Origin of the sequence: Phreatobacter aquaticus (assembly GCF_005160265.1) — a bacterium.
GTDB classification, from domain to species: Bacteria; Pseudomonadota; Alphaproteobacteria; order Rhizobiales; family Phreatobacteraceae; genus Phreatobacter; species Phreatobacter aquaticus.
Window position 1 is genome coordinate 2,991,325 of the sequence record NZ_CP039865.1, and the last position, 115,343, is coordinate 3,106,667.

93 protein-coding genes (2 of these 93 only partly in view) are annotated in these 115,343 nt (G+C 66.5%); 55 read left to right on the plus strand and 38 right to left on the minus strand.

Annotated features, from left to right (window positions below):
• The 4 genes from E8L99_RS14090 to E8L99_RS14105 all read right to left on the minus strand — a co-directional run.
• Positions 1-637, minus strand: partial view of an acyl-CoA synthetase gene (locus E8L99_RS14090; RefSeq protein ID WP_137100134.1) — the beginning only. Its footprint begins 905 nt before the window's first position; only the first 637 of its 1,542 coding nucleotides appear in the window; its start codon is at positions 635-637; its stop codon lies beyond the left edge, outside the window.
• Positions 638-993: 356 nt separating this feature from the next.
• Positions 994-2,022, minus strand: coding sequence for an amino acid ABC transporter substrate-binding protein (locus tag E8L99_RS14095; protein ID WP_137100135.1), 1,029 nt, complete (start codon positions 2,020-2,022; stop codon positions 994-996).
• Between the two features lie 23 nt (positions 2,023-2,045).
• Positions 2,046-3,377, minus strand: a complete 1,332-nt coding sequence (locus tag E8L99_RS14100; protein WP_137100136.1) for an aspartate aminotransferase family protein — start codon at positions 3,375-3,377, stop codon at positions 2,046-2,048.
• A complete protein-coding gene (locus tag E8L99_RS14105; RefSeq protein ID WP_137100137.1) occupies positions 3,374-4,267 on the minus strand; it encodes a MurR/RpiR family transcriptional regulator in 894 nt (297 codons plus the stop codon). The genes E8L99_RS14100 and E8L99_RS14105 overlap by 4 nt, the downstream gene beginning before the upstream one ends.
• 488 nt (positions 4,268-4,755) lie before the next feature.
• Here E8L99_RS14105 and E8L99_RS14110 point away from each other — a divergent pair, with 488 nt between their 5' ends.
• The 4 genes from E8L99_RS14110 to E8L99_RS14125 all read left to right on the plus strand — a co-directional run bounded on the left by E8L99_RS14110 (position 4,756) and on the right by E8L99_RS14125 (position 8,356).
• Entirely contained in the window at positions 4,756-6,018 is a 1,263-nt protein-coding gene (locus E8L99_RS14110) for a DUF2865 domain-containing protein (protein ID WP_168201680.1), read from the plus strand.
• 128 nt (positions 6,019-6,146) lie between these two features.
• A complete protein-coding gene (locus tag E8L99_RS14115; RefSeq protein ID WP_137102125.1) occupies positions 6,147-7,733 on the plus strand; it encodes an FAD-dependent oxidoreductase in 1,587 nt (528 codons plus the stop codon).
• 1 nt (position 7,734) lies between these two features.
• Positions 7,735-7,929 (plus strand): DUF2783 domain-containing protein, encoded by a 195-nt coding sequence (locus E8L99_RS14120; protein ID WP_137100139.1) that lies wholly within the window; start codon positions 7,735-7,737, stop codon positions 7,927-7,929.
• Between the two features lie 28 nt (positions 7,930-7,957).
• The gene (locus tag E8L99_RS14125) at positions 7,958-8,356 is read left to right on the plus strand and encodes a VOC family protein (protein WP_137100140.1); all 399 of its coding nucleotides are present in this window, start codon (positions 7,958-7,960) and stop codon (positions 8,354-8,356) included.
• Positions 8,357-8,361: 5 nt separating this feature from the next.
• On the opposite strand, the gene E8L99_RS14130 is transcribed toward E8L99_RS14125, so the two are convergent.
• Both E8L99_RS14130 and E8L99_RS14135 read right to left on the minus strand, forming a co-directional pair.
• Positions 8,362-9,087 carry a hypothetical protein gene (locus E8L99_RS14130; protein WP_137100141.1) on the minus strand — a complete coding sequence of 242 codons (726 nt, stop codon included), beginning with the start codon at positions 9,085-9,087 and terminating at the stop codon, positions 8,362-8,364.
• An 8-nt stretch (positions 9,088-9,095) separates the two neighbouring features.
• The gene (locus E8L99_RS14135) at positions 9,096-11,024 is read right to left on the minus strand and encodes an ABCB family ABC transporter ATP-binding protein/permease (protein ID WP_252511374.1); all 1,929 of its coding nucleotides are present in this window, start codon (positions 11,022-11,024) and stop codon (positions 9,096-9,098) included.
• Between the two features lie 337 nt (positions 11,025-11,361).
• Between E8L99_RS14135 and E8L99_RS14140 the strand changes: the two genes are divergently transcribed.
• From E8L99_RS14140 to E8L99_RS14155, 4 genes are all read left to right on the plus strand, one after another.
• Positions 11,362-11,973 carry an LOG family protein gene (locus E8L99_RS14140; protein WP_210421767.1) on the plus strand — a complete coding sequence of 204 codons (612 nt, stop codon included), beginning with the start codon at positions 11,362-11,364 and terminating at the stop codon, positions 11,971-11,973.
• Positions 11,974-12,050: 77 nt separating this feature from the next.
• On the plus strand, positions 12,051-13,097 hold the full coding sequence (locus tag E8L99_RS14145) for an AraC family transcriptional regulator (RefSeq protein WP_137100142.1): 1,047 nt from the start codon (positions 12,051-12,053) through the stop codon (positions 13,095-13,097).
• 155 nt (positions 13,098-13,252) lie between these two features.
• A complete protein-coding gene (locus E8L99_RS14150; protein WP_137100143.1) occupies positions 13,253-14,656 on the plus strand; it encodes a serine hydrolase domain-containing protein in 1,404 nt (467 codons plus the stop codon).
• 154 nt (positions 14,657-14,810) lie between these two features.
• Positions 14,811-16,088 (plus strand): hypothetical protein, encoded by a 1,278-nt coding sequence (locus tag E8L99_RS14155; RefSeq protein WP_137100144.1) that lies wholly within the window; start codon positions 14,811-14,813, stop codon positions 16,086-16,088.
• Positions 16,089-16,091: 3 nt separating this feature from the next.
• Here the strand turns inward: E8L99_RS14155 and cimA are convergent, their stop codons facing one another.
• The 7 genes from cimA to E8L99_RS14185 all read right to left on the minus strand — a co-directional run bounded on the left by cimA (position 16,092) and on the right by E8L99_RS14185 (position 21,193).
• A complete protein-coding gene (gene cimA / locus E8L99_RS14160; RefSeq protein ID WP_137100145.1) occupies positions 16,092-17,693 on the minus strand; it encodes a citramalate synthase in 1,602 nt (533 codons plus the stop codon).
• Between the two features lie 10 nt (positions 17,694-17,703).
• Complete coding sequence (locus E8L99_RS23810; protein ID WP_168201681.1) at positions 17,704-17,847, minus strand: hypothetical protein; 144 nt, start codon at positions 17,845-17,847, stop codon at positions 17,704-17,706.
• On the minus strand, positions 17,835-18,296 hold the full coding sequence (locus E8L99_RS14165; RefSeq protein ID WP_137100146.1) for a GFA family protein: 462 nt from the start codon (positions 18,294-18,296) through the stop codon (positions 17,835-17,837). The genes E8L99_RS23810 and E8L99_RS14165 overlap by 13 nt, the downstream gene beginning before the upstream one ends.
• Positions 18,293-18,514, minus strand: coding sequence for a hypothetical protein (locus E8L99_RS14170; protein WP_137100147.1), 222 nt, complete (start codon positions 18,512-18,514; stop codon positions 18,293-18,295). Before E8L99_RS14170 ends, E8L99_RS14165 begins: the two co-directional genes overlap by 4 nt.
• A complete protein-coding gene (cysS, locus tag E8L99_RS14175; protein WP_137100148.1) occupies positions 18,511-19,896 on the minus strand; it encodes a cysteine--tRNA ligase in 1,386 nt (461 codons plus the stop codon). The genes E8L99_RS14170 and cysS overlap by 4 nt, the downstream gene beginning before the upstream one ends.
• Positions 19,897-20,115: 219 nt before the next feature.
• Positions 20,116-20,571, minus strand: coding sequence for a hypothetical protein (locus E8L99_RS14180; protein WP_137100149.1), 456 nt, complete (start codon positions 20,569-20,571; stop codon positions 20,116-20,118).
• A 112-nt stretch (positions 20,572-20,683) separates the two neighbouring features.
• The gene (locus E8L99_RS14185) at positions 20,684-21,193 is read right to left on the minus strand and encodes a CreA family protein (protein ID WP_137100150.1); all 510 of its coding nucleotides are present in this window, start codon (positions 21,191-21,193) and stop codon (positions 20,684-20,686) included.
• A 175-nt stretch (positions 21,194-21,368) separates the two neighbouring features.
• On the opposite strand from E8L99_RS14185, the gene parC reads away from it, so the two are divergent.
• Positions 21,369-23,621: a DNA topoisomerase IV subunit A gene (gene parC / locus E8L99_RS14190; RefSeq protein WP_137100151.1), complete on the plus strand. Its 2,253-nt coding sequence runs from the start codon at positions 21,369-21,371 to the stop codon at positions 23,619-23,621.
• Between the two features lie 4 nt (positions 23,622-23,625).
• Here the strand turns inward: parC and E8L99_RS14195 are convergent, their stop codons facing one another.
• Positions 23,626-24,597 (minus strand): Bug family tripartite tricarboxylate transporter substrate binding protein, encoded by a 972-nt coding sequence (locus E8L99_RS14195; protein ID WP_137100152.1) that lies wholly within the window; start codon positions 24,595-24,597, stop codon positions 23,626-23,628.
• A 177-nt stretch (positions 24,598-24,774) separates the two neighbouring features.
• Between E8L99_RS14195 and E8L99_RS14200 the strand changes: the two genes are divergently transcribed.
• The 3 genes from E8L99_RS14200 (at position 24,775) to E8L99_RS14210 (ending at position 27,865) form a co-directional block, all read left to right on the plus strand.
• Positions 24,775-25,542, plus strand: coding sequence for an AAA family ATPase (locus E8L99_RS14200; protein WP_137100153.1), 768 nt, complete (start codon positions 24,775-24,777; stop codon positions 25,540-25,542).
• Positions 25,543-25,664: 122 nt separating this feature from the next.
• On the plus strand, positions 25,665-26,696 hold the full coding sequence (locus E8L99_RS14205; protein WP_137100154.1) for an amino acid ABC transporter substrate-binding protein: 1,032 nt from the start codon (positions 25,665-25,667) through the stop codon (positions 26,694-26,696).
• A gap of 128 nt (positions 26,697-26,824) precedes the next feature.
• Positions 26,825-27,865, plus strand: coding sequence for an amino acid ABC transporter substrate-binding protein (locus E8L99_RS14210; protein ID WP_137100155.1), 1,041 nt, complete (start codon positions 26,825-26,827; stop codon positions 27,863-27,865).
• A 4-nt stretch (positions 27,866-27,869) separates the two neighbouring features.
• Here E8L99_RS14210 and E8L99_RS14215 read toward each other — a convergent pair whose 3' ends face one another.
• From E8L99_RS14215 to hemB, 5 genes are all read right to left on the minus strand, one after another.
• Positions 27,870-28,499, minus strand: a complete 630-nt coding sequence (locus E8L99_RS14215) for a DsbA family protein (protein ID WP_210421814.1) — start codon at positions 28,497-28,499, stop codon at positions 27,870-27,872.
• Between the two features lie 30 nt (positions 28,500-28,529).
• Positions 28,530-29,279, minus strand: coding sequence for an arginyltransferase (locus tag E8L99_RS14220; protein WP_137100157.1), 750 nt, complete (start codon positions 29,277-29,279; stop codon positions 28,530-28,532).
• 93 nt (positions 29,280-29,372) lie between these two features.
• Complete coding sequence (locus E8L99_RS14225) at positions 29,373-30,599, minus strand: threonine ammonia-lyase (protein ID WP_137100158.1); 1,227 nt, start codon at positions 30,597-30,599, stop codon at positions 29,373-29,375.
• Positions 30,596-31,933 (minus strand): branched-chain amino acid ABC transporter permease, encoded by a 1,338-nt coding sequence (locus E8L99_RS14230; RefSeq protein ID WP_137100159.1) that lies wholly within the window; start codon positions 31,931-31,933, stop codon positions 30,596-30,598. The genes E8L99_RS14225 and E8L99_RS14230 overlap by 4 nt, the downstream gene beginning before the upstream one ends.
• A gap of 9 nt (positions 31,934-31,942) precedes the next feature.
• A complete protein-coding gene (gene hemB, locus E8L99_RS14235) occupies positions 31,943-32,992 on the minus strand; it encodes a porphobilinogen synthase (RefSeq protein ID WP_137100160.1) in 1,050 nt (349 codons plus the stop codon).
• Positions 32,993-33,186: 194 nt separating this feature from the next.
• On the opposite strand from hemB, the gene E8L99_RS14240 reads away from it, so the two are divergent.
• The 17 genes from E8L99_RS14240 (at position 33,187) to E8L99_RS14315 (ending at position 51,102) form a co-directional block, all read left to right on the plus strand.
• The gene (locus E8L99_RS14240; protein ID WP_137100161.1) at positions 33,187-34,326 is read left to right on the plus strand and encodes an acyl-CoA dehydrogenase family protein; all 1,140 of its coding nucleotides are present in this window, start codon (positions 33,187-33,189) and stop codon (positions 34,324-34,326) included.
• A gap of 11 nt (positions 34,327-34,337) precedes the next feature.
• A complete protein-coding gene (locus E8L99_RS14245) occupies positions 34,338-35,417 on the plus strand; it encodes an enoyl-CoA hydratase/isomerase family protein (RefSeq protein WP_137100162.1) in 1,080 nt (359 codons plus the stop codon).
• Positions 35,414-35,887 (plus strand): DUF6163 family protein, encoded by a 474-nt coding sequence (locus E8L99_RS14250; protein ID WP_137100163.1) that lies wholly within the window; start codon positions 35,414-35,416, stop codon positions 35,885-35,887. Before E8L99_RS14245 ends, E8L99_RS14250 begins: the two co-directional genes overlap by 4 nt.
• 50 nt (positions 35,888-35,937) lie before the next feature.
• Positions 35,938-36,825: a 3-hydroxyisobutyrate dehydrogenase gene (mmsB, locus tag E8L99_RS14255; protein WP_137100164.1), complete on the plus strand. Its 888-nt coding sequence runs from the start codon at positions 35,938-35,940 to the stop codon at positions 36,823-36,825.
• A gap of 422 nt (positions 36,826-37,247) precedes the next feature.
• A complete protein-coding gene (ldtR, locus tag E8L99_RS14260; RefSeq protein ID WP_137100165.1) occupies positions 37,248-37,778 on the plus strand; it encodes a transcriptional regulator LdtR in 531 nt (176 codons plus the stop codon).
• 10 nt (positions 37,779-37,788) lie between these two features.
• On the plus strand, positions 37,789-37,923 hold the full coding sequence (locus E8L99_RS24050) for a hypothetical protein (protein WP_256371369.1): 135 nt from the start codon (positions 37,789-37,791) through the stop codon (positions 37,921-37,923).
• Between the two features lie 196 nt (positions 37,924-38,119).
• Positions 38,120-38,932 (plus strand): hypothetical protein, encoded by an 813-nt coding sequence (locus E8L99_RS14265; RefSeq protein WP_137100166.1) that lies wholly within the window; start codon positions 38,120-38,122, stop codon positions 38,930-38,932.
• A 218-nt stretch (positions 38,933-39,150) separates the two neighbouring features.
• Positions 39,151-40,410, plus strand: a complete 1,260-nt coding sequence (locus E8L99_RS14270; RefSeq protein WP_252511114.1) for a L,D-transpeptidase family protein — start codon at positions 39,151-39,153, stop codon at positions 40,408-40,410.
• 89 nt (positions 40,411-40,499) lie between these two features.
• A complete protein-coding gene (locus E8L99_RS14275; protein WP_137100167.1) occupies positions 40,500-40,703 on the plus strand; it encodes a DUF6898 family protein in 204 nt (67 codons plus the stop codon).
• Between the two features lie 151 nt (positions 40,704-40,854).
• Entirely contained in the window at positions 40,855-42,162 is a 1,308-nt protein-coding gene (gene glyA, locus E8L99_RS14280; RefSeq protein ID WP_137100168.1) for a serine hydroxymethyltransferase, read from the plus strand.
• 15 nt (positions 42,163-42,177) lie between these two features.
• Positions 42,178-42,660 (plus strand): transcriptional regulator NrdR, encoded by a 483-nt coding sequence (gene nrdR / locus E8L99_RS14285; protein ID WP_137100169.1) that lies wholly within the window; start codon positions 42,178-42,180, stop codon positions 42,658-42,660.
• 4 nt (positions 42,661-42,664) lie between these two features.
• The gene (ribD, locus tag E8L99_RS14290; RefSeq protein ID WP_252511115.1) at positions 42,665-43,756 is read left to right on the plus strand and encodes a bifunctional diaminohydroxyphosphoribosylaminopyrimidine deaminase/5-amino-6-(5-phosphoribosylamino)uracil reductase RibD; all 1,092 of its coding nucleotides are present in this window, start codon (positions 42,665-42,667) and stop codon (positions 43,754-43,756) included.
• 11 nt (positions 43,757-43,767) lie between these two features.
• Positions 43,768-44,382 (plus strand): riboflavin synthase, encoded by a 615-nt coding sequence (locus E8L99_RS14295; RefSeq protein ID WP_137100170.1) that lies wholly within the window; start codon positions 43,768-43,770, stop codon positions 44,380-44,382.
• Positions 44,383-44,413: 31 nt separating this feature from the next.
• The gene (gene ribH / locus E8L99_RS14300; protein ID WP_137100171.1) at positions 44,414-44,899 is read left to right on the plus strand and encodes a 6,7-dimethyl-8-ribityllumazine synthase; all 486 of its coding nucleotides are present in this window, start codon (positions 44,414-44,416) and stop codon (positions 44,897-44,899) included.
• Entirely contained in the window at positions 44,899-45,429 is a 531-nt protein-coding gene (nusB, locus tag E8L99_RS14305; RefSeq protein ID WP_137100172.1) for a transcription antitermination factor NusB, read from the plus strand. The genes ribH and nusB overlap by 1 nt, the downstream gene beginning before the upstream one ends.
• A 250-nt stretch (positions 45,430-45,679) precedes the next feature.
• A complete protein-coding gene (gene thiL, locus E8L99_RS14310; protein ID WP_137100173.1) occupies positions 45,680-46,675 on the plus strand; it encodes a thiamine-phosphate kinase in 996 nt (331 codons plus the stop codon).
• A gap of 707 nt (positions 46,676-47,382) precedes the next feature.
• Positions 47,383-51,102, plus strand: coding sequence for a vitamin B12-dependent ribonucleotide reductase (locus E8L99_RS14315; RefSeq protein ID WP_137100174.1), 3,720 nt, complete (start codon positions 47,383-47,385; stop codon positions 51,100-51,102).
• A 99-nt stretch (positions 51,103-51,201) separates the two neighbouring features.
• Here the strand turns inward: E8L99_RS14315 and E8L99_RS14320 are convergent, their stop codons facing one another.
• From E8L99_RS14320 to E8L99_RS14330, 3 genes are all read right to left on the minus strand, one after another.
• The gene (locus E8L99_RS14320) at positions 51,202-51,531 is read right to left on the minus strand and encodes a DUF6968 family protein (RefSeq protein WP_137100175.1); all 330 of its coding nucleotides are present in this window, start codon (positions 51,529-51,531) and stop codon (positions 51,202-51,204) included.
• A 197-nt stretch (positions 51,532-51,728) separates the two neighbouring features.
• Entirely contained in the window at positions 51,729-52,418 is a 690-nt protein-coding gene (locus tag E8L99_RS14325) for a class I SAM-dependent methyltransferase (RefSeq protein WP_137100176.1), read from the minus strand.
• Between the two features lie 134 nt (positions 52,419-52,552).
• Complete coding sequence (locus tag E8L99_RS14330; protein ID WP_137100177.1) at positions 52,553-52,852, minus strand: hypothetical protein; 300 nt, start codon at positions 52,850-52,852, stop codon at positions 52,553-52,555.
• 427 nt (positions 52,853-53,279) lie between these two features.
• Between E8L99_RS14330 and E8L99_RS14335 the strand changes: the two genes are divergently transcribed.
• A complete protein-coding gene (locus E8L99_RS14335; protein WP_137100178.1) occupies positions 53,280-63,146 on the plus strand; it encodes an S-layer family protein in 9,867 nt (3,288 codons plus the stop codon).
• A 176-nt stretch (positions 63,147-63,322) separates the two neighbouring features.
• Positions 63,323-65,281: an O-linked N-acetylglucosamine transferase, SPINDLY family protein gene (locus E8L99_RS14340; RefSeq protein ID WP_168201682.1), complete on the plus strand. Its 1,959-nt coding sequence runs from the start codon at positions 63,323-63,325 to the stop codon at positions 65,279-65,281.
• 6 nt (positions 65,282-65,287) lie between these two features.
• Here E8L99_RS14340 and E8L99_RS14345 read toward each other — a convergent pair whose 3' ends face one another.
• Together E8L99_RS14345 and E8L99_RS14350 are read right to left on the minus strand one after the other, a co-directional pair.
• Positions 65,288-66,616, minus strand: a complete 1,329-nt coding sequence (locus E8L99_RS14345; protein WP_137100180.1) for a UDP-glucose dehydrogenase family protein — start codon at positions 66,614-66,616, stop codon at positions 65,288-65,290.
• Positions 66,617-66,683: 67 nt separating this feature from the next.
• Positions 66,684-67,628 (minus strand): UDP-glucuronic acid decarboxylase family protein, encoded by a 945-nt coding sequence (locus E8L99_RS14350; protein ID WP_137100181.1) that lies wholly within the window; start codon positions 67,626-67,628, stop codon positions 66,684-66,686.
• Positions 67,629-67,898: 270 nt separating this feature from the next.
• Between E8L99_RS14350 and E8L99_RS14355 the strand changes: the two genes are divergently transcribed.
• Complete coding sequence (locus E8L99_RS14355; RefSeq protein WP_137100182.1) at positions 67,899-68,930, plus strand: LLM class flavin-dependent oxidoreductase; 1,032 nt, start codon at positions 67,899-67,901, stop codon at positions 68,928-68,930.
• A gap of 9 nt (positions 68,931-68,939) precedes the next feature.
• Here E8L99_RS14355 and E8L99_RS14360 read toward each other — a convergent pair whose 3' ends face one another.
• Positions 68,940-69,440 carry a peptide deformylase gene (locus E8L99_RS14360; RefSeq protein WP_137100183.1) on the minus strand — a complete coding sequence of 167 codons (501 nt, stop codon included), beginning with the start codon at positions 69,438-69,440 and terminating at the stop codon, positions 68,940-68,942.
• A gap of 165 nt (positions 69,441-69,605) precedes the next feature.
• On the opposite strand from E8L99_RS14360, the gene E8L99_RS14365 reads away from it, so the two are divergent.
• From E8L99_RS14365 to E8L99_RS14380, 4 genes are all read left to right on the plus strand, one after another.
• On the plus strand, positions 69,606-69,842 hold the full coding sequence (locus E8L99_RS14365; RefSeq protein ID WP_137100184.1) for a hypothetical protein: 237 nt from the start codon (positions 69,606-69,608) through the stop codon (positions 69,840-69,842).
• A gap of 127 nt (positions 69,843-69,969) precedes the next feature.
• Positions 69,970-70,224: a hypothetical protein gene (locus tag E8L99_RS14370; RefSeq protein WP_137100185.1), complete on the plus strand. Its 255-nt coding sequence runs from the start codon at positions 69,970-69,972 to the stop codon at positions 70,222-70,224.
• A gap of 102 nt (positions 70,225-70,326) precedes the next feature.
• Positions 70,327-71,328 (plus strand): ABC transporter substrate-binding protein, encoded by a 1,002-nt coding sequence (locus E8L99_RS14375; protein WP_137100186.1) that lies wholly within the window; start codon positions 70,327-70,329, stop codon positions 71,326-71,328.
• A gap of 28 nt (positions 71,329-71,356) precedes the next feature.
• Positions 71,357-72,703, plus strand: a complete 1,347-nt coding sequence (locus tag E8L99_RS14380) for a cytosine deaminase (protein ID WP_137100187.1) — start codon at positions 71,357-71,359, stop codon at positions 72,701-72,703.
• Positions 72,704-72,803: 100 nt separating this feature from the next.
• Here the strand turns inward: E8L99_RS14380 and E8L99_RS14385 are convergent, their stop codons facing one another.
• Together E8L99_RS14385 and E8L99_RS14390 are read right to left on the minus strand one after the other, a co-directional pair.
• A complete protein-coding gene (locus tag E8L99_RS14385; protein WP_137100188.1) occupies positions 72,804-75,671 on the minus strand; it encodes an Rne/Rng family ribonuclease in 2,868 nt (955 codons plus the stop codon).
• A gap of 521 nt (positions 75,672-76,192) precedes the next feature.
• Positions 76,193-76,804 carry a L,D-transpeptidase gene (locus E8L99_RS14390; protein ID WP_391527493.1) on the minus strand — a complete coding sequence of 204 codons (612 nt, stop codon included), beginning with the start codon at positions 76,802-76,804 and terminating at the stop codon, positions 76,193-76,195.
• 448 nt (positions 76,805-77,252) lie between these two features.
• Here E8L99_RS14390 and E8L99_RS14395 point away from each other — a divergent pair, with 448 nt between their 5' ends.
• The 3 genes from E8L99_RS14395 (at position 77,253) to E8L99_RS14405 (ending at position 82,162) form a co-directional block, all read left to right on the plus strand.
• On the plus strand, positions 77,253-78,533 hold the full coding sequence (locus E8L99_RS14395) for an N-acetylmuramoyl-L-alanine amidase (protein ID WP_168201683.1): 1,281 nt from the start codon (positions 77,253-77,255) through the stop codon (positions 78,531-78,533).
• A 219-nt stretch (positions 78,534-78,752) separates the two neighbouring features.
• Positions 78,753-81,215 carry a penicillin-binding protein 1A gene (locus E8L99_RS14400; protein ID WP_137100191.1) on the plus strand — a complete coding sequence of 821 codons (2,463 nt, stop codon included), beginning with the start codon at positions 78,753-78,755 and terminating at the stop codon, positions 81,213-81,215.
• 188 nt (positions 81,216-81,403) lie between these two features.
• Positions 81,404-82,162 (plus strand): outer membrane protein, encoded by a 759-nt coding sequence (locus E8L99_RS14405; protein WP_137100192.1) that lies wholly within the window; start codon positions 81,404-81,406, stop codon positions 82,160-82,162.
• Between the two features lie 74 nt (positions 82,163-82,236).
• Here the strand turns inward: E8L99_RS14405 and E8L99_RS14410 are convergent, their stop codons facing one another.
• Entirely contained in the window at positions 82,237-83,547 is a 1,311-nt protein-coding gene (locus E8L99_RS14410) for a solute carrier family 23 protein (protein ID WP_137100193.1), read from the minus strand.
• 177 nt (positions 83,548-83,724) lie between these two features.
• On the opposite strand from E8L99_RS14410, the gene rocF reads away from it, so the two are divergent.
• On the plus strand, positions 83,725-84,675 hold the full coding sequence (gene rocF, locus E8L99_RS14415; RefSeq protein ID WP_137100194.1) for an arginase: 951 nt from the start codon (positions 83,725-83,727) through the stop codon (positions 84,673-84,675).
• Positions 84,676-84,681: 6 nt separating this feature from the next.
• Here the strand turns inward: rocF and E8L99_RS14420 are convergent, their stop codons facing one another.
• Positions 84,682-86,121, minus strand: coding sequence for a lysozyme inhibitor LprI family protein (locus E8L99_RS14420; RefSeq protein WP_137100195.1), 1,440 nt, complete (start codon positions 86,119-86,121; stop codon positions 84,682-84,684).
• Between the two features lie 453 nt (positions 86,122-86,574).
• Here E8L99_RS14420 and rpsU point away from each other — a divergent pair, with 453 nt between their 5' ends.
• From rpsU to E8L99_RS14445, 5 genes are all read left to right on the plus strand, one after another.
• Positions 86,575-86,874, plus strand: coding sequence for a 30S ribosomal protein S21 (gene rpsU, locus E8L99_RS14425; RefSeq protein WP_137100196.1), 300 nt, complete (start codon positions 86,575-86,577; stop codon positions 86,872-86,874).
• Positions 86,875-86,876: 2 nt separating this feature from the next.
• On the plus strand, positions 86,877-87,254 hold the full coding sequence (locus E8L99_RS14430; protein ID WP_137100197.1) for a DUF6481 family protein: 378 nt from the start codon (positions 86,877-86,879) through the stop codon (positions 87,252-87,254).
• 285 nt (positions 87,255-87,539) lie between these two features.
• On the plus strand, positions 87,540-88,772 hold the full coding sequence (locus E8L99_RS14435; protein WP_137100198.1) for a glycosyltransferase family 87 protein: 1,233 nt from the start codon (positions 87,540-87,542) through the stop codon (positions 88,770-88,772).
• 44 nt (positions 88,773-88,816) lie between these two features.
• A protein-coding gene (gene prfB / locus E8L99_RS14440) for a peptide chain release factor 2 (RefSeq protein ID WP_137100199.1) occupies positions 88,817-89,948 on the plus strand; the annotation gives its coding sequence in 2 pieces (ribosomal slippage) (positions 88,817-88,885 and positions 88,887-89,948; 1,131 coding nt in all).
• A gap of 256 nt (positions 89,949-90,204) precedes the next feature.
• Positions 90,205-90,918, plus strand: coding sequence for an outer membrane protein (locus E8L99_RS14445; protein ID WP_137100200.1), 714 nt, complete (start codon positions 90,205-90,207; stop codon positions 90,916-90,918).
• 118 nt (positions 90,919-91,036) lie between these two features.
• Here E8L99_RS14445 and E8L99_RS14450 read toward each other — a convergent pair whose 3' ends face one another.
• Both E8L99_RS14450 and E8L99_RS14455 read right to left on the minus strand, forming a co-directional pair.
• On the minus strand, positions 91,037-92,071 hold the full coding sequence (locus E8L99_RS14450; RefSeq protein ID WP_137100201.1) for an MBL fold metallo-hydrolase: 1,035 nt from the start codon (positions 92,069-92,071) through the stop codon (positions 91,037-91,039).
• Between the two features lie 87 nt (positions 92,072-92,158).
• The gene (locus tag E8L99_RS14455) at positions 92,159-93,304 is read right to left on the minus strand and encodes an ABC transporter substrate-binding protein (protein WP_137100202.1); all 1,146 of its coding nucleotides are present in this window, start codon (positions 93,302-93,304) and stop codon (positions 92,159-92,161) included.
• A 35-nt stretch (positions 93,305-93,339) separates the two neighbouring features.
• On the opposite strand from E8L99_RS14455, the gene E8L99_RS14460 reads away from it, so the two are divergent.
• Entirely contained in the window at positions 93,340-94,302 is a 963-nt protein-coding gene (locus tag E8L99_RS14460; protein ID WP_137100203.1) for a LysR family transcriptional regulator, read from the plus strand.
• Positions 94,303-94,330: 28 nt separating this feature from the next.
• Here the strand turns inward: E8L99_RS14460 and E8L99_RS14465 are convergent, their stop codons facing one another.
• Both E8L99_RS14465 and E8L99_RS24065 read right to left on the minus strand, forming a co-directional pair.
• Entirely contained in the window at positions 94,331-96,358 is a 2,028-nt protein-coding gene (locus tag E8L99_RS14465) for a hypothetical protein (protein ID WP_137100204.1), read from the minus strand.
• Positions 96,359-96,415: 57 nt separating this feature from the next.
• On the minus strand, positions 96,416-97,801 hold the full coding sequence (locus E8L99_RS24065; protein WP_305790891.1) for a peptidoglycan DD-metalloendopeptidase family protein: 1,386 nt from the start codon (positions 97,799-97,801) through the stop codon (positions 96,416-96,418).
• Positions 97,802-98,288: 487 nt separating this feature from the next.
• On the opposite strand from E8L99_RS24065, the gene E8L99_RS14475 reads away from it, so the two are divergent.
• Together E8L99_RS14475 and E8L99_RS14480 are read left to right on the plus strand one after the other, a co-directional pair.
• Positions 98,289-99,707 carry an ethylbenzene dehydrogenase-related protein gene (locus tag E8L99_RS14475; RefSeq protein WP_137100205.1) on the plus strand — a complete coding sequence of 473 codons (1,419 nt, stop codon included), beginning with the start codon at positions 98,289-98,291 and terminating at the stop codon, positions 99,705-99,707.
• A gap of 50 nt (positions 99,708-99,757) precedes the next feature.
• The gene (locus E8L99_RS14480) at positions 99,758-100,264 is read left to right on the plus strand and encodes a heme ABC transporter permease (RefSeq protein WP_137100206.1); all 507 of its coding nucleotides are present in this window, start codon (positions 99,758-99,760) and stop codon (positions 100,262-100,264) included.
• Between the two features lie 18 nt (positions 100,265-100,282).
• On the opposite strand, the gene E8L99_RS14485 is transcribed toward E8L99_RS14480, so the two are convergent.
• Complete coding sequence (locus tag E8L99_RS14485; RefSeq protein ID WP_137100207.1) at positions 100,283-100,747, minus strand: peroxiredoxin; 465 nt, start codon at positions 100,745-100,747, stop codon at positions 100,283-100,285.
• Between the two features lie 454 nt (positions 100,748-101,201).
• On the opposite strand from E8L99_RS14485, the gene E8L99_RS14490 reads away from it, so the two are divergent.
• Positions 101,202-104,657 (plus strand): AsmA-like C-terminal region-containing protein, encoded by a 3,456-nt coding sequence (locus E8L99_RS14490; protein ID WP_168201686.1) that lies wholly within the window; start codon positions 101,202-101,204, stop codon positions 104,655-104,657.
• 46 nt (positions 104,658-104,703) lie between these two features.
• Positions 104,704-106,821, plus strand: coding sequence for an FAD-dependent oxidoreductase (locus E8L99_RS14495; protein WP_168201687.1), 2,118 nt, complete (start codon positions 104,704-104,706; stop codon positions 106,819-106,821).
• Here E8L99_RS14495 and E8L99_RS14500 read toward each other — a convergent pair.
• A complete protein-coding gene (locus E8L99_RS14500; RefSeq protein WP_137100210.1) occupies positions 106,818-107,138 on the minus strand; it encodes a rhodanese-like domain-containing protein in 321 nt (106 codons plus the stop codon). The two genes, E8L99_RS14495 and E8L99_RS14500, sit on opposite strands and share 4 nt — an antisense overlap.
• 343 nt (positions 107,139-107,481) lie before the next feature.
• On the minus strand, positions 107,482-108,576 hold the full coding sequence (locus E8L99_RS14505; RefSeq protein WP_137100211.1) for an anhydro-N-acetylmuramic acid kinase: 1,095 nt from the start codon (positions 108,574-108,576) through the stop codon (positions 107,482-107,484).
• A 106-nt stretch (positions 108,577-108,682) separates the two neighbouring features.
• Between E8L99_RS14505 and tyrS the strand changes: the two genes are divergently transcribed.
• From tyrS to E8L99_RS14520, 3 genes are read left to right on the plus strand one after another with little or no spacing between them, the layout of a single operon-like run.
• Positions 108,683-109,936 (plus strand): tyrosine--tRNA ligase, encoded by a 1,254-nt coding sequence (gene tyrS, locus E8L99_RS14510; protein WP_137100212.1) that lies wholly within the window; start codon positions 108,683-108,685, stop codon positions 109,934-109,936.
• Between the two features lie 4 nt (positions 109,937-109,940).
• Positions 109,941-110,555 carry a glutathione S-transferase family protein gene (locus tag E8L99_RS14515; protein WP_391527449.1) on the plus strand — a complete coding sequence of 205 codons (615 nt, stop codon included), beginning with the start codon at positions 109,941-109,943 and terminating at the stop codon, positions 110,553-110,555.
• A gap of 4 nt (positions 110,556-110,559) precedes the next feature.
• On the plus strand, positions 110,560-111,162 hold the full coding sequence (locus tag E8L99_RS14520; protein WP_137100213.1) for a hypothetical protein: 603 nt from the start codon (positions 110,560-110,562) through the stop codon (positions 111,160-111,162).
• Between the two features lie 10 nt (positions 111,163-111,172).
• On the opposite strand, the gene leuD is transcribed toward E8L99_RS14520, so the two are convergent.
• Together leuD and leuC are read right to left on the minus strand one after the other, a co-directional pair.
• Positions 111,173-111,751 carry a 3-isopropylmalate dehydratase small subunit gene (gene leuD / locus E8L99_RS14525; protein WP_137100214.1) on the minus strand — a complete coding sequence of 193 codons (579 nt, stop codon included), beginning with the start codon at positions 111,749-111,751 and terminating at the stop codon, positions 111,173-111,175.
• Entirely contained in the window at positions 111,748-113,154 is a 1,407-nt protein-coding gene (gene leuC, locus E8L99_RS14530) for a 3-isopropylmalate dehydratase large subunit (protein ID WP_137100215.1), read from the minus strand. Before leuC ends, leuD begins: the two co-directional genes overlap by 4 nt.
• A 175-nt stretch (positions 113,155-113,329) precedes the next feature.
• Here leuC and E8L99_RS14535 point away from each other — a divergent pair, with 175 nt between their 5' ends.
• Positions 113,330-114,136, plus strand: coding sequence for a GntR family transcriptional regulator (locus E8L99_RS14535; RefSeq protein WP_137100216.1), 807 nt, complete (start codon positions 113,330-113,332; stop codon positions 114,134-114,136).
• Positions 114,137-114,241: 105 nt separating this feature from the next.
• Positions 114,242-115,343: the 5' portion of an ABC transporter substrate-binding protein gene (locus E8L99_RS14540; RefSeq protein WP_137100217.1), read on the plus strand. The gene runs 107 nt beyond the window's last position; 1,102 of the gene's 1,209 nt are visible here — the first part of the coding sequence; the start codon lies at positions 114,242-114,244; its stop codon lies beyond the right edge, outside the window.

Consider the following 115,343-nt stretch of genomic DNA (forward strand, 5'->3'; position numbering starts at 1 on the left):
AGGGCGCGGCATGATAGAGCGGCGCGGGCGACAGGTAGGTCATGTCGGCCGAGAACGACAGCGCGCCGCACACCACCATCATGAACGGGTTCGGGGTCTCGATCGGCACCGGCTCCAGCGGGTTCTTGATGCCCTTGGGGCGGCCGGTCGTGCCGGAGGAATAGAGCATGTCGAGGCCCGAGGCCTCGTCGGCAATGCGGCTGGCGGGCATGGCGAGCGCCGCCTCCTCCAGGCTCCGGTAGCCGGGAATCGTGCCGCCGGTCATGAACCAGTCGCGGACATCCGGGCAGAGCGCCGGCAACTGAGCGGCGGTCTCGGCCAGCGCGCGCGAGCCGATCACCAGCTTTGCCCCGCAATCGCCGATGATGAAGGCGGCTTCGCCCGGCGTCAGCCGCGTGCTCATGGCGGTGTAATAGAGGCCGGAGCGCTGCGCAGCCCAGCAGATCTCGAAGAAACGCGGGTTGTTGTCGAGCATCAGGGCGATGTGGTCGCCGGTCCTCAGGCCCTGCGCCCGGAAGAACTGCGCGATGCGGTTCGATCGGTCCTCCAGCTGGCCATAGGTGACGATCTCGCCCGAGCCGGCCATCACATAGGCCGGCTTGTTGGGATCGGCGGCGGCATGGATGAAGGGATGCATGGGCTGACGTCCTCCCCTGTGGCCAGGCTCTCTTGCTGGAGCTCAGGCCATTTCAGAGCGTGAACCGCTCTTTCATTGCGGGGAAGAAAAGCACAGGGGGCGGCGGCCCTCAAGCGGGGCGGTCAGGGCCGAAGGGGGGAGGGGCGGTGGCGGGGCAGGGGCCCCTCACCCTAACCCTCTCCCCGCAGGCGGGGAGAGGGAACGCCTCGGCTCAAGGGCCGGGGGTGGCTCTTGTCTTCGGTGGCCGTGGGTCCGTATGGCGCCGCCAGGCGCGCTCGTATCCCCTCTCCCCGCCTGCGGGGAGAGGGCAAGGGTGAGGGGCTTCCTTCGCTGGTCAGAAGCCCATCAGTTCCCGATCAGCGGATCGGATAGGGATATTGCAGGCCGCCGCGCGTTCCCAGCTGGTTCAGTCCGCGCGGCAGGCCGAGCCGCGATCCCGCACCGACATTGCGGTCGAAGCTTTCGCCGTAATTGCCGACATGGCGGATGATCCGGTAGGCCCAGTCATTCGACAGACCCATGGTTTCGCCGAACTTCGAATCCACGCCCAGCAACCGGCGGATTTCCGGATTGGTGGATGCCAGCATCTCCTTCGCGTTGGCCTGGGTCACGCCCATGTCCTCGGCATTCAGCATGGCATTGTGGGTCCAGCGGACGATGGCGACGAAATTCTCGTCACCACGGCGCACCGCCGGTCCGAGCGGCTCGCGCGAGATCAGTTCCGGCAGGATGATGTAGTCGTTGGGATTGGCGAATTTCAGCCGTTCCGCCGCCAGGCCCGACGAATCCGTGGTGAAACTGTCGCAGCGGCCGCTCTCGAAGGCCTTCACGCCCTCATCGTTGGTTTTGAAGCTGACCACCTCGTAGCGCATGTTGTTGGCGCGGAAATAGTCGGCGAGGTTGAGCTCGGTCGTCGTGCCCTGGGTCACGCAGATGGACGCGCCCGACAGGCCCTTGACGCTGGTGACGTTCAGCGACTTGCGGACCATGAAGCCCTGGCCGTCGAAATAGTTGATGGTCGGCCAGGCCATGCCCATGCCGGTGTCGCGGCTCATCGTATAGGTGGCGTTGCGGGCGAGCATGTCGACATCGCCGGTCTGCACCACGATGAAGCGCGTCTGCGCCGTGGTCTGGACGAAGCGGATCTTGGTCGGATCGTCGAAGATCGCGGCGGCGACGGCGCGGCAGAGGTCGATATCGAGCCCCTTCCACTCGCCGCCATCGGCCTGGAAGCCGAAGCCCGGCAGGCCCGTATGGATGCCGCAGGTCAGGAACCCGCGCTGCTTGATGCGCTCCAGCACATTGGGCATCGGGGCCTGGGCCTGGGCGGCACCTGAGGCGAGCGCCGATAGCCCGAGGGCCGCGGCGAGAACAAGACGTTTCATGAGATGGATCTCCTCTGGAAAGATCAGGACAGGCCGGAAATGGCCGCGTCGACGGCTTCTGCGAGCCGTTCGACAATCAGGTCGATGGTCTGTTCATCGACGATGAAGGGGGGCGCCAGCAGCACATGGTCGCCGGACGTGCCGTCCACCGTGCCGCCGGATGGATAGACCATCAGGCCGCGCGCCATGGCCTCGGCCTTGATGCGGGCATGCAGCTTGAACTTCGGATCGAACGGCGTCTTGGCGCCGCGATCGGCGACGATCTCGATCGACTGGAACAGGCCGCGTCCCCGGATATCGCCGACATGGTGGTGATTGCCGAAGCGCTCGTTGAGCCGGCGGGTCAGATAGGCGCCCTGGGCCTTCACGTTGGCCAGCAGATTGTCGCGCTTGATCACCTTCTGCACGGCAAGCGCCGCCGCCATGGCCAGCGGATGGCCGAGATAGGTATGGCCATGCATGAAATTGCCCGAGCCCTTGGCGAAGGCGTCATAGACGTGGTTGGCGAGCAGCACCGCGCCGATCGGCGCGAAGCCGCCGCCGAGTCCCTTGGCCACCGTCATGATATCGGGCGAGATGCCCTCCTGCTCGCAGGCATGGAGCGTGCCGGTGCGCCCCATGCCGCACATGACCTCGTCGAGGATCAGGAGAATGCCGTGGCGGGTGCAGATCTCGCGCACCTTGGTGAAATAGCCGGGCACCGGCGTGATCGTGCCGGCGGTGGCGCCGCCCACCGTCTCGGCGACGAAGGCGATGATCGTGTCCGGCCCAAGTGTCTGGATCTCGGCTTCCAGTTCATCGGCGAGCCTGGCGCCATAGGCCTCCGGCGTCTCGTCGGCGCGCTTGCCGCGATACTCGAAGCTCGGCGAAACGTGATGGACGTCGATCAGCAGTGGTCCGAAGGCCTTGCGCCTGGCCATGCTGCCGCCCAGCGCCAGCGCTCCCAGCGTGTTGCCATGATAGCTCTGCAGCCGCGCGATGAACTTCGTCCGCTGCGGCTGGCCGCGCTCGACATGATATTGCCGCGCCATCTTCATGGCGGCCTCGATCGCCTCCGAGCCGCCGGAGACGAAATAGACATGGCCGATGCCGGGAGGCGCATCGGCGATCAGGGTCTCGGCCAGTTCCTCGGCCACCTTGGTGGTGAAGAAGCTCGTATGGGCATAGGCGAGCTTGTCGAGCTGGGCATGCATGGCGGCCAGCACATCGGGGTGGGAATGGCCGAGGCAGGAGACCGCCGCGCCGCCGGAGGCATCGATATACTCCTTGCCATTGGCGTCACGGATCACCATGCCCTGGCCGCTCTCCGCCACGGGATAGTCGTGGGCGATGGTACGATGCAGAACCTTGGTCATGCGGATCTCCGTCGGGCGGCATTGGGCTTGAGAAACGTGTCGAAGGCGGCAAGCTGCGCTTCGCCGTCGGCAATTGCCGCCAGCGCCTTGTCACCGCGCGCCGCGGTGATCAGGGCGGCCAGGCACTCGATGGCCGCGAAGGCCGGGGTCATCGTGTGGAAGAAGGATGGCGTCTCGGTGCGCACCAGCACGAGATGCCCGGCCAGCGCCGCGATCGGTGCATGCAGGCTGTCGGTGATGGCAAGGATCGTCGCGCCGCGGGCGCGGGCAAATTCGGCGGCCTGCAATGTCTGGCGCGTGTAGGGATCGACGGTGACCACCACCAGCACGTCGCCCGGACCCGCCTCGCGCAGCGCGTCGATGCCACGCCCGCCGGCCATGTCGACCAGCGTCGAAGGCTCGCCGATCAGCGCGTGGATATAGTCGAGCATGTAGGCGGCCGGGAAACTGGAGCGCAGCCCCAGGCAGAACACCCGCCGCGCCCCAACCAGCAGGGTTGCCGCCTGTGTCAGCCGCGCGACCGAATCCGGTTCCGACAACGCCCTCAGATGGTCGCCAAGCGCCGCGAACAGGTCCTGCGCCAGCGCCGCCTCGCCCTGGTCGTCGCGGCGGACGATCAATTCGGCGGCGCGCCCCCGGAAACTCTCGGGCCGCTCGCGCAAGGACGCCGCAAACACCTGCCTGATCGCCTCGTAGCCCTCGAAGCCGAGGCGCTGGGCAAGCCTTGTCAGCGTGGCAGGCGCAAGGCCCGCGCGCTTGGCCTGCTCGCGGGTGGTCAGAAGCGCGACATCGGCGGGATGATCGAGCATCCAGCGCGCTGCCTCCTGCAATTGCGGAGAGAGCGCGTCGAAGGTCTCGTTCAGCCGGGAGAGAACCGTCGCCTGTTCCATGGGCGCGAGCCTAGCAGGAAACGGGCCGGATGAAACAGGTGTTTCATGTCATCCGAAATGATCCGTATGGATCATCGTGAGAGTCTGGCGATCTGGCGATCAGCCGCTTTGCAGCAATGGCGGCGACGGCGTCGGCCGGCCGAGAACCGCAGCGAAGACGACTTCGTGATCGACCATAGGCCCTTCCGGCAAATCCGATCGATGCGGGGTTGCAAGGCGGCGAAGCGCTTCATCTGGTCGCATATGATGCTCAAGCCCATGAAAATGTCGCATTTTTTACCGCCTGTTCACCATGACAGGGCTTGATGTTCGCGCTAGGTGAATCCGCCCGTCGTCATGGGCGGCGCGTGGCATTCCGGGGAAGCATGGTGGCGGCTGAGGCAAGGATATCGAGGCCGGCTGGCGGTCTGATCGCGGCAATCGCCGCGGTCGTGGCCCTCGCATGGCCAGGCCTCGCCGTCGCGCAATCAGCGGTCTGCCAACAGATCATGGCGCAGATTGCCCGCCTCGATGCCTCGGGCGCGAGCCGTGGGCCCGCCAATCCCCGCTTCGCGGCGCTCGCCAATCGCCAGCGCGCCGAAATCGCCAGCGCCAGCCAGCAATATCAGGCGAGCGGCTGCGGTGGCTTCTTCCAGCCCGGCCAATGTTCGGGCCTTCAGGCGCGGATCGGCCAGATGCGGGCCAATCTTGCCCAACTCGAGGCGCAGGCGCGCGGTTCGGGCGGCCAGTCGGTCGAACGCAACCGCCTGCTGCAGACGCTAGCCGTCAACAATTGCCGCCGTGGCCCGCCGCCGCCCGATACCCGACAGGCGGCCCCGCCGCAGCCGCAGCGCCCGACCGGCCTGTTCGGCAACCTGTTCGGGGGCGACGCCACGCCCGAGCGCGAGATCTACCGTCAGGCCCGCACCCCGGATTCCGGTCCGCAGACCGCCTATCGGGTCGACCCGCAACAGGGCCGCCAGCCCAATTTCATCGAGCAATTGTTCGGCGGCGGTCAGCGCAACGATCCCCGTGACCAGCCGGGCGATCCGAACCAGCAGGCAGGGCTGCCAGCCCTCGGCGAGGAAGGCGAACGTCCCCGCGGCGTCGGCTATCGCGCGGTCTGCGTCAGACTGTGCGACGGCGCCTTCTTCCCGATGACCTCGGCGGCCCGGCCGGGCGCCGGCCTCGGCGACCAGGACATGTGCCAGATGCAGTGCCCGGGCACCGAAGTGGCGCTGTTCCGCATGCGCGACGACCGGATCGAGAATGCCGTCTCGTCCACCGGCCGCACCTATTCGTCGCTGCCCAATGCGCTGCGCTTCCGCCAGCGCTTCGATGCCACCTGCACCTGCCGCCCGCGCGACGGGTCCTGGGCCGCCGCCTTCTCCAACCGCCAGGACCCGACCCTGCGCTCCGGCGACCAGGTGGTCTCCGCAGACCAGGCCCGGCTTCTGTCGCTGCCGAGTTCGCAGCGCGAGCAGGTGCGAGAGCAGATCGCCATCGAGGAGCGCGCCCGCCGCGATGCCGAGCGTCAGGCGCGGGCCGACCGGCTGCGTGGCCGCGACGGTGGTTCGGGACAGGTGATCGGGCTCGACGGCCAGCCACGTCAGGCCCCGCCGCCCGAGCCCGTCGAGATGCGTCCGGCAACCGAGCCCCAGCCGGAGCCGGCAAGCTCTGCTCAGGCCGGTACGGCGGAACCACGCACCATCCGTCATGTCGGCCCGGTTCTCGCGCCCCGCATCGACCAGCCGGTGACGCCCGGCGACTGACCCGCCATCTCCGTCGCTCGGCCAGTGGACCAATCACCGGTCGCCGTGCATCACTTGCCCCATTCGTTGCGCTTGCAACCATCGGGGAGCCCATGAACCTGCCCAGCCTGGACCAGCCGAACCCGGACATGCGGAACGCGCCGCGGTTCCAGTTCGCTTATCGGCGTTCGCCCGACCAGGATGCACCGGCGCGCCATCCCGTGGTCATCGTCGGGGCAGGGCCGGTGGGCCTGAGTGCCGCCATCGATCTCGCGCAGGCCGGCATCAAGGTGGTGCTCCTCGACGATGCCGACCGCATCGGTGAGGGCAGCCGCGCCATCTGCTTTTCCAAGCGCACGCTGGAAATCTTCGATCGGCTGGGCGTCGGCGAGGCGCTGGTGGAAAAGGGCGTCACCTGGCAGCGCGGCCGCGTGTTCCGGGGCGAGAGCGAGGTCTATGACTTCGACCTTCTTCCCGAGGGCGGCCACAAGATGCCGGCCTTCATCAACATCCAGCAATTCTATGTCGAGGCGGCGCTGGTCGAACGTGCGCGGCAGATGCCGGACCTCATCGACATCCGCTGGAAGAACCGGGTGACTGGTCTCCGCAACGAGGTCGATGGCGCCACACTCACGATCGACACGCCCGATGGTCCCTACGATCTCGCCGCCGACTGGCTGATCGCCTGCGATGGCGCGCGCTCACCCCTTCGCGCGATGCTGGGGCTCGATTTCGCCGGCGAGGTGTTCGATGACCGCTTTCTGATCGCCGACGTCAAGATGACGGCGGCCTTCCCGACCGAGCGCTGGTTCTGGTTCCAGCCCCCCTTCCACTCAGGCCAGTCGGCGCTGCTGCACAAGCAGCCGGATGATGTCTGGCGCATCGACTTGCAGCTTGGCCGCGACGCCGATGCCGAGCGCGAGCGCCAGCCGAGCCAGGTGATCCCGCGCATCGAGCGCATGCTCGGCCATAGCAATTTCACGCTGGAATGGGTCTCGGTCTATCGCTTCCAGTGCCTGCGGCTGGCGCGCTTCGTCCACGGCCGGGTGATCTTCGCGGGCGATGCCGCCCACCAGGTCTCGCCCTTCGGCGCCCGGGGCGCCAATTCCGGCGTGCAGGATGCCGAGAATCTCGCCTGGAAACTGGCGCTGATCGTGACAGGCGAGGCGGAGCCCGAGCTCCTCGACAGCTACGATGCCGAACGTGGTGCGGCGGCGGACGAGAACATCATGAACTCCACCCGCTCGACCGATTTCATCGCCCCGCCAAGCCCCGGCGAGCGGCATCTGCGCGATGCGGTGCTGGCGCTCGCCGCCGAGACCGCCTTCGCCAAGCGCTTCGTCAATTCGGGCCGCCTGTCGCTGCCGTCCACCTATGACACGGTGCTCTCGACGCCGGACGATGGCGAATGGGCGGGCACGGCACGGCTCGGCGCGCCCTTGCCAGACGTGCCTCTGGCGCTGTCCGATGGTCGCAAGGGCTATCTTTCGGAAGTCGTGGGCGGCGGCTTCATCGTGCTGACCGTCGGCAGACCGGGCACGGCAACTCTCCCGGACGCGCGCCTGCTGGTGATCGGCGAGGACCTGATCGACGCCGACGGCCTGTTCGCGGCCCGCTTCGACATCAGGCCTGGATCGACCTATCTGATCCGGCCGGACGGCCATCTCGCCGCGCGCTGGCGCGGTTTCGACGCAGCGGCGATTTCTGCTGCCATCCGTCGCGCCAAGGGGACCTGACATGGCCGCGCTCGACACCTCCGCCCGCTTCGCCGACCCCGATGGCGCCTATCGCATTGTGGTCGAGGCGGTCCGTCCACTGGACGAGGCCGCGAGCGCCGCCTTCATGGCGAGGCTTGTCCTCATCCTTGCCAACCAGATCGGCGATGCCAGCGTGCTGGCCGAGGCCGTCGATCTCGCGCGGCGCACCGGCTAGGCTTGTCGCCTTCCAGCAGGGATTCGCCATGTACAGCCACGTTACCGCCGGCACCAATGATCTCGATCGCGCCCGCATCTTCTACGATGCGGTGCTCGGCGCCATCGGGCTGAAGCGGCACTGGAACTATCCGCAATCCTCCGGCTATGCGCCGGCCAGCGAGCAACGCCCGCAATTCTGGATCATGCGGCCGTTCGACGAGAGCCCGGCGCGCGCCGGCAATGGCATCATGCCGGGCTTCCTGGCCCCGGACCGCGGCGCCGTCGACCGCTTCTTCCAGGAGGCGCTGCGCCATGGCGGGCGGGACGAGGGGCCGCCGGGCCTGCGCCCGCACTATCACCCGCATTATTACGGCGCCTATGTCCGTGATCCCGACGGCAACAAGCTCTGCGCCTGCTGCCACACGCCCTATCCGGGCGACCTGTAGGGCCTCTAGTGCGGTCCCGCCAGCCAGGCGTGCACGCCCTTCCAGGGACGGTCGATCACCGATCCATGGGCTGGCCGCTCGTCGCGGGGCCGCGTCAGCGTGTGGACATCGAGCAGTGGCAGGGGCGGACCCGAATAGTTCTCGCTGATCAAGAGGCCGGAGCGGGGTCCGCGCACCAGAACCGCATCGGAGGGCGCGAGTGAGATCGCACTCTCGCCGGGCGAGCGCTCGCGTCCCAGCAGGTGGCGCTCCTCGAAGGCAACGACGCCGCCATTGTCGGCATGGACCATGTAGAGAAGCGGCATCTTCTCCGCCTCCTGGAAGCCGATGGCCTCCACAAAGCGCCAGCTCTCCTCGACCACTTCACGGGCCTCGATATCGTCGTCGAGCGCGCGACGGAGCATCGACACCCGCGTGCGTCGTGCCGCAACCCGGATCGCGCCGAGCCCGCCCCAGGCGGTGAGCCAGAGGCCGGCGGCGGTGAACCAGACGCGCTCGCTGCCGAACGACATGCCGGTTGCGAATTGCAGGAGCCAGGCGATCAGGAGCGCCAGCGGGCCGACCACCAGCAGGGTGGCGAAGCCATAGCTGAGCCCTGAGGCCACTTCCGCCAGATCGCCATTGGTGTCGTGATGCAGTTCGCCGCGTGCGTCCTCCAGCACGCGCGTCTCCTGCCGGTCCGCGGGCCGGCGGTAGGACAGGGACAGGGGCCGGTCGCGCGTTTCGACCATCGGGACGCTCACTCCGCCGCCGCTTTCGGCGTCACGCCAGATGCCGAGGGTGCACCCGGGACCGCGACGCTGTCGACCCCTTCCTGCGCCCGGGCGGGGACACCGCGCGCAAGACCGGCGATCTTTTCTTCCGCCTCCGCCGCTTCGCGCTGACGGTTCCAGAGGCCGGCATAGAGACCACCCATGGCAAGGAGGTGGTCATGCGTACCGCGTTCGGCAACCTTGCCGTCCTCCAGAACGATGATTTCATCGGCATCGACGATGGTGGAGAGCCGGTGCGCGATGACGATGGCCGTGCGGTCGCGCCGGATGCGGTCGAGCGCGCCCTGGATCTCACGCTCGGTATGGCTGTCGAGCGCCGAGGTCGCCTCGTCGAGCACCAGGATCGGCGGTGATTTCAGGATCGCGCGGGCGATCGCCACGCGCTGCTTCTCGCCGCCCGAGAGCTTCAGGCCGCGTTCACCGACCTCCGTCTCGTAGCCCTCGGGGCTGCGGGCGATGAAATCGTGGATCTGGGCAAGGCCCGCCGCATGTTCCACTTCCGTGTTGCTGGCATCCCAGCGCCCGTAGCGGATGTTGTAGCGGATCGTGTCGTTGAACAGCACGGTGTCCTGCGGGACCATGCCGATGGCGTGGCGCAGCGAGGCCTGCGTCACCTCGCGGATGTCCTGGCCATCGACCAGGATGCGGCCGCCGGACACTTCGTAGAAGCGGAACAGCAGGCGCGAGATGGTCGACTTGCCGGCGCCTGACGGGCCGACGATCGCCACCGTCTTGCCGGCCGGCACGTCGAACGACACGCCTTTCAGGATCGGCCGGGCTGGATCATAGGCGAAGGTCACGTCCTCGAAGCGGATCGACCCGCCGGAGACCTTCAGCGCCGGTGCGCCGGGCCTGTCCTCGATCTCGGGATTGCGGCCGAGAATGCCGAACATCGCCTCGATGTCTGTGACTGCCTGTTTGATCTCGCGATAGACCATGCCCATGAAATTCAGCGGCTGGTAGAGCTGGATCATCATGGTGTTGATCATGACGAAATCGCCGACCGTGTTGCGGCCGGCGGAAATGTCGATGGCGCACATCACCATGCAGGCGGTCATGCCGAGCGTGAAGATCGCGGCCTGGCCGGCATTGAGCACGGCCAGCGACGTGTAGGCCTTGGTCGAGGCCTGCTCGTATTTCGCCATGGAGACGTCGTAGCGGGCGCGCTCGCGCTCTTCGGCCGAGAAATACTTCACCGTCTCGTAGTTGAGCAGCGAGTCGATGGCCTTGACGTTGGCGTTGTTGTCGCTGTCGTTCATGTCGCGGCGGATGCCGATGCGCCACTCGGTCGCCGCATAGGTGAACCAGAGATAGCCGGCGACGGTCGCCAGGATCGCCACCACATAGCGCCAGTCGAACATCCACAAGAGCACGCCGATGATCATCAGGAGCTCGAGGATGGTCGGGGCCAACTGCAGCACCAGCATGCGCACGATGGTCTCGATGCCACTGCGCCCGCGCTCCAGCACCCGCGTCAGGCCGCCGGTCTTGCGCTCCAGGTGGAAGCGCAGCGACAGGCGGTGCATGTGCTCGAAGGTGATGAGGGCGAGCTTGCGCACCGCATGCATCGACACCTTGGCGAACAGGCCGTCGCGCAACTGAGTGACGAAGGCCATCAGGATGCGCGCGATGCCATAGCTCACCGTCAGCGCCACCGGCGCGGCGATCAGCCAGGCCCACCAGGACGCCGCTTCCACCCTGGGCAAGGCAAGCGCATCGGTCGCCCATTTGAAGGTGAACGGCACCACCATGGTGATCGCCTTGGCGATGACCAGCATGACGGTGGCCCAGACCACCCGCATCTTCAGGTCGGCCCGGTCTCCCGGCCAGATATAGGGCCAAAGATGAACGATGGTGCGCGTCAGCGCGCCGCCCTCGGCCGAGACGGCGGGCAGGGCAGCGGCTTTCGGAGCGCTCTGGGGCGCGGCGGCAGGAGCGGAAGACAAGGCGATGCGGTCCTTGGGATTGGGGCGAGCCCCCGTGGCGTCCGGAGGTCATGGTTGTCGTGAGGTGGCAGCGCGCAAGCACAACGACTCTGCCGCGCACCGCCAGGTTGGAATGGATATAAGCATGCGGGCGCCGGATTGCAGAGGGCAGCCCGCATGGCAGCCGTCTTTGTCCCCGCGCAATGGCAGGCGTGCTGACCGCGCCGCGCTTCACCGCTATGGTGGGCGGACTGATTCAACATCGTTTGCGGTGGGCCGCGGTGCCCGCCGGCATCTGGAGGGCAGAATGGCCACCATCCGCTCCATCTGTGTCTATTGCGGATCCGGCGCCGGGCACGCGCCCATTCATGTCGCAGCGGCCAAGGAACTGGGCACGGCCATGGCGAAGGCCGGGCTGCGGCTGATCTATGGCGGCGGCGGCACCGGCCTGATGGGCGCGGTCGCCCAGGCCGTCATCGATGGCGGCGGACAGGTGACCGGCATCATCCCGGACTTCCTCAAGCGCAAGGAAATGGCGCTGTCGGACGTGCAGGAGATGATCAACGTACCCGACATGCATGTGCGCAAGATGGAGATGTTCCACCGCGCCGACGCCTTCGTGGCGCTGCCGGGCGGCATCGGCACGCTGGAGGAACTGGTCGAGCAGTTGACCTGGGCGCAACTCGGCCGTCACCGCAAGCCGGTGGTGATCGCCAATGTCGGCGGCTTCTGGGACCCCTTGCGCGTGCTGCTCACCCACATGCGCGAGGAAGGCTTCATCCGCCCCGAACTGTCGGTGAAATATGCCGTGGTCGACCATGTCGCCGACATCATCCCGACCCTGCAGAAGGCGGTGGCCGACCTGCCGGACGACGCCCTGACGCAGGAACAGGAGCCGGTGCTGATAGGCAAGATGTGAGGCGCGGTGGGCCATTGGCGGGGGCTGGTGCCTGTGCCTAATCTGCGCCTTTGCCTGTCCCGGATCTGCTCCTGCCGATGATCGCCTCCGCCGACCTTGCCCTGCGTGCCGGAACGGCCATGCTCCTGGTCGTCATGGCGGTGTTGCTGCTGCGCGACGTCGGCCGCAGCCAGGCTGGCCGGATCGCTGCGGCCTTTGCTCTCGGATCGGCCGCCTATGCCCTGTCCTCGGCGGCCGGCTTTTTCGCCGAGCGCGAGGCCTGGCGCTCTCTCCTTTTGGCGCTGGCCACGGCGAACACCGTGACCTTCTGGCTCTTCGCTCGCGCGCTGTTCGACGATGGCTTCACGCTGAAGCCCTGGCATGGGCTGGCCTGGCTCGCGTTCTTCGCCGCCAGCCTCTGGCTCTGCAATGCGCCGGGTGCGCCGCCCGGGCTCGGCCTGGCGCTGGGTCTTGCGGCGCTTGCGGTCAATCTTGCAGCCCTCGGCGCCTCGCTTGGCTCGTGGCAGACCGATCTGGTCGAACGTCGCCGGCGGCTCCGCGTGGTGGTTCTGGTCGCCGGCGCCCTCCACGGCGCGGCCTATGCCGCAACCGGCCTGCTTGTGCCAGTCGGGGGCGTGTCGCCGGAAGCCAGTCTGGCGCATGCCGCCTCGCTCGCCCTCATCGTCGCGGTGGCGGCCTGGTCATTCCTGTCGACGGCCGCCGGCGATCTCTTCCCCGTCGCGGCCTCCACGGACGTGCCTGCGGCAGTCGGAGCGCCGTCATCCGATCCCGCCGACGGGCTGCTTGCCGCAGCCCTGTCGCGCCTGATGACGGAGGAGCGCGCCTATCGTCAGGAGGGCCTGACCATCGGCATGCTCGCCAACCGTCTCCATGTGCCGGAATATCGGCTGCGCCGGCTGATCAACGGCCGGCTCGGCTACCGGAACTTCAGCGCCTACCTGAATGGCTACCGGATCGCCGAGGCGCAGGCGGCGCTTGCCGATCCCAAGCAGGCTGAGGTGCCGATCACCACCATCGCGCTCGATGCCGGTTTCCAGTCGCTCGGACCGTTCAACCGCGCCTTCAAGACCGAGACGGGCGTGACGCCGAGCGAATATCGCCGCGCGGCCATCATCGCCGCCTGACCGCAAGCCTCTGACGAAACAAGCGAAGTCCGAAATCGGCGGCCCGCTGCAAGGATCCGGCCTGATCGATTTCGACATTCGGCGCGCGCGTCACCTGCCCGTCCGGCTTCCTCAAGCTCCGGCCTCATCCGAGGCGTTGCGAGGAGTTATCCCCCATGTCCAGACGTCGATGGATCATTGCAGGCGCGGCCACTGGTCTGATCAGTCTCGGGGCGGTCGCGGCCGCCCGCGCCAGCGATGCGCCCCGGCTTGTGACCGGTTTCGTCGCCCATACCCTGTGCTCGGCCACCTTCGTGTCGGACTTGTCTCCCGACCTGACGTTCAATCAGACGGTCGAGGGCCTGCCGGGCGTCAGCCTGATCCGCTGGATGATCGGCTATTCCGTCGACCGCGCGCGCCGGCAGGTGACCGCAACCGTGCTCGGTGGCGTCGAAAGCCGCGCGATCTTCCGCGACGGCCTCGGCTGCATGCTCGATCATGGCGGCCCGGTTGATGCGGCTCTCCCGCCCGCCAGGCCGTTCGGCGCGCCGCTTCTGGCATCGATCGCCGGGCCGGGGCTGGTCGCACCGCAGACGTCCGCTCTCGCCACCGCCCTGTCGCGCGCCTTTGCCGAGCCGGATGGCCCACCCTTCAGGAACACACGCGCCGTGGTGGTGCTGCATCGCGGACGCATCATTGCCGAGCGCTATGCCGCTGGCATCAGTCTGGACACAAGGCTGCAGGGCTGGTCCGCGACCAAATCGGTGATCAATGCGCTGGTCGGTATTCTCGTCCGTCAGGGACGGCTGTCAGTCGCCGGGCCGTTGCCGATCGCAGCCTGGCGCCAGCCCGGCGATCCGCGCGGCGCGATCACCCTCGACCACCTCATGCGCCATACCAGCGGTCTCGCCATGGGCCAGTCGCTGCAATCCTCGCTCGCCAGCGCCACCGCGCCGGTCAACCGGATGAAGTTCCTGGCGCACGACATGGCGGCCGTCGCCATGGCAGCGCCGCTCGAATTCTCCCCCGGCACCGGCTGGACCTACCACGACGGCAACACGATCCTGACCGGCCGGCTGATCCGCGATGCGGTCGGCGGCCATGCCGCCGATGTCGCGGCCTTTGCCCGGCGCGAACTGTTCGAGCCGCTCGGCATGGCCTCCGCCCTGATCGAATTCGACGGGACAGGCACGCCCGAAGGCTCCAGCCAGATGTTCGCCACTGCCCGCGACTGGGCGCGGTTCGGCCAGCTGTTCCTTGCCAATGGCATGGCCGGCGGCCGCCGCATCCTGCCCGAGGGCTGGACCGATTATTCGTCGCGGCCGACGCCGGCCGGATGGGTCGGCTATGGCGCCGGCTTCTGGACCAATCGCGGCGACAGCTATGGCGCGCGCCACCGGCGCGAGGTGCTGGGCCTGCCAGCCGATGCCTTCCAGGCCACCGGCACCTTCGGCCAATATGTCGTGATCATTCCCTCGCGCGATCTGGTCGTGGTGCGTCTCGGGCTCTCCGCCGCCAATGGCGACATGGAGGGGCTAGCACGGCTGATCCGGGATGTCGTGGGTGCGGTGGCGCCGTGAGGGGGTGGGCGCGGCGTCAGCAGATCAAGACAGGCGCCGGCTGACCGGCAAGCGCGGAGCCGGTTGCGAGGAGCTTCGTAGTAGACCTAGGGTTGTGTAAATGCAGCAAAGCTCTGTATGGTTGCGTCCTTGACGGTCTTCACCGGGGATGCCGATGCACTTGCTGTTCGAAGCCTTGCCCTACCTGTCGATCGTCCTCCTGAGCGCGATCCTGCCGATCGGCATCTTCATCGCGCGGAGCAATATCCGCGCGAGCCGCTACGAGATCATCAGTGATCTCGAGCGCCTGTTCCGTTTCGCCAAGGACGATGGCGGTGATCCGCTCATCCTGCCGTCCTTCGAACTGGTGAAATACAAGTACCAGCCGCCGGAGAGCCGTGAGGCGCCGAGCGATGCGCAGCGGGCGACCTTCTACTTCGTGCCGGTACTGACCTTCATCCTTCTCTCGGCATCGGGGTTCTGCCTTGCCTTCCTGAAGCTGGAGAGCTTCAGGGACGTGGCGCTGAACGCCTTCGCGATCGGCTCAAAGGTCCTGGGCGGAGAACCTTGCGTAGCCGACATGGATCGCGGGCTTCTGGTCGTGCTGACCTATGCCTTTCTCGGCTCCTATGTGTGGTGCATGCAGTTCCTGGTGCGGCGGGTCGCCAATTTCGATCTGTCGCCGATCTCTTTCTTTCGCTGCACGCTGCATTTGCTGTTCGCGTCCTTCGTCTCCGCAACGCTCTATCACAGCGGCCTGCTGACCCTCACGGGCCAGGGCCTCGCCATAGGGCTCGCCTTCGTCATCGGCATGTTCCCGACACTCGGCCTGCATGTCGTGTTGGCCAAGTTTCCCTGGCTGTCGCTGAAGCGGATCTCGCCCGACACCACAGCGCTCCAGGAGGAATATCCACTCGACATGATCCTGGGGATCGACTCGTTCATGAAATTCCGTCTGGGCGAATTCGAGATCGAGGACGTCCAGAACCTCGCGACGATCAATCCGATCCAGATCTTCGTGGAGACGCCCTACGGCCTCTACGAAGTTATCGATTGGGTCGCGCAGGCGCAGTTGATCCTGGCCGTGGGCTCGGCCAAGACGCGCCGTCTCCGCGAGCTGAACCTGCGGACCATCTTCGATCTGGAAAGGGGCCTCGGCAGCCCGGTACTCAAGGACCGCATCCGGGCCATACTCGATCCATCGAGCGCGGATGCGCGTTCGCAGGACAATGGGCCGAGCGGGAAAGCGGCCCGCAACCTGACGGCCGCCAAGCCTGGCAGCACGGAATCGCAGCTCGATCTCAATGATTTCACCGATGCGCTGGTCAGCATGATCCGCGACGATCTGCACGTGAAGCGGCTACGCCAGATCTGGGACGTGATTGCCTGGCGCATCGATGGGCGGCCGGACGAGTTGAAGCACCCGGAGGGCGCGGAGCCCGCCGCGACGTGAACCTCACACGCCCACCCCCTCCTTCACCAGCTTGTAGGTGATCGAATCCGTCAGCGCCTGGAAGCTCGCATCGATGATGTTGGCCGACACGCCGACCGTGGTCCATGTGTCGCCCGTCGCATCCTTGCTCTCGATCAGTACACGGGTGACCGCGCCCGTGCCGCCGTTCAGAATACGCACGCGGAAGTCGACGAGTTCGAGATCCTCGATATAGCGCTGGTATTGGCCGAGATCCTTGCGCAGCGCCGCGTCCAGGGCGTTCACCGGGCCATTGCCCTCGGCCGCCGAGATCATCACCTCGGAGCCGACCTTCACCTTCACGGTGGCCTCCGAGAAGGTGACGAGATCGCCCACCGCATTGTAGCGGCGCTCGACATTGACCTTGAATCGCTCCACCTCGAAGAAGGCCGGCACCTCACCCATCACCCGCTTGGCGAGCAGGAAGAACGAGGCGTCCGCGCCCTCATAGGCATAGCCGAGGCTCTCGCGATCCTTCACCTCGTCGAGGATGCGGGCGACGCGGGGATCGTCCTTCGCGATGGTGAGACCGACGCGCTCCAGCTCGTAGATGATGTTCGACTTGCCGGCCTGTTCGGACACCAGCACGTGGCGGCGGTTGCCCACCGTCTCCGGCGGCACGTGCTCGTAGGTCTCCGGCTCCTTCAGCACGGCGGAGGCGTGGATGCCGGCTTTGGTCGCAAAGGCCGAGGCGCCGACGTAAGGCGCGTGCCGGTTCGGCGAGCGATTGAGCAACTCGTCGAGCTTGCGCGAGGCCTTGGTGAGCTGGCCGAGCTTCTCCTTCGTCACGCCGATGGCGAAGCGGTCGGCATAGGCGGACTTGAGCAGCAGGGTGGGGATCAGGGACGTCAGATTGGCATTGCCGCAGCGCTCGCCAAGGCCGTTCAGCGTGCCCTGGATCTGGCGGGCGCCCGCGCGCACGGCGGCAAGCGACACGGCCACCGCCTGTTCGGTGTCATTGTGCGCGTGGATGCCGAGATGGTCGCCCGGAACGGTCGATGAGACCGTGCGGACGATCGCCTCGATCTCCTCGGGCAGCGTGCCGCCATTGGTGTCGCACAGCACCACCCAGCGTGCGCCGGCCTCATAGGCATTGCGCGCGCAGGACAGCGCATAGTCGGGATTGGCCTTGTAGCCGTCGAAGAAGTGCTCGCAATCGACCAGCACCTCGAAGCCGCGGGCCTTCGCGGCGGCAACGGAATCCCGGATGCCCTCGAGATTCTCCTCCAGCGTGCAGCCGAGTGCGACATGGACGTGATAGTCCCAGGCCTTGGCGACGAAACAGATGGCCTTGGCCTTGGCGTCGAGCAGCGCCGCGACGCCGGGATCGTTCGCCGCCGAGCGGCCCGCCCGCTTGGTCATGCCGAAGGCGGTGAACGTCGCCTTCAGGCGCCGGTCCTCGCCGAACAGGGCGGTGTCGGTCGCATTCGCGCCGGGATAGCCGCCCTCGACATAGTCGATGCCGAGATCGTCCAGAATCCCCGCGATCTTCACCTTGTCCTCCAGCGTGAAGTCGACGCCAGTGGTCTGCGCACCGTCGCGCAGCGTCGTGTCGAAGAGATAGAGGCGTTCGGTCGAGGCGGTCATGTCACTGTCTCTAGATCAGGCCCTTCCACCGCAGGACGCCGAGCGTCAGCGCGATGAGAACCAGGAATTTCAAGGCCACCCAGAAGGCGATGCGTTTGAGCGCCCGGGCCGTGTCGTCATTGGCGTTGGGCCGGTCGTCGCTCACGGCGGCCAATGGTCGGTGTCGTGGTCGGGATGCTGTTTCGACACGATGCTGTTGAAATAGGCGGCGAACTTGACCTTCTCCTCCTCGGAGAAGCTCGGCAGGCTGGCGAGCTGGTCGAACCACGGCATGCGCGTCTCGGTATTGACCTGGATGACCGGCGGAATGGCCTCCGGATGGTCGAAGGCGCCAAGCGCCATTTCGTGATGGCCGGGTGCTGGATTGTAGTTCAACGGCGTGCCGCAACTGGCACAGAAGCCGCGCCGCGCCAGGTTGGAACTCTGGAAATATTTCGGCTTGCCGCGTGTCCAGGTGAGCCCATTGGCGGTGACGAAGGCGCCGAAATAGCTGCCGAAGGCCTTCTGGCACATGCGGCAATGGCAGATCGACGGGCGACCCAGGCTCTCGCAGGCAAAGCGCACGGCGCCGCACTGGCAGCCGCCGGTGAGGGATGTTGTCATGGCTTGCGCTCGTTGCAATTGGGTTCGGAGAGCGGGCACAGGCGGAAGCCACTCATAGATCGATTGACCGAATCCTGAGCTTCAGTGCGCATCCGCTCTTGGGTCGCCTGGTCGTTGCGGGCCTGACGGCGGGTCTCGAGGCGCCAGGCCACCACCGTGCCGAAGCCGACGATCACGATGGCTGCCACCCACCAACTGTTCTTCAGCTTCTCCATCATCGCGCCACCTCCCAGGTTGTCATCGGTTCACCGGTTGCCGGATCCTTGCCGTCCTTGAGCGCGATGCCCATGGCGGCGAGCTCGTCGCGGATGCGGTCGCTTTCGGCGAAATCCTTCGCCTTGCGGGCCGCGAGCCGGGCGGCGATCAGGTCGTCGATGCGATCGGTATCCTTCATGTCGGCCTCCTGGTCGGAGGCCGCCGACAATTCGCCCGCACGCGCCGCGTCAAAGCCCATGAGCGCGAGGGCGCCCTTGAGGCCTGCGAGGTCGCCGCGCTTGTCGAGCCCGTGCAGTTCGGCAATCGCCTTCGGCGTGTTGAGGTCGTCCGACAGGGCCTCGATGAGGCCTGCGGGAGGGGCCCCGGCCTCGACCGTTTCGGTCGCGCGATACCAGCCCTGCAGCGTCTTCCAGCTTTCCTCCATGGCGCGCACCGTCCAGTCGATCGGCTGGCGGTAATGCGTCTTCATCATGGTCAGGCGCAGCACCTCGCCCGGCCAGGCCTTGCCCTGCCAGCCGTCGAGCAGCTCCTGGATGGTGACGAAATTGCCCAGGCTCTTGGACATTTTCTCGCCCTCTACCTGCAGGAAGCCGTTGTGCATCCAGACATTGGCCATCACGTGCGTGCCGAAGGCGCAGGTCGTCTGCGCCACCTCGTTCTCGTGGTGGGGGAAGACGAGGTCGATGCCGCCGCCATGGATGTCGAAGACCTCGCCGAGGTGCTTCCAGCTCATCGCCGAGCATTCAATATGCCAGCCGGGACGGCCTGGCTGCGCAATGCCGCAGGGGCTCGGCCAGCCGGGCTCATGGGCCTCGACCGACGGCTTCCACAGCACGAAATCCATCTCCGAGCGCTTGTAGGGCGCCACATCGACGCGGGCGCCGGCGATCATGTCGTCGAGCGGCCGTTTCGACAGCCCGCCATAACTGGGCATGGACGGCACTGAGAACAGCACATGGTCCTCGGCGACATAGGCATGGCCGGCCGCGACCAGCTTCTCGCAGAGCGCCTTCATCTCCTCGATATGGTCGGTGGCGCGCGGCTCGACCGTGGGACGCAGGTTGCCCAGGGCGTCGATCGCCGCGTGGAAACGCGCGGCGGTCCCCTCGGTCAGCTGCTTGATCGTGATGCCGCGCTCATAGGCGCGCTTGTTGATCTTGTCGTCGAGGTCCGTGATGTTGCGGGCATAGGTCACCGCGCCCTCGCCATAGGTGTGGCGGAGCAGGCGGAACAGCAGGTCGAACATGATGACCGGCCGCGCATTGCCGATATGGGCATCGTCATAGACGGTCGGGCCGCAAACATACATGCGGACATTCGTGTCATCGATCGGGACGAACACGTCCTTCGACCGGGTCAGGGTGTTGTAGAGCTTCAGGGCCATACCCGCCTCGCCAAACCTTCAGTGCCGCATGCACGTGCCCACGGCGAAGCCGCCGCTGGCCTGTCAGTGTCTTTTGCGCTTTTGAAGTGACTTGGCAAAGAACGGCGACCGGCCAGCGATGACGCTTAGCCGCAAATAATCCCGCAAATGATCGCGAAACCGTTCATGACCGCCAGATAGCGCAGAAGCGCCGCTTTTCGTCAAGCTTGATCCGGAGCGTCAACCCTCGACCGAACAGGCGACCCCGCCGGTGACGCGGCGCGTGCGGAACTCGCCGTCAACGACCTCGCCAATGCTCAGCGTGTAGCGGCCGCGCCAGGTCGGAGCCTCCGCCCGGCCACGTACCTCGACGGTGAGGTCGACCGTGCCGTGCGGCTCGCCCTCACGCTCGAAATGGACATGCATCTTCAGGTCGCGCGCATCGAACCAGCTCTGGGTGAGGTGGCTTGCTGCCAGCGTGATCTTGCGGAAATCAGCCGCGACGGCCGGACCCCGCACCTCGATCTCGCCGGCGAACTGGTAGAGCGCACCACCGGTCGACCGGCCGACCGGGCTGCCGATGGAGAATTTTGCTCCGCGATCGTCGGCGGTGCAGGAGACGCCGCCCGAGGCGAGGGCAGGGGATGCCAATGAAAGGCAGGCGAACAGGGCGGGGGCGAGAAGGCGCGGCGTCATGGGGGCTCCGGTCAGGCAGCAAGGCTCAGTCCTGTGATGCCCGCCCAGTCTTTCAGCCCGTTGGCATGGCGCCGGCCTCCGCTGAAACGCAGGAAACGATCCCGCCGCAACCCTACTGGATGAACTGCTCGCACCGCTGGATCTCGGCGCCGGCGCCCCACGGCATGATCGGGACGGTGGAGGTCGAGTTCTGCGGCGAGCCGTCGATCAGCTTGTCGGAATAGATCATGTAGACCAGCACGTTGCGCCGCGCGTCGCAGCCGCGCACGATCTGCACGCGCTTGAAGAAGAACGACCGGCCCTCGCGGAATACCACGTCGCCTTGGGCCGAGCGGTTGCGGAAGCTGATCGGCCCGATCTGCCGGCAGGCGAGTGACACCTCCGACAATTGTTCGGCAAAGCCGAATGTGCCGGCCCAGCCGCCCTTTTCCGGCACCGTGAAATGGCAGGCCACACCCTGCACGTCGGGATCGTCGATGCCATAGGTCGCCAGCCGGTCATTGGGCGAGAGCAGCCGGAACACGGTGGAGCGGCGGAAGATCAGCTCCGGCGACTGGGCGAGAGCGGGTGCCGCGGGAAGCGCAAGCGCCAGGGCGAGGAGGGCAGCGGCGAGACGGGACATCCTGATCTCCGGGAGGCGATGGGAAACGGCTGGGGACTTGTAGCAAGCCTGACGTCTGCGAGCACGGCCTGATCCGTCCACAGGCCCCTTAACGCTTGCGTTCCCCGCTTGTTCACGCCACCTCGCCCGCCTATCCAAGGGGCATGATCCGACATCCGATTCGCGAGGCTCACCGATGGGCGAGCGCATAAATCCTCCCGGCGGCGGCAGCGGCGACGGCATCGAGCCGATCAACCTGCGCGAGGCGCTGGAAGAGCGTTATCTCGCCTATGCGCTCTCCACCATCATGGGCCGCGCACTGCCCGATGCCCGCGACGGCCTGAAGCCGGTCCACCGGCGCATCCTGCACGCCATGCGGCTCCTGAAGCTCGACCCGGGCACCGCGTTCAAGAAATGCGCCCGTATCGTCGGCGACGTCATCGGTAAGTTCCACCCGCACGGCGACCAGTCGGTCTATGACGCGCTGGTGCGCCTCGCCCAGGACTTCTCGCAGCGCTACCCCCTCGTCGACGGGCAGGGCAATTTCGGCAATATCGACGGCGATAACGCCGCCGCCTACCGATACACCGAAGCGCGCATGACCGAGGTCGCGCGCCTCCTGCTCGACGGCATCGACGAGGATTCCGTCGATTTCCGCAAGACCTACAACGAGGAGGACGAGGAGCCGGTGGTGCTCCCCGGCGCCTTCCCCAATCTTCTGGCCAATGGCAGCCAGGGCATCGCGGTCGGCATGGCGACCTCGATCCCGCCGCACAATGCCGCCGAGATCTGCGACGCCGCGCTGCACATCATTGCCAATCCCGACTGCACGACGCGCGACCTCGTCGCCCATGTGCCGGGCCCTGATTTCCCGACCGGCGGCATCATCGTCGAGGGCCAGGCTTCCATCCTGGAGGCCTATGAGACCGGTCGCGGCGCATTCCGCACCCGCGCCCGCTGGATCCAGGAGGATACCGGCCGCGGCACCTACCAGATCATCGTCACCGAGATCCCCTATGGCGTGACCAAGGGCCGGCTGATCGAGAAGATCGCCGAACTGATCATCGAGAAGAAGCTGCCGCTGGTCGCCGATGTCCGCGACGAGAGCACCGAGGACATCCGCCTGGTCTTCGAGCCGAAATCGCGCAATGTCGACGGCGCGCTGTTGATGGAGAGCCTGTTCAAGCTGACCGAGCTTGAGAGCCGCATCCCGCTCAACATGAACGTGCTGCTCAAGGGCAAGATCCCCAAGGTCGTCGGCCTCAAGGAAGTGCTGCGCGAATGGCTCGACCATCGCCGCGAGGTGCTGGTGCGCCGCTCCTCGCACCGCCTGTCCGTCATCGACAAGCGGCTGGAGGTGCTGGCCGGCCTCATCATCGCCTATCTCAATATCGACGAGGTCATCCACATCATCCGCACCGCGGATGTGCCCAAGCAGGCGTTGATCGCCCGTTTCGAACTGACCGACGTGCAGGCCGAAGCCATCCTCAACATGCGGCTGCGGTCGCTGGCCAAGCTCGAGGAAATGGAGCTTCGCAAGGAGCATGGCGAATTGTCGAAGGAGAAGGAGGGCATCGAGAAGCTGTTGGCGTCCGAAGCGCTGCAGTGGAAGACGGTCTCCTGGGAAATCGGCAATGTGAAGAAGCAGTTCTCCAAGGAGACGCCGCTCGGCAAGCGCCGCACCACCTTTGCCGAGGCGACCGAGGTCGATGTCGACGCCTTCGCCGAGGCGCTGGTGGAGCGCGAGCCGATCACCGTGGTCGTCTCCGAAAAGGGCTGGATCCGCGCACTGAAGGGCCATGTGCAGGACCTCTCGGCCCTGACCTTCAAGACCGATGACCGGCTGAAGGTGTCGTTCTTCGCCGAGACCACGTCGAAGCTGCTGGTCTTTGCCACCAACGGCAAGGTGTTCACGCTGGAAGGCTCCAAGCTGCCCGGCGGCCGCGGCGCCGGCGAACCCATGCGCCTCATGTTCGACCTCGAACAGGAACACGACATCGTCGACGTCGTGCAGTTCAAGGGCGGCCGCAAGGCGCTGGTCGCCTCCCGCGAGGGCAAGGGCTTCGTGGTGGCCGAGGACGAACTGGTCGCCAACACCCGCAAGGGCAAGGGCGTGATGGGCGTGGATCAGCCCGATGAGCTCGCCTGCGTGCGCTTCGTCGAGGGCGACCATGTCGCCGTCGTCGGCGAGAACCGCAAGCTCGTCGTGTTCCCGCTCAACCAGGTGCCCGAGATGAGCCGCGGCAAGGGCGTGCGGTTGCAGAAGTACAAGGGCGGCGGCCTCGCCGACGTGAAGACCTTCAAGCTCGCCGATGGCCTCACCTGGAAGGATTCCTCCGACCGCACCTGGACCGTCTCCGAGAAGGACCTGATCGAATGGCTCGGCAACCGCGCCGACGCCGGCAAGCTGCCGCCGAAGGGGTTCCCGAAGAACAACAAGTTCGGGTGAGACCCTAGTCCGCCAGTTCGATCCGCGCGGCCTTGACCACCGCGCGGAAGCTCTCGATCTGGGCGGCCAGATAGCGCCCCGTCTCATCCGCCGACGCATCCGCAATGGCAGTGGTGCCGGCGTTCGCGAGCTTGGTCCTGAGCGCGTCGGTCGCAAGGGCCGCGCGGGCGATGCGCCCGATCTGCTCGATCCGCTCCGGCGGTGTCGCCCTGGGCGCCAGAAGCATGTTCCAGGTGGCCAGTTCGACGCCGGCAAGGCCAGCTTCGGCGAAGGTCGGCACATCCGGCAGGGCGGCGTGGCGCGCGGTCGAGCCGACAGCGAGTGCCAGCACGCGGCCGCCCTGGATCAGCGATGCGGCCGAGGCCACGCTCTCGATGGTGAAGGCCACTTCCCCCGTCAGCACGGCCTGCATGGCCGGCCCGCCGCCCCGATAGGGGATGTGGACGATGTCCTTGAGACCCGCCTTCAGCTTGAACACCTCGCCCGCCAGATGGGTGATCGAACCGGCGCCGGCCGAGGCATAGCTGTGCCGACCGGGTTCCAGGCGCAGTCTGGCAAGCAACTGATCGAGCGTCGTCGCACCGAAGGCCGGCGATGTCACCAGCACCAGCGGGGTCGTCCCGATCATGGTGACGGGGGCGAAATCGGCGACGGCATCGAAGGAGAGATGACGCGCAACCGCCGGGTTGACGCCATGGGTCGAGGCGGAGGCAACCAGCAGGACATGGCCGTCCGGTTCGGAGCGGATGACGGCTTCCGATGCGACCTGGCCATTGGCGCCGGCGCGGTTCTCAACCACCACATTCTGCCCGAGTAAGGGGCCCATCGCCTCGGCGAGCAGGCGCGCGGCGACATCGGTCGATCCGCCGGGGGCGAACGGCACGATCAGGCGGAGCGGGCGGTCGGGAAAGGCGAAAGCCGGACGCGCGAGCGCACCCGATGCGAGCAGAACGGCAAGGGCGCGGCGCGACAGCACGGAGGGTCTCCACAATGCAAAGGGAATGACCGGACCTCTAGTGCGGGTCTGTGACGGGCCGGCGACGGGGAAAGCGGTGCCGGCTGCCTGAGGCGTGGCCGCCACCGCTGCCGGTTGCCGAAGGGCGGTTCGTTCGGCTAGACAAGCGATGGGACAGGAGACGACAACGGATTTGCGATGGCCCGCCAGCGCCGCCCTCTTCGCCTGCCGCCGCCCTTCCTCAAGCGTGTCAGTCTCGTCCCCGAGCGGGTGACCGACTGGGATGCCTATCCCTTCTGCATCCCGCTGTTCCGCGATCGCAGCTTCGAGTTTGCCTTCGAGCGCCCGATCACGATCATCGTCGGCGAAAACGGCACCGGCAAATCGACCCTGCTGGAGGCCTTCGCGGCTCTCGCCAATTTCGACGAGGCGGGCGGTGGCAGCGGCTACCGGCTTGTCGACCATTCCAAGGCCATCGATACGAGCGGCACGGCACTCGCACCCATGCTGCGGGCCTCCTGGCTGCCGCGCATGACCAGCGGCTGGTTCTTCAAGGCGGAAACGTTCTTCTCGGTCGCCCGCAGCCTGGATGAGGCTGCTCTTGAGCCCATGAGCGGTCCGCCACCCGACTTCCTCTCCCATTCCCATGGCGAGGGCTTCCTGCGCTTCTTCGAGGAGCGCTGCCGGCGCCAGGGCGTCTATATTTTCGACGAGCCGGAAAGCGCGCTCTCGCCATCCCGCCAGATGGAATTCATGAAACTGATGCGCCGGATGGAGGAATCGAACCTCTGCCAGGTGGTGATTGCCACCCATTCGCCGATGCTGATGGCCTATCCCGGCGCGCAATTGCTGGAGATCACCAAATATGGGGTCGAGCCGACCGAGCTTGAGCTCATTCCGCACTATCGGCTGATGCGCGAGTTCTTCCAGGACCCAAGCGGCTTCCTCGACGCGTTTCTCGACTGATCCGGCCACCGTCCGGGCGCATCACGGGATAACCTCGACCGAGGCCTTCCCGAACGGTGCCAAGTCCGCTTGAATGCTCAGCCTCAGGCCGCCATGAAGAGCGGCCCCGCAGGAGAGCGTCCATGATATCGTTGAAATCGGTCTCGGCGGCAGCCATCGCCTTGATCGTCGGCGCGGGCGCGGCCCTCGCCCAGACATCCGCCCAGTCGACGCTCGCCCGCATCAAGGAGCGCGGCCATATCCTCTGCGGATCGAGCCAGGGCGTGCCCGGCTTCTCGCAGCCGGACAATGCCGGCGTCTGGCGCGGCTTCGATACCGATTTCTGTCGGGCGCTCGCCGCCGCCATCTTCGACGATCCCGACAAGGCGCGCTATCTGCCGCTCGCCTCAAAGGACCGGCTGATCGCGCTGCAGGGCGGCAATATCGACGTGCTCTCGCGCACCACCACCTGGTCGATCGGCCGCGAACTCGGCCAGGGCCTCGCCTTCACCGCCATCAATTATTACGACGGCCAGGGCTTTCTGGTGCGCAAGTCCGCCAATCTCAAGTCGGTGCGCGAGCTGAACGGCGCCACGATCTGCGTCTCGCAGGGCACCACCAACGAGCTCAATCTCGCCGACTATTTCCGCACCAACGGGCTGACCTACCAGGTCGTCACCTTCGGCAGCCTCGACGAGGTGTCCAAGGCCTATGACACCGGCCGCTGCGATGCCTACACCACCGACATGTCGCAGCTGGCCACCAATCGTCTGCTGCTGACGAAACCCGACGACCACATGGTCTTGCCGGAAGTGATCTCCAAGGAGCCACTGGGACCCTGGGTGCGCAAGGGCGACCCGCAATGGTTCGACATCGTCCGCTGGACGCTGTTCGCCATGATCGGCGCCGAGGAACTGGGTGTCACCCAGGCCAATCTCCCGGACATGCTGAAAAGCACCAATCCCGAGATCAAGCGGCTGCTCGGCGTCGACGGCAATTTCGGCGAGCAATTGGGCCTCACCCGCGACTGGGCGGCGCGCATCATCCGCCATGTCGGCAATTACGGCGAGAGTTTCGACCGCAATCTCGGCGCCGGCAGCCGCGTCGGCCTGCCGCGCGGGCCGAATGCGCTCTGGAATGCCGGCGGCCTCCAATATTCGCCACCGTTCCGGTGAATGTGCCGGCTTGCCGGATGTGCCGCAATTCGGGGCAATCGACGCCAAAAACTGAGGCTTAAGCCGACCCCGCGCCCGTGGTGAACTTGTCCCGTTCGGCCTGCTGGCCACAGAGAAGGGGACGATCCATGACATTGGCGAAATCCGCATCCACCGCCTGCGCGGCGGTGCTGCTGATCCTGGCTGGCGGCGTCGCCTCGGCCCAAACGCCCAGCAGTCAGAACACGCTGGCCCGCATCAAGGAGCGCGGCGTGCTGGAATGCGGCACCAATCAGGGCGTGCCGGGCTTTTCCATGCCCGACAGCCAGGGCCGCTGGACCGGCTTCGACGTCGAATTCTGCCGCGGGCTGGCCGCAGCCATTTTTGACGATCCGAACAAGGTGCGCTTCAGCCCGCTCTCGTCCAAGGACCGCTTCGTCGCCCTGCAATCGAGCCAGATCGACGTTCTGGCGCGCCAGACCACCTGGACCATCAGCCGCGAGATCAGCCAGGGCCTGTCGTTCACGGCCATCAATTACTACGACGGCCAGGGTTTCCTGGTGCGCAAGTCGCTCGGCGTGAAATCGGCGCTGGAATTTGCTGGCGCCACCGTCTGCGTGCCGCAGGGCACCACCAGCGAACTCAATGCCGCCGACTATTTCCGCACCAACAATATCCGCTACCAGATGGTCGCCTTCGCCACCGTCGACGAGGTGATCAAGGCCTATGAGAGCGGCCGCTGCGACACCTACACCACCGACATGTCGGCGCTCGCCGGTTCGCGCTTCCTCATGCAGAACCCCGACGACCACATGATCCTGCCGGAGGTCATCTCCAAGGAGCCGCTGGGCCCATGGGTGCGCAAGGCCGATCCACAATGGTTCGACATCGTCCGCTGGACCCTGTTCGCCATGCTCTCGGCGGAGGAACTGGGCGTCACCCAGGCCAATGTCCAGGAGATGCTGAAAAGCGCCAATCCCGAGATCAAGCGGCTGCTCGGCGTCGACAGCAATTATGGCGAGACGCTGGGGCTGACGCGCGACTGGGCGTTCCGCATCATCAAGCACATGGGCAATTACGGCGAGAGCTTCGAGCGCAATCTTGGGAGCGGCAGCCGCATCGGCCTGCCGCGCGGCCCAAACCGGATGTGGAACGCCGGCGGTCTGCAATATTCGCCGCCGTTCCGCTGAGAGCTCAGGCGGCCTTCAGCGCCGCGATCAGCGGTTCGGCGTCTCCGAACAGGGCATTCGCCGGCAGAAGCTGGCGACCGCCCTGGCCGGTGACGATCACCGCCGGCACGCCGTTGACGCGGAAGGCTGCCATCAGCTGCCCCGCCTTGGCCATGCGGGCCTGGTTCTCCGCGATCAGCTCGCCATCCGGCGCGGCAAGCCTTGCCGCCGCCGCATCGAGGCCGAGACCTTGGAGAACAGCGGCAGCGCCGGCCTCGGTGACGATATTGCCGCCCTCGACATAGCGGGCCTTCTGGAGGGCCGTGAGCGCCTCCCATTCCCGCTCCGGCGCGGTCAGCCGCACCGCGGTCAGCGCCAGCGTCGCCGGGCCTGAATCGAACCGGCCGCCGGCCGCCAGCACCTGGTCGCGATAGGCTTCGGAAAAGGGCTGGCCGCTCAGCTTCGCGATCCGCTGGTCGTTCGACCAGGCATAGGCGGCAAAGCCCTCGTCCATGGGCCGCGCGCCATGGCCGGAAAACAGCCCGGTCGGGCTCAGCTCGACGGCAAGGCCGGGTTCGGCGGCGAGCCTGCGCATCATCGGGGCGGCGCCATAGCACCAGCCGCAGAGCGGATCGAACAGATAGGTCAGAGCAATATCGGCCATGGTGGTTCCCGGCGGGTTGGTTCACCCGTCATAGGAGACCCAGCCCTCGGGCTGCAGGCGCTCCTGCGGCAGGAAGCGCGCCTTGTAGTCCATCTTGGGCGAGCCCTGAACCCAATAGCCGAGATAGACGAAGGGAAGTCCCATCATCTTTGCGCGAGCGATGTGGTCGAGGATGACCAGCGTGCCGAGCGAGCGCTCCGCCTCGCCGGGCTCGAAGAACGAATAGACCAGCGACAACCCGTCGGAGAGGATGTCGGTGAGAACGCAGGCGACCAGTTCGCCCTTCGACTTGCCGGTGACGGAGGTGTTGATGTCGCGCCGGCGATATTCCACCAGCCGCGTCTTCACGTGTGAGTCCTCCACCATCATCGCGTAGTCGAGCACGGTCATGTCGGCCATGCCGCCGGCGCGGTGGCGCCAGTCCAGATAGGCGCGGAAGGTCGAATATTGTTCGGAGGTCGGCACGGCCATCCGCATCTCGCCGACCAGATCGGCATTGCGCCGCATCACTCGTCGGTAGGAGCGGCTCAGCCGGAACGTGTCCACCGGCACGCGCACCGACACGCAGGCCCGGCAATTCTCGCAGGCCGGGCGGTAGGCGATCGACTGCGAACGCCGGAATCCGCCCTGGGTCAGCACATCGTTGAGGTCAGGTGCCTTGGGCCCGACCAGATGGGTGAACACCTTCCGCTCGAACTGGCCCGGCAGATAGGGACAGGTCGTCGGCGCGGTCAGGTAGAATTGCGGTGTGTCGCGCGGCTGCTGGGTCAAGGTCCGCTTCTGCCGTGAATCGATCGCGGCGGCGGGCGCGACCTACGACAGCGAGGATAACCGAGCAGGACCCGCCGGCAAAGGCCTGACGCGTCAGGCGAGGTCCCCGCCACCAGCAATAATCTTCGCCATCGGCAGCCCTTCGGCCGCGAACGCCGTCATGATCTCGCGGACATGCTCGCTGTCGCGGGTCTCAACCGTCACGTCGAGCTTGGCGCCCTTGGCCGGCGTGTCGAGGAACAGCCTGCGGTGCTCCACCTCCAGCACATTGGCGCCCAGTCGACCGAGCAGCGTCGCGACCTTGCCCAGCATGCCCGGACGGTCGGGGATGGAGATGCGGAACGAGGCGATGCGGTCCTCACGCTCCAGTTCGCGCACCATGATGGCGGCGAGGATGCGCGGGTCGATATTGCCGCCGCACAGGATCAGGCCGACCTTGCGGCCGCGGAACCGCTCGGGCTCGGCGAGCAGCGCGGCAAGGCCGGCCGCGCCAGCGCCTTCGGCAATGGTCTTCTGGCGGGTGAGATAAAGGTTGACCGCGCGTTCCAGCAGCGTTTCGCCGACCAGCACCACATCGGACACGAGCTCGCGGACGATCGGCAGGGTCGAGCGACCGACGATCTTGACCGCGATGCCCTCGGCCAGCGTCGGGCCGCCGATCGGGCGCGTCTCGCCCTTCAGCGCATTGCGCATGGAGGGATAGAGCTCGGCCTCCACGCCGACGATCTCGATGGCCGGGCGGATCGTCTTGGCGGCAATGGCATTGCCGGAGATCAGCCCGCCGCCGCCGATCGGGATCACCAGACAGTCGAGATCGGGAACGTCCTCCAGCATTTCGCAGGCGATCGAGCCCTGGCCGGTGATCACCGCCTCGTCGTCATAGGGATGGACCCAGACCAGCCCCTCGGCAATCTGGATCTCCTCGGCGCGGGCCTGGGCTTCCGCCACGGTCTCGCCGTCCAGCACGACGCGCGCGCCGTGGGCACGGGTCGCGGCCACTTTCACGTAGGGCGTCGTCTCCGGCATCACGATGGTGGCGGCAATGCCGAGCCGGGCGGCGTGGAGCGCGACCGCCTGGGCATGGTTGCCGGCCGACATGGCGATGACGCCGCGTTTGCGGTCGACCTCGCCCAGGCTCGTCAGCTTCACCAGCCCGCCGCGCTCCTTGAAGGAATTGGTCGCCTGCATGTTCTCGTATTTCACAAAGACATCGGCGCCGGTGATGGCGGACAGGCCCTGCGCCGGCAGCATCGGGGTGCGCACCACCCGCCCCGCAAGGATCTTCCGGGCGGCCTCGATATCGGCGAATGAAACGGTCAAACCGGCCTCCGGTCGGGAGAGAACAGCCCCTGCGGGCGGATCACGATGATGAGGACGAGCGCGGAGAAGACCGCGACATCGCGCCACTGGATCGGCAGATAACCCGACCAGAGCGTTTCCGCGAGCCCCAGGGCGATGCCGCCCAGCAATGCGCCGGGCAGCGAGCCGATGCCCCCGAGGATCGCAGCGGTCAGCGCCTTCAGTCCGAACACCGTCCCAAGCGCGAAATGGGCCGAGCCGAAATGCAGCGCATGGGCCGTGCCGGCAAGGCCGGCAGCGGCGCCCGCCAGCGCGAAGGTGAGGGCGACCAGCCGGCCGGCATCGATGCCGGACAATGCCGCCATGCCGGGATCGTCTGCAAAGGCGCGCCAGGCGCGGCCGAACCGGCTGAACCGCATCACCAGAAGCAGGGAGATTGCGGCGAGAGATGCCAGCGCGAACACGGCCAACTGGTTCGCAGTCACCGTCGTGACGAACTCGCCAGCCCGCATCAGCGGGATCGGCTCGGAGCCCACCGGCGGCGCCCAGCGTGCGCTGGATCCATGGATGATCCGCAGGCCCTCCGACAGCGCGACCGCCAGCCCGATGGTGGCGACCAGCACGGTCTGGCCGCTCCGTCCGCCGCTGGCGCCGAGCAGCGGGGTTATCAGGCCGCGCGCGACGGCAAGGCCGAAGCAGGCGGCGGTCAGGCTTCCGAGAAGGGTTGCGAGTGCCAACCCGAGGGGCAATCCGAGCGCGGCGGATGTGGCGGCCACCATGCCCAGCGCCGCATAGGCACCGGCAACCGCGATCTCGCCGAAGGCCAGGTTGATCCGGCCGAGCAGGCCATAGACGAGGGCATAGGCTGAGGCGAGCAGGCCATAAAGCGCTGCCGGTACCAGGCCGTTGGCCACTTGCTGCGCGCCATAGGCGACGGCCATCGGCACGCGCGCGATGGTTTGAGCCTGCCGCTGCCGCGAGGCCTCCGCCAGCGCTGCTGCATCGCCCAGCCACCAGCGCTGGATGATTGTCCGCTTCACCTCGCTGACAGGCCCGGCATCGGTCAGGAGCGCCGCAAGCTCGAAACGGCCGGCATCATTGCCACCGCCGGCGAATTGGCAGACGAGATAGCGAACCTGCTGCAAACGGCCGGGTTCTCGGGCGAGATAGTCGATCCTGACGGTGAAGGGCACGCCCTCGACCGGCATCTGCCGCGTCTCGCGCAGCGCCGTGCCCTCGGGATGCAGCGCCGGCAGCACGTCCCGGCAGATCCTGAGGTGATCGGGTTCGATTGTCGTGGCGCAGCCGGCCAGCATCAGGCAGAGCCCGATGAGACCGGCGCCAAGGCGCCACATGCCCGGGCCTCAGCGGCGAGCGGTCAGGATTTCGGCCACCCGCGGCGCGAAATAGGTCAGCACGCCATCGCAGCCGGCGCGCTTGAAGCACATCAGGCTTTCCAGCATGGCGCGCTCGCCGTCGATCGCGCCGGCGCGAGCCGCCATCTCGATCATCGCGTACTCGCCGGACACCTGGTAGGCGAAGGTCGGCAGGCCGAAGGTCGCCTTCACCCGGTGGCAGACGTCGAGATAGGGCAGGCCGGGCTTCACCATCACCATGTCGGCGCCTTCCGCGATGTCGATCTCGACCTCGCGGATCGCCTCGTCGGTATTGGCCGGATCCATCTGGTAGGTGCGCTTGTCGCCGATCAGCGTCGCCTTCGTTCCGATCGCATCGCGGAACGGCCCGTAGAAGGCCGAGGCATATTTCGCCGCATAGCTCATGATCTGGGTGTCGGTCAGGCCGGCATTGTCCAGCGTCTCGCGGATCGCGGCGATCCGCCCGTCCATCATATCGGAGGGCGCGATACAGTCGGCACCGGCTTCCGCCAGGGCCAGCGCCTGCCGGCACAGGATCGCCACCGTCGGATCGTTGAGGATGCGCCCGTCCTCCGACATCACGCCGTCATGGCCATGGGAGGTGTAGGGATCGAGCGCCGCATCGGTGATGAGGCCGATCTCCGGCACGGCCGCCTTGATGGCGCGCACTGCGCGGCACATCAGGTTATGGGCGTTTTCCGCCTCCGATCCCACCGGATCGCGCAACGCGGGGTCGACATAGGGGAAGGGCGCCAGCGCCGGAATGCCAAGACGGGCGGCGCGCTCGGCCTCGCGCACGGCCTCGTCGATGGAAAGGCGATCGACGCCGGGCATGGTCGACACCGGTGTGCGGGCCTGCGAACTGTCGATCAGGAACAGGGGCCAGATCAGGTCGTCGACGGTCAGCGTGTTCTCGCGCACCATCCGCCGCGACCAGTCGGTCTTGCGGTTGCGCCGCATGCGGGTGGTCAGCGGCAAGGGCTCGGACTGGCTCACCTGGGGGGCCGGTGGGTTGCCGCGGAGTGCACGGATCGTCATGGGAAAGACCCCCTCAGTCGACAGCCCGCTCAGTCTTCGAGGACACCTGCGGGACGAGCCCTGCTTATCATTCTGGAATTGTTCCGAACAGCCTCCGGATGCCAAGCCTGCTGTGCAGGCCGTCGCACTCTGTCGGCCGGCCGAATTGACCACTGCCGCCGGGGTCTCCTAAGCCAGATGAGGAGGATTCAATAATGGATTTCGCGCTGACCGAGGAGCAGGAAGCCTTCCAGGGTGTTGCCCGCGACTTCGCGGAGTCCGAGATGGCGCCCTTCGCCCGCGACTGGGACGCCGGCTCTGTCTTTCCAGAGGAGACGCTGCGCAAGGCGGCAGCCCTCGGCTTTGGCGGCATCTATGTGAAGGAGGATGTCGGCGGCTCGGGCCTGACCCGTCTCGACGCCGCCGTGATCTTCGAGGAACTGGCCAAGGGCTGCGTTTCCACCACGGCCTATATCTCGATCCACAACATGGCCGCCTGGATGATCGACACCTATGGCCACGAGGATCTGCGCCGGCGCTATCTGCCCGACCTCTGCACGATGAAGACCTTTTCCAGCTATTGCCTGACCGAGGCTGGAGCGGGATCGGATGCGGCCTCGCTGCGCACCCGCGCGGTCAAGGATGGCAATTCCTATGTGATCAATGGCGCCAAGGCCTTCATTTCGGGCGGCGGCCGGTCCGACGTCTATGTCGTGATGGCACGCACCGGCGGGGAGGGCGCCAAGGGCGTCTCCTGCTTCGTCGTCGACAAGGACACGCCGGGCCTCTCATTCGGCGCGCAGGAGAAGAAGCTCGGCTGGAAGAGCCAGCCGACCGCCGTGGTCGACTTCGACAATGTCCGCGTGCCCGCCGAGAACCTGGTGGGCGAGGAAGGCCAAGGCTTCCGCATCGCCATGGCCGGCCTCGACGGCGGCCGGCTCAACATCGCGGCCTGTTCGCTCGGCGGCGCGCAGTTCTGTCTCGACCGCACGGTTGCCTACATGACCGACCGCAAGCAGTTCGGCTCTGCCCTCAAGGATTTCCAGGCCCTGCGCTTCCGCATCGCCGATTATGCGACCGAACTGGAAGCCGCCCGCCTGATGGTGCGCCGCGCCGCTGTCGCCGTCGGCGCCAAGGAGCCGCGCGCCACGACACTCGCCGCCATGGCCAAGCGCTTCGCCACCGATATCGGCTTCGAGGTGGTCAATGGCTGCCTGCAACTGCACGGCGGCTACGGCTATCTGAACGACCATCCGATCGAACGTGTGCTGCGCGACGTCCGCGTGCACCAGATTCTCGAAGGCACCAACGAGATCATGCGCGTCATAGTCTCGCGCGATGTTCTCGGCGCGTGATATCAGGCCCCATGACATCACCTGACGCTCTCCCCCCCGAAGTCCTGCTGGAACGCCGCGGCTCGTGCGGTCTCATCACGCTGAACCGCCCGCAGGCGCTGAACGCGCTGACGCTGACCATGGTGCGCGCCATGCGCCCGGCCCTCGAGGCCTGGGCGATCGATCCGGCGGTCACTCGCGTCGTCATCATCGGCGCCGGCGGCAAGGCCTTCTGCGCCGGCGGCGACATTCGCGTGCTGCATGATCTGGGCAAGGCGGGCCGCCAGGACGAGGCTTTGACCTTCTGGCGCGAGGAATATGAGCTCAACTGCCTGATCAAGCGCTACCCGAAGCCCTATATCGCTCTCATCGACGGCATCGTCATGGGCGGCGGCGTCGGTGTCTCGATCCATGGCAGCCATGTGGTCGCCGGCGAGAAATTCGCCTTCGCCATGCCGGAAGTCGGTATCGGCTTCTTCCCTGATGTTGGCGGCACCTATTTCCTGCCGCGCGTGCCGGGTGAGGTCGGCGCCTATATGGCGCTGACCGGCGCCCGCATGAACCAGGGCGATGCGCTGGCAAGCGGCCTTGCCACCCATGCACTGGCTTCATCGCGCTTTGCCGAACTGCTCGATGCGCTTTGCCGGCCGGATGCGGTGGATTCCACGCTCGAGGCCTTCGCCGATGTGTCCGTCGTGCCGCCGTCGGTCACCGCGCAGCGCCAGGGCATCGATGCCTCCTTCGCGGCAAGCCGGGTCGAGGACGTCCTTGCAGCGCTCGACCGGGCAGGGGCCACCAGCGAATGGGCGGCGAAGACCGCTGCCACCATCCGCACCAAATCGCCAACCTCGCTCAAGCTGGCGCTCGCCCAGGTGCGGCGCGGCAAGGGGATGAGCTTTGAAGATGCGATGATCACCGAATTCCGCATCGTCTCGCGCATCTGCCATGGCGATGACTTCTATGAGGGCGTGCGGGCCGTCATCATCGACAAGGACAACAAGCCGAACTGGCACCCGGCCGACCTGGCCGACGTGTCCGATGCGGCGATCGACGCGCATTTCGCGCCGCTTGGACCTGACGAACTGATGCCGCCCGCGAGGCGCACCCGGTGAGCATCACCAAACAGCGCCTGTCGAGCGACGCGCCGATCCAGGCGGAGCCAGAACACCGGCTCGACTGGAGCAAGATCCTGACCGTGTTCCTGCGGACGCTGGCGATCCTCAGCCTTGTCCGCGGCCTGTCCAACTGGGCGACGATCTGCGGACTATGGTCGGGTGCGGAGACCAGCGGCTTCGAGGATCTTGCTCCGGCGCATCAGGCGACAATCGTCTTCTTCGCCGTCATCGAGCTGGTGGCGGGTGTCGGCCTCTGGCTCACCTCCGCGTGGGGCGGCGTTGTCTGGCTGCTGGCCGCGCTTGTCTCGCTCACCATCGACGCATCCGCCTGGTTCGGCGTGCCGGGCTGGGTGAACATTGCGGCCAGGCCGCATCTGGCCACTCTCGCCGACCTGGCTCTGATGGCCTTCTATCTGGTCGCAGCGGGTGCCGCGGCGCGACAGTCCGACGATCCGGACGACGAATAGGGGGCCGGCAAACAGGCCCGACGAGACCAAGGTTCAGGGAGAAGACAGACATGAGCACGATCGCCTTCATCGGTCTTGGCAATATGGGCGGTCCGATGGCCGCCAATCTGATCAAGGCCGGCCACCGCGTCATCGGCACGGATCTCGCCGAGGCGGCGCTTGCCCGTCACGAGGCCGCCGGCGGCGTGCGCGGCGCCTCGATCGCGGCCGCAGTCAGCGAAGCCGATGTCGTCGTCACCATGCTGCCATCGGGCCGCGAGGTCATGGCGCTCTATGGCGGCGATGCCGGCATCATCGCCAAGGCAAAGGCCGGCGCCCTGCTGATCGACTCTTCCACCATCGACGTCGATACCGCTCGCGCGGTGGCCAAGCTCGCTGCAGCCCGGGGTCTCGCCATGCTTGATGGCCCGGTCTCGGGTGGCGTCGGCGGCGCCTCGGCCGGCACGCTTACCTTCATGTGCGGCGGCGAGGACGCAACCTTCGAGCGGGCCAGGCCTTATCTCGAGGCCATGGGCAAGACGATTGTCCATGCCGGCGGGCCCGGCAACGGCCAGGCGGCCAAGATCTGCAACAACATGATCCTCGGCATCACGATGATCGCCACCTCCGAGGCCTTCGTGCTGGCCGAGAAGCTCGGCCTCGAGGCCCAGAAGCTGTTCGACATCGCCTCGAAGTCCTCGGGACAATCCTGGTCGCTCACCACCTATTGCCCTGTGCCGGGCCCGGTGCCGACCAGCCCGGCCAATCGCGACTATCAGGCGGGCTTCACCGCCGCGATGATGCTGAAGGACCTGAAGCTTGCCCAGGCTGCGGCAAGCTCGGCGGGAGCGGTGACGCCGCTTGGCGCCGAAGCCGCGGCCCTCTACGGCCTCTATGCTGCTCAAGGCGAGGCCGGCACCGACTTTTCCGGGATTGTGAACTTCCTGCGCGGCACGTGAGCCGGACCGCTTTCCCCTGCGTCAGCGGTTTTCGAAATCACTGCCCTTGGGAGATGCTCAACGCTTCATGAACAGCGTCGGAGCAATTCTCCCAAGGGCCGGCCGGCGGATGGTTTCCCGATGGTTTCCGGGTGGCCTTAAGAGAAATGTCAAATTGCCGGCAAGGCTTGGCTCCATGCGCATTCTGATCGTGAATCGAATCTTGCGCCGGCCCGGCTAGGTTTATGAAGAGACAACAAGAGATTTGCAAAAGATCAATTCAATATATTGTTTAGCTTGAAGGGGTTAAGCCCTCTTCATCTTGTTTTTTCGGAGCCTCTTAAAACTCGCCGGCTTACCTTGTCATCACAACGAGCGGAGGACAGGGCCGCTCGGCCGAGGGCCAAAAAACGCCCCGGCGCCAACAGGACAAGAGGCGTCTTATGAGCACGAACACCAAGACCCGCGAGATCGCGGCTCCGCCCATTTCCCCCGAGCGCCAGGAGCGCTTCGAACAGATCAGCCCGATCTATCTGGAGTCTCTGACCCTCATCGAGCGGCTGCATCGCCGCCTGCTCGACGTGATCAAGGACGAGTTCGACCGCCGCAATCGTTCCGACATCAATGCGGTCCAGGCGCTGCTCTTGTTCAACATTGGCGATCGCGAGCTGACCGCCGGCGAACTGCGCACCAAGGGCTACTATCTGGGCTCCAACGTCTCGTACAACCTGAAGAAGCTGGTCGAGATGGGCTATCTGTCCCACCAGCGCTCCAGGATCGATCGCCGCTCGGTGCGGATCAGCCTGACCGACAAGGGCCATGAAGTGGCCGACGTCGTGGGCTCGCTCTACGCCAAGCACGTCCGCACCGTCGAACCGGTCGGCGGCGTCTCGCTCGACGACTTCAAGAGCCTGAACAAGGCGCTGCTGCGGCTCGAGCGGTTCTGGACCGACCAGATCCTCTACCGCCTCTAGGACCGTCGCGATGGCTATGCTTCTCGACTGGCCTCTCGCCTTCGCTGGCCTGACGCTTCTGCTGCTTCTTGCCGAGAACGTGATCGGTGTGACGGGCGGTGCCCTGCTCGCCGCCGATCATGGCGCCCGCCGTCAGGACGGCTGACGCTTCCTCTTCCTTCTGCCCGCAGACCTCGACTGACCCGGCCGGACCTGTCCGCGCCGGGTCTTTTTCGTGGTTGGAGCCACGCAAATATTGGTAATAGAATGAAATGAAATACATCGGATATGATGCAAGTCGTTTTGCATTTTAAAATATCGATCTGATTGTTTCGTGCTGACATCATGGGAGATGCTTCCGCATGTGGCCATTTCCGGTCCGGATCATTGACGACACCACCGTCGAGTGGCAGTTGCAGGCCTTCGAGTGGTTGATCAACCGACTTTGCGACGGCGCGGGCATCGCGGGCACCAGCCTTGTGGTTCCGGGGAGGAGCCATTTCATCGCCGACGGTGAGCAAGGGCACGCTTTGGCGCTACGGCTGTTCGAACAGGTCAAGGCCTATGTCCGGGTCGATGACACGACGGTCATCCATCTTCTGCAGCAGCCGGAACGGCGCGGTTCCATCGTCAACGAGCGAACGGCTCTTGTCCACCAAGCGGCCGAACCCCTTGGAACCTGTCTTGCCAATGACGAGGGCGATTGGGAAATCAGTTACGATCCGGCGCTTCTGAGCGACCGAGAAGGTCTGATCGCGACCCTCGCCCACGAGGTCGCCCACGTGCTCGTTCCTATGAGCGACGACCTGCCTGTCGAGCCAGAAGAATATGAGTTCCTCACCGATCTCTGCGTGGCATTCCTCGGATTCGGCGTGTTCTTGTCGAATGGCCGTTCGGAGCGGATAACCGATGGCGAATGGAGTTGGTGGCGCGGCGGCGGCTACTTGCCGATCAACGATTGCCTGATGGCCACGGCGCTGTTTATCGACATCAAGGGAAGTCCCGCCGACCGCGACACGGCGAACAGCTTCCTACAGCCGGCATGGCGGCCCGCCTTCGGCAAGGCGTTCAAGCAGCTTCGGCGATTTGACGGCGAAATCGCGCGGTTGCGCGCCCTCGACAGGCGGCTGACCAAGGAGCGCACGGTCGAAACCTTCGCCGAGATCGACGCTTGATCGCCGTGCTCCTCGCTGTTGCAGATTTCCCGCTCCAGGCCTGATTTCGCCGAGCTCACGCGAATATGCGCGGCCGCCCTGCATCTTTTGCCTTGAGTTGGTCACATTGCCTGCCATACGTGACGCTGAGTAGGCCTGATCGTTGTTCCTTAACGATGTTGGTGTTCAATTCATCCGATATGGCGGGGCTCGCCCCCGCTCCCAGCCGGAGACGCTTCGTGTCGCACCGTCCCTCGCCGCTTTCGGGCGCGCTGTCCCCCGACCGCCGTTCTATCCTTGGCGGTCTCCTGTCGATCGGCGCGATGATGGCGGGTGCCCCCGCGGCCTTCGCGCAGACGCGTGGCGCCATGAGCGCCGAATGGGGCGACAGCTTCGATGCCGGTTCCCGGTCGCGCGCCACCCGCAATCCCTATCCTGTTCTCGGCCCGCACACCGTGCAGGGCCTGGAGCAGGCGATCGGCCAGTACCAGCAGATCGTCGCACGCGGCGGCTGGCAGCCGGTTCCCGCCGGCGAGCGTCTGCGGATCGGCGCCCGGCGTCCGGCCGTGGTGCTGCTGCGCGACCGCCTGATCGCCACCGGCGACCTCGATGCCTCATCCGGCCGCTCCGACATTTTCGACAGTTTCGTCGACACCGCCGTGAAGCGCTTCCAGACCCGCCACGGCATCTCGCCGGATGGCCTCGTCCGGGAATCGACCTATGCCGCGCTGAATGTTCCCGCCGACATGCGCCTGCGCCAGCTCGAGACCAATCTCGTCCGCGTTCGCGCCTATTCGGGCAATCTCGGCAACAAGTTCATCGCCATGAACATCCCGGCCGCCCAGCTTGAGGCGGTCGAGAACGGCCAGGTGGTCTCTCGCCATGTCACGGTGGTCGGCAAGATCGACCGTCAGTCGCCGATCATCTCGACCCGCGTCGAGAACATCAACTTCAACCCCTATTGGACCGTGCCCTCGTCGATCATCCGCAAGGACCTGATCCCGAAGATGCAGGCGGAGCCGGACTATCTGGCCAAGAACCGCATCCGCATCTTCAATGGCCAGGGCCAGGAAGTGACGCCGGAATCCATCAACTGGAATTCCATGGATGCGATGAACTATCGCTTCCGGCAGGACCCCTTCGAAGGCAATTCGATGGGCAATGTCCGCATCAACATCCCGAACCAGCACGCCGTCTACATGCATGACACGCCCTCCAAGGGCCTGTTCGGCGAGGACCAGCGCTTCCATTCCTCGGGCTGCGCGCGCGTCCAGAACGTCCGCGAACTGATCGCCTGGATCCTGCAGGGCACGCAGTGGAACCGCTCCGAGATCGACCGGGTGTTCCGCACCGTCGACCGGGTCGACGCCAAGCCGCTGCAGCCGGTGCCGGTCTATTGGGTCTACATCACCGCCTGGGCCAATCCGGACGGCAATGTCCAGTTCCGCGACGACATCTATCAGCGTGACGGCATGAGCGCGCAGGCCGCCCTGCGCTGACGCGGCGGCGCCCCTCATCGGACGATCAACAAGCCCGGCCTCGCGCCGGGCTTTTTGTTGCTGAACCTCTCTCATGTCATGATGGCGACATGGTCGAATCGCGCGACGCCACGGTCTATTTCGAGCATATCCGGATCGGCCAGGTCGTCCGGGTCGCCGCCGTCTGCGCGCTGACCGGGACCGAGGTCGTGGTGATGGGGCCGGCCAATACCGCGCCGAGCGCGCTGGAGAAACTGGCGCTGCGCAAGCTCAAGCTGCGCATCGAGCGCGACGGCAGCGAACCGCTCCGCTGAATCCTGCCCGGGGCCCAAGCCGGTCACCCCCTAAATATGGTAGCAGGCGCGGTCTGCCGCTTGGACTCGGCACCAGCCCTGTGCTACCGGCAGGGCCACGCCCTGAACCCTGCGCTTCATGCCGAGGCGCCGAGACTTACGGAGTTTCCGGATGTCCTCTTCCGTCGCCCGGTCCAACCAGCCTTTTGATGGCTTCTTCTCGGCCTCGCTCGCCGATGCCGATCCCGTCATCTTCGACGCGATTCAGAAGGAACTCGGTCGCCAGCAGCACGAGATCGAGCTGATCGCGTCTGAGAACATCGTCTCGAAGGCGGTGATGGAGGCTCAGGGCTCCGTCATGACCAACAAGTACGCCGAGGGCTATCCGGGCAAGCGCTACTATGGCGGCTGCCAGTTCGTCGACATCGCCGAGACGGTGGCGATCGAGCGCGCGACCAAGCTGTTCGGCTGCAAGTTCGCCAATGTGCAGCCGAATTCCGGCAGCCAGGCCAACCAGGCGGTGTTCCTGGCGCTGCTCCAGCCGGGCGATACTTTCATGGGTCTCGATCTCGCCGCTGGCGGCCATCTCACCCACGGCTCGCCGGTCAATGTCTCCGGCAAGTGGTTCAAGGTCGCGCCCTATACGGTGCGCCAGGACGACCAGCTGATCGACATGGACGAGGTCGCCCGCATCGCCCGCGAGACCAAGCCGAAGCTGATCGTCGCTGGCGGCTCGGCCTATGCGCGGGCCTGGGATTTCGCCCGCTTCCGCGCGATCGCCGATGAGGTTGGCGCCCTGTTCTTCGTCGACATGGCCCATTTCGCAGGCCTCGTCGCCGGTGGCGCCCACGCCTCGCCCTTCCCGCATGCGCATGTGGCCACCACCACCACGCACAAGACGTTGCGCGGCCCCCGTGGCGGCATGATCCTCACCAATGACGAGGACATCGCCAAGAAGATCAATTCGGCCGTGTTCCCCGGGATGCAGGGCGGCCCGCTCATGCATGTCATCGCGGCCAAGGCGGTGTCATTCGGCGAGGCGCTGCGCCCCGAGTTCAAGACCTATGCCCATGCTGTGGTCGCCAATGCCAAGGCGCTGGCCGAGACGCTGAAGGCGGCGGGCTTCGACCTCGTCACCGGCGGCACCGACAACCACCTCATGCTGGTCGACCTTCGTCCGAAGAACCTGACCGGCAAGGCGTCGGAGGCAGCCCTTGGGCGCGCCTACATCACCTGCAACAAGAACGGCATCCCGTTCGACCCGCAGAAGCCCTTCGTCACCTCGGGCGTGCGCCTCGGTACCCCGGCCGGCACCACCCGCGGTTTCGGCATTGCCGAGTTCAAGCGCATCGGCGAGCTGATCGCCGAGACGCTGGACGGCCTCTCGAAGGCCAATTCCGAGGAGGGCAACGCGGCTGTCGAGGCCGCTGTGCGCGAGAAGGTGAAAGATCTCACCGCCCGCTTCCCGATCTATTCCTGACGAAGGGGGCGAGCGGTGCGCTGCCCCTTCTGCGGCTTCGCCGATACCCAGGTGAAGGACTCGCGTCCGACCGAGGATGGCTCCGCCATCCGCCGCCGGCGCGTCTGCACGGAATGCAACGGCCGCTTCACCACCTTTGAACGCGTTCAGCTGCGGGAACTCGTCCTGGTCAAGCGGTCCGGTCGCCGTGTGCCGTTCGACCGCGACAAGCTGATGCGCTCGATCCAGGTGGCCTTGCGCAAGCGCCCGGTCGACCCTGAGCGCGTCGAGCGGCTGGTCTCCGGCATCGTCCGGCAGCTGGAAGCCTCGGGCGAAAGTGAAATCCCCGCCGAGAATGTTGGTCGCATCGTCATGGAGGCGCTGAAGGCGCTCGACGATGTCGCCTATGTCCGCTTCGCCTCGGTCTATCGCAATTTCCGCGAGGCCAAGGATTTCGAGCAGCTGATCGGCGAAATGGCGGAGGACGGCGAGCCCGAGCCACCGGCCAAGCCCCGTTAGGGCCATGGCCGAGGCGCGCTTCTCGGAAGCCGACCGCCAGTTCATGGACCATGCGCTGCGTCTCGGCCGGCGCAATCTCGGCCGCGTTGCGCCCAATCCGTCGGTCGGCTGCGTTCTGGTGAAAGACGGCGTGATCGTCGGCCGCGGCGTGACCCAGCCCGGCGGCCGGCCCCATGGCGAGACGACCGCCCTTGCCCATGCCGGCGAGGCAGCGCGTGGCGCCACCGCCTATGTGACGCTTGAACCCTGCTCGCATTTCGGCCGGACCGGCCCCTGTTCCGATGCGCTGGCGCGCGCCGGCGTGACGCGCGTCGTCTGCGCCATCGGCGATCCCGATCCCAGAGTGCGGGGCCGCGGCTTCACCATGCTCCGGGCCTACGGGATCACGGTCGATACCGGCCTGTTCGAAGCCGAGTCTGGCCTCGACCATCGCGGCCATTTCAACCGTGTCCGGCTTGGCCGCCCCTTCGTCCAGATGAAGATGGCGCTGTCCGAGGATGGCTTCGTCGCGGGTGAGGGCGGCCGGCGCGTGCAGATCTCTGGTCCACATGCGCAGGCCCAGGTCCACATGATGCGCGCCATGGCGGATGCCATCATGATCGGCGCCGGGACGGCGCTGGCCGACGATCCGGAACTCACCTGCCGCCTGCCGGGCATGGCCGATCGCTCGCCGGTGCGCATCGTCATCGATTCCCAGCTCCGGCTGCCGCTGACCTCGAAACTCGTCCAGACAGCCGCGGATGTGCCGACCTGGGTCCTCTCCACCGTTGGTGCGCCCCCCGAGGCCGAACGCGCGCTCAGGGCCGCTGGCTGCCAGGTCATGCTGGTGCGCCGCCACGCCGACGGACGGCTCGATCTCGGTGAGGCGATGCGGCTCATTGCCGTGCGCGGCATCACCCGCGTGCTTGCTGAAACGGGCCCGGCCCTTGCGGCGGGCCTGATGGATGCCGATCTGGCGGATGAGGTCGTGCTGGTGCGGTCACCGAACACGCTGGGTCACGGCCTTGCCGGTCTCCCAACGCCGCTGAGCCCCCGCTTCCAGCTCGCCGAGACCCGGCCGGCCGGAGCCGATATGTTCGAAACCTACCGACGCTAGAGGAAGAGCCCATGTTCACCGGCATCATCACCGACGTGGGCGAGGTCGTCGCCATCGAGACGCGCGGCTCGGCGCTCAACCTCGCCATCGCCTGTTCCTATCCGGCCGAGAGCCTGCCGCTCGGCGCTTCCGTCTGCCACATGGGCATCTGCCTGACGGTGACATCGCTGAAGCAGAACGCCGACCATACCCTGATCACGGTCGATGCCTCCGGCGAGACGCTGGCGCGCACCACGATCGGCTCGTGGAGCGTCGGGCAGAAGCTCAATCTGGAGCGCTCCCTGCGCATCGGCGACGAGCTCGGCGGCCATATCGTCACCGGCCATGTCGATGGCGTGGCCGAGATCGTTTCACGCGAGGACCGCGACGGCACGGCCTGGTTCGTCTTCCGGGCGCCACGCGAACTTGCCAAGTTCATCGCCGAGAAGGGTTCGGTCGGCCTCGACGGCACCTCGCTCACCGTCAATGGCGTAAAGGGCGACACTTTCACCGTCACCATGATCCCCCACACGCTGGCCGTGACCACCTGGGGCGGTGCCAAGGCCGGCGACCGCATCAATCTCGAGGTCGACATGATGGCCCGCTATTCCGCGCGCCTTGCCGAGGCGAAGGCGGAAGGGTACTAAGCCGCTCCGCATTCAAAGGACCAAGCCCGCCATGGCCGCCCCGCGCTCCGCGCCAGACCTGATCATTCCGACGCATGGCCGCGTGCTGATCGTCGAGGCCCGCTTCTATGACGATCTGGCTGATGCCCTGCTCGAAGGCGCCAAGGCTGCGATCACCGAGGCCGGCGCGACCTATGAGGTGCACACCGTGCCGGGTGCTCTCGAGATCCCCGCGGCCATTGCCATTCTGGTCGATGGTGCGGCTGCCCGCGGCAAGCCGTTCGATGGCGCGGTGGCGCTCGGCTCGGTCATTCGCGGCGAGACCACCCATTACGAGATCGTCTCGATCGAATCCTCCCGCGCGCTGATGGACCTCTCCGTTGCCCGCAAGCTGCCGCTCGGCAACGGCATCCTCACCGTCGAGAACGACGCTCAGGCCTGGGCGCGCGCCAAGCGCTCGGAGATGGACAAGGGCGGTGGCGCCGCCAAGGCCTGCCTCGCCATGATCCGCCTCAAGCGCGCCGCCGAGGCCGTCTGATGGCCGATCGCTCGTCGAAGCCGGATACGGCTGCCAAGTCCGATACCGCCAAGTCCGGCCCCAAACAGGCCAACAAGCGTGGCACCGCCCGGCTCGCGGCCGTCCAGGCGCTCTACCAGATGGACGTCGCCCATACCGACATCAACGATGTCATCGGCTCGTTCCAGACCTTCTGGATGGGCCAGGAAGTCGAGGGCGACACCTATCTGCCCGCCGACCACCAGTTCTTCCGCGACATCATCCAGGGCGTGATGCGCGATCAGACGCGCATTGACCAGTCGGTGGACTTCATTCTGGCCGACGAATGGCCGCTGCGCCGCATCGAGGCCGTGCTGCGGGCCGTGCTGCGCGCTGGCACCTACGAGCTGTTCGAGCGGCTCGACATTCCCGCCAAGGTGATCATCGCCGAATATGTCGACGTGGCCGACGCCTTCGTCGACCGCGAGGAAGTCGGCATGGCCAATGCCGTGCTCGACAAGATCGCCAAGCGTGTTCGCCCGCAGGACATGGGCGAGGCGCCGAAGGCGTGAGCGTCTGACGCTGCATTGTAGCGGGTGGCAAGGATCCCCACCCCAACCCTCCCCGCAAGCGGGGAGGGGGCTCCAGCGACCATGCTGCATATTCGACCTTGGTGATTGCAGGTTGCGGGCAGCTTCCGGGCTTGGCGCCGATGCTCCCTCCCCGCTTGCGGGGAGGGTTGGGGTGGGGCCTTGCCTCTCGAAACAGGCGGCTCTCATCTTCCCTCTCCCGCCGACCGCCGGTTCCAGTCATAGTCGCCCGATGACGCGCCCCTCCGAAGACGATCTCATCGCCCGCTATTTCGCCCCCCTCGCCATCAGTGCCGGTGCGGACGGGCTTAACGACGATGCGGCCGTGGTTCCGCCAGGGGAGGGTGACCTCGTCGTCACCAAGGACATGGTGGTGGCGGGTGTCCACTTCTTCCCGGACGATCCGCCGTCGTCGATCGTCAAGAAGGCCCTCCGGGTCAATCTGTCCGATCTCGCCGCGAAGGGTGCGAAGCCCGCAGGCTTCCTGCTGGGGCTCGGCCTGCCGCCGGATTGGACCGAAGCCTTCCTGGAGGAATCGGCCAGGGGGCTGGCCCAGGACATCGAGGTCTTCGACTGTCCGCTGCTTGGCGGCGATACGGTGAAAATGCCGGGGCCGCTGACGTTGTCGGTGACCGCCTTTGGCTATGCGCCGAGGATCGTCCGGCGGCGGGGCGCCAGACCCGGCGATATCATCGCGGTCACCGGCACGATCGGCGATGGCGCGCTCGGCCTGGCGGTTCGTGCGGCCGAACGCGAGCCTGCCAAGGCACCAGCCTGGGTCGCCGGTCTCGATGACCGTCATCGGGCGCTCCTCGCCCTCCGATACATGTTTCCGATGCCGCGGGTCAGAGCGGCCTCGGCTGTCGCGGCGTTCGCCAGTGCGTCTATGGATGTGTCCGACGGATTGGCTGGTGATCTCGCCAAGCTTCTCAAGGCTTCCGGCGTGGGCGCCACGGCCGCGATCGACGATGTGCCGCTGTCGGAATCGGCCAGGGGAGCTCTCGCGCTCGATCCATCGCTGATCCGCACCGTGCTCACCGGTGGCGACGATTACGAATTGCTGGTGACATGCCCGCCGGACCGGTTTGCCGCCTTCGCGTCCGCCGTGAATGCCGAGGGTCTGGATCTGACCGCGATCGGCCGGATCACAGCGGGCGAGGGCCTCGTCATCTCCGATCGCTCAGGTCAAGCCGTCGATCTTGGCGCCGGGCGATTCCAGCACTTCTGAGCGGCGGAGCAGGGGGCGGGAATCGCGTGTTGGCGATTCGACAGCGACTGCGCCGATTCTCCGGGGGTTCCGCCCCGTCAAAATAGGACAAGATGTGGGACATGTTGTTGTGGGCGTGCCTCTGAGGCAGTTTGCGGCGCGGGCCGTTGTCACGATTCTGCCACACAATCGCCGCCCCGCCTGTGCGCAACGCAGGGCACCTGTGGGTATCCGGTGACCTCCGCAGGGGGACCCGTGCGTCGGCCGATGATTTCGCTTGCCGAATCTCCCCGAGATTCCCGACACTTGGCATCAGCCGCAGCGGCTGCCCCCTCAAAATTTGTGCCTCACACACCATATTTAGGGCTCTGTTTACTGATAGCCCCTATATCTTGACGACACGAAGACGCGCCGCATAAGTTCGCATCAGGTTTGGCGGGTCGTTCGAAGTTCCAGCCGTGCCTATTCCCCATCAGGTCCCCGGGCTGCCGCAGCGTTCGCGCCGCGCGACCGGAGCGCTGTCGCCGCAAGGCGGGCGGCGCCTGTCGGGGACATGCGTGATGCGTCGAAACAGGCGGCCTCCTGGCGCGTTCTCCCTGTGGAGAACGGTAACAAGCGGCCGCAGCGAAAACGGGGCCCGGGACAACCGGGCGGGGCAGGGGTCCGACCCATGGACCCCAGACTGGCGTGGGAGTTAGGCTCCCAGCCTGATGTAAGGATTGAAGACCATGCGCATCGACAGGCGTTTCACGACCACGGGCCAGTCGCCCTACGCGTCCATCGCGTTCCGCAAGGCGACTTCGGAAATCCGCAATCCGGATGGCTCGATCGTGTTCCGCCTGGAGGGCATTGAGGTGCCCGAGGCCTGGAGCCAGGTGGCAGCCGACATCCTCGCGCAGAAATATTTCCGCAAGGCCGGCGTGCCCGCGCGCATGAAGAAGGTCGAGGAGAACTCGGTTCCCTCCTGGCTGTGGCGCTCGGTGCCCGATGATGCCGCCATCAAGGACCTGCCGGAGAAGGAGCGCTGGATCGGCGAGACCTCGTCCACCCAGGTCTTCGATCGTCTCGCCGGCACCTGGACCTATTGGGGCTGGAAGGGCGGCTACTTCGCCCAGGAGGCCGACGCCCAGACCTTCTTCGACGAGCTCCGCTACATGCTCGCCCGCCAGATGGTCGCGCCGAATTCGCCCCAGTGGTTCAACACCGGCCTGCATTGGGCCTATGGCATCGATGGTCCCGGCCAGGGCCATTATTACGTCGACTTCGAGACCGGCAAGCTCACCAAGTCCACCTCGGCCTATGAGCATCCCCAGCCGCACGCCTGCTTCATCCAGGGCGTGCAGGACGACCTCGTCAACGAGGGCGGCATCATGGACCTGTGGGTCCGCGAAGCCCGCCTGTTCAAGTACGGCTCGGGCACCGGCTCCAATTTCAGCCAGCTGCGCGGCGAGGGCGAGAAGCTCGCCGGCGGCGGCCGTTCCTCCGGCCTCATGTCGTTCCTGAAGATCGGTGACCGCGCGGCCGGCGCCATCAAGTCGGGCGGCACCACGCGCCGCGCCGCCAAGATGGTGGTGGTCGATGCCGACCATCCGGATATCGAGGCCTATATCGACTGGAAGGTGATGGAGGAGCAGAAGGTTGCTTCCCTCGTCACCGGCTCCAAGATCAACGCCAAGCATCTCAAGGCCATCATGAAGGCCTGCGTGAATTGCGACGGCGACGGCGATGCCTGTTTCGATCCGAGCCTGAACTCGGCGCTGAAGCGCGAGATCAAGGCCGCCCGCAAGTCGATGGTGCCCGACAATTACATCAAGCGGGTGATCCAGTTCGCCAAGCAGGGCTACAAGGACATCGAGTTCCCGATCTACGACACCGACTGGGACTCGGAAGCCTATCTGACGGTGGCTGGTCAGAACTCCAACAACTCGGTCTCGCTGAAGGACGATTTCCTGCGCGCCGTCGAGAACGACAGCGACTGGAACCTCACCGCCCGCACGTCGGGCAAGGTGACCAAGACGCTGAAGGCCCGCGACCTCTGGGAGAAGATCGGCCACGCCGCCTGGGCCTCCGCCGATCCGGGCCTGCACTTCAACTCGACCATGAACGACTGGCACACGTGTCCCGAGGGCGGCCCGATCCGCGCCTCCAACCCGTGCTCGGAATACATGTTCCTGGACGACACGGCCTGCAATCTCGCCTCCGCCAACCTGCTGCAGTTCTACGATCCGAAGGCCAAGATCTTCGACATCGAGGGCTACGAGCATCTCTGCCGGCTGTGGACCGTGGTGCTCGAAGTCTCCGTGCTGATGGCGCAGTTCCCCTCGCGCCAGATCGCCGAACTGTCCTACCAGTACCGCACCCTTGGCCTCGGCTTCGCCAATATCGGCGGCCTCCTGATGACCATGGGCATTCCCTATGATTCCGATCAGGGCCGGGCTCTTGCTGGCGCGCTGACCGCCATCATGACGGGCATTGCCTACAAGACCTCCGCCGAGATGGCCGGCGAACTCGGCCCCTTCCCGAGCTTTGCGCCGAACCGCGAGCACATGCTCAAGGTCATCCGCAACCATCGCCGCGCCGCCCATGGCGAGGCCGCAGGCTATGAGGCCCTGTCGGTCAACCCGGTGCCGCTCGACCATGCCAATTGCCCGATCCCGTCGCTGATCGCCCATGCGACCCGCGCCTGGGACGAGGCACTGGCGCTCGGCGAGACCCATGGCTACCGCAATGCCCAGTCCACCGTGATTGCGCCCACCGGCACGATCGGCCTGGTCATGGATTGCGACACCACCGGCATCGAGCCTGATTTCGCCCTGGTGAAGTTCAAGAAGCTGGCCGGCGGCGGCTATTTCAAGATCATCAACCAGGCGGTTCCGGCGGCGCTGCGCACGCTCGGCTATTCGGAAAGCCAGATTGCAGAGATGGAGGCCTATGCGGTCGGCCATGGCACGCTGGCGCAGTCACCGGCCATCAACACCACGTCGCTGACCGCCAAGGGCTTCACGCCCGAGGCGCTGGCCAAGGTCGAGGCGCAGCTCAAGACCGCCTTCGACATCAAGTTCGTCTTCAACAAGTGGACGCTCGGCGAGGACTTCGTCACCCGCACCCTCGCCATTCCGGCCGAGGAGGTGAACGCGCCGGGCTTCGAGCTTCTGGCCCGCATCGGCTTCTCGAAGAAGGACATCGAGGCGGCCAACGAGCATGTCTGCGGTGCCATGACGCTGGAAGGCGCGCCTCACCTCAAGCTCGAGCACTATGCCGTGTTCGATTGCGCCAGCCCCTGCGGCCGCAAGGGCAAGCGCTACCTCTCGGTCGAGAGCCACATCCGCATGATGGCGGCCTCCCAGCCGTTCATCTCGGGCGCCATCTCCAAGACCATCAACATGCCGAACGACGCAACCGTCGACGACTGCAAGTCGGCCTACATGCTGTCGTGGAAGCTCGCGCTGAAGGCGAACGCCCTCTACCGCGACGGCTCCAAGCTCTCGCAGCCGCTGAATTCGCAGCTGATCGAGGACGAGGACGACGAGGACGGCGTCGAGGAGCTGATGGAAAAGCCCCAGGCGGCCCGTGCCGCCGCTCTTGCCGAGCGCATCGTCGAGAAGGTGGTCGAGCGCGTCCAGGTGATCCGGGATCGCGAGCGCATGCCGGACCGCCGCAAGGGCTATACCCAGAAGGCGGTGGTCGGTGGCCACAAGGTCTATCTGCGCACCGGCGAATATGACGATGGCCGGATCGGCGAGATCTTCATCGACATGCACAAGGAGGGCGCGGCGCTTCGTTCGCTCCTCAACAACTTCGCCATCGCCATCTCGCTGGGTCTCCAGTACGGCGTGCCGCTGGACGAATATGTCGAGGCCTTCACCTTCACCCGCTTCGAGCCCGCGGGCCCGGTGCAGGGCAACGACACGATCAAATACGCGACTTCGATCCTCGACTACGTGTTCCGTGAGCTCGCGGTGAGCTATCTCGGCCGCGCCGATCTCGGCCATGTCGATCCCGGCGAGAGCCGTTACGACGCGCTGGGAACCGGTGCCACTGAAGGCGCGCGCAGCGTGCTGTCCAAGGGCTTGGTGCGCGGCAAGACCGACAAGTTTACGGTCGTCACCAGCCAGGGCGGGCAGGGTACTCCCGCCACGCTGACGCCGGGCTCGCTCGCCAATGACGGCCGCACCACCGGTACGGTCGTCACCATGGCGCGCACCTCTGGCGCCAATGCGCTGAAGGAAGAGGTCGCGGCAGCGGTTGCCCCGACACTCGGCGTGCTGTTCGACCAGGCGCCAGCCCCGGAAGTGAAGTCGGAACGCTCGACCTCCGACCGGCGCGCGGAAGCCAAGCTCCGCGGCTATGTCGGCGATGCCTGCCCGGAATGCTCGAACTTCACGATGGTGCGGAACGGCACGTGCTTGAAGTGCGACACGTGTGGCTCGACGACGGGGTGTTCGTGATCGCGGCCACCAAGCCGCGAGCGAGACCTGACTGAGCAATACGAAAGAAAAAGGGCGGGCACGCGTTGCCCGCCTTTTTCTATGCACGCCGCCGCAGTGTCACAGCAGCCTGTCTGCACCTTGGTAAAGATCGCGCATGCTGGGCGACAGCGGAAATCCATAACCGTCACCGGGCGTCTTCCAGGCGAGTTGTCCGGAGCGGTGGTACTCGCTTGTATAGATTTCGATGCCGATCTTCTGCAGTGCGAGCTGCAGCGCCTGAATGCCGTCGATGCCGCTGGCGCTGCCCTTCGCCAACCCGTGGGGCCACGCAATGGCGTATGCGCACTCCCATGCCTGACCGGCTTCAACAGGAGCAAATATCCGGATCAGGACCAGTTGATCGCCGCCGGGTGTGGTCCGTGTGAGCGTGCGTGTGGCGATTTCCATCAATCACCCCGTGGACGAACTCTTCCCCGACCTCATGCCTTCGGTGCTGACATCAGCGAGCCTCCAAGACGAGGTCGCAGGCGGATCAAAAGAGACAAGGTCCTTCGAGGCTCGGCCGCTGCGCGACCTCGCACCTCAGGCTGAGGTGCGTAGAGGAGGGCGCATAGGAATACGCCCTGCCAACCGCCACCCCACCCCTACCTCGCCCGGAGCACCGCCAGGAAATACCCGTTATGCCAGTCGCTGTTCTCGCCGATATGCTGCTGCGGGTGGCTGTTGTCCTGAGTGGTGCGGATCTCGATCCCATAGGTGATGGCGCGGCCGAGCTGGGTGATCGCATCGATCGTGCCCTGTCGCACTTCCGGCCAGTTCCAGTCATCGACGATCTGGATATATTCCGCGTCCACCGCCGGTTGGGCGATGGTCACGCCGTCGAACTGGTCCTGATAGGCGTGCGGCCCGTCGAACAGATAGATGTTGTACTTGCCGATGTCAGAATAGTTGACGTTGCGGAAGTCGTCCTCGATGAATCGGAAGGTTACATCGTCGGAGCGGGCCATGTCGGTATGGGCCATGAACTGGTCCTTCGGCCCGCCGAATTCCGACCAGTTGTCGATGCAGGTCGCGGTCACGCGGTTGCCCGAGATCGCCGAGCAGGCGGTGGAGCCAGCCCAGGAGCCGACCTCGAGGTAACGCGCGTCCGGAACCAGGCCGACCAGCGTATTGACGAGCCGGCGATACTTGCGCCCCGACATGCCCTGCATGCCGAGGATCCAGTCGGGCACCTTGGTCTTCAGGGCCAGCGCGTCGCGGAAGGCGCGGTCGAGGCTGAACGAGAGGAGGGTGTCGGCGGCATTGCCATAGAAGGCGTAGGATGTCTCTTCCACTGGGGCTCTCGGTGCGGCGCGCGCGGGATTCCGCGGAGCGCCACAATGAGCGGCCAGCTTGCGCGGGCGCAACCCGGCGAGGTCCGAAACAGACCGATACACACAGATTTGGCGGGAAAGAAGCGCCGATCGTGTCAGGCTGCGGCGCGCACGGCCTTCACAACGGCCTGGACGGCCTCGACAGGGCCCTTGATGGCGCCCTGGTGCAGAACGGCGAAATAACGCGAGGAGCCGGTGCCGGCGATCGGCGAGATCCAGGCATAGGCCTTGGTGGCGCTGGCATGGCCGGTCACCGCGAAGACATGCACGACGCCGTCCCACAGGCCGGGCCGGGGCGCGAAGCGATGCGTCGAGACCGAATGCAGATAGGCACTGCTTCCGCCATGCTGCGTGTCGATGACCTTTTTGAGCAGGTCCATTGTCGCCGGATTCATCTATGCGCCTCGTCCTGAGGATCGGGCATTTCTTGCCCCCCTCGACGACCCTAGGCGGCAATCGTTTGGGAAGCGTTAAGCATGGAAATCGAGCGGCGGCGACGCGCGGCTGGCGCAGCCCTGCCGGGCATTCCGAATTCCTGTGCTCAAATGTAACGGGGCGTATCCGGGCCTGTTGCAATGGCTTGCAGAATCGCAGCTATATCCGCATCGGTAAAGTAGAACCCGCATCATGGGTTCTTTGGGGCAGCACGCAATTCTTTAAGGGACCATGGCGGCGGCTTGGATCTGAGTGTCGAGTGCCTGACGGTAGTCGGGTAGACATAAGGTTCCGGCCAGTTCGGACGGACATAGCAAAATCCGGTTCGACGCCTCCGGCACCAGGGATTGTGGGCCGTGCAGCGGTGGCTGCATCTGGAGGGTGGACATGGCGATTTCGAATATTAGCGTCACGCAGATTGCTGCGCTGTCGACCACGGCCATCTCCTCTCTCTCGATCACCGACATCCAGGGCCTCAGCGCCACCCAGATCGGGGCGATCAGCACCAGCGGCATCGCGGTGTTGAGCGAAACCCAGGTCGCGGCGCTCAATACCACGCAGGTCAAGGGGCTCACGGCCACCCAGGTGCCCAACCTGAAGCCTTCCCTGCTCCTCGCGGTCTCCCAGCTGGTGGCCCTCTCCAGCCAGCAGGTCGCAGCCTTCACCGAGACCCAGCTCGACATCTTCGACACCACCCACATCGCCGCCCTCAGCCGCGCCCAGGTCTCTGCCCTCAGCACCACCAAGATCAACTCCTTCGAGGCGACCCAGGTCGGCGCGCTCAGCTCCACACAGCTCGGCGGCCTCAGCACCGACCAGCTGAACGCACTGACGGCGGACGGCCTCGCCGCCATCTCGGTTGCCCAGGCCGCAGGCCTCGGCGCCACGCAGGTCGCGGGCCTGACCACCACCTCGTTCAATGCGCTGTCGACGACCACCATTGCCGGCCTGTCGACCACCCAGGCGCGCACCATCACCACCACCCAGCTCTCGGGCCTTGATGAGACGGCCGTCACCGGTCTGACCTCGACCCAGCTCGGTAGCCTCGCCACCACCCAGCTGCGCGCCCTCTCGTCGACCAATCTGAGCGGTCTGTCGCAGACCCAGATCTCCGGCCTGTCGTCGACCCAGATCGGCAGTCTCACCACCACCCAGGTCGCCGGCCTCGCGACCAGCGATATCGACGAACTGACCTCGACCCAGGTTCGCGGCCTCACCTCCACGCAGATCGGGGCACTTGGCTCGTCGAACCTCAACGAACTGACCTCGACCCAGCTGTCCGGCCTGTCGTCGGCGCAGGTCGCCGGCATCACGGCAACCCAGCTTGGCGGCCTTGATGCCACCAACATCGCCGACTTTGCGGCGACCCAGCTGACCGGCCTGTCGACCACGCAGCTGAATGCCCTGTCGACGGACGCCCTTGGTGGCCTGTCCCGCACGCAGGCGGCTGGCCTCGCCGTCACGCAGGTGTCCGGCCTGAGCACGACCTCACTCAATTCGCTGACCTCGACCGCAGTCGGCGGCCTGACCACGACCCAGGCGCGTGCGCTGACCACGACCCAGCTTGCCGGCCTCAATGAAACCGCCGTCTCCGGTCTCACCTCGACCCAGCTCGGCAGCCTTGCGACCACGCAGCTGCGGGCCCTGACCGAGACCAATATCAGCGGTCTGACGCAGACCCAGGTGTCGGGCCTGACCTCGACCCAGGTCGGCGGATTGACGACCACCCAGATCGCCGGCCTGTCGACCTCCGACATTGATGAACTGACCTCGACCCAGGTCCGCGGCCTGACCTCCACGCAGGTCGGTGCGCTCGGTTCGACCAATCTGAACCAGCTGACCTCGACCCAGCTTTCTGGCCTGACCTCGACCCAGGTCTCCGGCCTCTCGACAACCCAGCTCAGCGGTCTGGATTCGACCAACATCGCCGATTTCGCCGCGACCCAGCTGACCGGCCTGTCGACCACCCAGCTGAACGGCCTGGCGACGGATGCTCTTGGAGGCCTTTCCTCCACTCAGGCGGCCGCGCTGACCACGCCCCAGATTGCCGGTCTGACCACGACCTCGCTCAATTCCCTGACCTCGACGGCGGTTGGTGGCCTGACCACGACCCAGGCTCGCGGTCTGACCACCACGCAGCTTGCCGGCCTGAACGAGACGGCCGTGTCGGGTCTGACCTCGACCCAGCTGGGCAGCCTGTCGACGACGCAGCTGCGGTCGCTGACCGAAACCAATATCAGCGGCCTGACGCAGACCCAGGTCGGCGGCTTGAGTTCAACCCAGGTCGGTGGCCTGACCACCACGCAGATCGCCGGTCTCGCCACGGGCGACATTGATGAACTGACCTCGACCCAGTTGCGCGGCCTCACCTCCACGCAGGTTGGCGCGCTCGGCTCGACCAATCTGAACCAGCTGACCTCGACCCAGCTCTCGGGCCTGACCTCGACCCAGGTTGCCGGCCTCAATGCCACCCAGCTCGGTGGCCTGGATTCCACCAATATCGCCGACTTCGCGGCGACCCAGCTGACCGGTCTGTCGACCACCCAGCTGAATGGCCTCTCGACCGACGCGCTCGGCGGTGTCTCAACCACCCAGGCCGCCGCCCTGTCGGTGGCCCAGGTCGCCGGCCTGACCACGACCTCGCTCAATGCACTGACATCGACGGCGGTTGGTGGTCTGACCACGACCCAGGCGCGCGCGCTGACGACCACGCAGCTCGCTGGCCTCAGCGAGACCGCCGTGTCGGGTCTGACCTCGACGCAGATCGGCAGCTTGAGCAATACCCAGGTCGCCGCGCTCTCCTCCACCAATATCAGCGGGCTGACGCAGACCCAGTCATCCGGCCTGACCTCGACCCAGGTCGGTGGTCTGACCACCACGCAGGTCGCCGGCCTCTCCACCACCGACGTCAGCGATCTGACCTCGACCCAGGTGCGCGGCCTGACCTCCACGCAGGTTGGCGCGCTCGGCTCGTCGAATCTCAATCAGCTCACCTCCACCCAGCTGTCCGGGCTGACTTCGACCCAGGTCGCCGGTCTGAACGCCACCGAACTCGGCGGACTTGACGCGACCAACATCGCTGACTTCGCGGCGACCCAGCTCACGGGTCTGTCGACGACACAGCTGAATGCCCTGTCCACCGATGCCCTGGGCGGCCTCTCGACCACCCAGGCCGCCGCTCTGTCGGTGGCCCAGGTCGCCGGCCTGACCACGACCTCGCTCAACGCCCTGAGTTCGACCGCGGTTGGTGGCCTGACGACGACCCAGGCGCGTGGCCTGACCACGACGCAGCTCGCCGGCCTGAACGAAACGGCCGTGTCGGGCCTGACCTCGACGCAGCTTGGCAGCCTGACCAACACGCAGGTCGCGGCGCTCTCCTCCACCAATGTCAGTGGCCTGACCTCGACGCAGGTGTCCGGTCTGACCTCGACCCAGGCGGGCGGTCTCACCACCACGCAGATCGCCGGTCTCGCCACTGGCGACATCGACGAACTGACCTCGACGCAACTGCGCGGCCTGAGTTCCACGCAGGTTGGCGCGCTCGGCTCGACCAATCTGAACCAGCTGACCTCGACGCAGCTCTCCGGCTTGACGTCCACTCAGGTCTCCGGCCTGACCGCGACGCAGCTCAGCGGCCTTGACGCGACCAATATCACCGACTTCGCTGCAACCCAGCTGACCGGTCTCTCGACCACCCAGCTGAACGGCCTCTCGACCGATGCGCTGGGTGGCTTGACCACCACGCAGGCGGCGGCCCTGACCACCGGCCAGGTGGCTGGCCTTACGACGACGTCGCTGAACGCCCTGACCTCGACAGCCGTCGGTGGACTGACGACGACCCAGGCCCGCAGTCTGACCACCACGCAGGTGGCTGGCCTCAACGAGACCTCGGTTTCCGGCCTCACCTCGACCCAGCTCGGCAGCCTGTCGACGACCCAGCTGCGCTCGCTCACCGCGACCAATCTCAGCGGCCTGACCCAGACCCAGGCATCCGGCCTGACCTCGACGCAGGTCGGTGGCCTGACCACCACGCAGATCGCCGGTCTCGCCACCACCGATATCGACGAACTGACCTCTACCCAGGTCCGTGGCCTGACCTCCACCCAGGTCGGCGCACTCGGCTCCTCCAACCTCAACGAACTGACGTCGACCCAGCTGTCCGGACTGACCTCCACGCAGGTCTCAGGTCTGAACGCGACGCAGCTCAGCGGCCTTGACGCGACCAATGTCGCGGACTTCGCCGCCACCCAGCTGACCGGCCTCTCGACCACCCAGCTGAACGGCCTCTCGACCGACGCGCTCGGTGGCCTCTCGACGACGCAGGCCTCGGCACTGACCACGTCGCAGGTGGCTGGTCTCACGACCACCTCGCTGAACGCGCTCACCTCGACCGCCGTCGGCGGCCTGACGACGACCCAGGCCCGCAGCCTGACGACGACCCAGCTTGCCGGCCTCAACGAGACGGCCGTGTCGGGTCTGACCTCGACCCAGCTTGGCAGCCTGAGCAACGCCCAGGTCGCCGCGCTCTCCTCGACCAATATCAGCGGCCTGACGCAGACCCAGTCGTCCGGCCTGACCTCGACCCAGGTCGGTGGTCTGACCACGACCCAGGTCGCAGGGCTCTCCACCACCGATGTCAGCGAGCTGACCTCGACCCAGGTCCGTGGCCTGACCTCGACTCAGGTCGGCGCACTCGGTTCCTCGAACCTCAACGAACTGACCTCGACCCAGCTCTCGGGCCTGACCTCGACCCAGGTCTCCGGGCTGTCGGCGACGCAGCTGAGCGGTCTCGACACGACCAACATCGCGGACTTCGCGGCAACCCAGCTGACCGGTCTGTCGACGACGCAGTTGAACGGGCTGTCGACCGACGCACTCGGCGGCCTGTCCTCCACTCAGGCGGCAGCGCTGACCACGCCTCAGGTGGCTGGTCTCACCACCACCTCGCTCAACGCCCTCACCTCGACCGCCGTCGGTGGCCTGACCACGACACAGGCCCGCGCTCTGACGACCACGCAGCTCGCTGGTCTCAATGAGACGGCGGTGTCGGGCCTGACCTCGACCCAGCTTGGCAGCCTGACCAACACGCAGATCGGGGCCCTTTCCTCCACCAATGTCAGCGGGCTGACGCAGACCCAGGTCTCCGGTCTCTCGTCGACCCAGCTCGGTGGCCTGACCACGACGCAGGTCTCTGGCCTCGCCACCACCGACATCGGTGAACTGACCTCGACCCAGGTGCGTGGCCTGTCCTCGACCCAGGTCGGCGCACTCGGTTCCTCCAACCTCAACGAACTGACCTCGACCCAGCTGTCGGGCCTGACCTCGACCCAGGTCTCCGGCCTGTCGACGACGCAGCTGAGCGGTCTCGACACCACCAACATCGCGGACTTCGCGGCAACCCAGCTGACCGGCCTTTCGACCACCCAGCTGAACGGCCTCTCGACCGACGCACTCAGCGGCCTGTCCTCCACTCAGGCGGCAGCGCTGACCACGCCACAGGTGGCTGGTCTGACCACCACCTCGCTCAACGCGCTCACCTCGACCGCCGTCGGCGGCCTGACGACGACCCAGGCCCGCAGCCTGACGACGACCCAGCTTGCCGGCCTCAACGAGACGGCCGTGTCTGGTCTGACCTCGACCCAGCTTGGCAGCCTGAGCAACACGCAGGTCGCCGCGCTCTCCTCCACCAATGTCAGCGGGCTGACGCAGACCCAGGTCTCCGGTCTCTCGTCGACCCAGCTCGGTGGCCTGACCACGACGCAGGTCTCTGGCCTCGCCACGACCGATATCGGCGAACTGACCTCGACCCAGGTGCGCGGCCTGACCTCGACCCAGATCGGTGCGCTCGGTTCCTCGAACCTCAACGAGCTGACCTCGACGCAGCTCTCCGGCCTGACCTCGACCCAGGTCTCCGGCCTGTCGGCGACGCAGCTGGGCGGTCTCGACACCACCAATATTGCGGACTTCGCGGCAACCCAGCTGACCGGTCTGTCGACCACCCAGCTGAATGCCATCTCGGCGGACGCACTCGGCGGCCTGTCCTCCACTCAGGCGGCAGCGCTGGCCACGACGCAGGTCGCTGGTCTGACCACCACATCGCTGAACACGCTCACCTCGACCGCCGTCGGTGGCCTGACCACGACACAGGCTCGCGCTCTGACGACCACGCAGCTCGCTGGTCTCAACGAGACGGCCGTGTCCGGCCTGACCTCGACCCAGCTGGGCAGCCTGAGCAATACCCAGGTCGCCGCGCTCTCCTCCACCAATGTCAGCGGGCTGACGCAGACCCAGGTCTCCGGTCTCTCGTCGACTCAGCTCGGTGGGCTGACCACGACGCAGGTCTCTGGCCTCGCCACGACCGATATCGACGAACTGACCTCGACACAGGCCCGTGGCCTGACCTCCACGCAGGTAGGGGCACTCGGTTCGACCAATCTCAACCAGCTGACCTCGACGCAGCTCTCCGGCCTGACCTCGACCCAGGTCTCCGGCCTGACCGCGACGCAGCTGAGCGGCCTTGACGCGACCAATATCGCCGACTTCGCGGCAACCCAGCTGACCGGTCTCTCGACCACGCAGCTGAATGGCTTGTCGACAGATGCGCTCGCAGGCTTGACCACGACGCAGGCGGCGGCCCTCACCACCGGCCAGGTTGCCGGCCTCACGACGACGTCGCTGAACGCCCTGACCTCGACAGCCGTCGGTGGTCTGACGACGACGCAGGCCCGCAGCCTGACCACCACCCAGGTGGCCGGCCTCAACGAGACATCGGTTTCCGGCCTGACCTCGACCCAGCTCGGCAGCCTCTCGACGACCCAGCTGCGCTCGCTCACAGAGACGAATGTGAGTGCCCTGACACAGACCCAGGTGTCCGGCCTCTCGTCGACGCAGGTTGGCGGCCTGACCACCACGCAGATCGCTGGTCTCGCCACGACCGACATCGACGAGTTGACCTCGACGCAGGTTCGCGGCCTGACCTCGACCCAGGTCGGCGCGCTCGGCTCCTCCAACCTCAACGAGCTGACCTCGACGCAGCTCTCCGGTCTGACCTCGACGCAGGTTTCGGGCCTCAACGCGACCCAGCTTGGCGGGCTTGATGCCACCAATGTCGCGGACTTCGCAGCCACCCAGCTGACCGGCCTCTCGACGACCCAGCTCAATGGGCTGTCGACCGACGCCCTTGGCGGCCTGAGCACAACGCAGGCATCTGCGCTCACCACAACGCAGGTGGCGGGTCTCACGACCACCTCCCTGAACGCCCTGACCTCGACGGCCGTCGGTGGTCTGACGACCACGCAGGCCCGCGCCCTGACGACCACCCAGCTTGCCGGTCTCAACGAGACGGCGGTCGCAGGCTTGACCTCGACCCAGCTTGGCAGCCTGAGCAACACCCAGGTCGCTGCGCTGAGCTCGACCAATGTCAGCGGCCTGACACAGACCCAGGTGTCCGGCCTGAGTTCGACCCAGGTTGGCGGACTGTCGACCACTCAGGTTGGCGGTCTCGCCACTACCGATATCGGCGAGTTGACCTCGACCCAGGTCCGGGGCCTGACCTCGACCCAGGTCGGCGCACTCGGCTCCTCGAACCTCAACGAACTGACCTCGACCCAGCTCTCCGGCCTGACCTCGACGCAGGTCTCGGGTCTCACCGCCACCCAGCTGAGTGGCCTCGACGCAACCAATATCGCCGACTTCGCGGCCACCCAGCTGATCGGTCTCTCGACCACGCAGTTGAATGGCCTGTCGACCGACGCACTTGGCGGCCTTTCGACCACCCAGGCCTCGACCCTCTCGGTGACCCAGGTCTCGGGTCTCACCACCACCGCGCTTAACGCGCTCACGTCCACTGCGGTCGGCGGCCTGACGACGACCCAGGCCCGCGCGCTGACGACGACCCAGCTAGCCGGTCTCAACGAGACGGCGGTCGCAGGGTTGACCTCGACCCAGCTCGGCAGCCTGAGCAATACCCAGGTTGCGGCGCTGAGCTCGACGAATGTCAGCGGCCTGACGCAGACCCAGGTTTCGGGCCTCAGCTCGACCCAGGTCGGCGCCTTGACGACGACCCAGGTCGCCGGTCTCGCCACCAGCGACATCGACGAACTGACCTCGACGCAGGTTCGTGGCCTGACCTCGACCCAGGTCGGCGCACTCGGCTCGACCAACCTGAACCAGCTGACCTCGACGCAGCTGTCCGGCCTGACCTCCACTCAGGTCTCCGGGCTGACGACCACCCAGCTTAGCGGCCTCGACGCAACCAACATTGCCGACTTCGCGGCGACCCAGCTGACCGGCCTCTCGACGACCCAGCTGAACACGCTCTCGACCGACGCCATCGCTGGTCTGAGCACCACGCAGGCCTCGGCTCTCACCACTACCCAGGTGGCGGGCCTGACGACCACCTCGCTGAACGCCCTGACCTCCACGGCGATTGGCGGCCTGACGACAACGCAGGCGCGCAGCCTGACGACCACGCAGATCGACGGCCTGACCGAAACCGCGGTCGCTGGATTGACCTCGACGCAGATCGGCACACTGACCAACACGCAGGTCGCTGCTCTGAGTTCGACCAATCTGGACAGCCTGACCACGACGCAGGCTGCGGGCCTCACCTCGACCCAGGTCGGTGGCCTGACGACGACACAGGTCTCCGGTCTGGCGACGACCGATATCGACGAGCTGACCTCCACCCAGCTTCGTGGCCTCAGCTCCACGCAGGTTGGCGCCCTTGGCTCCACCAACCTGAACCAGCTGACCTCGACGCAGCTGTCTGGCTTGACCTCCACTCAGGTGAGTGGCCTGACCGCCACGCAGCTGAGCGGCCTTGATGCGGCCAATGTCGCCGACTTCGCAGCAACGCAGCTGACCGGTCTCTCGACGACGCAGCTCAACGGCCTGTCGACCGATGCGCTTGGCGGCCTGAGCACCACGCAGGCCTCGGCGCTGACCACCACGCAGGTGGCTGGCCTCACCACGACCTCGCTGAACGCCCTGACCTCCACCGCGGTCGGCGGCCTGTCGACGACCCAGGCGCGCAGCCTGACGACGACACAGCTCGCCGGTCTCAACGAGACGGCGGTCAGCGGCCTGACCTCGACCCAGCTGGGCAGTCTGACCAATACCCAGATCGCCTCGCTGACCTCGACCAATGTCAGCGGCCTGACCTCCACGCAGGTCTCCGGCCTCTCGTCGACCCAGCTCGGTGGGCTGACCACGACGCAGGTTTCCGGTCTTGCCACCACCGATATCGGCGAACTGAGTTCCACACAGCTCCGTGGGTTCACCGGCGCACAGATCAGCGCGCTGGGGTCCTCGAACTTCAATGAGTTGAGCTCGACCCAGGTCTCGGCCCTCGGCATGACCCAGATCGCGGGCATGTCGACGACCCAGCTCGCCGCTCTGTCGACCGGCGATGTCGGGGAGCTGAGTTCCACGCAGCTGCGTGGTCTCTCGGCAACCCAGCTGAACGCGCTGTCGACCGACGCACTCGGCGGCCTTGCGGCAACGCAGGTCGAGGGTCTGCTGACCGCCCAGGTCAGTGGCTTGAGCACGACCTCGCTGAATACGCTCTCGACAACGGCGCTCGCCGGCCTGACCACCACGCAGGTCAAGAGCCTGACGACCACCCAGATCGATGGCCTCAACGAGACCGCGCTCGGCGGCCTGACTTCGACACAGGTCGGTGCGCTGCTGACCACTCAGCTGAACGCGCTGGATACGACAAGCCTGAACGTCCTCACCAGCACGCAGATCGGTGGGCTCTCGACCACGCAGATCTCCAGCCTGACGACGACGCAGCTGTCGTCGCTGACCACCACCGATGTCGGCGAGTTCACCTCGACGCAGCTTGGCGGTCTCACCGCGACGCAGATCGGCGGGCTCGGTTCGACCAACTTCAACGAGTTGTCGAGCACGCAGCTCTCCGGCCTCAGCTCCACGCAGGTTGGTGGCCTGACGACGACCGAGATCGGCGCCTTGTCCGAAACCAGGATCGGCGAGTTCACGTCGACCCAGCTGAGGTCGCTGAATGCCACGCAGGTCGGGGCCATCTCCACGACCGCGATCGCCGGCCTGACATCCACCGGTGTGGGGGCCTTGGCATCGACCACCATCGGCCTGCTGACGACGACCCAGATCGGTTCGCTCGCAGCAACGTCGATCAGTGCGATGACCTCGACCCAGACCGCTGGCTTCACGGACACCCAGATCGGCCAGTTCACCGAGGATCAGATCCTCGCCTATCTCTCGGTCTCCTGATCGGGCAGGGCGGGAAGTTCGGAGCAATGCCATATGATGCCAGCGGCCTAGCGGCCGCCAGCACCATCTGGGTCTCGTCTTGGCGGTGACGTGTCGGTGTGTACGCGATGAGTGGACAGCAACTTCCCGGGCACGAGTCCCTCGCGCTTCCGCAACTGGTGCACGCCGTCAACCTGTTGACCCAGCAGGGTCAGACAACGGCTGCCTGTCACCTTTATCAGGGCTGGATCGAGGCCAATCCCACCCATCCGCTGCTGTTCGCGGCCCTGTTCAACCTGTCGGTGATCCAGGGCGATCTTGGCGACGTCACGGGCGGCATCAAGTCGCTGCAACGGGTCATCGAGGTCAATCCCGACTTTGTCGGCGCCTATATCAACCTCGGCCGTTTCTTCGAGCGGGCTCAGCAGGCCGACAAGGCGCTGCAGATCTGGTACACCGGCATCAACCGGCCGCTGCCGATGACGGGCCAGTCGGTCATCCACGCCATCACCGCGCTCAAGCAGATCGCCCGCGTCCACATGGATCGCGAGGAGCCGGAACAGGCGGAACAGGCGTTGTCGCGCTGCCTCGGCCTGTCACCGTCCGAGGATGACGCGCTCGAGCAGTTCCTGGCACTGCGCATGCGGGAATGGCGCCGGCCGGTCCTAACTCAGATCGAGGCCCTGGACGGCAAGGCAATGCTCAAGCGGTTCCATCCGCTGAGCGTTGCAGCCTTCACCGACGACCCGCTGCTGCAGCTGGCCTCCGCTCACGGCTATGTCCGCCGCCTCTTGAACAATAGCGGCCCGCTGCCACGGGAGTCCGATCGCCGCGACGCACCGATCGACCTCAAGGGCCGCCGGATCCGTGTCGGCTATCTCTCGTCCGACCTGCGCGACCACGCCATCGGCTATCTGATGGCCGAGTTCCTGGAGCTTCAGGAGCGGGCGGATTTCGAGGTCTTCGCCTATTTCACCGGTGCTGCGCCGACGTCGGCCATGACCACCCGCATCCAGGATGCGGTCGAGCACTGGGTTGATATCCGCACCCTCGGTGATGACGCCGCCGCTGCCCGTATCGCAGCCGACGGCCTCGATATCCTGGTGGACGTGAACGGCCACACGCGGGATGCCCGGCTTGGCGTATTTGCGCGCCGTCCGGCGCCGATCCAGGTCAACTGGCTGGGCTTTCCCGGCACGATGGCCAGCTCCTTCCATCATTACGTCATCGCCGACCCCTGGATCATCCCCGAGGGATCCGAGAGCTATTTCTCGGAAAAGGTGCTGCGTCTGCCGTGCTACCAGCCCAATGATCGCAAGCGCGTGGTGGGCGAGCCGACGACGCGCGCGGAGCGGGGCCTGCCGGACGACAAGTTCGTCTTCTGCAGCTTCAATGCGCTTCACAAGATCACCGCCTTCACACTCGATCGCTGGATCGCGATCCTCAAGGCGGTGCCGAACAGCGTCATGTGGATGCTCGACTGCTCGGCGCAGGCGAAGCGCGAGCTTGCGCAGCGGTTCGAGGCGAACGGCATCGAGGCGTCGCGGCTGATCTATGCGCCCAAGCTCGCCAATCCGCTGCATCTCGCACGCTATCCGCTGGCCGACCTGTTCCTCGACGCCTTGCCCTATGGCGCGCACACCACCGCCTCGGATGCACTGTGGATGGGCGTGCCCGTGCTGACGCTGTCAGGGCGCAGCTTTGCCTCGCGGGTCTGCGGCAGCCTGGTCCGCTCGGCCGGGCTTCCCGATCTCGTCGTCAACGACCCGCAAGCCTATGTCGCGCGCGCCATCGAACTCGCCAATGATCCGGCGGCTCTCGCCGAGATCAAGGCCCGCCTGGCGGCCGGCCGCGACAGCTGCGCGCTGTTCGATCAGGAGCTGCTGGTCCGCTCCATCGGCGATCTCTACCGCAGCATGATCGCGGACTATCAGGCGGGAACCATGCCCGAGCCTGATCTGCGCAATCTCGAATCCTATCTCAATGCCGGCATCGCCCATGACCACGAGGGCGTGGAAATCTCCTGGGTGCCGGACTACGAGGAGGCCTATCGCGTCCGCCTTGCCGAGATTGACCGGCGCGATCCTCTGGAGGCCGACAGCCGGCTCTGGCCGCACGCGACCTCGCTGCTGCGCCGCTCTGGCGCCAGCCGCTGATCGGGATCAGTTGGCCTTGGTCGATAGTCCCAGGGCGGAATAGCTGGCAAAACCCGCCTGTTCGGCTTCAGCCGGGCTGAACAGGTTGCGCAGGTCGACCAGGGTCTTGGTGCGCATCCGGCTGGCAAGTGTTGCGAGATCGTACGACCGGAACACCTTCCACTCGGTCACGACCACCAGAACGTCGGCATCTGCGACCGCGTCCAGCGGATCGGCGACAAGGCGGACATCGCCGAGCAGCGCCTGGGCATCGCGCGGCTGGGCCGGATCATAGGCATCGACGCTCGCACCCATCGCGATCAGCCGCGGTAGGATGCTGAGGCTCGGGCTCTCGCGCATGTCGTCGGTCTGGCCCTTGAAAGTGACGCCCAGCACCGCGACCTTCTTGCCCTCGAGGCTGCCGCCGCAGGCCGCCAGCACGCGGTCGGCCATCGAAGCCTTGCGGGCGTCATTGGCGGCGATCGCGGCACCGATGATGCGGGCGGGTACGCCGGCATCCTGCGCCGTCATTTGGAAAGCCAGCGTGTCCTTCGGGAAGCATGAGCCACCCCAGCCGGGCCCGACCTTCAGGAACGGCAGGCCGATCCGCTTGTCGAGGCCGATGCCGCGCGCCACCTCCTCGATATTGGCGCCAACGGCCTCGCAGAGATCGGAAACCTCGTTGATGAAGCTGAGCTTGGTCGCGAGGAAGCTGTTGGCGGCATATTTGATCATCTCGGCGGTCTCGATGCCGGTCACCAGCATCGGCACCTCGGCTTCCACCAGCGGCGCGTAGATGCGCTGCATGATGGTGCTGGCGCGCGGGTCCTCGACGCCGATCACCACCCGGTCCGGCTCCATGAAGTCGGAGATCGCAGCACCCTCGCGCATGAATTCCGGGTTCGAGGCCACGGCGACGAAATCGGGCGAGGCTGCGACAGCGCGGGCGAGTTCGGCGACCATGCGGTTGGTGCCGACCGGCACCGTCGACTTGGTGATGATGACCGAGAACTGGCTGAGCGCCCGGCCAATTTCCTCGGCGGCGCCATGGACCTGGGAGAGGTCGGCGCGCCCGGTCTCCGGATCGCTCGGCGTGCCGACGGCGATATAGATCGCATCGCGATCCCTGCAGCTCTCGGCGAGGTCGAGGCTGAAGCTCAGGCGCCCGGCCTTCATGTTGCGCTCGACCATGTCCTCGAGGCCGGGCTCGTAAATCGGCACGCGGCCGCTTTCCAGCATGCCGATCTTGCGCGCGTCCTTGTCGACGCAGATCACCTCATGGCCGATCTCGGCGAAGCATGTGCCCGTCACGAGCCCGACATAGCCGGTGCCGATCACCGTGATCTTGCAACGCATCAGCTGAACTCCCCGGAATCAGGCGCTACCGCTTGGCTTCGAGCGGTAGGCGCACTTGTCGTCGCGCTCATGACGGCCGCGCGAGGCCGGCGAAATAGGGCAGGCAGCGGGCGAGACCCTCGGCAAGCGGCACCTTGGGGGTCCAGCCGAGCAGGGCCTGGGCACGGGTGATGTCAGGGCAGCGCTGCTTCGGATCGTCGGTCGGCAGCGGCCGGAAGGCGAGGGGAGACCGTGATCCCGTCAGCTCCAGCACCGCATCGGCGAGTTCCCGGATGGTGAACTCGCCGGGATTGCCGAGATTGACCGGTCCGTCGATCGGCTGGGCCGAGCGCATCATCCGGAAGAAGCCCTCGACGAGATCGTCGACATAGCAGAACGAGCGCGTCTGGCTGCCGTCGCCATAGAGTTCGAGCGGCTCCCCGGCCAGTGCCTTCATCAGGAAATTGGATACGACCCGCCCATCCAGCGGGTCCATGCGGGGACCATAGGTGTTGAAGATGCGGACGACCCGGACATCGGTGCCATAGGTGCGCCGGTAGTCGAAGCATAGCGCCTCGGCGGCCCGCTTGCCCTCATCGTAGCAGGCGCGGGGACCGGTCGAATTGACATTGCCCCAATAGGCCTCGGTCTGCGGATGGACAGAGGGGTCGCCATAGACCTCGCTGGTGGAGGCCTGGAAGAACCGGGCGCCATCGCGCCTGGCCCAGGCGAGCATGGCCTCGGTGCCGACCACGTTGATCATCAGCGTGCCGACCGGATCGCGCTGGTAATGCGGCGGCGAGGCGGGCGAGGCCAGGTTCCAGATCTCGTCGACCCGGCGGTCGGGTTGAAACGTCCGCACATCCGCCTGCACGAAGGTGAAGGCCGGATGGTTCAGCAGCGGCTCGATATTGCAGAGCCGGCCGGTCATCAGATTGTCCAGGCAGACGACGGCATGGCCTTCGGCCAGCAACCGGTCGCAGACATGGCTTCCGACAAAGCCGGCGCCGCCGGTCACCAACGCTGTCCCCATGGTGGGCGCTCTCATCCTCGGCCTGTGGCGCGCTCGAAAGAGCTGCACCACCTTGTGCTTAGGTCTCCCCGCGCCTTGTGACAACGCGATGGGCGGCGTGCGGCCAACGCTGCACCGGATGCCCACAGAAAAGCGCAGGACCTGCCAATGCATCTCTCCGGATCGCGAGCCGTGCGCGCCTGAAATCCACGCTTGCAGGAATGCGGGGTTGCGTCGGGCACAAGTGCGCCCCCATGTGCCGCTCTTCATCCTGCTGGAACGGACAAGCGCATGGCACAGGATCTGGAACTCGGTCTCGACACGTTCGGCGATGTCACATCCGGCCCGGATGGCAGCCTGCTGCCTCATGCCCAGGTGATCCGCAATGTCGTCGAGGAGGCCGTGCTCGCCGATCAGCTCGGCATCGACTTCATCGGGCTTGGTGAGCACCACCGCTCGGATTTTGCCATTTCCTCGCCCGAAGTGGCCCTTGCCGCCATCGCCGCTCGGACCAGCCGCATCCGGCTTGGGTCCGCTGTCACAGTGTTGAGCTCAGACGATCCGATCCGTGTGTTCCAGCGCTTCTCGACACTGGATGCGGTCTCCAACGGCCGCGCCGAGGTCATTCTCGGGCGCGGATCCTTCACCGAATCCTTCCCACTCTTCGGCTTCCAGCTCAGCGATTACGAGACCCTGTTCGAGGACAAGCTCGACCTGTTCGCAGCACTCGCCCATGGCGGGCCGGTGACCTGGGAGGGGCAGACGCGTCCGCCGCTCGCCAACCAGCACGTCTTCCCGCCGATGGAGGCCGGCCGGTTGAAGACATGGATCGGTGTCGGCGGCAGTCCGGAATCGGTGGTGCGTGCCGCGCGCTACAATCTGCCCATGATGCTCGCCATCATCGGCGGCGATCCCAAGCGCTTCCGCCCCTATGTCGACCTCTATCACCGGGCCTTTGCCCAGCTGGGCGAGCCGTCGCAGGCCCTTGGCGTCCACTCGCCGGGCTATGTCGCCGACACCGACGCGCAGGCGCGGGCCGAGTTCTTCCCCGATTACAAGCGCATGCGTGACAGGATCGGCGGCGAACGCGGCTGGCCGCCGATGCAGCGGGCCGAGTTCGAGCAGGAGATCGAGCATGGCTCGCTCTATCTGGGTTCGCCGGAGACGGTGGCGCGCAAGATCGCGGCGACCGCCAAGGCGCTTGGCATCCAGCGCTTCGACCTGAAATACAGCGCCGGGCCGCTGCCGCACGACAAGCTGATGCGCTGCATCGAGCTCTACGGCACGAAGGTCATGCCGATGGTGCGCGACATGCTCGCCTGAGGCGACGCCTCAGGCCTTCTTGCGGGTCTTTTCGAAGCGTTTCACGGCACGCTCGCGCTTCAGCCGTGACAGCCGGTCGATCCAGAAGATGCCGTCGAGCTGGTCGATCTCGTGCTGCAGGACAACCGCCAGGAATCCCTCTGCCTCGCCCTCCTGAGGCTTGCCGGACAAGTCCTGCCAGGTCAGCCCAATGCGGGCCGGCCGCTCGATCTGTTCGGAAATGCCGGGCATCGAGACGCTGCCTTCCGTCTCGGTCTTCAATTCGGGTGAGGTCCAGACGATCACCGGATTGGCATAGACCCGCATGATCGCATCGTCGGCGAGGCGGATCACCACAAGGCGCTTGGCGACACCGAAATGCGAGGCGGTGAGACCGATGGCCGGGGCTGCCACCAGCGTGTCGATCAGGTCCTGGGCAAGGGTCGCCAGAGCCTCGTCAAAGACGTCGATGGGCTCGGCCTTCTGCCGGAGGCGGGGATCGGGGAACATGACGAGCGGGCGGGCGGGCAAGATCTTCGGCCTTTCATCGATCGGACGAGATGTCTAGCCGACGGGATGGCATGCCGGGAAGCGGCAGCTCTGCATGACTTGCTGATGGCTTTCCCCGGCGGGGAGGCGCAGAAGGCGAGCCGGCCGAGAATCCCCCCCTGGCCACACATCAGAAAGTGCCTTCCCATGAAATCGATCCTGTCCCTCGCCCTGCTCGTTGGGCTCTCCGGCGCCACCATGGCGCAAGGCGCCGACACCTGCGCCGGCTACCTCAAGACGCTCGAAGAGATGCGCACCGCCATGCGGGCCTCCGGCACCGCACTGCCGGCCCCCGAGCCGACCGATGCCGCCATCGAGGCCTATTGCAAGAAGAACCCGACCGCGCCGCTGGCGACCGCGATGGAAAAGGCTCTCAGCCAGTAATTTCCGCATATCGTCACGACGTGGGGGCCGCCGTGAGGCGGCCCTTTGCGTTGGTCTGTTGTTTTAGACCAAGAAGCTCTTCCCCTGCGGCATGCTTGCGCTAGTCTGGCGGGCGGGAGGACACACCATGCGCCGCTTCACCACCATCATCGGATCGGGCATTGCTCTGGCTGGCCTGATCGCCTCGACTTCGGGCGCCCTTGCCTATGGGGTCTATTGCGCCAACAACAGAATCGAGATCGACAGCCGGTCCTTCGATCAGATGCGCATCGCACGCGGCTCCGGCATCTGCGCGTTCGGCCAGTTCAATTATCTGTCCGACGCCCAGAATTTCGCCCGCCGCAACAACATGCAGCCCGGCGCCACCTGCTCCTGCCGGTAAACGGCCCGACCGGCCTCGCATCTGGCACGGATTTCGCGACCGCGATAATGGGCGAGGCTTTTCGCCCTGCTGGATGGATTTCGGCTGCAAACGGAGCAAGGGATGACATTCTCAGTCACGCGGCGGACTGCGATTGCCGCAGTTGCAGGCAGTGTCGCGGCGCCGGCACTGGGGCAGCAGGCGCGCGATCGCTTCGTGTTCGGCACCAACTGGCTGCCGGATGTCGAGCGCGGCGGGTTCTATCACGCCGAGGCCGCGGGCATTTTCCGCAAGTATGGGCTGGATGTGACAATTCAGGCGGGGGGACCGCAGCTGAACAACCCGCAGCTCCTCGTCGCGGGCCGTCTCGATGGCGTGATGATCTCCTCTTCCATCGAGGCGCTGAATTACGCCCACTCGGATGTGCCGCTGGTGACGGTTGCGGCGATCTATCAGAAGAGCCCGCAGATCCTCGTGGCCCATGCCGCCTCAGGGGTGAAGTCGCTGGAGGACCTGCGCGGCAAGCCGATCCTGATTTCCGGCCTGGCGCGCAATGGCTATTGGCGCTGGCTTAAGGCCAAATATGGCTACACCGACGATCAGATCCGGCCCTACACGTTCAATCTCGGTCCTTTCGTCGCCAATCCCCAGGCGATCCAGCAGGGCTTCATCACCTACGAGCCGAACCAGGTCAGGCAGGCCGGGATCGAACCGGTCGTCTTCCTGTTCGCCGATCACGGCTTCAACGATTTCGGCGGGATCATCACCATGCGCCGCGAGACGCTGGAGACCCGCCGCGATGTGGCGCAGCGATTCGTCCAGGCTGTCAGCGAGGGTTGGCGCGATTTCCTGTTCGGCGACCCGGCGCCGGGGCTCGCCCTGATCAAGAGCGTCAATGACCGGCTGACCGACGAGATCATTGCCAACTCCCTGAAGGTCATCAAGGAGCGCGAGCTCATTCATGGCGGCGAGGGGCGGCGCGGCATCGGCTTCATGACGGCGGAGCGCTGGGCCGCCATCTATGAGACGATGGCAAGCTCCGAGATCGTCCCGCGCGGTGACTACTGGCGGCGCGCCTTCGACACCAGCCTGCTCGGTACGGGCCTCGCCTTGCCGCCAGCCTGACCTGGCCCATCTCTCGCGGGAGCGACCCATGACACGGCATGCCGAACTCGTCGTCCCAGGCGGCCGCTATGTGCTGCGGCGTGCACGCATTCCCGGCTGTTTCCTGCATGCGCCGTCGGCCTTCGGTCCGGCTGACGCCGATGGCTCGTTTCTCGTCGACCTGCTGATCGACAACGGCCTTGTCGCGGACATCAGCGCCGCAGGCGCATCCATGCCTGCCGATGGTCCGGCCATCGACCTTGCTGGACGGCAGGTCTGGTCCACCTTGCTCGACGTGCATACCCATCTCGACAAGGGCCAGGTCATTCCCCGCGCGGTGCCGGACGGAACGCTTGAGGGCGGTGCACGGGCGACCATCGCCGACCGCCAGTTCTGGACGGAGGAAGATATCGCGGCCCGCATGCGGTTCGGCCTGCAATGCGCCTATGTCCACGGCGTGTCGATGATCCGCACGCATCTGGATTCCCACGAACATCTCGCGCCGCGGAGTTTCCAGGTGTTTCGCGCCATGCGCGACGAATGGGCCGGTCGCATCGATCTTCAGGCTGTCGGTTTGGCGCCGCTGGCCGTCTTCCGCACCGACTGGGGCAACCGCCTCGCGGATCTGGTTCTGCAATCCGGCGGGGTACTCGGTGGCGTCACCGATGCTCTGGGCGTCTATGAGGGGGCAGGGGACGCCGAGATGGATCGGCTGCTCGACGCGTTTCTGATGGCCGCCGCCGAGCGCGGGCTCGATGTCGATCTGCATGTCGACCAGACCGAGGCGCTCGATCCCTTTGCCCTGCCGCGGATCGCAGCGGCGGTGCTGCGTACCAAGTTCAAGGGACGGGTCCTCTGCGGGCACTGCGTATCGCTCGCCCTTCAGCCCGACGACGTCGCCCGCGAGACGATTGCCCGCTCGGTCGATGCCGGCCTCGATTTCGTGACCCTGCCGACCCCGATGATCTATCTGCAGGATCGAAAGCCCGGGCGCACGCCGCGCTGGCGTGGTGTGACGCTGGCGCAGGAGCTTCTCGATGCGGGATTGAAGGTCGCGATCGGCGGCGACAATTGCCGGGACGCCTGGTTCCCCTTCGGCGATCACGACATGGTCGACACGCTTCACCAGTCGGTTCGCATCTTCCATCTCGATCAGCCGTTCTCGCGGGCGCTCGCCATGGCAGGCCCGATGGCGTCCGACATTGCAGGCGCCGGGCGCCATGGGCGCATCGCCGTTGGCGCGCCGGCCGACATGATCCTCTTGTCCGCGCGCACGCTGAACGAGGCCATGTGCCGCCCGCAGGCTGATCGCATCGTCCTGCGCCGGGGCAAGCGGGTGATGGACCCTTTGCCCGACTATGCGGAACTGGACGCGCTGGCCGGCATGCCTGCCTGATCGGTTGAGCGTCAGCCTGCGGCCCTGGTCGAAGGACTCGGAATCAAAACGGCCAGGGAAAACCCTGGCCGTTTGTCTGTTGTCTCGGGATCGCCGAGCGTCAGCCCTTGCGGCTCCACCAGCCGGCGCGGCGCGCGGCCGGGTTCTCTGCCGGCTTGGCCACTTCGACCGGTTCCGGATCCGGAGTGCGGCGACGCTTCACCGGCTCCTCGACCACGGCGACCGGGGCTGCGGCGACCGGAGCCGGCGCTGCCACAGGTGCAGGTGCGACGGGAGCAGGCGCGGTCACAACCTCTGCAGCCGGGACTTCGGCGGCAATCGCCTCGGCCTTCGGCGTGCGGCGCTTGCGGGCCGCAGGGGCAGGAGCTGCGGCCACTTCGGCCTCAGGCGCGACTGGTGCAGCCGGCTCGGCTCCATCGGTCGCTTCCGCGATCGGGATGCGCTTGCGGCCACGACGACCAGCATGACGGGGAGCCTCTTCGGCGACCGCTGCCGGCTCGCCGGCCTCGACCGCTTCGGCTGCGTTCTCGACAATGGCATCGCCACCGGTCGCATCCGCGGCCACAGCGTCTTGCGCCTCGGCTGCGCCTTCCCCCTCGGCCTCGTCGGCACGGTTGCGACGGCCGCCGCGACGGCCGCGGCGACGCTTGCGGCGCTCGCTCTCGCCGCCATCATCGGCTTCCTGCGTGGTGACGGCCTCGCCCTCGGCGCCGGTCTCCTCGTCGTCCTCGCCATCCTCGTCGCTGCCGGCTTCGGCAGGCGAGCCATCGGAGGCAACGCGCGGCTCGCCGCCCTCGTCGCGCCCCTCGCCATTGCGGCCACCCCGGCGCCTGCGGCGGCGGCGGCGCTTGCGGCGCTCGTTGCCTTCCGGATCGTCGGGACGGTCACGGTCCTGATCGCGCTCGCGGTTGCGCTCACGCGGCTCGGCGGCCGCTTCCGTCTCGGTGGCTTCGGTCTCCTCCACCTCGTCCTCGATCTCCTCGTCCTCGATGAGATCTTCCGGATCGATCGGCAGCGGCGCGATCACCGGCGGCTTGTAGGCGGTTTCCTGGGTATGAACCTGCTCGCCCTTCTCGATGGCGAACATGTGCTGGCCGGTGATGGTCTCGTCGGCGGCAATGTCGATCGAGACGCGGAAGCGCGTCTCCAGTTCATGCAGATGGGCACGCTTGTTGTTGAGCACATAGAGCGCCACTGCCGTGCGGGTGCGCACGATGACGTCGAACATCGACGAGCGCAGCAGGTGCTCCTCGACCGAGCGCAGGAGATGCAACGCGACCGACGACACGGAGCGCACGTGGCCAAGGCCGCCGCAGGTCGCGCAGACCTCGGTCGAGCTCTCCAGCACGCCGGTGCGGATGCGCTGGCGCGACATTTCGAGCAGGCCGAAATGCGAGATGCGGCCGACCTGGATCCGTGCCCGGTCGTTCTTCAGCGCATCCTTCATGCGCTTCTCGACCGCCCGGTTGTTGCGGTTCTCGTCCATGTCGATGAAATCGACGACGATCAGACCGGCAAGGTCGCGCAGGCGCAGCTGGCGCGCCACCTCGTCGGCGGCCTCCAGATTGGTCCTGAGCGCCGTGTCCTCGATATTGTGCTCGCGGGTCGAACGGCCCGAGTTCACGTCGATGGCGACCAGAGCTTCCGTCGGATTGATGACGATATAGCCGCCGGACTTCAGCTGCACCGTGCTGGAGAACATCGCATCGAGCTGCGCCTCAACGCCGGACTTGGCGAACAAGGGCGTCGGCTCGCGATAGGGCTTCACGTTCTTCGCATGGCTCGGCATGAGCATGCGCATGAAGTCCTTGGCTTCCTTGTAGCCTTCGTCGCCCGAGACCAGGACCTCTTCGATATCCTTGTTGTAAAGGTCACGGATCGACCGCTTGATCAGCGATCCCTCTTCATAGGTCAGCGTCGGCGCATGCGACTTCAGTGTCGTTTCGCGCACGGTCTCCCACATGCGCAGGAGATACTCGAAGTCGCGCTTCACTTCGGTCTTGGTGCGGTTGGCACCCGCCGTGCGCAGGATCACGCCCATGCCCTCGGGCACCTCGAGATCGCCGGCAATGGTCTTCAGCCGCTTGCGGTCGGCGGCCGAGGTGATCTTGCGGGAAATGCCGCCACCGCGCGCGGTGTTCGGCATCAGCACCGAATAGCGGCCGGCAAGCGACAGATAGGTGGTGAGAGCCGCGCCCTTGTTGCCGCGCTCTTCCTTCACGACCTGCACCAGCATCACCTGCCGGCGCTTGATCACTTCCTGGATCTTGTACTGCTTGCGCGAGCGGAAGGTCCGGTCGGGCATGTCCTCGAAGGCATCGCCGGCACCGACCGATTCGACCTGGTTTTCCTCGGCGCGGGCCTCGTCGTCCTTCTCGTCCTCGTCGTCGTCGTGACCGGTATCGTCATCGCGCCCGGCGTCAGCCGTGCCCGCGGGTTCCGCGTCGCTGGAGGTCTCGGACTTCTCGTCGCCACCTTCTTGCTGGTCGCCGGCGGTGACCTCGATCTCGTCGCCCTCGGTCTCGCCTTCTTCCGCCTCGCCTGTCACGGCATCGGAGGTCTTGGCGCTGGCGGCCTCGTTGCGCGGGCGGGCGCCATTGGGACGACGGCGGCGGCGGCGTCCGCCACCCTTGCCGTTGCGGTCGCCACGGCCACCCTCCTCGTCGTCCTCGTCGTGATTGGCGCGGGCTTCCTCGGCCAGCAGCGCTTCACGGTCGGCGACCGGGATCTGGTAATAGTCGGGATGGATTTCCGAGAAGGCGAGGAAGCCGTGACGGTTTCCGCCATACTCGATGAAGGCAGCCTGCAGCGAGGGTTCGACCCGCGTTACCTTGGCGAGATAGATATTGCCACGCAGTTGTTTGCGGGACTGGCTTTCGAAATCAAATTCTTCGACGCGATTACCACGAACCACCACGACCCGGGTTTCTTCCGGGTGGGCGGCGTCGATGAGCATCTTGTTGGCCATCGGATGAGCTCTTGATCGTTGGGGCGGCCGCGAGCGCCGGCCCGACAGGGCCCCGCTTCGCCAAACTTGCCAAGGCGGCGCCAAGCGGGCGCCGGCGCGCGGCCGTCAATGCGGTGGAAGGGAAGGATCGAAGCCCGGAGCAAGGGAGGACGGCAAGGCTCGCCGACAGGCGACGGATCGTGAGATCCATCGTCGGCAGATAGCCCGGCTTTGCCGTCGATCCCGACATGGGCGAGACCCTTTTCGAAGTGCGACGCAGCCCCGGCGGGGCGCGGCGAAGGGAGACACCGGCGAGGCATGCCTGGCGGCGCCACGAGCGGGGTTTTGGGAACGTTCGGATCGGGGCCTCGGAAAAACCTTCGGCTGCCTTCGATCGACACGCCGCTCCATACCCGCATGACGGTGTCACGACTATGTAGCGGCCTCAGACCCGGCTTGGCAAGCATTGACGACAAGGAGACGGCACGAAGTTACCGTGCCGTTTCGCCGATGTCCGCCAGCACGCTTGCGGCCTGCCGGCCTCAACCCTGCAGCACGACGACCTGGGTGCCGATGCGGGCACGGTCATGCAGGTCGATGATGTCGTGGTTGAACAGCCGGATGCAGCCCGACGACACGGCCTGGCCGATCGAGGAGGGCACGTTGGTACCATGCAGGCGGTACATCGTGTCCCGGCTGCCGCGATAGAGATACAGCGCGCGGGCGCCGAGAGGATTGCCAACGCCGCCCGGCATGCCGCCGGCATAGCGGGCGTTGCGCGGGTCGTAGGCGATCATGCTGGCGGTGGGTGTCCAGTTCGGCCAGGAGCCCTTGCGGCCGACGACGGCCCGGCCGTGCCAGAGAGCGCCCTGGCGGCCAACGCCGACGCCGTAGCGGATGGCGGTGCTGCGGCCGGTGACGAAATAGAGGTGACGTTCCGCCGGGCGGACCACGATGGTGCCGGGGGCCTCGCCGCCGGAATAGGCCACTTCTTGGCGGAGGAACCGCGGATTGACGCCGCTCGTGTCCATGGCGGGAAGCGTGATCGAGCCTTCCTGGCGGCTGGCGTAGGAGCCGACGCCCCCGCTGGTGGCGACGCAGCCGGTCAGGATGGCGGGCGCGCCCAGAAGAAACAGACGGCGCGACACATTCAGCGAGCCTTCCAGCGAACCTTCGGTCTGCGACGCATGCGTATCGGCGGATTTGATCGTCATCTGCGCTGCCTGTGCTGAATCAAAAGGAAAATTCCAGATGTTCAGTGGTGACCTGTCGCTCTCCCTAAGGCAGTTCACGAACTCGTGATCAGATGCGGCGCGGCCGAATTATGGTTCAACTGTGGCGTGAAATCCACACTTTCGCCGCAGGGATTGCCGGCGGTTCACCCTGACGCTGCACGTCAGTTTGGCGGCAAGAGATCATGATGGCCGTTGCTCTCCTGCAACGCCCCGCACCCGAAGTGCGGCCTATCCTTAACGACAAGTTAACCGGGGCCGTTCTATGGGATATGCGGTCCAGATGTGATCACGCTGATCCGCGAACCGATCGAGGCCCATGTTCTCGTCCGCTGCCATGAGGTCCGCCGCTGCTGCGACGATCGTCGCCATGGCTGCCCTGTGGCTGAACCCGGGACCTGCTGACGCCAATGACACGACCGGCGCGATCGCCACCGCCGCCTCGACCCGCACGGGAGCCGGGGATCCGGCGTCGCGGGCAGGGCGGTCGTCTCTCCCTGCTGTGGTCTCGGCGGTCACCGTGACAACCGAGGGGCCCCGCACCCGGCTGACGCTCGACCTGACGCGGGCCGTCGAAATCCGCGCCTTCGCCCTTGGCGACCCCTATCGCGTGATCGTCGACATCGACGAGGTCCATTTCCAGGTTCCCCAGCACACCGGCACCGAGCGCACCGGCGTCGTCCAGGCGTTCCGCTTCGGCCTGTTCGCGCCCGGCAAGTCGCGCATCGTCATCGACCTCACCGGCCCGGCCGTGATCGAACGGGCCGCGGCGGAAGACCCCCGCGAGGGCCAGCCGCCGCGCCTCGTCATTGATCTGAAGACCACCGATGTCGACGGGTTCCGCCGCGCCCAGGCAGACCGCGCCGGTTCCAATCTCGCCCGCCGCGGCGATCGGGAAAGCCCGGCTCCGCGCACCAGCCTGCGTGGCCAGGTGCAGGATGGTCCGCCCGTGATCATCATCGATCCCGGTCATGGCGGCATCGATCCGGGCGCCACGGCCGCGACCGGCGACGAGGAAAAGATGATCGTCCTCGATTTCGCCCGCGTGCTGCGCGACAAGCTGGTCGCCACCGGCCGCTACCGCGTGCTGATGACCCGCGACCGCGACATCTTCATTCCGCTGGCCGACAGGGTGCGGATCGCCCGCGAGGCCCGTGCCGCCTTGTTCATCTCCGTCCATGCCGATTCGATTTCGGGTGCCGCCGACAATGCGCGCGGCACCACCGTCTACACCCTGTCCGACCGGGCATCGGATGCCGATTCCGAGCTGCTTGCCGAGCGTGAGAACAAGGCCGACGCCATCGCGGGCCTCGATCTCTCGGAGGAGCCCTCCGAGGTGGCCGATATCCTGATCGACCTGACGCGCCGCGAAACCCGCATGTTCTCGGCGAATTTCGCCCGGACGCTGGCCGGCGAGATGCGCCACGTCACCCGGATGCACCGGCTGCCGCTGCGCTCGGCCGGATTCCAGGTGCTGCGCGCCCACGACATTCCCTCGGTGCTGGTCGAGCTTGGCTTCGTGTCGAGCAGGCGTGACGTCGAGATGCTGACATCGGCCATCTGGCGCGAGCGGACCGCGGAATCGGTCGGCAAGGCCGTGGAACAATTCTTTGCCGCGCGGACCGCGACCCGCCCGGCAGCGCGTCGATAGCAGGCCTTGGTCGGGCGCGGTCATGGCCGGGTCACATCTCGGCCACAGTCAGGCGGCAAGCGTGCCGCATCGACAGCTTCGCATCGCTTCGGACATGGGCTGCCGACAGGCCCCATGATATGAAGCAGACGGTCGGCATGAGGCATCCCCAGCCTCGGCCGTGGGCGGCGACAGGATTTGGGGCACGAAAGGCGCAGCCCTCGGGCGCGGGACGACCGGATGAAGTTCATTCTCCGATTCTTCGGCTGGGCCTTCGGCCTCGGCACGGTAGCGTTCCTGCTGGGCGCTGCCGGCGTGGCGCTGTACATCATTGCCGTTACCAAGGAGCTTCCCGACTACACCACGCTCCGCAACTACGAGCCACCGATCATGAGCCGCGTCCACGCGGCCGATGGGCAGCTGATGGCGGAATATGCCCGCGAGCGGCGACTCTATCTGCCGATCCAGGCGGTGCCGAAGCTGGTCGTCCAGGCGTTTCTTGCTGCCGAAGACAAGAATTTCTACACCCACAACGGCATCGACTTCACCGGCATCGCCCGCGCCGCGCTGACCAATTTCCAGAACCGCGGCTCCAACCGCCGGCCGCAGGGCGCGTCCACCATCACCCAGCAGGTCGCCAAGAACTTCCTGCTCACCGGCGAACAGACCGTCGACCGCAAGGTGCGCGAGGCGCTGATCGCCATGCGCATGGAATCGGCCTTCACCAAGGACCAGATTCTCGAGCTCTATCTGAACGAGATCTATCTCGGCTTCGTCATCCCGGGCTATGGCGCCTATGGGGTCGCCGCCGCCGCTCTCGTCTATTTCGACAAGTCGGTGCACGAACTGACGATTCCTGAGGCCGCCTATCTGGCAGCCTTGCCGAAAAGCCCGACCCAGCTTCATCCGTTCCGCAACCGCGATCGCGCCATCGAGCGGCGCAACTACGTCATCTCGCGCATGGTCGAGGACGGCCACATCACCGCGGCCCAGGGCGAAGAGGCGCGGCGCACGCCGCTGACCGTCAACCCGCGCTCGCCACGCCAGCAGACCTTCGCCGCCGACTATTTCTCCGAAGAGGTCCGTCGCGAGATGACCGACCGCTTCGGCGAGAAGAAGCTGATGGAGGGCGGCCTCTCGATCCGTACCACGCTCGACCCGCGCTTGCAGGTCGCCGCCCGCGCGACGCTCGCTCAGGGTTTGATCCGCTATGACGAGGCGCGCGGCTGGCGCGGGCCCGTGACCAAGATCGAGGACATGCGCGGCGACTGGGGCGTCAAGCTCGCCGACATGCGTTCCTTCAACGATACCGGCTGGAAGCTCGCCGTCGTCATCGACGTTCAGGGCGAGACCGCCCGCATCGGTCTGCAGCCCGGCCGCGAACAGTCCGGCCAGGTGTCGTCGGCGAGGACCATCGGCCTGATCACCGCTGAGGGCGCGCGCTGGACCCGCCGCGCCATGGGCCGCCTGCTCAATCCCGGCGATGTCGTCTATGTCGAGCCGATCACCGGGCGTGACGGCCAGTTCCGCCTGCGCCAGATCCCCGAGGTCTCCGGCGGTCTCGTCGCCATGGACCCCTATACCGGCCGCGTGCTGGCCATGGTCGGCGGCTTCTCCTTCGACCAGAGCCAGTTCAACCGCGCCACGCAGGCGCGCCGCCAGCCGGGTTCGTCGTTCAAGCCCTTCGTCTATGCCGCGGCCCTCGACAATGGCTACACGCCTTCCACTGTCGTGATGGACGCGCCCTTCGAACTCGCCCAGCCCGACGGCTCGGTCTGGCGCCCGGAAAACTATTCCGGCCAATTCTATGGCCCGCAGACCCTGCGGTTCGGCATCGAGCGGTCGCGTAACGTCATGACCGTGCGTCTCGCCAACGACGTCGGCATGCCGCTGGTCGCCGAATATGCCAAGCGCTTCGGCGTCTATGACGACATGCCGGCGCTTCTGTCCTACGCGCTGGGTGCCGGTGAAACCACGCTCATGCGCATGGTCACCGCATATTCCATGTTCGCCAATGGCGGCCGCCGCATCCGCTCGACCCTGATCGACCGCATCCAGGACCGTACGGGCCAGACGATCTTCCGCCACGACGATCGCCAGTGCCAGGGTTGCACTGCCGAGCGCTGGGCGAACCAGGACGAGCCGATCCTGATCGACCGCCGCGAGCAGGTGCTCGATCCGATGACCGCCTACCAGATCACCTCGATGATGGAAGGCGTGGTGCTGCGCGGCACCGGCGTCGCCATCCGCGAGCTGAACAAGCCGATCGCCGGCAAGACGGGTACCTCGAACGAGGAAAAGGACGCCTGGTTCGTCGGCTTCTCGCCCGATCTCGCGGTCGGCATCTATATCGGCTACGACACGCCGAAGCCCATGGGCGGCGGCGGAACGGGTGGTGGCCTGTCGGCGCCGGTGTTCCGCGACTTCATGCGCGTGGCGCTCGCGGACCGTCCGGCCATTCCGTTCCGCGTGCCGACCGGCATCAAGCTGATCCGCATCGATCCGCGCTCCGGCCTTCGCGCCGGTGCAGGCGGGACCGGCGCCATTCTCGAGGCCTTTAAGCCCGGCACGGCGCCGCCCGACAGCTATCAGCTGATCAACCCGTTCGATGCCGCCAACGCCAACGGGCCGCGAGCGGGTGGGCGTGGGCCATCATCGGAATCGAACCGCGCGATCTCGACCGGAACCGGCGGGCTCTATTGAGCCCGGCGGACGATTGACGCGCCACGGGATGTGTGGCTGTTTTACCGCACAGAGACTGTGAAATAGCTTTACGCGGCGCGTAAGTAGCTGAGAGTCAATCAGAAAATCCTCGCGCTCTACCTGCCTTCCTGTCATGCCTCGTTCCGAAGAGGCCGCTTGCCGCGGCTGTCGACCTTCGAGGACCGACCATGACCCTTCGTACGCTCCTTGCGGCATCCATTGCCCTCGGCGCCCTGACCGCAGGCGCCCGCGCCGCCGACCTCGGTCAGCCGCGCATGCCGATCGCCAGTGCGATTGCTGCGCCCGCCTTTTCCTGGGCCGGTTTCTATTTCGGCCTCAATGCCGGCTACGCCTTCGGGCGCACCGCCGCGCGGGATCTCGGCGATATCAACGGCACACCGTGGTACATCCTCGGCGGTCGCTTCTCGACCTCGGCCAACGGCTTCACCGGTGGCGCGCAGGCCGGCTACAACTGGCAGTCCGGCAGGATCGTGGCTGGCTTCGAAGCAGACCTCGGCTATCTCGGGACCCGCGGCACTGGGCTCTACAATGCCGGTGGCCTCGACACGTTCATCACGACCCGCGGCGGACTGGCGGGCACGCTGCGTGGGCGTCTGGGCGTCGCGGCCGATCGCGCCCTGTTCTACGTGACGGGCGGCGCCATCGCCGCGAATGTCAATTCCTTCGTGCCGTCCTTCGCCGCGTTCCGGACCAGTTCCACGGGCGCGCAGATCGGCTGGACCGTCGGCGCCGGTATCGAATATGCCGTGGCTCAGAACTGGTCGATCAAGGCCGAGTATCTCTACTACGACCTCGGCTCGAAGCGTGTCGTGATGAACAATGGCGGGATCAGTCCCTTCGACATCCGCAGCAATGGCAATATCGTCCGCGTCGGCGTGAATTACCTGTTCAACACTGGCTCCTCGGCTGTCGTCGCCCGCTACTGAGCGGCCGGCAGCCCTCGGAACAAAAAAAGGCGGCCCTGCGAGGCCGCCTTTTCCTTTTGTGTGCCTGTGTCGGCTCAATCCGCCGGCGGGTCGCGCAGCAGGTGATAGAGGATGATCGCGCCGAAGGTGGCGGTGCCGATCCCGTCCAGCGTGAAGCCGGCGAGCGTCAGCTTGAAATTGCCGGCGCCGAGCACGAGCGCGACGGCGACCGTGATCAGGTTGCGCGGATTGGAGAAATCGACCTTGTTCTCCACCCAGATGCGGCCAGCCGTGGCTGCGATCAGGCCGAACACGACGATGGCAAGGCCGCCCAGCACCGGCACCGGAATGGTCAGGATCAGCGCGCCGAATTTCGGCGAGAAGCCGAGCAGGATGGCGATCAGGGCGGCTGCCACGAACATCAGCGTGGAGAAGATCTTGGTGACCGCCATCACGCCCATGTTCTCGGCATAGGTAGTGACGCCGGTGCCGCCGAATGAGCCCGACAGCATGGTGGCGAGACCATCTCCGACGAAGGCGCGGCCGATATAGGGGTCGAGATTGCGGCCGGTCATGGCCGCGATCCCCTTGAGGTGGCCAAGGTTCTCGGCAACCAGGATGATCGCGACTGGCGCGATCAGCACCATGGCCCGGGCATCGAACACCGGGGATGAGAAGTTGGGCATGCCGAAGAGGGCGGCGGCGCCCACTTTCGAGAAGTCGATCGGCGGACCGAAGCCAAGGCCGTTCGCCGCGACGAGATAGACGACATAGCCGATCACCGCACCGATCAGGATCGGCAGGCGGCGCCAGAGGCCGGGCGCATAGACGGCCGAGGCACCAACTGCCACCACCGTGATCAGTGCGATCCAGCGCGAGAAGCCCGAGCCATCGGCATTCTGCGGCCCGGTGCCGGACGCCATGCCGATGGCGATGGGCGCGAGCACGAGGCCGATGGCCGCGACGATCGCGCCGGTGACAACCGGCGGCATGACCTTTTCCACCCAGTCATGGCCGATGACCATCACCACAACACCGATGGCGGTATAGAGCGCGCCGGCAGCGATGATGCCGCCGAGCGCCACACCGATATTGGGGGCTGCACCCGCCGCGGCACCGCCGGCAATGGCTGCCAGAACCGGGCCGATGAAGGCGAAGGACGAGCCGAGATAGCTCGGCACGCGGCCGCCCGTCACCACGAAGAAGATCAGCGTGGCCACGCCCGAGAACAGGATCGAGACATTGGGGTCGAACCCCATCAGGATCGGCGCCAGCACGGTCGCGCCGAACATCGCGACCACGTGCTGCACACCGATGACGACCGTCTGTCCAAGCGGCAGCCGCTCGTCGGGCAGGACCACGCCCGACGTCTTCTCGGTCCATTTCGGAAAATAGCCGTCAGCCATGATCATGCTCCCCGGCGCGCCTTGAAGGGAGTGTCGGTGGCCGGCGCGCGTGTCCCTGCCACAAAAACTAGGCCCATCGGACAGAGCGTGAACAGGTCGGGCAAACCGCAATCCACCGGAAAAGATGCTATTCAGCGGCGGCCGGACGCCTAAGCCGGCGCGCAGGAGCCATAGGCCATGACCGTCACGCGGTCCGACCAATCCATCGTGCTAATCGGCGCCCCTGTTGAGGAGGGCGCGGGCACCGCTGGTGCGATCATGGGGCCGGCCGCTTTGCGCACGGCACGACTGGTGGCGACACTCGCGGATCTCGGCCACCGGGTCGACGATCGGGGCGATCTCATGCTTCCGCCCTCATTGCCCACAGCACCCGAGGGCATGGACCGCGCGCGCCACTATCAGCGCATCGCCGGCTGGTCCCGCATCATTGCCGATGCGACCGAGGCCGCGATGGGGCAGGGGGGACTGCCTGTCGTGCTCGGCGGCGACCACTCGCTGTCGATGGGCTCCGTGTCCGGCGTGGCCCGCCATTGCGCGAAGGCCGGGCGCCCGCTTTTCGTGCTCTGGCTGGATGCCCATGCCGATTTCAACACGCCGGCAACCTCGCCATCAGGCAACATGCACGGGATGTCGGCGGCGTTCCTCTGCGGCGAGCCCGGGCTGGAGGACCTGCTCGGCGACAAGCCCGCGCCCAGGCTCGCACCGGAGAACCTGACCCTGTTCGGCATCCGCTCGGTCGATCGCGACGAACGGGCGCTTCTGGCCGATCGCGGCATCGACGTCATCGACATGCGGCTGATCGACGAGTTCGGCGTCTCCGTCCTGATGGCCCGCGTGATCGAGCGGGTGGCCGCAGCCGGCGGCCATCTCCATGTCAGTCTCGACGTCGACTTTCTCGACCCCTCCCTGGCACCGGGCGTCGGCACGACGGTGCCGGGCGGTGCGACCTATCGTGAGGCTCATCTCATCATGGAGATGCTGCACGATTCCGGTCTCGTCGGGTCGCTCGACGTGGTCGAGCTCAATCCCTTCCTCGACGACAGGGGAAAGAGCGCCCTGCTGCTGGTCGATCTGGTGGCGAGCCTGTTCGGTCGTCAGGTGGTGGCACGCGGCGGCGGGCGCCGCTGACACGTCTCAGCGCCTGGGGCGCCAGAGGCCATCCGGGCGAAGGAACGGCACCAGCTCGTTCGCCGGTATCTCCAGTTCCTCCGGATCGGACCCCAGCCAGGGCTTGAGCAGCACGGCCTTGTCGGCCTGGAAGCTCCAATTTCCGGCATCGGCGATGCGCCGGTCCATATCCTCGCGGGCCGGCGATTGATTGCGCTCCCGCGCCTGAGTGACGATCCGTTCGCGGATCGCGGCGCGGAAGGCCTCATCCACCCGGAAAATGTCGCCAAGGCTCGCCAGCCGGCCGCGGGCCCGGTCGATTGTCACGGCCTTCACGTCAGGAGACACGCGCGTGCCGGTCTCGATATGCCCGGTGACCACCAGGCTCACCATCCGCCCATCGGCAAGCGAGATGTCATAGGTCCGGGTCAGCGTGCCCACGAGATCCGGCATGCGCTGGCGATAGAGCGCGACGTCGAGCGGGCGGCCGGTCGGGATCGCAGCGCGATACACACGGTTGAACATGTCGGCTCCAGGGCCGGAAGCGACAGGGACGACATCGTCCATCAGCAGCGAGCGAGCCTCGCTGCCGTCGCTGGCGCGCGTTTCCCAGCGGGTCGTCAGGTGGGGCTCGATGATCAGGTCGCCGATGCGACGGACCGTCAGGCTCTTCAGCAGATCGGCGCGCGCGCCGGTTACCTCCCCGAGGCACTGGATCGCCTGGCGGCGCTCCTCGTCCCCGCGCGGCATGGCGCCGCCGGTGCGGCACTGCCGATCGCGGAAGCCGAGAAAAACGCGCTGGGCTGCGACCAGCGCCTCGCGGCCCTCGGCTGACAATGCGAGGCGCAGCCGACCGAAAGCCGCCGCCATCTCGCCGTCGAGGCGGGTCGTGTCGGCATCGGCGCAGATCAGCCGCTCGGCGGTCGAGCGTGCGCGGCCACAATCGAATCCTGCCGGCGCGGCTTGGACGAAGGCCGCGTCCGGCCGGCTGCCGTCATCCTGCTCGGGCTGCCTGAGGGTGTAGACGACGCCGTCCAGCGCGAATTTCAGCGAGATCGAATCGGTCGCCCGATGAAAGTCGAACGAGCCGTTGGGACAGGTCACTCGGTATGTGACCGTCTCGCCCGGGCCCACAACACCAAGCCTTGCGCCGAGATCGACCGCCCTGTCGGCCGGCAAGGCTCCCTGGAACAGCCCTTCGGCCGGCACCATGGCGATCTCGAAATCGGCCGGTGCACAGGCGATCGGCGCCGGTCCTTCGAGGCGCCCGTCGCGAAACACGAGACCCGAGCGCATGAGCGGGGTCGCAAGCGTCGGAGCCGTATTCCACGGCGCGCGCTCCGCGACCACCACGCGCCAGCGACCGGCAATCGAGACGTCGGGCCTGGCGCCGGCGAAGGCCGGGACCGAGAGGCCGCATATGAGGGCGACGAGCAGGGGGCGCAGCAGCGCAGATGTCGTGAGCATGGCCGAAGTCCATGCGGTGGTGAGGTTTCCACCGCATGTCGCGAGGTATCGAGCCGCACTTCGCCAGGGCTTCCGAAGGGCGCGCGCCGGGCCGTTCACGATGGTGCAAGATATGAGGTATAGAGAGCCTGGCTGTGTGGGTGCCGTCCTTCGACCCGGCCAGCCGCACCGGTGAGGTGATATGCCTTTGGGGCGCGACGAATTTCGTTGCCTTTTTTGGGGATGTCGTCTAGTCACGCGCTCTCCGGACTGATCATGCCAGTCCCGTGCGGCGTTTCGTCGTACGCGTGTCGACAATCGAAACCTTTGCCGGAGCAGGCCGTTCAAGGCTTCTGCATCGTCTGGTTTCGGCCACGGCGGCAACGCTGCGGTGCCGCCTACCGCATCTTTTCGGAACGTCCGGGCCTCCTGAAGGCCGGGCTCGTTCCCTGGACCATATGTAAGGAGAGGCCTGTGCAGGTTCTCGTTCGCGACAACAACGTCGACCAGGCGCTCCGCGTCCTGAAGAAGAAAATGCAGCGGGAAGGTATTTTCCGCGAAATGAAGCAGCGCTCGGCTTATGAGAAGCCCTCCGAGCGCAAGACCCGCGAGAAGGCTGAAGCTGTGCGCCGCGCCCGCAAGGCCGCCCGCAAGCAGGCCCAGCGCGAAGGTCTCATCGCCGCGCCGAAGCCGAAGGCCAAGCCCGTCCGCCGCGCACCGGCTGCCGGCTTTGCCCCGGGCGGCGCTCCGTCCACCTCAACGACCCAGGAATAAATTTGTCCTTCCAGCCTGCCGATTTCGCCGACCGCCGCGCCAAGGCGGAAGAAGCCAAGAAAGCCCTGCTCGAGAAATTCCGTTCGCGGCCGGGGCCGGACCATCCGGAGACGCTGAAGCGTGAAGCCGAGCGTCGGGCCATCGCAGAGGCGCGTGCCGCTCGCGAGGCTGAGCGCGAAGCCAAGCGCCGGGCGGAACTTGAAGTGATCGCCGCCGAAGAGGCTGCCCGCGCCGAGGCCGAAAAGGTCCGTCTGGCTGCGGAAGCCGCCAAGCGCGCCGAGGAAGAGGCGGCGCTTGCTGCCGATCGTCCTCGCCAGATCATGCGGGAAGTTGCGCAATACGCGCAGTTCCGCGTGGCCAAGGGTGCCGCTCGCCGCTGAGCGATCCGGAACAACCGCCATCCTCTCGTGAGAGGTTGCGGAAAGAACACTGCCAAAGCGCCTCGGACCCGGAAGGGTCCGGGGCGTTTTGCATTTCCGGGCCCTGGTGCCCGCCTGAGCGCTGACGTCGTGTGACATCTCGACAGTAGATTGCAAATTGAGGTGGCTAATTGTGCGCGTATTGCGATCTGATATGCAGATAAAATAAGTAAATCGAATCACTGGACAGTAATTTATAGTCTACCTGTCTCGGAATACGTGCCGTAACGACAGGGGATCGCATGAATGGTCACTTCTTATTCTGGTGATCAGCTGCGTGGCGGTCGCAGCCGTGGCCTGCTTGCGGCGGGCCGGAATATCGACGGCCGTCTCATCTTCGCGATGGTCCTGTTTGGCCTGGGCGCCTGGTCGGTCGCAGCCCTCCAGGTGGCAAGCGGGCGCGGGATCATGGCCGCCGGCGGCATCTATGCGATCGGCCGCGATTTCGCGATCATCTGGACCGCCGCGCAGATGGCGCGTCAGGGCAACGTGGCCGAAATCTTCGATACCGGGCGGTTCATGGAGGCCGCGCACCGCCTGGTCGATCCGGCGCTCAGCTTCCACATGTGGTCCTACCCGCCGACCGCGCTCATCAATGTTCTGCCACTCGGCTATCTGCCCTATTGGCCGGCCTATCTGCTCTGGAACCTCGTTGGCCTGACCGTCCTGTTCGGCGCCGGGCGGCTGTTCTTCGGCAAGGGGTTGGCCGCACCGCTCCTGCTGGTGTCGCCAGCGGCCGCCGTCAACGTGACGCTAGGCCAGAACGGCTTCGTATCCGCATCGCTCATGCTGGCGGGCCTCGCCCTGGTCGATGCGCGCCCGCGCCTGGCGGGCGTGCTCTTTGGCCTGCTGGGGTTCAAGCCGCAGCTGGGGATCCTCCTGCCGGTCGGCCTGCTCGCGGCCCGCCGCTATTGGCCGATCGCCACAGCCGCGCTCACCGGGCTGGGCATGGTGCTTGTGTCGGCCATCCTGTTCGGCCCGCAGGCATGGGTGGCCTTCCTTGCGTCGACTGTGCCGGCCCAGACCCAGATGATGGTTGGCGATGGCCCCTTTCGATGGATGGCGCCGTCCGCCTTCATGTCGGGGCTGATCCTGTTCGGCCCGGGGCATGGCCCTATGCTGGCGCAGGCGCCTTTCACCATCCTTGGCTGCGTGCTTGCCTGGCGCGCCTTTCGCCAAGGCGGCGATCCCGCCTTGCGCGCGGCAGTCCTGATCGTCGCGACCTTCGTCGCCAGCCCGCAGGCCTTCAATTACGACATGATCCCGGTTGCGGCCGCAGCGCTTGTCCTAGCGCGCGCATCTCCCACCGTGCTCGATCTCGGCCTGGTCTGTCTGCTGTGGTGCGCCCCGGTTCTCGTGGTTGTCGTCAACAGCCTGGGCCTGCCGGTGATTCCCCTGGTCATGGCCGCGGCGGCCATCAGGCTGGATCGCATCAGCCGCGCTGCCCGGCCTGCCGCATTGACTTGGCGCCCGTCCTGACTAGGGTGCGCGCTCTTTTTCATGCAACCCCGCAGGACAGCGCCATGCGTGCCGACATCGTCGCCACCGCCGAGGCCATCAAGGAGTCAGTCGGACTCCTGAGGAGGCATCTTTGACTGGGATGTCTCGACGAAACGCCTCGCCGAACTGAACGCTCTCGCCGAGAGCCAGGACCTCTGGAACGATCCGGAAAAGGCCCAGAAGGTCATGCAGGAGCGCACCGCGCTCGATAGCCGCATGACCGCCCTGACCGAGATCAGCCGCGATCTCGCCGACAATCTCGAACTCGCCGAAATGGCGGAGGCCGAGGGCGACACCGGCACGCTCGATGAAGCTGCGGCCGCTCTGGTCGCGACGAAGACCCGCGCCGCGCGCCTGCAGCTCGAGGCCCTGCTCTCGGGCGAGGCCGACGCCAACGACACCTATCTGGAAGTCCATGCCGGCGCCGGCGGCACAGAGAGCCAGGACTGGGCGCTCATGCTGCTGCGCATGTACACCCGCTGGGCGGAGCGGCGCGGCTACAAGGTCGAGCTGATGGAAGAGAGCCGCGGCGAAGAAGCGGGCTTGAAGTCGGCGACGCTGCTCATCAAGGGCCACAATGCCTATGGCTGGCTGAAGACCGAGGCCGGCGTGCATCGTCTGGTGCGCATCTCGCCCTTCGATTCGAATGCCCGCCGCCACACGTCGTTCTCATCGGCCACTGTCTATCCCGTCGTCGACGACAAGATCGACATCAAGCTCAACGAGAGTGATGTCCGCATCGATACGATGCGCTCCGGCGGTGCCGGCGGCCAGCACGTCAACAAGACCGAATCGGCCGTCCGTCTCGTCCACAATCCGACCGGCGTCATGGTCGTGTCGGAAGGCTCGCGCTCCCAGCACGCCAACCGTGCCGTCGCCTGGCAGATGCTGCGCGCCAAGCTCTACGAGCGCGAATTGAAGATCCGCGAGGAGGCGGCAGCCGCCGACTTCGCCGCCAAGACCGATATCGGCTGGGGCCACCAGATCCGCTCCTACGTGCTGCAGCCCTATCAGCTCGTGAAGGACCTGCGCACCGGCAAGACCTCGGGCGTGCCGTCCGAAGTGCTCGACGGCGATCTCGACGGCTTCATGGAGGCGACGCTCGCCATGCGGGCCTATGGCACCAAGGAAGGCGATACCGACGACGTCGAATAGGGCAGGGCTCATCCCTCCACCACCTGCGATGCGGCCGCCTCTTGGCGGCCGTTTGCGTTCAGGCGGGCGGCGTTGATCTTCCGTGCAACGTAACGTGTTGCGTCTCGGCAACACTCACTTTGGGGAACGGCGTCTGCCGCCTTTCCGACACAATCCAGAAACATCCGGCGCGCATTCGGGAGCCTGTGTTCAGCCGCTGACCGGCGTCCCCGAGACCGTCGCTTTGACGACCGTCGCATCACAGGCATCCGCAACCATGAAGAAGCTCCTCGTCGCCTGCCTCGCCTCGACCGCCCTCGTTTCGGGCGCTTCTGCCGCCGACCTCGGTGTGCGCCGCGTCGCGGTTCCGGCCGCCATCGTCGCGCCGTCGTTCAGCTGGACCGGCTTCTATGCCGGTCTCAATGTCGGCCTCGGTTCGGTGAACACCAATCTCTCGGCCCTGACCGGCGGCAATCTGGCCGGCACTGCCACCGCCTTCGTCGGCGGCGGCCAGATCGGCTACAACCACCAGATCAACAATATCGTGCTCGGCATCGAAGGCGATCTCGGCTATTTCGGCGCCCAGCGCCGCGGCGCCCCGATCAATTTCGGCGCTTTCGCCGCGCAGTTCGCCTGGCGTACCACGTGGGACGCCTCGATCCGCGGCCGCCTCGGTGTCGCGGTTGACCGCACCCTGCTCTATGTGACCGGCGGTGTGGCCTTCGCCGATCTGCGCGTGTCGCAGACCGACATCACCAACAACATCGTTCTGGCGTCCCAGACCCAGGTGCGGGCCGGCTGGACTGTCGGCGCCGGTGTCGAACACGCGCTGACGCCGAACTGGACCGTGCGGGCCGAATATCTCTACGCCAATTACGGCAGCCGGACGATTGCAGCCATTCCCGGCGTGTCCATGCAGACGCACAAGGTTCGTCTCGGCGTGAACTACCTGTTCTCGACCGGCCCGTCGGCCATCGTCGCCCGCTACTGAGCGTCATCACCTTCTGCATGCGAAAGGCCGCCCTCTGGGCGGCCTTTTTGCGTGTGATGCTTGACCTTCCGCCAGTCGTTCCAGCCTGCCCGTGGCAACGGTCGGGCCGGACTGAAGACTAGCTGGACCAGACCACCCTTGTGGCCTTGGCGCATTCGTTCATCACCGTCAGCGCGCGCACTGTCGTCGCTGAACCGAGCACGAACGGATTCGGTCCACCCTTGCCGAGCGCCTCCAGCTTCTCCACCGCCTGATCATAGATATTGTGGTTGGAGATGAAGACCTCGACATTCTGGCGTGCGGCAATCTCGCGAGCCCGCTCTGTTCCGTCGATATAGGCATTGATCCTGGTCAGGCGGTCGGGCCGGCGGCCGAAATTGAACGCGGTACCGCCCCACAGCATGACTCGATGGGTCGACCCGCCGCTCTTCGCGTTGAACAGAAGCGAAATCGTTCCCATCGTATGCCCAGGCGTCAGCAGAACATCGATGGCGGTGTCGCCGAGCCGCAGCACGGCGCCGTCATCCACCGCCACATCCCGCTGCGGTGGGCGCCCCCAGTCCGGCCGGTCGAATTCAAGATTGGTCTCCATCATCGTCCAGTCGAGCGTGCTGGCGACGATCTGCGGATTGTACTGCCGCTTGAGGTAGCCGACGCCGCCATAATGGTCGCCATGGCCATGGGTGACGATGACCATCTTGATAGCTTTGGGATCGAGGCCGAGCTTGCGCATCCCGGCATCGATGATGTGTTCGGCCTCGTCGTCATTGTCCATGGCATCGATCAGGATGATGCCGTCCGACGTCGTGATCGCCCAGGCGCTGACCCAGCGATTGCCGACGAAATAGAGATTGTCGAAGGCGCGCCCCGGCGGGGGCGTCGGCATGCGCATCAACTGGTCCGGCGACACCGATCGTTGACCGGGCGTTGGCACGGCGATCTGGCTGAGGCCGAAATAGGACACGAGGTCGCTGCCGGCCGCCTCGCGCGCGGCGGCGATGTGGCGCAGGACCTCGGGCGATTGGGCAAGGGCCGGGCTCGGGTCCAGAGCCCACACCGCGCAGCAGGCACAGGCGGTAGCCAGGAACCCCCGCCGCGCGGGCGAGACCGGTTCGGCGCGGAACGCACTGCTGGGCGGTTTGAACAAGCGCATGGGGACACCTTGGCCAGAGTTCCGGGGAGGGCTGTTGCGGCCGCCGCCGCGCTCGGATTGTCCGAAGCGGGACGGCGGCCCGCGCGATCAGGGCTGGACGAGATAGACGCCCTTCAGTCCGGTCGGGTTGGGGCCGGTGGCCGGGCCGATGACATGCTCGAACTGGGTCTTGAGGATCTCGATCCGTTCCCGATCCTTCATGAAGGCCTTGAACCGCGTCGGACTGGTATTGTAGTCGCCCAGCGGCTTCATGTCGCCGGCTGCCGGGACGTCCCGCCGGACCGACCATTGGCCGGTGCGGCCGACCGTCGTGTCGCGCGCGGCCATCCAGCTGATGAACAGCTTGGCGGCCTCCTTGTGCGCGGCTTCCTTCAGAATGGCTGCCGTCTGCGCCCAGGACTGGAAAACGTCATTGCGCGGCAGGATGAAGCGCGATGGCGCATTGGGAACATTGGCAAAGGTTCCCGATGCGGTGAAGGTCGCCGCCCTCTTGCCTTCGGCGACAGCAAGGCGCGCGGGAACCGTACCGCGGATCCAGAGCACATCCTGCGCCATCAGCTTGTCCAGATAGTCCCAGCCATGGGCATGGACGATCCGGTCGAACTGGTAGAGCACCGCATCGTCGTCGTGAGGATAGGTCAGGACCAGCCGGCCCTTGAGGCTCGGATCGAGATAGTCGATGGCATCGCGGGGGGCATTCGCCTCGGTCAGCATCGCGGTATTGTAGCTGTTGCTGAAGGCGATGATGCCGATGCCGGCATAGGCCCCGTCCGGGTCCTTGTATTCCGCCTGGATGGCATTCCAGTCGGCGGGCTTGTAGGCCAGCAGCTGGCCCTGCGCCTTCCAGCGATCGAAATCGTGAAGCGTCTGCAGAACGGCGACATCGGCCTCCAGTCGGCCGCGTGCGAGCTGAAGATCGATGCGGGCATCGTGATATTTGCTGAGATCGGCGAACATGCGGATCGACATGCCGGGGAACCGCGCCATGAAGGCCCGCTCGATGCCGGCATAGGCGTTGGGGATGTCGCCACCGGCATAGACGACCAGCTTGCCGCCTTCGGCCATGGCCGCCTTGTGAATGTCGTCGAGGCTGCGCTTCTCCACATCGGGCGAGGGGACAAGGGGTGTGGGATCTGCGGCGGCAGTGCCGGCTGCGAGCAGCAGCGGTGCGGCCAGCAGGCCAGTGAGAGCCTTGCGGCGGTCGGTCAGGGAAGGGGGTGTCTGGGCGGTCATGGCGTCGTGCCTCCGGTGAGGCCGCTGATATCGCAATGCTGATCTGGTGTTACAATAAACTATGCCTTGAGCAGATTATACCGCTGTGGTTACAATCAATCATGGATCGTTTCGCCGAACTGGAAGCCTTTGCCGCCACGATCGAGCTCGGCAGCCAGGCCGCGGCTGCGACCGCGCTGGGCCTCAGCCGGATGGCAGTGAGCCGGCTGATCCGGGGTCTTGAAGAGCGCATCGGCGAGCCGCTGCTCATCCGCACCACCCGCAGCCAGACCCTGACGGAGGCGGGCGCAAGGGTCAGGGATACGGCCCGCGCCGTGCTCGATCATTATCGGGATGCGGTCACCCGGCCTGGCAGCGGCGCTGGCGAGGTCGCCGGCACATTGCGGGTGAGTGTTCCCGTCTCCTTCGGTTGGCGCCAGATTGCACCGCGGCTACCGGATCTGCTGGCCGCCCATCCGCGATTGCGGATCGATGTCGTTCTGCTCGACCGGCAGGTGCATCTGATCGACGAAGCGTTCGATCTCGCGGTCAGGCTGGGCGACCAGCCGACGGCAGAGCTGGCCTCAACGCGACTGGGGCTCGTCGAGACCGTGCTCTGCGCGACGCCCGCCTATATCGACCGCAATGGCGCGCCCAAGCGGCCGAATGACCTGCTGACCCATGATTGCCTGCTCTATGCCTATGCCAAACCGGGTCGCGGCTGGGTGTTCCGGGGACCGGGCGGCACCGAGCAGCGGATTCGCGTCACCGGTCGGCTCACCAGCAACAATGGCGACGCACTCCTCGCTGCCGCCCTGGCAGGCTTGGGAATCATTCAGCAGCCCCGGTTCATCGTCGAGGACGATCTGAAGGCCGGGCGCCTGGTGCCCTTGCTGCGCGGCTACAAGACCCGCGAACTCCCGGCCTGGGCGATCGAGGCGCCGGGCCGGGACCGCAGCCCCGAAGCGCAGGTCTTCATAGACTTTCTGGCCAGAACCATTTTCCAGTCGACGCCATAGGGGCGGCAACTGGACGCCTCGCGCGTCGCTAGCAGCGCGTCGGATAGGCGCGCGGGCCGGTCAGCTGGAATGATTTCCACATCTCGTCGACCGAGCGGATCATCTCGTCCGCCATCTGGCGCGGGAAACGGGCCTGGATCAGATAGACAACGCCCGGCTCGCCGCGGCCCTGGACCACGAGATCGTAATAGTCGAGGTCGCTGCGGAAGCGCTCGCCCTGCAGCACGCCGCGCCCGCGGATCGCAAAGCCCTGCAGGCCGCCGGCATTGCGCGGCAGGCCGCCATCGGCGATCACCGGGCCACGGCGCTGCCGCGATCCCTCGACGATATTCTCGAAGTACCAGGCCTGCGGCGTGCAGGCGCCGCTGGCGCGGGCATTGTTGGCGGACACCACCACGACGGCATCGCGGTTGCGCTCGTGGACCATCACCGAATTGACCGGACCCGGCAGGTCGTTGTCGCTCTCGATGGCAAAGCCCGGCGCGACATGGAACGACCAGCGGTCCCGCCTGTGGCGATAGGGGCCATCGGTCGGCTGCGGCTGCTGTTGCGGGATCGAGCCGGTGACGTCGCCCTGCGACGGCCTCGGAGCGGGCAGGGGCACGGTGGCAATGACGGGCGCTTGGGGCGCCGCTTGTGGCGGCACGGGGACCACCGACAACTGGCCGGGCGCGGGATTGGTCGGTTCGGCCTGCGGGCGCGCCTCGGGCGGTGCTGAACGCGGCGCGATCGAGCCGGTCACATCGCGATCGGGCGCGCCTTGGACCCTCGCCTCGCGCAGCGTGCGCATTTCCTGCTCGCTTGCGGCGAGACGGCTCGCTGCCTCCCTGGCCTGCTGTTCGGCGAGCGCGCGGGCGGCCTGCTGCGCCTGAAGCTCTGATTGCAGACGGGCGACATTGCCATTGGTCTCGCTCGCCTGCGACTGGCGGCGGGTCACTTCCGTCTGGGCGTGGGCGAGATTGGTGCGGGCGACCTGCAGATTGGCTTCAGCCGTTTCTGCGCGCCGGGCGGTCGTGCGCGCCTGTTCGCGCAGCTTGGCGATCTCGGCGGTTGCAGCCTCCGCCACACTCGAGCGCTGCTGCGCCAGGGCGGCGATGCGCGGATGGGAATTGCCGCGCAATGGTCCATAGGCTTCGACCAGGCTGCCGCCGACGGCGGTCCCCGCCAGAAGCGCGACAGCCGCTGCCGTTGCCCAGAACCGGGTGAGCCTTGGCTTGCTGGCCTGGACCTCGGCGCTTCGGGCTTCGGCGCGCTCAAGCGCCGAGCGCAACCGCTCGTTGTCATTGGCGAGGCGCGCCGCTGTCTCGCGCAGGGCTGCCACGCCGTCGGAGATTGCGTCCTTCGGATCGGGCGGTACCGCCTGTTCGCCGGCGCGCACAGCCTTCATGTAGCCGCTGAAGCCTTCGACGGTCTGTTTCAGACGGTCCTGGGCCGCGTTGGCGCGGTCAACAAGCACGCTGTGGGCCTTGCGGAACTCCACCGCGAAGCGCTCACGCTCCGTCCGCTCGATCTCGCTCCAGATCCGGGCGGTCGACGGGTCCTGCGGGTGGTGACGGGCGAAGGCGCGCTGCGCCGGCAGGTCGGCCTTGCCCCGGTCGGCCTCGATGGCGGTCGCGAGATCGGCGAGCGCCGGCCGGTCGATGATCGCGCCGACGGCGCCGACGAGCTCCAGCCAGGCCGGGTCATCGCCGCGCCTTGCGCTGTCGGCGAGCCAGGCCCCGAGATCGGGTGCGGCCACGCCATCGAAGGGCGGTTCGAGCTTGGCCGGATCGAAGCCGGACAGACGCGCCGCGACGAGCTTCTTCGCATTCAGGCCAAGCCGCGCCACTCCGTAAAGCGCGCCCTGGTTTTCGGTCGGATCCAGTACGGCCTCCGGCCACAGCGCCAGCACGACGCGCGCGGTCGCGGCGCTCTCGCGAGCAGCCTTGGTCGCTGCCGTCCTGGCCTTGATCTCGACGTCCGGAAACACGGCCACGTCGAGGGCCGCGAGCGCCTGGCGGATGATTTCCGCGCGTTCCTTGTCAGCCCTGTTGGATGCGATGAACAGATCCGTCACGGATCGTCTCCTTGGTTGGTCTCGTCGTCCGGCAGGGCGCGGATCGATGCACGTCTGTCAGTCGGCGCTGGCAAGCCTCAGCCCGGCGCGCACGAAACGCATGGGGTCGACGGCCTCGCCGTTGATGCGGGTTTCGTAATGGAGGTGCGGGCCGGTCGAGCGACCGGTGGAGCCGATCCGGCCGATCCGCTGGCCAAGGCGCACCATGTCGCCAACCGACACGTCGATGCGCGAGAGATGCGCGTAGCGGGTCGACATGCCGTTGCCGTGGTCAACCTCCACCATCAGGCCATAGCCGCCCATGGAACTCGCATGGGTCACGCGGCCGGAGGCGGTGACGCGCGCCGGCTCGCCGGTAGCGCCGCGGAAATCGATGCCGGAATGCATCGCCCAGGTGCGCAGGAACGGATCGAGGCGCGGGCCGAAGCCGGACGACAGCTCCGTCTCGCCGTCATGGGGCCGTCCGAGCGGAATGGTGGCGACCAGCCGGTTCAGCCGGTCATGATCGCGAATGACGGTTTGCAGCCGGAAGACCTGGCGCTCGAAGGGCGTTGTGTCGCCGGTCGGCTCCGGAATCGGGATCAGCGGACCACCCGTGCCGCCGCGATTGGTCGCGGCAGCTGGCGCCTGGCGTGCGTGGTCGAGGCCGAGATCGGCGAGCACCGCGCGGATGCGCCGGGCGCGGCGTTCGGCCCGTGTTTCCAGCGATTGCAGAGCATTGGCCTGCCGCCGCTCGACCTGATCGAGCGCACCTTCGATACGGGCGATCGTATCGGTCTTGCTGGTCTCGGTCCGGGTCGGGGCGACATTCGGGACACTGGCGAGCGCATATTGCGCTGGCTGGGCGGCCGGTGCCGCAGCGACGTCGCTGGGCGGTGTGCGTGATTCGAGCCGTGACTGGCGGTCGACCGGCGGCGAGAGCCGCAGCGTGTCGCCGACCGGCGCCGGCCTGGAGCTGAGCGGTGAGGGGACCGGCAGCGGCATGGCGTCGGCGCCTGCCGCGCCGCGCACGCCCGCGGCCTCGTTCAGCGAGGTGACGATCGACTGGCGCGTCTCCAGCACCGCCTGCCGGCGTGCAACCTGCTCGACACGCCGTTCGATTTCGGTCTGGTCGACCATCTGACGGCTGACGAGCCGGTCGACCTGCGAGCGCAGGTCGCGGATCCGGTCTTCATAGGCATGCTGGATCGCCGCCTGCCGGTTCATCAGGCCGCCGATGATGTCGTCCTTGAACACCAGGTAGCTGGTGACCGCGGCCCCCCAGACGCTGAGCGCGATCGCGACGGCTGCGACCGATCCGACCAGCAGGTAGGAATGTGAAATGGACCGGGTTCCATGGCGCGAGCGCCAGGAAAAGGTGAGCGATCCCTCAGGCAGCTGAGCCCGCTGATTGGCTTCTGCGGCGAGCTGGGCACGGTTATAACGCTGTGCGTGGTGCGACATCGGCTGACGGGTCCGTACGCGAACGAGACACCGCATTACCGCGCATTAAGGTTAACGAACCGTGCCCCATCACCCCTGAGGTTGTCGCAGGGGCAGGGACCAGCCGGATCGGCAAGGGGCGGGCGTCGCGCCTTCGCGGCAGCGGACGTACCGGTTCCGGGGCGGATCCTGCCGGGAGCCAATCTTGATCCAGATCAGTGTGATCCTGAGCGCAAAGGCAGAGCCTCAGGACGTGTCGAGACACGTGTTGAGCATCAACCTCAACCACCAAAGGTTGTCACTGCAAAAGCGGTCCTCCCGCTCTTGCGACGAGCGCGGCGTCAGGAACGACGCTGGCGCGGCATGGCACCAGAAGGCCTGCTGCCCGGGGGCAGCGGGCAAGCTGCAGCATCAGGTTTAGAGCATGGCGGTCGTCTTGCAAAAGCGGCCAGCCCAACACCGAACACGTCGACGGATGCGCCATGTCGCATGCCGCGAGGGGAGAGAGATGAACCGTTCAGCGACCTATGCTGCCGTGGCGCTGTTTGTGGGCGTCCTCGGTGTCTCGTGGCTTACCCACGGCCGGGGCGTCGTCCACAACGACGCCGCTCGCCATATTTCCATTCCCCAGGCGCTGACCGTGCCGCTGCAGGTGCAGGCGGCCTATAACGATACGACCATCTCCTTCCGATACCGCTGGCCATCGCCCCGGCCCGGCATCTTCCACGATGTGCTCCGCTATGATGGCAAGGCCTGGGTTGTTCGTGGGGGCGCGGTTGCCGGCTCTCAACCCGACGGTCTGCACGAAGACCGCGTCGCGATGATGGTCGACGACGGTCGCGTACCGGAGTTCGGCCGCTACGGTGGCTATATTGCCATTGGTCACCGTCTCGCCGGAACAGCCAATGAAGTCTCGGGTCGGGAGGTTCAGGCCCATCCTTATCTCGGCCAGCGGCTCGGCCTCGACGAGGGAACCAAATATTTGCCCGGTACCCGGTCGAACCTCAACGACTGGGCCTCGACCTTGCCGGAGGCCGAGCAGCAGGCGCTGATCTCGGCAGGCTATTTCCTCGATCTCTGGCACTGGCGGGCCAACCGCTCCAATCCGATGGGCGTTGCCGATGACCAGATGGTGGCGGCCGGCCGGCTCAGCGATGCCGGACGCGGCGCCTACGTGACCAACTGGGACGCGGCCAAGCGCCAGCCGCGTGTGATGTTCAATCCCGCTCGGGTCCAGCGCTCGGCGCTCAGTTTCGACGATATTGTCCAGGGCCGGATCGGGCAGGACGATGTCTATGCCCTGCGAGAGGACGAGGCCGTCCCCTTCGATGCTGCTCTTGCATGGCGTGACGGTGACACCATACCGAGGCGAATCCTGCGAACCAGCCAGGGCTCGCGAGCCGATATCGCGGTCAGTGGTCGGGCGCGGTGGAGCAATGGCTTCTGGGACGTGACGCTGACCCGCCGCATGGACACCGGAAATCCACGGGACGACAAGATCTTTGTCGACCGGGGTGTGTACCAGCTCGCCTTCGCCATCCACCGCGAGGCGACCGGAGGACGTTGGCACTATGTGTCCTTGCCGGTGACATTGGGCCTCGGTCGCGAGGCGACGCTGCAGGCGGCGCGCTTTGAAGGCGAGACGCCCGGCTGGCAGCAGCCGCCGCTCAACGTCACGCTGTTCTATCCGGGGCAGGTGAACTGGGCGCTGCTCAACAGCTCGCGCCATGCCGGCGCCGGCAACATCCGCGCCGGTGTGCCCGTGCGCTACCGGCACAGCGAGGATCAACTCGCCCATTACGGGATCGAGATGGAGTTCAATGCCGCGATCCAGCGCCAATGGACGCTGACCTTGCTCGCCGGCCTGCTTCTGATCGCCGGTTTCGGCTTCGCGCTCAACATGCTTCTCAGCCGGAAAGGCGCCTGATCATGGGTCCATATCACGCCGTCGTCGTCCATTTTCCGATCGCGCTCCTGATGACAGCCACGCTGGTGATTGCCCTGCGCGCTTTCTCTGACGGGCCCCTCGCTCGGGCCACCGACCGGGCGCTGGTGCCATTGCTGTCGTTGGGCGTCGTGTCGTCCATCGCCGCCTTTGCCGTTGGCCTCATGGTCTGGCCGCTGGAAGCGACGTTCTCAAGCCCGCTGGGCCGCAACCATGTGCTGGCCGCGGCCTGGACCGTTGCCTATTGGACGCTGCTGCTCGTCACCCGCTGGCTGCAGGGGGCGGCAATATGGGTGGGGATGACCCGCTGGGTGATGCTCGGGCTGGCCGGTGTGGGCGGTCTGCTGCTGGCCATTACCGGATCGATTGGCGGGCACCTCATGGGTACGCCGACCGCCGCTTCGCAAGCGCTGCGCCTCATGGGTTGGGAAATCTACACCACCTACTACGTGCCGGATGCAACGCTTGCGCTGATCGTGGCATCGGCGATCGGGCTGGTTGCACTCGGCGTTTGGGGGCGCAGACCTCGTATCGCATGAGAGGCCAACGGGCGCTTTTCAGAGCGCCCGTGCCGCTTCCAGGACCTCTTCGGCATGGCCCTTGACCCGGACCTTGGACCAGATGCGGGCGATGCGGCCATCGGGGCCGATCAGGAAGGTCGATCGCTCAAGGCCCATATAGGACTTGCCATACATCGATTTCTCGACCCACACGTCATAGGCTTCCACCATCGCGCCGGCCTCGTCGGTCGCAAGCTGCACGCCGAGGTTATACTTGGCCTGAAACTTGTCGATGGCCTTCACGGGATCGCGCGACACGCCGATGACCGTGACCCCCGCGGCGTCGAAATCAGCCTTCAGGCGGGTGAAATCCTGCGCCTCCACCGTGCACGACGAGGTATCGGCCTTCGGATAGAAATACAGCACGACCTTGCGCCCGGCGAAGCTCTCCAGGTTGACCGTCGATCCGCGATCGCCGGGAAGGGTGAAGCCGGGGGCCTTGTCGCCGGGGGAGAGAGGCATGCTGCCATCCTTTCGTCAGTTTCGTGACAGATGATATCTGCAATACGGGCGCCAGGGCAGGATGGATCGCGGCGCACACAAGGCCTATCCTTCGCTTTCGGTTGGCGATATCGAGGGGCTTGGAACAGGAGCCTCCAGCGGCCGTTCATGCCTAACGTTCGGTTAAGCCGAAGGGGCGACAATCGGCCAAGGCCACCATAGCCAGTCAGGCGGGCAGGGCCACCTGACATACCGGGGGGAACACATACGGATGACGGAAACCGCCAACCATGGTGGGCATGAGGCGTCCGCGACAGCGGAACGCCCTGTCTCATCGCGGGCCGGTGACCGTGCGCCGTCATTCCTGGCCCGGTTCTGGCCGTCTCGCAGGTCGCCCGATTCGCTCGATGGCGCGTGGCTTGAAGGCCGTTCGCCGAAGGTGGGATCGTGCGATGGCGCAAGCGCTCAGGCCTGTGTGACCGAGGTCGCGCGGCGCGGCTGGTCGTGGCGCCGGCGCATCCTGGTGGGCAGCCTCGCCGTTGTCGCGGCCTGCCTGATCGGCCCGAGCGCCTTTCTCACCTGGCAGATTCATTCCGGCAGCGGTCTCGGCCTCAACATGCTGACGCCCTGGATCGCCCGGTCGCTGTCCGAGCAGATGGGCGACGGGCGGTCGGTGACGATCGGTTCGGCCGTGGCGGTGCGCGACGGTTCCGGCAAGGTCGAGGTCGAAGCCCGCGACGTGGTGATTCTCGACGAGGACGGCCGCCGTGTCGCCTCCATGCCGCGGGTCGCGCTCGATCTCGACGGCCTGCCGCTGTTCGGCCGCCCGGCCATTCGCCGCATCGATATGGTCGGAGCCTCGGTTGCGCTGAAGGTTGGCGCCGATGGCCAGATCGCGCTCGCCGCCGGCCGGTTCCGCCAGTTCCTCCCCGAAGACGGCGCGTCATCGCCGCAGGAGCCCGCCCAGCGCCCGCCGGACCTGACCTCGCAACTGCCCGATCCCGAACTCTCGCCGTTCCGCCGCCTTGGCGCCTGGCTGGACCTGATCGAGAAATCCGGCCTCGACGGCCACCGCCTCGCGGGCTTCGGCCTGCGCAATGGCTCGGTCATTGTCGACGACGTGCGCTCCGGCAAGCGCTTCATCTTCGCCGGCATCGACTTCTCGGTCAGCGTGCCCGACCAGGGCGGCGTCCAGGTTGCGGTGACCGCCTCCGGCTCCGGCGCCCGCTGGACCGCGACCGCCGCCGTATCCGCGCGCGATGGCGATGGTCGCCGCGCCATCGACCTCGATATGGCGGGACTGTCGCCGCGCGACCTCAGCCTGGCAATCCAGAGCCCGCAGATCTTCTTCGCCGACACGCCGATTTCCGGCCGCCTGCAGGCGCGCCTCGACAATTCCGGCGACCCGTCCGAACTCGCGGGCCAGGTGATCATCGGGGCCGGGCAGGTCGGCGACCTCAACGATGGCGCCATGCGCCTGCAGATCGATCATGCTTTGGCGCGGGTGAACTGGCAGGCCGGCACACCCGGCCTCAAGGTGGAGCGCATCGAGGTCATTTCCGGCGGCAACCGCGCCGAGCTCTCGGGTCTCGTCAAGCCGCCGGCTGCGCCTGGCGAGCCATTGGTCGTCGATATCGCAGGCGCGCAGGCGACCACGTCGGTGCTCAATCCGCACGAGCCGCCGATCCCGCTCAATCTCGGGCCCGTCCGCTTCGTCTATCAGCCGGGAACCCACGTGCTGACCGTCGACAATCTGACGGTCAATCAGGGCGGCCCGCCGCTCGCCACCATGAACGGTCGGGTGACGTTCCAGGGCGCTTCGCCCGCCGTCTCCCTCGCCATTACCGCGGCCCGGATGCCGCTGGCCACCACGCTGGCGCTCTGGCCGCGTGTCACCAATCCGGAAGTGCGCGACTGGGCGGCCGACAACATGCGCGGCGGCATGACCGAAGACCTCGTCATTCGCGTCGAGGTGCCCGAGGGCCTGCTCGCCAACAAGCCTTGGCGCCTCGAGAAGGAGGCGCTCACCGTTCAGGGCCGGTTGCGCGGCACATCGCTCGGCCTGCTGCCGGGGCTCTCGCCGCTGCGCAATGCCGATATCGACATCAAGGTGGATGGCCAGACCGCGCAATTGGCGATCCTGCGCGGCATCATCGAGCCCAGCCCCGGCAAACGCCTGACCATCACCCAGGGCGTGTTCGACATTGCCGAGCACCGCGTCGCCGACCCGCGGTCGGTGACACGCTTCAAGCTGGAGGGATCGGCTGAAGCCACCTTCGCGCTGCTCGGCCAGGATGCGTTCAAGGGGGCTGCCTCCGGGCCGACCCTGCCGACCGGCAATATCCGGGGCAATGTGGTGGCCAATGTCACCGTCGCCGTGCCGATCACCGAGAAATTCCGGCCAGAGCTCGCCGATTATCGCGTGGAAGCGGACTTCTCCGGCTTCGCCGCCGATAACGGCTTCGGCGAGATGCGGATCGATGGCGCGGGCTTCCGCGTTACCACGACGCCGCGCGAATTCATGCTGCGGGGCGAGGGCAGGCTCGGCGGCGCCCAGGCCAATTTCGAATATCGCAAGCCGCGCCCCGACGCTCGCCCGGAGATCAGGCTCACCGCCACTCTCGACGATGGTGGCCGCGCCCGGCTTGGTCTCAATCTCGGCACCCGCATTTCGGGGCCGATGCCGATCAAGCTGATGACCATTGGTGAGGATTCCGGCCGCTACACCGTGGAGGTCGACCTCGGCCCTTCCGCGCTCAATGACCTTCTGCCCGGCTGGAGCAAGCCGCGCGGCACGGCCGCCAAGGCGCGCTTCACCGCGGTTGAGACCGATGACGGCTGGAAGCTCGAGGACCTCGTTGTCGAGAGCCGTGGCGTTCTGGTGCGCGGCTCGGCAGTGCTCGATGACAAGGGCGGCCTCGTATCCGGCATGTTCCCCGCCTACAACCTGTCCGACGGCGACCGGATGAATGTCCGCGTCGAGCGCGCGGGCACCGGTCACAAGGTGACGGTGCGCGGCGAGACCATGGACGCCCGCGCCATGCTGCGCTCCGTCACCGAACCCCCGCGTGCCGGTGGCAGCGCCTCGGTCGGCCAGGCCGGCGACATGGACATCGACCTCAAGGTGGCGGCGGTTGCCGGTGCCAATGGCGAGGTGCTGCGCCAGTTCGATCTGCGGATGCTGCGCCGTGGCACCGAAATCCGCAGCCTCACCGCGTCCGGCAGGGTCGGCCGCAACGCGACGCTTGCCGTCGAGCAGCGTGGGCAGGGGGCAGCCCAGCGGATGGTGGTGAGCGCAGGCGATGCCGGCGCTGTCCTCCGCTTTCTCGATATCTACCGCACGCTCCAGGGCGGCGAACTGGCCCTCGTCATGACGCCGCCGCAGCCGGACGGCTCCATCCGCGAGGGTGGCGTCGAGATCAACAATTTCGCCATTCGCGGCGACCGCGCCATTTCCGGCATGGTGGCCGCTGCCGGCGACCCGCCCGAGCGCGCCGTGCGCCAGCCGAGCCAGCCAGCCTCGGCGCCCAACGATGCCTTTGCCTTCTCCAGGCTGCGCGCCAATTTCGCCCGCGCCTCCGGCAAGGTGACGGTCTCGGACGGCCTGCTCTGGGGCGTCGCCATTGGCGCCACCGTAGAGGGCGAATTCGATCCCGGCCGCGACCGCCTCCTGCTCCGCGGCACCTATGTGCCGGCCTATGCGCTGAACAACATCTTCGCCCGCATTCCGGTCCTTGGCCTTTTCCTCGGGGGATCGCCGGACGAGGGCGTGATCGGCATCACCTACCAGATCTCCGGTCAGGTCTCGGCCCCCCGCCTGACCGTCAATCCGCTGTCGGCGGTGACGCCGGGCTTCCTGCGCAAGATGTTCGAGTTCCGCGGCCGCAGCAGCGTGCCGCCCGGCGAGGTTACCGGATCCGCCAGCCGCTGACCCGTCGCCATCGACAAGACGCCGCTCCCTCTGTCATGTGACGCCCGTGGCACAGAATCCCGTTTCAATCGTCCTGGTCGGCGGCGGTCACGCCCACGCGGTCGCCCTTGCCTCGGGGCTGCGGGCCGAGGCTGAGGCCGGCATCGGCCTCATTCTGGTCGCCCGCGATCTCGCAGCCCCCTATTCCGGCATGGTGCCGGGCGTCATTTCCGAGCATTACCGGCCGGAAGACGCCCATGTCGACATGCTCCGGCTCGCCCGCGCCGCCGGCGCCACAATGATCCACGGCTCGGCCACCGGCATCGACCGCGAGCGCCGCCTGCTTCTCCTCGCCGACCGGCCGCCGCTTCCCTATGACATCCTCTCGCTCGACGTCGGCATCCAGCCGGACACCAGCGCCATCGTCGGGGCCGACAGGGCAACCACCGTCAAGCCGATCGCGGGCCTGATCGAGAAGGTGCGCCGCCTGGTCGGGGCCTCCTGGGAAAAGGGCCGCATTGCCGTGGTTGGCGGCGGCGCCGCTGGCGTCGAACTCGCCTTCGCGCTCCACAAGCGCTTCGAGAACGCCCGTGTGGTCATCGTCCTGGTCACTCGCGACGATATCCTGCCGGGACAACCGAACGGCATGCGCGAAGCCGTGCGCGCGCGTCTGGCTGAACGGGGGATCGAACTGGTCACCGGTTTCCCCGTCGCGCGGATCGATGCCGGCGGGCTCGAATCGGCGGACGGACGGCGGATCGCGGCCGACGACGTGCTGCTCAATACCGAGGCCGCCGCGCCGGCCTGGTTCCAGGGATCGGGCCTCGACCTCGACGCACGCGGATTTTTGGCGGTTGGGCCAACGCTGCAATCGACCAACGATGCCCGCGTTTTCGCCAGCGGCGATTGTGCGGCCATGGTCGAGACGCCGCGCCCCAAGGCCGGCGTCTTTGCCGTGCGACAGGGGCCGGTTCTCGCCCATAATCTGATCGCCGCAGCCTATCGACTCCAGGGCCGCGGGCCGCGGCTCAAGGCTTATCGCCCGCAGCGCCAGGCGCTTGCCATTCTCTCCACCGCCGATGGCCGGGCCATTGCCGCCAGGGGGCCGTTCTGGGCCGAGGGAGAATGGGTCTGGCGCTGGAAGGACAGGCTCGATACCGGCTTCATGCAAAGGCTTGAAAGCGTCGGGGCAAGGGCTTTCCCTGCGCCCGTTTTCGCCGACCCTTCCCCTCGCTCCTTGCCTGCCCTTGCCTTCGACCGGCCACAAGCCTGGCCGGGCGATATCGCGATCAGCGAGGCCGGCGGCGAGGTCGAGGCCACGACTGTCACCGCTTTCGGCCAGTTCATCGATGATCACCACCTCTGGGCCGCCCTCGCGGCCCTCTCGGCGCTGGGTCCGTTGCTGGCTGCCGGCATCACGCCTGCGAACCTGTCGGTTGCCCTCTGCCTCGGTCGCCTGGACGAACGGCAGGCCGAAGCGGCGCGCGCCGCCGCGGAGGCCGGCATGGACTGGGCCCTCAAGCCGCATGGCGTGACGCTGGGCCCCTTCGTGATCGCGGCCGGCTCCGAGCCGTCGATCACCGTGACGGCGACGGGCCGCGCCCGGCCGGAGGTCCTGATGTCGCTTGCCGGCGCCAAGCCGAACGATGTCATCCTCGTCACCCGTCCGATCGGCTCCGGCCTTGCCTTCGCCGCCGACAGGCTCGGCCAGCTTGCCGCCCGCGACTGGATCGAGTTGCAGCGGCAGGGCCGCTGGTCGAACGGCGATGCCGCCCGCATCCTGCGCCAGGCGGGGGCAAGCGCCTGCGCCCATGTCGGCGCGACCGGGCTCGGCGGCGCCCTGTCGGCGCTTGCCGCCCATTCGCAGGTGGCGGCATCCATCCGTCTCGGCCATCTCGAAACCATCAAGGGCCTGCCGCGGCTTGCCGACAGCCTCTGCGACCGGCTTGTCGGCGGCAATGGTAGCCTTGGCCAGCGCGTCGTCGGCAGCCATCGGCTGAGCGCCTGGGAGAGCGCGCTTCTCTTCGCGCCCGAGATCGTCGGCGGCCTCGTGGCGGCCGTGCCGCCGGAGGAATGGCAGCAGGCCTATTCAGACCTGGTGGATGCGGGCCAATGGGCCTTCATCGCCGGGCGCTTCGTCGAGCGTATGCCGGGCCTCGAAGGCGCGCTGCTGGTCTCAGACTAGCCGCGATCGAAATCGTAGCCGGCCATGGCCCAGGCCCGGATGCCGCCCTCCAGATGGGCGTCATAGGGCAGGCCGGCGCCTTGCGCGATCTCGCTCGCCTTGATCGAGCGCACCCCGGCCGCGCAGAGGAATACCACGCGCTTGCCCGCAGGATCGGGGATCGCCGCAGGGTCGAAGCTCGACAGCGGCACGTTCACGGCATCCGGAATGCGCGCCATGGCGAGTTCATGCGGCTCGCGCACGTCGACCAGCAGGATCGTGTCGTCTGCGAGGCCCTGGGCGACGTCTTCGGGTGAGAGGTCCTGGATCGGTTTCATGAGCGAGCTCTTGGCGGCACAACGGATTGGAGGGGGGGGTAGCGCGTTGTGCAGAAATGGCCAGTCCTGGCCTGTGGTCAAGCGGCCCCTCACCCTTACCCTCTCCCCGCAGGCGGGGAGAGGGAATGCTAACGGCGTCCGCCGGCTGCAATGACGATATCGCGGCCGGGTCCGGAATTGAGAAGGTGCGCGGTTCCCTCTCCCCGCCTGCGGGGAGAGGGGTAGGGTGAGGGGCAATTCGGCCGGGATGATCTCGGTTCAGCCAGGCGGTGGGATGGCAGGCGATGCGGTTCCCTCTCCCCGCCTGCGGGGAGAGGGGTAGGGTGAGGGGCCATTCACCCGCTTACCCCTCCGCCAGCACGCCACCGGTGACCGGCTCGCGCACCCCGGTGGTTGACGGAAATGTCAGTGGCAGTCCCTCCAGCGAGCGCACCGCCAGAAACGCGAAAGCCTGAGCCTCCAGGAAATCCGACGAGAGCCCCACCTCCTCGCCGGTCTTCACCTCGGCGCGGGTGTGATAGGCGAGCAGCCGCAGCAATTCGGCATTCTTGGCGCCGCCGCCGCAGACGACCCACAGGACCGGCCGCGCCTTCACGAAATCGGCGGCCCGCGCGATCGACCGCGCGGTAAATGTGGTGAGCGTCGCCGCTCCGTCCTCGGTCGAGACATTGCCGACGATGCGATGGGCGAAGGCATTGCGGTCGAGCGATTTCGGCGGCGATTTGGCAAAGAACGGATGGACCATCAGCCAGGCGAGCAGCGCCTCGTCGGCCCGGCCGCGCGCCGCCATGAACCCGCCATCGTCCATTGCCTTGCCCGTGCGCTCGCGCATCCAGTCGTCGACCAGCGCATTGCCGGGGCCGGTATCGAAGGCGACGAGTTCGTCGCCGGTGCCGATGAAGGTGACATTGGCAACACCGCCGACATTGACGATGCCGAGCGGGCGGGGGAGCGCCTTCTGCGAGGCGAGCGCCCGATGGAACACCGGCACCAGCGGAGCGCCCTGGCCGCCGGCGGCAATATCGGCCTGGCGCAGGTCATAGACCACGGGAATGCCGAGCCGCTGGCGCAGCGCCACGCCATCGCCGATCTGCACGGTCATCTTCAGGTCGGGACGGTGGACGATGGTCTGGCCGTGAAAGCCGATGACGCCGATATCGCTCCGGCCAAGCCCATTGGCCGCCATGAATGCTTCCACCGCCTCGGCATGGGCGCGGGTGATCAACTCCTCGGCGCGGGCGACCGAGGGCGGGCGCTGGTCTCTGCTGGTCATGCCGGCGCCGTCCTTCAGCGCCTGGCGCAACACCGCGCGCTCGTCCTCGGAATAGGTCCGGTAGCCGGTCGGTCCGAAGGCGGAGATGGTCTCGCCGTCGGTATCGATCAGGGCGACGTCCACGCCGTCCATCGACGTGCCCGACATCAGGCCTATGGCGCGCATGCGACGTCCTCGAAGTCCAAGGGGTGAAATCGATCCTGTCCTCTGCTACACCGGCCGCCCGTCGGGCGCGAGTGCCCGCACGACCGAGCCCCTGTCTGGAAAGATCATGACCGCCCCGTCCTCAGACTTCCTGCGCATTCTCACCGAGCGCGGGTTCATCCACCAATGTTCCGATATGCAGGGCCTCGACGCCCTCGCGGCCAAGGGGGATGTCGTCTGCTATGTGGGCTACGATTGCACCGCGCCCTCGCTCCATGTCGGCCATCTCCTGTCGATCATGATGCTGCACTGGCTGCAGGCGACCGGCGCCGGCAAGCCGATCACGCTGATGGGCGGCGGCACGACGCGCGTCGGCGACCCTTCGGGCCGCGACGAGACCCGCAAGATCCTGACGATCGAGACCATCAACGAGAACAAGGACGCGCTGAAGGGCGTGTTCGCCAAGCTGCTCGCCTATGGCGATGGCCGGCACGATGCCGTCATGGCCGACAATGCGGAATGGCTGACCAGGCTCAACTACATCGAGATGCTGCGCGATATCGGCCGGCATTTCTCGGTCAACCGCATGCTGTCGATGGATTCGGTGAAGATGCGGCTCGATCGCGACCAGGAGCTGTCGTTCATCGAGTTCAACTACATGATACTGCAGGCCTACGATTTCGTCGAGCTGGCACGGCGCTACGGCACCAACCTGCAGATGGGCGGCTCCGACCAGTGGGGCAATATCGTCACCGGCATCGATCTTGGCCGCCGCATGGGCACGCACCAGCTCTACGCGCTGACCTGCCCGCTGCTCACGACGTCGTCGGGCGCCAAGATGGGCAAGACCGCCGCCGGCGCCGTCTGGCTCAATGCCGACATGCTGTCGACCTACGATTACTGGCAGTTCTGGCGCAACACCGAGGACGGCGACGTCGCGCGGTTCCTGAAACTGTTCACGCTGCTGCCGATGGCCGAGATCGACCGGCTTTCGGCGCTTCAGGGCGCCGAGATCAACGAGGCCAAGAAGGTGCTGGCGACCGAAGCGACTGCGCTGATCCGGGGGCGCGAGGCAGCGCTCGCCGCAGCCGAGACGGCCGCCAAGACCTTCGAGCAGGGCGCGCTCGGCGACGACCTGCCGGTGATCACGGTCCCCGAGGCAGAGCTTGCCGCGGGCATCGGCGTGCTCTCCCTGTTCGTCCGGGCGGGCCTGGTTGCCTCCAACGGCGAGGCGCGCCGGCAGGTTCAGGGTGGCGGGCTCAAGGTCAACGACGAGACCGTGACCGATCCGCAGATGACCGTGTCAGCCGCGACGCTCAAGGACGGCGTCGCCAAGCTGTCCTTCGGCCGCAAGAAGCATGTTCTCGTGAAGGTGGGATAAGACGATGGCCAAGATGAAGCTGTTCCATGTCGCTGGCTCCTGCTCGCTGGCGACCCGCATCGCGCTCGAGGAGGCCGGTGCCGACTACGAGACCGTGAAGGTCGATTTCGCGTCCGGCGAACAGACCAAGCCGGAATATCTCGCGATCAACCCCAAGGGCCGCGTGCCGGCGCTCGCCACCGACAAGGGCGTGCTGACCGAGAATGTCGCGCTGCTTGCCTATATCGCGCAGACCCACCCGGCGAAGAATCTGGCGCCGCTCGACGATGCCTTCGCGTTTGCGAAGATGCAGTCGTTCAACGCCTATCTCTCCTCCACCGTCCATGTGAACCATTCCCACAAGGGCCGCGGCTATCGCTGGGCGAGCGAGGAATCGTCCTTCGCCGACATGAAGCGCAAGGTGCCGGAGACCATGGCGGCGAGCTTCGACCTGATCGACCGCGAGATGCTGGTCGGTCCCTGGGTGATGGGCGAGCAGTTCACGGTCGCCGATTGCTATCTCTACACGCTCACCCGCTGGCTCGAGGGTGACGGCGTCGATGTCGCCCGCTTCCCGAAGGTCGCCGATCACATGCGCCGCATGGCCGAGCGTCCCTCGGTCAAGGCCGCGCTCGCCTGATCCGATGGCGCGGCTCGCCCTCATCCTTGGCGGGCTTGTCGCGCTGGCGGCCTCGCCCGCCCTGGCCGAGACGATCCGCACGCCCATCGGCCCGCGTCTCGATGGCTGCCGCATGCAGCCGGGACCGGCCGAGGGCATGGTCTGCGAGGGGGCAGGGGGCTGGCGCATCGTGGTCGGCTTTCCCGCCTTCGGCGCAACTCTGGTGCTGGCGCGCGGCGACCAGCCCGGCTCCAGCGGTCCGTCCTTCCCGCTCGACAGCGTTGGCGACCGGTCGCTTCCCGCCGTCTGGGAGGCGAGGATTGACGGCAGAAGCCGCATCGCCGAGGCCGTGATCATTCCCGTCGCCGTCATGCATCCGGACGACCGTGAGCGCATGATCGGCATCGGCCGCCCGATCGCCAATGCCCGGCGCGCCGATCTCCTTCTCGCCTACCGGCTCGATGGCCCCGTGCCTTGCCTGACAGCCCTCATCGATCGCTCGGTCAATCCGGCGGCCATTGCGCTGGCTCGCACGGCAGCGCTTGAGGCGGTCGCCTGTCCCGCCACGCCGCGCATCGTCGGGCGGCAATCGGCAACGCTCGAAGCCGTCCTCGCCGTGCGCCGCTGACGCGCTCGATCTAGCGCCTCGGCGCCGCCCAGCCCCGCTCGGTTGCGTCCCGCGCCACGAAGGCTGCGATCCTGTCGGCCTCCGCCAGCGTCAGGTCGATATCGTCCCAGCCATTGAGCAATTGCGTCTTCCAGACCGGATCGATGCGGAACTCCACAACGACATTGCCTGCCGTGATCCGCTGGGCCGCGAGATCCACCGTCACCGGCAGATCGCCCGCCGCCAGCAGTGCCTCGGCATCGGCCTCGTCCACGGTCGCCGGCACGACGCCGTTCTTGACGCAGTTCGAGGAGAAGATGTCGCCGAAGCTCGGCGCGATGATGCAGCGGAAGCCGAAGTCGCCGAGCGCATAGACGGCCGCCTCGCGCGACGAGCCGCAGCCGAAATTGCGCCGCGCCACCAGGATCTTCTGGCCCGGCTGGGGCTCGGGAATGTCGCCCTCCTGCATCAGGTCATGCAGCAGGAAACGGCCATAGCCGTCCGGCTTGCGCGGCTCCTTCATGAAACGGGCGGGGATCAACTGGTCGGTGTCGACATTGGCGACCGGCAGCTTCAGCGCCGGCGCCGTCTCGGTGGTGAAGGGCGTCATGCGAACCGCCTCATGTCGGTAAGGTGTCCAGTGACGGCGGCAGCCGCCACCATGGCGGGCGACATCAGATGCGTGCGCGCGCCCTGGCCCTGCCGGCCCTTGAAATTGCGGTTGGTAGTGGAGGCGCAGCGCTCGCCGGCAGCTACGAGGTCGCCATTCATGCCGACGCACATGGAACAGCCGGAATCCCGCCATTCGAGGCCAGCCTCGACAAAGACCCGGTCGAGCCCCTCCTGCTCGGCCTGCTGCTTCACCAGCGACGAACCCGGCGAAACGATGCCCGGCACCACGGCCCGCCGGCCACGCAGCACGCCGGCCGCGGCCCTCAGGTCCTCGATGCGCGAATTGGTGCAGGAGCCGATGAAGACCCGGTCGACACGGATGGCCTCGAGCGCCTGGCCTGCGGCAAGCCCCATATAATCAAGCGCGTCGCGGGCCGCCGCCGCCTTGATCGGATCGGTGATGCCATCGGGGTCTGGCACGCTGGCGCCAATCGGCAGCGCCTGTTCAGGGCTGGTGCCCCAGGTCACAGTCGGCGCGATATCGGCCGCCGACAGAACGATCTCCCGGTCGAACTCGGCGTCCGGGTCGCTCTTCAGCAGCGCCCAGGCGGCCTCCGCGCGCTCCCATGCCTCCCCCTCGGGGGCGAAGGGGCGGCCCTTCAGATAGGCCGAGGTCGTGGCGTCGGGAGCAACCATCCCGCAGCGCCCACCGGCCTCGATCGACATGTTGCATAGGGTCATGCGGCCCTCCATCGACAGGGCTCGGATCGCCGATCCCGCATATTCGATGGCATGACCGGCAGCGCCGTCGGCGCCGATGCGGGCAATCACCGTCAGCATGATGTCCTTGGCACTGATTCCTGGCCCGGTTTGCCCGTCGACACTGATACGCATGCGCTTCGGCTTTTTCTGCCACAGCGTCTGGGTTGCCAGCACATGGGCAACCTCGGAGGCGCCAATGCCGAAAGCATAGGCCCCGAAGGCGCCATGGGTGGAGGTGTGGCTGTCGCCGCACACCACTGTCAGCCCCGGCAGCGTCAGGCCCTGTTCGGTGCCGACGACATGGACGATTCCCTGCCGCGGGTCGTCGAGGCCGAACAACGTGATGCCGTGCGCTCGCGTGTTGGTGTCAAGAAGCGTGACCATGCGCGCAATGGTTGGGTCCGGGATCGGTCCGCCACGACCACGGGTTGGAACGTAGTGGTCGGCTACACCGAACGTCAGGTCTGGTCGCGCGATGGTTGCCCCGCGCTGGGCCACCTGACCAAAGGCGTGATGCGAGCCTTCATGGACGAAATGCCGGTCAATCCACAGCAAGGAAAGTCCATCGTAACGGGATGTCACGGTATGAGCGTTCCACAGCCGGTCGATTAGCGTTACGGAAGGTTTGGTGTTTACCATGCGAGCGCGCTGCGTCCGTTTCAGGTTTGTCTTACATTATATACAAACGGCTTGAAATGGATATGGCTAAATTGTCTGGGAAAAGCTACAACTAGGCGGTCCCCTCCCTGCCAACCTCAGGTGGTGGGCGGGGCAGGGAGCGCAAGTCTCAAACTGCCGAACCAACGGTGAGACCATGGCTGAAGCCATTGAAACGTCCAAGACACGCCGGGTCTATCTTACGTTGCGTGACAGGATCGGCTCGGGCGAGCTCAATCCTGGCGCTCGCCTGCCTTCCGAACCCGACCTCGCCGATCTCCACGACGTGTCACGGGTCACAATTCGCCGGGCGCTGGCCGAACTGGAGCGCGAGGGGCTGATCTCGCGCCGTCCGGGCGCCGGCACCTTCGTCACAGCCCGCACCATCAAGCGGCCGATTGTCGCAGATCTCTCCAATGCGCTGGCGCATCTGGTCGAGATGGGCCGCTCCACGGACGTGAAGCTTCTGCAATTCGGCTATGCCGAGCCCTCGGCCGAGATCGTCGATGCCCTGCGCCTCGAGGTCGGCGAGAAGGCCCAGCGCGCCGTGCGCGTCCGCATCATCGACAACGAGCCTTTCAGCTACCTCGTCACCCATGTGCCCCAGCGCATTGGCGCGACCTATTCCGAGGCCGAGCTCGGCTCCAAGCCGCTGCTGACCCTCATCGAGCGGACCGGCGTCAAGGTGGATCGCGCCACCCAGACCATTTCGGCGAGCCTTGCGGGTCCCGAGGTTGCCGAGGCCCTCGGCATCGAGATCGGCGCCCCGCTCATCGCGCTCACCCGCGTCGTCTATGACGTCAAGCGCCGGGGCATCGAGCATCTGGTCGCGCTCTACCGGCCGGATCGCTACTCGTTCCAGATGGATCTCGTGCGCATCGATGCCGGAGGCGACCGTCTCTGGTCGCCGGTCGAGCGGCTGAAGATCGGCGTCGGTATCAATGGAGCGGCCCACGGCGACTGAGGGGGGCTGGTCAACGGCGCGATCTCATGTTCTATTTCTAGGACAAAGAACGTAGCCGGCAGCAAAGCCGGGTTTCCAGAGCGGTTTGTAACGGAGGCCTTGACCATGGTGATCGACAAGACCCTTTCCCGCCGGCGCATTCTCGCGGGCGGCGCAGCCGTGCTTGCAGCCCCCGGCCTCGCCCGGGCGCAGGCCGCACCCGTGAAGCTTGGCATTCTGCAGCCGGTGACCGGCAATCTCGCCCAGGACGGCGAGTATGGCCGCATCGGTGCCGAAGCCGCGATCAACGACATCAACCAGGCCGGCGGCATCAAGTCGCTTGGCGGCGCGAAGATCGAGATGGTCTTCGGTGACGCCCGCTCCAACCCGGAAGCCGGCACCCAGGAAGTCGAGCGCATGAACGGCGAGGGCGTCTCCGCCATCGTCGGCGGTTTTGCCTCGCCGATCTGCCTCGCCGCCTCGCAGGCCGCCTCCCGCTACGACCTGCCCTATGTGGTGGATGTCGGCGTGTCGGATGCCATCGTCTCGCGTGGCCTGAAGAACACGTTCCGCTTCGGTCCGGGCTTCGGCACCTGCACGCGGGTGGCGATCGAGAACCTCGTCAAGCTGAACGACGCCGCCGGCAAGCCGGCCAAGACCGTCGTCCTCGTCCATGAGGACGGCCTGTTCGGCACCGGTCTCGCCAAGCTGATGAACGAGCGGCTCTCCGCCCTCGGTTTCCAGATCCTCGAGACCATCCCGCACCCGACGCCGGCCCGCGACATGTCCAACGTCGCGCTGCGCATCCGCGCGCTGAACCCCGACCTTGTGATCCCGTCGAGCTATTACGGCGAGTTCGTGCTGCTTGCCCGCACCATGCAGCAGCAGCGCATCCGCCCGAAGGGTATCTACGCGGTGCTCAATGGCGCAGCCTCCAACTTCCGCTTCGTCAAGGAATTCCCGGACGCGGCGAGCAACGTGATGGACTGCAATCACTGGGCCGATCCGCGCAAGCCGAAGACCGCCGAGCTGCGCAAGCAGGTCGAGGCCACCGGCCGCTTCTGGCTCTACAACACGCCGCTCAACTATTCCTGCGTGAAGCTGGTCGCCGATGCGATCGAGCGGGCAGCCTCCCGTGACCGCACCAAGATCATCGAGGCGCTGGCCGCTTCCACCTTCACCGACCACATCATGCCCTATGGCCCGACCCGGTTCGAGAACGGCCAGA

Coding starts and splice junctions, on each gene's coding strand:
- E8L99_RS14275 (WP_137100167.1), top strand. CDS start 40,500: ATGGTCGAATCGCGCGACGCCACGGTCTATTTCGAGCATATCCGGATC.
- E8L99_RS14535 (WP_137100216.1), top strand. CDS start 113,330: ATGGCTGAAGCCATTGAAACGTCCAAGACACGCCGGGTCTATCTTACG.
- tyrS (WP_137100212.1), top strand. CDS start 108,683: ATGACCGCCCCGTCCTCAGACTTCCTGCGCATTCTCACCGAGCGCGGG.
- ldtR (WP_137100165.1), top strand. CDS start 37,248: ATGAGCACGAACACCAAGACCCGCGAGATCGCGGCTCCGCCCATTTCC.
- E8L99_RS14315 (WP_137100174.1), top strand. CDS start 47,383: ATGCGCATCGACAGGCGTTTCACGACCACGGGCCAGTCGCCCTACGCG.
- E8L99_RS14105 (WP_137100137.1), bottom strand. CDS start 4,267: ATGGAACAGGCGACGGTTCTCTCCCGGCTGAACGAGACCTTCGACGCG.
- E8L99_RS14240 (WP_137100161.1), top strand. CDS start 33,187: ATGGATTTCGCGCTGACCGAGGAGCAGGAAGCCTTCCAGGGTGTTGCC.
- E8L99_RS14410 (WP_137100193.1), bottom strand. CDS start 83,547: ATGGCTGACGGCTATTTTCCGAAATGGACCGAGAAGACGTCGGGCGTG.
- E8L99_RS14450 (WP_137100201.1), bottom strand. CDS start 92,071: ATGCGCTTGTTCAAACCGCCCAGCAGTGCGTTCCGCGCCGAACCGGTC.
- E8L99_RS14365 (WP_137100184.1), top strand. CDS start 69,606: ATGAAATCGATCCTGTCCCTCGCCCTGCTCGTTGGGCTCTCCGGCGCC.
- E8L99_RS14120 (WP_137100139.1), top strand. CDS start 7,735: ATGGCCGCGCTCGACACCTCCGCCCGCTTCGCCGACCCCGATGGCGCC.
- cimA (WP_137100145.1), bottom strand. CDS start 17,693: ATGACCGCCTCGACCGAACGCCTCTATCTCTTCGACACGACGCTGCGC.
- E8L99_RS14420 (WP_137100195.1), bottom strand. CDS start 86,121: ATGCTCACGACATCTGCGCTGCTGCGCCCCCTGCTCGTCGCCCTCATA.
- E8L99_RS14500 (WP_137100210.1), bottom strand. CDS start 107,138: ATGAAACCGATCCAGGACCTCTCACCCGAAGACGTCGCCCAGGGCCTC.
- E8L99_RS14330 (WP_137100177.1), bottom strand. CDS start 52,852: ATGAATCCGGCGACAATGGACCTGCTCAAAAAGGTCATCGACACGCAG.
- E8L99_RS14130 (WP_137100141.1), bottom strand. CDS start 9,087: ATGGTCGAAACGCGCGACCGGCCCCTGTCCCTGTCCTACCGCCGGCCC.
- E8L99_RS14345 (WP_137100180.1), bottom strand. CDS start 66,616: ATGCGTTGCAAGATCACGGTGATCGGCACCGGCTATGTCGGGCTCGTG.
- cysS (WP_137100148.1), bottom strand. CDS start 19,896: ATGGCCCTGAAGCTCTACAACACCCTGACCCGGTCGAAGGACGTGTTC.
- E8L99_RS14145 (WP_137100142.1), top strand. CDS start 12,051: ATGATCGCCTCCGCCGACCTTGCCCTGCGTGCCGGAACGGCCATGCTC.
- E8L99_RS14230 (WP_137100159.1), bottom strand. CDS start 31,933: ATGTGGCGCCTTGGCGCCGGTCTCATCGGGCTCTGCCTGATGCTGGCC.
- E8L99_RS14455 (WP_137100202.1), bottom strand. CDS start 93,304: ATGACCGCCCAGACACCCCCTTCCCTGACCGACCGCCGCAAGGCTCTC.
- E8L99_RS14100 (WP_137100136.1), bottom strand. CDS start 3,377: ATGACCAAGGTTCTGCATCGTACCATCGCCCACGACTATCCCGTGGCG.
- E8L99_RS14485 (WP_137100207.1), bottom strand. CDS start 100,747: ATGCCTCTCTCCCCCGGCGACAAGGCCCCCGGCTTCACCCTTCCCGGC.
- E8L99_RS14200 (WP_137100153.1), top strand. CDS start 24,775: ATGGCCCGCCAGCGCCGCCCTCTTCGCCTGCCGCCGCCCTTCCTCAAG.
- E8L99_RS14170 (WP_137100147.1), bottom strand. CDS start 18,514: ATGATGGAGAAGCTGAAGAACAGTTGGTGGGTGGCAGCCATCGTGATC.
- E8L99_RS14400 (WP_137100191.1), top strand. CDS start 78,753: ATGAAGTTCATTCTCCGATTCTTCGGCTGGGCCTTCGGCCTCGGCACG.
- E8L99_RS14265 (WP_137100166.1), top strand. CDS start 38,120: ATGTGGCCATTTCCGGTCCGGATCATTGACGACACCACCGTCGAGTGG.
- E8L99_RS14480 (WP_137100206.1), top strand. CDS start 99,758: ATGACAGCCACGCTGGTGATTGCCCTGCGCGCTTTCTCTGACGGGCCC.
- E8L99_RS14095 (WP_137100135.1), bottom strand. CDS start 2,022: ATGAAACGTCTTGTTCTCGCCGCGGCCCTCGGGCTATCGGCGCTCGCC.
- E8L99_RS14380 (WP_137100187.1), top strand. CDS start 71,357: ATGACACGGCATGCCGAACTCGTCGTCCCAGGCGGCCGCTATGTGCTG.
- E8L99_RS14405 (WP_137100192.1), top strand. CDS start 81,404: ATGACCCTTCGTACGCTCCTTGCGGCATCCATTGCCCTCGGCGCCCTG.
- E8L99_RS14205 (WP_137100154.1), top strand. CDS start 25,665: ATGATATCGTTGAAATCGGTCTCGGCGGCAGCCATCGCCTTGATCGTC.
- E8L99_RS24050 (WP_256371369.1), top strand. CDS start 37,789: ATGGCTATGCTTCTCGACTGGCCTCTCGCCTTCGCTGGCCTGACGCTT.
- E8L99_RS14140 (WP_210421767.1), top strand. CDS start 11,362: ATGGCCACCATCCGCTCCATCTGTGTCTATTGCGGATCCGGCGCCGGG.
- hemB (WP_137100160.1), bottom strand. CDS start 32,992: ATGACGATCCGTGCACTCCGCGGCAACCCACCGGCCCCCCAGGTGAGC.
- E8L99_RS14125 (WP_137100140.1), top strand. CDS start 7,958: ATGTACAGCCACGTTACCGCCGGCACCAATGATCTCGATCGCGCCCGC.
- E8L99_RS14520 (WP_137100213.1), top strand. CDS start 110,560: ATGGCGCGGCTCGCCCTCATCCTTGGCGGGCTTGTCGCGCTGGCGGCC.
- E8L99_RS14395 (WP_168201683.1), top strand. CDS start 77,253: ATGGCTGCCCTGTGGCTGAACCCGGGACCTGCTGACGCCAATGACACG.
- E8L99_RS24065 (WP_305790891.1), bottom strand. CDS start 97,801: ATGTCGCACCACGCACAGCGTTATAACCGTGCCCAGCTCGCCGCAGAA.
- E8L99_RS14155 (WP_137100144.1), top strand. CDS start 14,811: ATGCACTTGCTGTTCGAAGCCTTGCCCTACCTGTCGATCGTCCTCCTG.
- E8L99_RS14475 (WP_137100205.1), top strand. CDS start 98,289: ATGAACCGTTCAGCGACCTATGCTGCCGTGGCGCTGTTTGTGGGCGTC.
- ribH (WP_137100171.1), top strand. CDS start 44,414: ATGGCCGCCCCGCGCTCCGCGCCAGACCTGATCATTCCGACGCATGGC.
- leuD (WP_137100214.1), bottom strand. CDS start 111,751: ATGACGCCCTTCACCACCGAGACGGCGCCGGCGCTGAAGCTGCCGGTC.
- parC (WP_137100151.1), top strand. CDS start 21,369: ATGGGCGAGCGCATAAATCCTCCCGGCGGCGGCAGCGGCGACGGCATC.
- E8L99_RS14375 (WP_137100186.1), top strand. CDS start 70,327: ATGACATTCTCAGTCACGCGGCGGACTGCGATTGCCGCAGTTGCAGGC.
- ribD (WP_252511115.1), top strand. CDS start 42,665: ATGGCCGAGGCGCGCTTCTCGGAAGCCGACCGCCAGTTCATGGACCAT.
- E8L99_RS14515 (WP_391527449.1), top strand. CDS start 109,941: ATGGCCAAGATGAAGCTGTTCCATGTCGCTGGCTCCTGCTCGCTGGCG.
- E8L99_RS14320 (WP_137100175.1), bottom strand. CDS start 51,531: ATGGAAATCGCCACACGCACGCTCACACGGACCACACCCGGCGGCGAT.
- E8L99_RS14460 (WP_137100203.1), top strand. CDS start 93,340: ATGCTGATCTGGTGTTACAATAAACTATGCCTTGAGCAGATTATACCG.
- thiL (WP_137100173.1), top strand. CDS start 45,680: ATGACGCGCCCCTCCGAAGACGATCTCATCGCCCGCTATTTCGCCCCC.
- E8L99_RS14165 (WP_137100146.1), bottom strand. CDS start 18,296: ATGACAACATCCCTCACCGGCGGCTGCCAGTGCGGCGCCGTGCGCTTT.
- leuC (WP_137100215.1), bottom strand. CDS start 113,154: ATGGTAAACACCAAACCTTCCGTAACGCTAATCGACCGGCTGTGGAAC.
- E8L99_RS14385 (WP_137100188.1), bottom strand. CDS start 75,671: ATGGCCAACAAGATGCTCATCGACGCCGCCCACCCGGAAGAAACCCGG.
- E8L99_RS14435 (WP_137100198.1), top strand. CDS start 87,540: ATGGTCACTTCTTATTCTGGTGATCAGCTGCGTGGCGGTCGCAGCCGT.
- E8L99_RS14180 (WP_137100149.1), bottom strand. CDS start 20,571: ATGACGCCGCGCCTTCTCGCCCCCGCCCTGTTCGCCTGCCTTTCATTG.
- E8L99_RS14505 (WP_137100211.1), bottom strand. CDS start 108,576: ATGCGCGCCATAGGCCTGATGTCGGGCACGTCGATGGACGGCGTGGAC.
- E8L99_RS14150 (WP_137100143.1), top strand. CDS start 13,253: ATGTCCAGACGTCGATGGATCATTGCAGGCGCGGCCACTGGTCTGATC.
- rocF (WP_137100194.1), top strand. CDS start 83,725: ATGACCGTCACGCGGTCCGACCAATCCATCGTGCTAATCGGCGCCCCT.
- mmsB (WP_137100164.1), top strand. CDS start 35,938: ATGAGCACGATCGCCTTCATCGGTCTTGGCAATATGGGCGGTCCGATG.
- E8L99_RS14185 (WP_137100150.1), bottom strand. CDS start 21,193: ATGTCCCGTCTCGCCGCTGCCCTCCTCGCCCTGGCGCTTGCGCTTCCC.
- E8L99_RS14110 (WP_168201680.1), top strand. CDS start 4,756: ATGGCGCAGATTGCCCGCCTCGATGCCTCGGGCGCGAGCCGTGGGCCC.
- E8L99_RS14355 (WP_137100182.1), top strand. CDS start 67,899: ATGGCACAGGATCTGGAACTCGGTCTCGACACGTTCGGCGATGTCACA.
- E8L99_RS14370 (WP_137100185.1), top strand. CDS start 69,970: ATGCGCCGCTTCACCACCATCATCGGATCGGGCATTGCTCTGGCTGGC.
- E8L99_RS14295 (WP_137100170.1), top strand. CDS start 43,768: ATGTTCACCGGCATCATCACCGACGTGGGCGAGGTCGTCGCCATCGAG.
- glyA (WP_137100168.1), top strand. CDS start 40,855: ATGTCCTCTTCCGTCGCCCGGTCCAACCAGCCTTTTGATGGCTTCTTC.
- E8L99_RS14350 (WP_137100181.1), bottom strand. CDS start 67,628: ATGGGGACAGCGTTGGTGACCGGCGGCGCCGGCTTTGTCGGAAGCCAT.
- E8L99_RS14210 (WP_137100155.1), top strand. CDS start 26,825: ATGACATTGGCGAAATCCGCATCCACCGCCTGCGCGGCGGTGCTGCTG.
- E8L99_RS14115 (WP_137102125.1), top strand. CDS start 6,147: ATGCGGAACGCGCCGCGGTTCCAGTTCGCTTATCGGCGTTCGCCCGAC.
- E8L99_RS14245 (WP_137100162.1), top strand. CDS start 34,338: ATGACATCACCTGACGCTCTCCCCCCCGAAGTCCTGCTGGAACGCCGC.
- E8L99_RS14445 (WP_137100200.1), top strand. CDS start 90,205: ATGAAGAAGCTCCTCGTCGCCTGCCTCGCCTCGACCGCCCTCGTTTCG.
- nusB (WP_137100172.1), top strand. CDS start 44,899: ATGGCCGATCGCTCGTCGAAGCCGGATACGGCTGCCAAGTCCGATACC.
- E8L99_RS14335 (WP_137100178.1), top strand. CDS start 53,280: ATGGCGATTTCGAATATTAGCGTCACGCAGATTGCTGCGCTGTCGACC.